The 115,343-nt window shown below is 37.8% G+C and carries 122 protein-coding genes and 2 pseudogenes (2 of these 124 only partly in view); 83 read left to right on the plus strand and 41 right to left on the minus strand.

The annotated features are described in order from the left end of the window. A protein-coding gene (locus tag AC4NPH_RS18075) for a YczI family protein (protein ID WP_029323305.1) crosses the window boundary here: on the plus strand, nt 1-94 show its final stretch. Its footprint begins 137 nt before the window's first position; the window shows 94 of its 231 coding nt (coding positions 138-231); the start codon falls outside the window, past its left edge; it ends in the stop codon at nt 92-94. Between the two features lie 30 nt (nt 95-124). On the opposite strand, the gene AC4NPH_RS18080 is transcribed toward AC4NPH_RS18075, so the two are convergent. After that, nucleotides 125-1,000: a Cof-type HAD-IIB family hydrolase gene (locus tag AC4NPH_RS18080; protein ID WP_098602511.1), complete on the minus strand. Its 876-nt coding sequence runs from the start codon at nt 998-1,000 to the stop codon at nt 125-127. A gap of 164 nt (nt 1,001-1,164) precedes the next feature. Here AC4NPH_RS18080 and AC4NPH_RS18085 point away from each other — a divergent pair, with 164 nt between their 5' ends. After that, the gene (locus AC4NPH_RS18085; protein ID WP_014458988.1) at nt 1,165-1,923 is read left to right on the plus strand and encodes a DeoR/GlpR family DNA-binding transcription regulator; all 759 of its coding nucleotides are present in this window, start codon (nt 1,165-1,167) and stop codon (nt 1,921-1,923) included. A gap of 298 nt (nt 1,924-2,221) precedes the next feature. Here AC4NPH_RS18085 and AC4NPH_RS18090 read toward each other — a convergent pair whose 3' ends face one another. Then, entirely contained in the window at nt 2,222-2,908 is a 687-nt protein-coding gene (locus AC4NPH_RS18090; RefSeq protein ID WP_013058215.1) for a YoaK family protein, read from the minus strand. A gap of 74 nt (nt 2,909-2,982) precedes the next feature. Then, a complete protein-coding gene (locus tag AC4NPH_RS18095; RefSeq protein WP_013058214.1) occupies nt 2,983-3,483 on the minus strand; it encodes a GNAT family N-acetyltransferase in 501 nt (166 codons plus the stop codon). Between the two features lie 114 nt (nt 3,484-3,597). Between AC4NPH_RS18095 and AC4NPH_RS18100 the strand changes: the two genes are divergently transcribed. From AC4NPH_RS18100 to AC4NPH_RS18135, 8 genes are all read left to right on the plus strand, one after another. Continuing rightward, a complete protein-coding gene (locus AC4NPH_RS18100) occupies nt 3,598-4,527 on the plus strand; it encodes a hypothetical protein (protein WP_491938840.1) in 930 nt (309 codons plus the stop codon). A gap of 104 nt (nt 4,528-4,631) precedes the next feature. Continuing rightward, nucleotides 4,632-5,261: a CPBP family intramembrane glutamic endopeptidase gene (locus AC4NPH_RS18105; RefSeq protein ID WP_491938841.1), complete on the plus strand. Its 630-nt coding sequence runs from the start codon at nt 4,632-4,634 to the stop codon at nt 5,259-5,261. A 224-nt stretch (nt 5,262-5,485) separates the two neighbouring features. After that, on the plus strand, nt 5,486-6,181 hold the full coding sequence (locus AC4NPH_RS18110) for a FadR/GntR family transcriptional regulator (RefSeq protein ID WP_013058211.1): 696 nt from the start codon (nt 5,486-5,488) through the stop codon (nt 6,179-6,181). Nucleotides 6,182-6,466: 285 nt separating this feature from the next. After that, entirely contained in the window at nt 6,467-8,026 is a 1,560-nt protein-coding gene (locus tag AC4NPH_RS18115) for a sodium:solute symporter family protein (protein WP_097812286.1), read from the plus strand. Further along, complete coding sequence (locus AC4NPH_RS18120) at nt 8,001-8,246, plus strand: hypothetical protein (protein WP_029323294.1); 246 nt, start codon at nt 8,001-8,003, stop codon at nt 8,244-8,246. Before AC4NPH_RS18115 ends, AC4NPH_RS18120 begins: the two co-directional genes overlap by 26 nt. Nucleotides 8,247-8,464: 218 nt before the next feature. Continuing rightward, nucleotides 8,465-9,358 (plus strand): PEP/pyruvate-binding domain-containing protein, encoded by an 894-nt coding sequence (locus tag AC4NPH_RS18125; RefSeq protein WP_335482017.1) that lies wholly within the window; start codon nt 8,465-8,467, stop codon nt 9,356-9,358. 22 nt (nt 9,359-9,380) lie between these two features. Then, complete coding sequence (locus AC4NPH_RS18130; RefSeq protein WP_098547364.1) at nt 9,381-11,015, plus strand: PEP-utilizing enzyme; 1,635 nt, start codon at nt 9,381-9,383, stop codon at nt 11,013-11,015. After that, entirely contained in the window at nt 11,002-12,327 is a 1,326-nt protein-coding gene (locus tag AC4NPH_RS18135) for an MFS transporter (protein ID WP_041816595.1), read from the plus strand. The genes AC4NPH_RS18130 and AC4NPH_RS18135 overlap by 14 nt, the downstream gene beginning before the upstream one ends. Before the next feature lie 81 nt (nt 12,328-12,408). Here the strand turns inward: AC4NPH_RS18135 and AC4NPH_RS18140 are convergent, their stop codons facing one another. Continuing rightward, the gene (locus tag AC4NPH_RS18140; protein WP_098314717.1) at nt 12,409-12,882 is read right to left on the minus strand and encodes a hypothetical protein; all 474 of its coding nucleotides are present in this window, start codon (nt 12,880-12,882) and stop codon (nt 12,409-12,411) included. Between the two features lie 122 nt (nt 12,883-13,004). Continuing rightward, complete coding sequence (locus tag AC4NPH_RS18145; protein WP_223269008.1) at nt 13,005-13,262, minus strand: GerAB/ArcD/ProY family transporter; 258 nt, start codon at nt 13,260-13,262, stop codon at nt 13,005-13,007. A 99-nt stretch (nt 13,263-13,361) separates the two neighbouring features. On the opposite strand from AC4NPH_RS18145, the gene AC4NPH_RS18150 reads away from it, so the two are divergent. From AC4NPH_RS18150 to AC4NPH_RS18175, 6 genes are all read left to right on the plus strand, one after another. Next, nucleotides 13,362-13,847, plus strand: coding sequence for a hypothetical protein (locus AC4NPH_RS18150; RefSeq protein ID WP_013058204.1), 486 nt, complete (start codon nt 13,362-13,364; stop codon nt 13,845-13,847). 80 nt (nt 13,848-13,927) lie between these two features. Beyond that, nucleotides 13,928-14,410: a GNAT family N-acetyltransferase gene (locus AC4NPH_RS18155; RefSeq protein WP_025750834.1), complete on the plus strand. Its 483-nt coding sequence runs from the start codon at nt 13,928-13,930 to the stop codon at nt 14,408-14,410. 2 nt (nt 14,411-14,412) lie between these two features. Beyond that, nucleotides 14,413-15,492, plus strand: a complete 1,080-nt coding sequence (locus AC4NPH_RS18160) for a DNA alkylation repair protein (RefSeq protein ID WP_098196780.1) — start codon at nt 14,413-14,415, stop codon at nt 15,490-15,492. 152 nt (nt 15,493-15,644) lie between these two features. Then, nucleotides 15,645-16,229, plus strand: a complete 585-nt coding sequence (locus AC4NPH_RS18165) for a hypothetical protein (RefSeq protein ID WP_063672232.1) — start codon at nt 15,645-15,647, stop codon at nt 16,227-16,229. Between the two features lie 213 nt (nt 16,230-16,442). Further along, nucleotides 16,443-16,565 (plus strand): hypothetical protein, encoded by a 123-nt coding sequence (locus AC4NPH_RS18170; protein WP_013058200.1) that lies wholly within the window; start codon nt 16,443-16,445, stop codon nt 16,563-16,565. Nucleotides 16,566-16,752: 187 nt separating this feature from the next. Continuing rightward, nucleotides 16,753-18,408: a M14 family metallopeptidase gene (locus AC4NPH_RS18175; protein ID WP_098196779.1), complete on the plus strand. Its 1,656-nt coding sequence runs from the start codon at nt 16,753-16,755 to the stop codon at nt 18,406-18,408. 46 nt (nt 18,409-18,454) lie between these two features. Here the strand turns inward: AC4NPH_RS18175 and AC4NPH_RS18180 are convergent, their stop codons facing one another. Beyond that, complete coding sequence (locus tag AC4NPH_RS18180; protein ID WP_013058198.1) at nt 18,455-19,384, minus strand: SDR family oxidoreductase; 930 nt, start codon at nt 19,382-19,384, stop codon at nt 18,455-18,457. A gap of 103 nt (nt 19,385-19,487) precedes the next feature. Between AC4NPH_RS18180 and AC4NPH_RS18185 the strand changes: the two genes are divergently transcribed. Further along, nucleotides 19,488-19,658 carry a hypothetical protein gene (locus tag AC4NPH_RS18185; protein ID WP_013058197.1) on the plus strand — a complete coding sequence of 57 codons (171 nt, stop codon included), beginning with the start codon at nt 19,488-19,490 and terminating at the stop codon, nt 19,656-19,658. 285 nt (nt 19,659-19,943) lie between these two features. Here AC4NPH_RS18185 and AC4NPH_RS18190 read toward each other — a convergent pair whose 3' ends face one another. Next, nucleotides 19,944-20,282 (minus strand): YflT domain-containing protein, encoded by a 339-nt coding sequence (locus AC4NPH_RS18190; protein WP_055992677.1) that lies wholly within the window; start codon nt 20,280-20,282, stop codon nt 19,944-19,946. A 222-nt stretch (nt 20,283-20,504) separates the two neighbouring features. Here AC4NPH_RS18190 and AC4NPH_RS18195 point away from each other — a divergent pair, with 222 nt between their 5' ends. Both AC4NPH_RS18195 and AC4NPH_RS18200 read left to right on the plus strand, forming a co-directional pair. Further along, entirely contained in the window at nt 20,505-21,374 is an 870-nt protein-coding gene (locus tag AC4NPH_RS18195) for an SDR family oxidoreductase (protein ID WP_013058194.1), read from the plus strand. Between the two features lie 31 nt (nt 21,375-21,405). Beyond that, on the plus strand, nt 21,406-21,630 hold the full coding sequence (locus AC4NPH_RS18200) for a YczO family protein (RefSeq protein WP_013058193.1): 225 nt from the start codon (nt 21,406-21,408) through the stop codon (nt 21,628-21,630). A 42-nt stretch (nt 21,631-21,672) separates the two neighbouring features. On the opposite strand, the gene AC4NPH_RS18205 is transcribed toward AC4NPH_RS18200, so the two are convergent. Next, nucleotides 21,673-22,530 carry an STAS domain-containing protein gene (locus AC4NPH_RS18205; protein ID WP_013058192.1) on the minus strand — a complete coding sequence of 286 codons (858 nt, stop codon included), beginning with the start codon at nt 22,528-22,530 and terminating at the stop codon, nt 21,673-21,675. Nucleotides 22,531-22,696: 166 nt separating this feature from the next. Between AC4NPH_RS18205 and AC4NPH_RS18210 the strand changes: the two genes are divergently transcribed. Further along, on the plus strand, nt 22,697-23,638 hold the full coding sequence (locus AC4NPH_RS18210; RefSeq protein WP_013058191.1) for a magnesium transporter CorA family protein: 942 nt from the start codon (nt 22,697-22,699) through the stop codon (nt 23,636-23,638). 47 nt (nt 23,639-23,685) lie between these two features. Here the strand turns inward: AC4NPH_RS18210 and AC4NPH_RS18215 are convergent, their stop codons facing one another. The 3 genes from AC4NPH_RS18215 to AC4NPH_RS18225 all read right to left on the minus strand — a co-directional run bounded on the left by AC4NPH_RS18215 (nt 23,686) and on the right by AC4NPH_RS18225 (nt 25,653). Continuing rightward, nucleotides 23,686-23,988 (minus strand): hypothetical protein, encoded by a 303-nt coding sequence (locus tag AC4NPH_RS18215; protein WP_155660409.1) that lies wholly within the window; start codon nt 23,986-23,988, stop codon nt 23,686-23,688. A gap of 17 nt (nt 23,989-24,005) precedes the next feature. After that, the gene (locus tag AC4NPH_RS18220; protein ID WP_013058189.1) at nt 24,006-24,308 is read right to left on the minus strand and encodes a hypothetical protein; all 303 of its coding nucleotides are present in this window, start codon (nt 24,306-24,308) and stop codon (nt 24,006-24,008) included. A gap of 133 nt (nt 24,309-24,441) precedes the next feature. Beyond that, the gene (locus AC4NPH_RS18225) at nt 24,442-25,653 is read right to left on the minus strand and encodes an AGE family epimerase/isomerase (RefSeq protein WP_098196777.1); all 1,212 of its coding nucleotides are present in this window, start codon (nt 25,651-25,653) and stop codon (nt 24,442-24,444) included. Between the two features lie 345 nt (nt 25,654-25,998). Here AC4NPH_RS18225 and AC4NPH_RS18230 point away from each other — a divergent pair, with 345 nt between their 5' ends. The 3 genes from AC4NPH_RS18230 to AC4NPH_RS18240 all read left to right on the plus strand — a co-directional run bounded on the left by AC4NPH_RS18230 (nt 25,999) and on the right by AC4NPH_RS18240 (nt 28,283). Continuing rightward, the gene (locus AC4NPH_RS18230) at nt 25,999-27,333 is read left to right on the plus strand and encodes an SH3 domain-containing protein (RefSeq protein WP_098598668.1); all 1,335 of its coding nucleotides are present in this window, start codon (nt 25,999-26,001) and stop codon (nt 27,331-27,333) included. A gap of 459 nt (nt 27,334-27,792) precedes the next feature. After that, nucleotides 27,793-27,993 (plus strand): hypothetical protein, encoded by a 201-nt coding sequence (locus tag AC4NPH_RS18235; protein ID WP_055992671.1) that lies wholly within the window; start codon nt 27,793-27,795, stop codon nt 27,991-27,993. A gap of 104 nt (nt 27,994-28,097) precedes the next feature. Continuing rightward, nucleotides 28,098-28,283: a hypothetical protein gene (locus tag AC4NPH_RS18240; protein WP_137738855.1), complete on the plus strand. Its 186-nt coding sequence runs from the start codon at nt 28,098-28,100 to the stop codon at nt 28,281-28,283. 200 nt (nt 28,284-28,483) lie between these two features. Here AC4NPH_RS18240 and AC4NPH_RS18245 read toward each other — a convergent pair. Both AC4NPH_RS18245 and AC4NPH_RS18250 read right to left on the minus strand, forming a co-directional pair. Next, nucleotides 28,484-28,924: pseudogene (locus AC4NPH_RS18245) on the minus strand (hypothetical protein); the annotation flags it as partial. Between the two features lie 516 nt (nt 28,925-29,440). After that, nucleotides 29,441-29,653, minus strand: a complete 213-nt coding sequence (locus AC4NPH_RS18250) for a cold-shock protein (RefSeq protein ID WP_013058184.1) — start codon at nt 29,651-29,653, stop codon at nt 29,441-29,443. A gap of 233 nt (nt 29,654-29,886) precedes the next feature. Between AC4NPH_RS18250 and AC4NPH_RS18255 the strand changes: the two genes are divergently transcribed. The 3 genes from AC4NPH_RS18255 to AC4NPH_RS18265 all read left to right on the plus strand — a co-directional run bounded on the left by AC4NPH_RS18255 (nt 29,887) and on the right by AC4NPH_RS18265 (nt 33,015). Continuing rightward, nucleotides 29,887-30,756, plus strand: coding sequence for an STAS domain-containing protein (locus AC4NPH_RS18255; RefSeq protein WP_013058183.1), 870 nt, complete (start codon nt 29,887-29,889; stop codon nt 30,754-30,756). A 380-nt stretch (nt 30,757-31,136) separates the two neighbouring features. Further along, nucleotides 31,137-32,291: a ParM/StbA family protein gene (locus AC4NPH_RS18260; RefSeq protein ID WP_013058182.1), complete on the plus strand. Its 1,155-nt coding sequence runs from the start codon at nt 31,137-31,139 to the stop codon at nt 32,289-32,291. A 16-nt stretch (nt 32,292-32,307) separates the two neighbouring features. After that, on the plus strand, nt 32,308-33,015 hold the full coding sequence (locus AC4NPH_RS18265) for a hypothetical protein (RefSeq protein ID WP_098196776.1): 708 nt from the start codon (nt 32,308-32,310) through the stop codon (nt 33,013-33,015). Between the two features lie 693 nt (nt 33,016-33,708). Here the strand turns inward: AC4NPH_RS18265 and AC4NPH_RS18270 are convergent. Beyond that, a complete protein-coding gene (locus tag AC4NPH_RS18270; protein WP_013058179.1) occupies nt 33,709-34,236 on the minus strand; it encodes a cupin domain-containing protein in 528 nt (175 codons plus the stop codon). Nucleotides 34,237-34,512: 276 nt separating this feature from the next. On the opposite strand from AC4NPH_RS18270, the gene AC4NPH_RS18275 reads away from it, so the two are divergent. The 3 genes from AC4NPH_RS18275 (at nt 34,513) to AC4NPH_RS18285 (ending at nt 35,758) form a co-directional block, all read left to right on the plus strand. Further along, the gene (locus AC4NPH_RS18275) at nt 34,513-34,701 is read left to right on the plus strand and encodes a hypothetical protein (protein WP_013058178.1); all 189 of its coding nucleotides are present in this window, start codon (nt 34,513-34,515) and stop codon (nt 34,699-34,701) included. A gap of 242 nt (nt 34,702-34,943) precedes the next feature. Next, nucleotides 34,944-35,120 carry an aspartyl-phosphate phosphatase Spo0E family protein gene (locus tag AC4NPH_RS18280; RefSeq protein WP_231101766.1) on the plus strand — a complete coding sequence of 59 codons (177 nt, stop codon included), beginning with the start codon at nt 34,944-34,946 and terminating at the stop codon, nt 35,118-35,120. Between the two features lie 248 nt (nt 35,121-35,368). Continuing rightward, nucleotides 35,369-35,758 (plus strand): MerR family transcriptional regulator, encoded by a 390-nt coding sequence (locus AC4NPH_RS18285; protein WP_016764980.1) that lies wholly within the window; start codon nt 35,369-35,371, stop codon nt 35,756-35,758. Nucleotides 35,759-35,838: 80 nt separating this feature from the next. Here the strand turns inward: AC4NPH_RS18285 and AC4NPH_RS18290 are convergent, their stop codons facing one another. After that, nucleotides 35,839-36,900: an NAD(P)-dependent alcohol dehydrogenase gene (locus AC4NPH_RS18290; RefSeq protein ID WP_013058175.1), complete on the minus strand. Its 1,062-nt coding sequence runs from the start codon at nt 36,898-36,900 to the stop codon at nt 35,839-35,841. Nucleotides 36,901-37,099: 199 nt separating this feature from the next. Further along, nucleotides 37,100-37,360: an HPr family phosphocarrier protein gene (locus AC4NPH_RS18295; RefSeq protein WP_029323251.1), complete on the minus strand. Its 261-nt coding sequence runs from the start codon at nt 37,358-37,360 to the stop codon at nt 37,100-37,102. Nucleotides 37,361-38,308: 948 nt separating this feature from the next. Here AC4NPH_RS18295 and iolE point away from each other — a divergent pair. The 15 genes from iolE to AC4NPH_RS18370 all read left to right on the plus strand — a co-directional run bounded on the left by iolE (nt 38,309) and on the right by AC4NPH_RS18370 (nt 55,516). Next, nucleotides 38,309-39,202 (plus strand): myo-inosose-2 dehydratase, encoded by an 894-nt coding sequence (iolE, locus tag AC4NPH_RS18300; protein WP_098314713.1) that lies wholly within the window; start codon nt 38,309-38,311, stop codon nt 39,200-39,202. 20 nt (nt 39,203-39,222) lie between these two features. Further along, a complete protein-coding gene (locus AC4NPH_RS18305) occupies nt 39,223-40,641 on the plus strand; it encodes a sugar porter family MFS transporter (RefSeq protein WP_013058172.1) in 1,419 nt (472 codons plus the stop codon). A gap of 22 nt (nt 40,642-40,663) precedes the next feature. Then, nucleotides 40,664-41,521 carry a 2-keto-myo-inositol isomerase gene (gene iolI, locus AC4NPH_RS18310; protein WP_053487550.1) on the plus strand — a complete coding sequence of 286 codons (858 nt, stop codon included), beginning with the start codon at nt 40,664-40,666 and terminating at the stop codon, nt 41,519-41,521. A gap of 46 nt (nt 41,522-41,567) precedes the next feature. Next, a complete protein-coding gene (gene fba / locus AC4NPH_RS18315; RefSeq protein ID WP_041816712.1) occupies nt 41,568-42,407 on the plus strand; it encodes a class II fructose-1,6-bisphosphate aldolase in 840 nt (279 codons plus the stop codon). Between the two features lie 416 nt (nt 42,408-42,823). Beyond that, nucleotides 42,824-43,579, plus strand: coding sequence for a DeoR/GlpR family DNA-binding transcription regulator (locus AC4NPH_RS18320; protein ID WP_013058168.1), 756 nt, complete (start codon nt 42,824-42,826; stop codon nt 43,577-43,579). Between the two features lie 595 nt (nt 43,580-44,174). After that, nucleotides 44,175-46,097 (plus strand): 3D-(3,5/4)-trihydroxycyclohexane-1,2-dione acylhydrolase (decyclizing), encoded by a 1,923-nt coding sequence (gene iolD / locus AC4NPH_RS18325; protein ID WP_055992653.1) that lies wholly within the window; start codon nt 44,175-44,177, stop codon nt 46,095-46,097. 85 nt (nt 46,098-46,182) lie between these two features. After that, nucleotides 46,183-47,001, plus strand: a complete 819-nt coding sequence (iolB, locus tag AC4NPH_RS18330) for a 5-deoxy-glucuronate isomerase (protein WP_013058166.1) — start codon at nt 46,183-46,185, stop codon at nt 46,999-47,001. Nucleotides 47,002-47,016: 15 nt separating this feature from the next. Beyond that, nucleotides 47,017-48,024 carry a 5-dehydro-2-deoxygluconokinase gene (iolC, locus tag AC4NPH_RS18335; RefSeq protein ID WP_491938842.1) on the plus strand — a complete coding sequence of 336 codons (1,008 nt, stop codon included), beginning with the start codon at nt 47,017-47,019 and terminating at the stop codon, nt 48,022-48,024. A 24-nt stretch (nt 48,025-48,048) separates the two neighbouring features. Continuing rightward, nucleotides 48,049-49,506, plus strand: coding sequence for a CoA-acylating methylmalonate-semialdehyde dehydrogenase (locus AC4NPH_RS18340; RefSeq protein WP_013058164.1), 1,458 nt, complete (start codon nt 48,049-48,051; stop codon nt 49,504-49,506). A 112-nt stretch (nt 49,507-49,618) separates the two neighbouring features. Next, nucleotides 49,619-50,806 carry an MFS transporter gene (locus AC4NPH_RS18345; protein ID WP_013058163.1) on the plus strand — a complete coding sequence of 396 codons (1,188 nt, stop codon included), beginning with the start codon at nt 49,619-49,621 and terminating at the stop codon, nt 50,804-50,806. Between the two features lie 77 nt (nt 50,807-50,883). Continuing rightward, nucleotides 50,884-51,921: a bifunctional inositol 2-dehydrogenase/D-chiro-inositol 1-dehydrogenase gene (iolG, locus tag AC4NPH_RS18350; protein WP_335482023.1), complete on the plus strand. Its 1,038-nt coding sequence runs from the start codon at nt 50,884-50,886 to the stop codon at nt 51,919-51,921. An 89-nt stretch (nt 51,922-52,010) separates the two neighbouring features. Beyond that, nucleotides 52,011-52,892 carry a sugar phosphate isomerase/epimerase family protein gene (locus AC4NPH_RS18355; RefSeq protein ID WP_013058161.1) on the plus strand — a complete coding sequence of 294 codons (882 nt, stop codon included), beginning with the start codon at nt 52,011-52,013 and terminating at the stop codon, nt 52,890-52,892. A gap of 252 nt (nt 52,893-53,144) precedes the next feature. Beyond that, nucleotides 53,145-54,194: a LacI family DNA-binding transcriptional regulator gene (locus AC4NPH_RS18360; RefSeq protein ID WP_013058160.1), complete on the plus strand. Its 1,050-nt coding sequence runs from the start codon at nt 53,145-53,147 to the stop codon at nt 54,192-54,194. 127 nt (nt 54,195-54,321) lie between these two features. Continuing rightward, nucleotides 54,322-54,627, plus strand: a complete 306-nt coding sequence (locus tag AC4NPH_RS18365; protein WP_013058159.1) for a hypothetical protein — start codon at nt 54,322-54,324, stop codon at nt 54,625-54,627. Nucleotides 54,628-54,796: 169 nt separating this feature from the next. Further along, on the plus strand, nt 54,797-55,516 hold the full coding sequence (locus AC4NPH_RS18370) for a nucleotidyltransferase domain-containing protein (protein ID WP_013058158.1): 720 nt from the start codon (nt 54,797-54,799) through the stop codon (nt 55,514-55,516). An 86-nt stretch (nt 55,517-55,602) separates the two neighbouring features. On the opposite strand, the gene AC4NPH_RS18375 is transcribed toward AC4NPH_RS18370, so the two are convergent. Next, the gene (locus AC4NPH_RS18375; protein WP_029323246.1) at nt 55,603-56,346 is read right to left on the minus strand and encodes an SDR family NAD(P)-dependent oxidoreductase; all 744 of its coding nucleotides are present in this window, start codon (nt 56,344-56,346) and stop codon (nt 55,603-55,605) included. Between the two features lie 117 nt (nt 56,347-56,463). On the opposite strand from AC4NPH_RS18375, the gene AC4NPH_RS18380 reads away from it, so the two are divergent. Together AC4NPH_RS18380 and AC4NPH_RS18385 are read left to right on the plus strand one after the other, a co-directional pair. After that, nucleotides 56,464-57,306, plus strand: coding sequence for a LysR family transcriptional regulator (locus AC4NPH_RS18380; RefSeq protein ID WP_013058156.1), 843 nt, complete (start codon nt 56,464-56,466; stop codon nt 57,304-57,306). A gap of 222 nt (nt 57,307-57,528) precedes the next feature. Next, a complete protein-coding gene (locus AC4NPH_RS18385) occupies nt 57,529-57,948 on the plus strand; it encodes a GNAT family N-acetyltransferase (RefSeq protein ID WP_013058155.1) in 420 nt (139 codons plus the stop codon). Between the two features lie 270 nt (nt 57,949-58,218). Here AC4NPH_RS18385 and AC4NPH_RS18390 read toward each other — a convergent pair whose 3' ends face one another. Genes AC4NPH_RS18390 through AC4NPH_RS18400 form a run of 3 tightly spaced genes read right to left on the minus strand, consistent with a single transcriptional unit; the run spans nt 58,219 to nt 59,439 of the window. Beyond that, complete coding sequence (locus tag AC4NPH_RS18390; protein ID WP_053487547.1) at nt 58,219-58,437, minus strand: helix-turn-helix domain-containing protein; 219 nt, start codon at nt 58,435-58,437, stop codon at nt 58,219-58,221. A 10-nt stretch (nt 58,438-58,447) separates the two neighbouring features. Continuing rightward, on the minus strand, nt 58,448-58,927 hold the full coding sequence (locus AC4NPH_RS18395) for a DUF2975 domain-containing protein (RefSeq protein ID WP_013058153.1): 480 nt from the start codon (nt 58,925-58,927) through the stop codon (nt 58,448-58,450). 29 nt (nt 58,928-58,956) lie between these two features. Further along, nucleotides 58,957-59,439 carry a DUF2975 domain-containing protein gene (locus tag AC4NPH_RS18400; protein WP_013058152.1) on the minus strand — a complete coding sequence of 161 codons (483 nt, stop codon included), beginning with the start codon at nt 59,437-59,439 and terminating at the stop codon, nt 58,957-58,959. A gap of 568 nt (nt 59,440-60,007) precedes the next feature. Here AC4NPH_RS18400 and AC4NPH_RS18405 point away from each other — a divergent pair. Continuing rightward, nucleotides 60,008-60,319 (plus strand): hypothetical protein, encoded by a 312-nt coding sequence (locus tag AC4NPH_RS18405; RefSeq protein WP_013058151.1) that lies wholly within the window; start codon nt 60,008-60,010, stop codon nt 60,317-60,319. Nucleotides 60,320-60,406: 87 nt separating this feature from the next. Continuing rightward, the gene (locus tag AC4NPH_RS18410; RefSeq protein ID WP_240530802.1) at nt 60,407-61,300 is read left to right on the plus strand and encodes a sensor histidine kinase; all 894 of its coding nucleotides are present in this window, start codon (nt 60,407-60,409) and stop codon (nt 61,298-61,300) included. Nucleotides 61,301-61,535: 235 nt separating this feature from the next. Here AC4NPH_RS18410 and AC4NPH_RS18415 read toward each other — a convergent pair whose 3' ends face one another. Next, on the minus strand, nt 61,536-62,153 hold the full coding sequence (locus AC4NPH_RS18415) for an alpha/beta fold hydrolase (RefSeq protein WP_013058150.1): 618 nt from the start codon (nt 62,151-62,153) through the stop codon (nt 61,536-61,538). A gap of 324 nt (nt 62,154-62,477) precedes the next feature. Here AC4NPH_RS18415 and AC4NPH_RS18420 point away from each other — a divergent pair, with 324 nt between their 5' ends. After that, a complete protein-coding gene (locus tag AC4NPH_RS18420) occupies nt 62,478-62,804 on the plus strand; it encodes an antibiotic biosynthesis monooxygenase family protein (protein ID WP_053487542.1) in 327 nt (108 codons plus the stop codon). Between the two features lie 456 nt (nt 62,805-63,260). On the opposite strand, the gene AC4NPH_RS18425 is transcribed toward AC4NPH_RS18420, so the two are convergent. Further along, the gene (locus AC4NPH_RS18425) at nt 63,261-63,563 is read right to left on the minus strand and encodes a hypothetical protein (protein WP_063672201.1); all 303 of its coding nucleotides are present in this window, start codon (nt 63,561-63,563) and stop codon (nt 63,261-63,263) included. Nucleotides 63,564-63,811: 248 nt separating this feature from the next. On the opposite strand from AC4NPH_RS18425, the gene AC4NPH_RS18430 reads away from it, so the two are divergent. The 3 genes from AC4NPH_RS18430 to AC4NPH_RS18440 all read left to right on the plus strand — a co-directional run bounded on the left by AC4NPH_RS18430 (nt 63,812) and on the right by AC4NPH_RS18440 (nt 66,666). Further along, complete coding sequence (locus tag AC4NPH_RS18430) at nt 63,812-64,876, plus strand: beta-carotene 15,15'-monooxygenase (protein WP_098239043.1); 1,065 nt, start codon at nt 63,812-63,814, stop codon at nt 64,874-64,876. A 140-nt stretch (nt 64,877-65,016) separates the two neighbouring features. Continuing rightward, complete coding sequence (locus tag AC4NPH_RS18435) at nt 65,017-66,279, plus strand: erythromycin esterase family protein (RefSeq protein ID WP_053487540.1); 1,263 nt, start codon at nt 65,017-65,019, stop codon at nt 66,277-66,279. Nucleotides 66,280-66,300: 21 nt separating this feature from the next. Further along, entirely contained in the window at nt 66,301-66,666 is a 366-nt protein-coding gene (locus AC4NPH_RS18440; RefSeq protein WP_097812277.1) for a cupin domain-containing protein, read from the plus strand. Nucleotides 66,667-66,692: 26 nt separating this feature from the next. Here AC4NPH_RS18440 and AC4NPH_RS18445 read toward each other — a convergent pair whose 3' ends face one another. After that, nucleotides 66,693-67,466 carry a Cof-type HAD-IIB family hydrolase gene (locus tag AC4NPH_RS18445; RefSeq protein WP_063672194.1) on the minus strand — a complete coding sequence of 258 codons (774 nt, stop codon included), beginning with the start codon at nt 67,464-67,466 and terminating at the stop codon, nt 66,693-66,695. A gap of 14 nt (nt 67,467-67,480) precedes the next feature. After that, nucleotides 67,481-67,651, minus strand: coding sequence for a hypothetical protein (locus AC4NPH_RS18450; RefSeq protein ID WP_176533004.1), 171 nt, complete (start codon nt 67,649-67,651; stop codon nt 67,481-67,483). A 114-nt stretch (nt 67,652-67,765) separates the two neighbouring features. Here AC4NPH_RS18450 and AC4NPH_RS18455 point away from each other — a divergent pair, with 114 nt between their 5' ends. Then, nucleotides 67,766-68,263: a hypothetical protein gene (locus tag AC4NPH_RS18455; protein ID WP_053487537.1), complete on the plus strand. Its 498-nt coding sequence runs from the start codon at nt 67,766-67,768 to the stop codon at nt 68,261-68,263. Nucleotides 68,264-68,325: 62 nt separating this feature from the next. Here the strand turns inward: AC4NPH_RS18455 and AC4NPH_RS18460 are convergent, their stop codons facing one another. Both AC4NPH_RS18460 and AC4NPH_RS18465 read right to left on the minus strand, forming a co-directional pair. Then, nucleotides 68,326-68,526 carry a hypothetical protein gene (locus AC4NPH_RS18460; protein WP_098314711.1) on the minus strand — a complete coding sequence of 67 codons (201 nt, stop codon included), beginning with the start codon at nt 68,524-68,526 and terminating at the stop codon, nt 68,326-68,328. A 210-nt stretch (nt 68,527-68,736) separates the two neighbouring features. Then, on the minus strand, nt 68,737-69,018 hold the full coding sequence (locus AC4NPH_RS18465) for a DUF4190 domain-containing protein (RefSeq protein ID WP_013058136.1): 282 nt from the start codon (nt 69,016-69,018) through the stop codon (nt 68,737-68,739). Nucleotides 69,019-69,592: 574 nt separating this feature from the next. Here AC4NPH_RS18465 and AC4NPH_RS18470 point away from each other — a divergent pair. From AC4NPH_RS18470 to AC4NPH_RS18485, 4 genes are all read left to right on the plus strand, one after another. Beyond that, a complete protein-coding gene (locus AC4NPH_RS18470) occupies nt 69,593-70,444 on the plus strand; it encodes an ABC transporter ATP-binding protein (RefSeq protein ID WP_098314710.1) in 852 nt (283 codons plus the stop codon). Beyond that, a complete protein-coding gene (locus AC4NPH_RS18475) occupies nt 70,445-71,098 on the plus strand; it encodes an ABC-2 transporter permease (RefSeq protein ID WP_097812271.1) in 654 nt (217 codons plus the stop codon). 239 nt (nt 71,099-71,337) lie between these two features. Further along, nucleotides 71,338-71,643: a hypothetical protein gene (locus AC4NPH_RS18480; protein WP_063672186.1), complete on the plus strand. Its 306-nt coding sequence runs from the start codon at nt 71,338-71,340 to the stop codon at nt 71,641-71,643. Between the two features lie 510 nt (nt 71,644-72,153). Beyond that, nucleotides 72,154-72,366, plus strand: a complete 213-nt coding sequence (locus tag AC4NPH_RS18485) for a hypothetical protein (RefSeq protein WP_078082021.1) — start codon at nt 72,154-72,156, stop codon at nt 72,364-72,366. Between the two features lie 475 nt (nt 72,367-72,841). On the opposite strand, the gene AC4NPH_RS18490 is transcribed toward AC4NPH_RS18485, so the two are convergent. Beyond that, a complete protein-coding gene (locus tag AC4NPH_RS18490; RefSeq protein ID WP_491938843.1) occupies nt 72,842-74,029 on the minus strand; it encodes an ROK family protein in 1,188 nt (395 codons plus the stop codon). Nucleotides 74,030-74,263: 234 nt separating this feature from the next. On the opposite strand from AC4NPH_RS18490, the gene uxaC reads away from it, so the two are divergent. From uxaC to AC4NPH_RS18540, 10 genes and pseudogenes are all read left to right on the plus strand, one after another. Then, the gene (gene uxaC / locus AC4NPH_RS18495) at nt 74,264-75,667 is read left to right on the plus strand and encodes a glucuronate isomerase (RefSeq protein WP_053487530.1); all 1,404 of its coding nucleotides are present in this window, start codon (nt 74,264-74,266) and stop codon (nt 75,665-75,667) included. A 70-nt stretch (nt 75,668-75,737) separates the two neighbouring features. Next, nucleotides 75,738-77,036 (plus strand): nickel pincer cofactor-dependent isomerase, group 22, encoded by a 1,299-nt coding sequence (locus AC4NPH_RS18500; RefSeq protein WP_491938844.1) that lies wholly within the window; start codon nt 75,738-75,740, stop codon nt 77,034-77,036. Further along, on the plus strand, nt 77,020-77,790 hold the full coding sequence (locus AC4NPH_RS18505) for an SDR family oxidoreductase (protein ID WP_013058128.1): 771 nt from the start codon (nt 77,020-77,022) through the stop codon (nt 77,788-77,790). The genes AC4NPH_RS18500 and AC4NPH_RS18505 overlap by 17 nt, the downstream gene beginning before the upstream one ends. A gap of 36 nt (nt 77,791-77,826) precedes the next feature. Beyond that, nucleotides 77,827-78,636: an ATP-dependent sacrificial sulfur transferase LarE gene (gene larE, locus AC4NPH_RS18510; RefSeq protein ID WP_057273636.1), complete on the plus strand. Its 810-nt coding sequence runs from the start codon at nt 77,827-77,829 to the stop codon at nt 78,634-78,636. 47 nt (nt 78,637-78,683) lie between these two features. Continuing rightward, the gene (larB, locus tag AC4NPH_RS18515) at nt 78,684-79,454 is read left to right on the plus strand and encodes a nickel pincer cofactor biosynthesis protein LarB (RefSeq protein ID WP_013058126.1); all 771 of its coding nucleotides are present in this window, start codon (nt 78,684-78,686) and stop codon (nt 79,452-79,454) included. A gap of 25 nt (nt 79,455-79,479) precedes the next feature. After that, nucleotides 79,480-80,826 (plus strand): annotated as a pseudogene (gene larC, locus AC4NPH_RS18520) (nickel pincer cofactor biosynthesis protein LarC). A 145-nt stretch (nt 80,827-80,971) separates the two neighbouring features. After that, nucleotides 80,972-82,360 (plus strand): glycoside-pentoside-hexuronide (GPH):cation symporter, encoded by a 1,389-nt coding sequence (locus tag AC4NPH_RS18525; RefSeq protein WP_240530800.1) that lies wholly within the window; start codon nt 80,972-80,974, stop codon nt 82,358-82,360. A 118-nt stretch (nt 82,361-82,478) separates the two neighbouring features. Continuing rightward, on the plus strand, nt 82,479-84,884 hold the full coding sequence (locus AC4NPH_RS18530) for a glycoside hydrolase family 31 protein (protein ID WP_098322247.1): 2,406 nt from the start codon (nt 82,479-82,481) through the stop codon (nt 84,882-84,884). Between the two features lie 466 nt (nt 84,885-85,350). Further along, nucleotides 85,351-86,613, plus strand: coding sequence for a SulP family inorganic anion transporter (locus AC4NPH_RS18535; protein ID WP_308333986.1), 1,263 nt, complete (start codon nt 85,351-85,353; stop codon nt 86,611-86,613). Nucleotides 86,614-86,797: 184 nt separating this feature from the next. Further along, nucleotides 86,798-87,715: an iron-hydroxamate ABC transporter substrate-binding protein gene (locus AC4NPH_RS18540; protein WP_029323202.1), complete on the plus strand. Its 918-nt coding sequence runs from the start codon at nt 86,798-86,800 to the stop codon at nt 87,713-87,715. 129 nt (nt 87,716-87,844) lie between these two features. On the opposite strand, the gene AC4NPH_RS18545 is transcribed toward AC4NPH_RS18540, so the two are convergent. Both AC4NPH_RS18545 and AC4NPH_RS18550 read right to left on the minus strand, forming a co-directional pair. Continuing rightward, the gene (locus tag AC4NPH_RS18545) at nt 87,845-88,789 is read right to left on the minus strand and encodes a phosphotriesterase family protein (protein WP_013058118.1); all 945 of its coding nucleotides are present in this window, start codon (nt 88,787-88,789) and stop codon (nt 87,845-87,847) included. Between the two features lie 215 nt (nt 88,790-89,004). After that, nucleotides 89,005-89,511 carry a CcdC protein domain-containing protein gene (locus AC4NPH_RS18550; RefSeq protein WP_240530798.1) on the minus strand — a complete coding sequence of 169 codons (507 nt, stop codon included), beginning with the start codon at nt 89,509-89,511 and terminating at the stop codon, nt 89,005-89,007. A gap of 250 nt (nt 89,512-89,761) precedes the next feature. Between AC4NPH_RS18550 and AC4NPH_RS18555 the strand changes: the two genes are divergently transcribed. The 6 genes from AC4NPH_RS18555 to AC4NPH_RS18580 all read left to right on the plus strand — a co-directional run bounded on the left by AC4NPH_RS18555 (nt 89,762) and on the right by AC4NPH_RS18580 (nt 92,582). After that, nucleotides 89,762-90,208: a helix-turn-helix domain-containing protein gene (locus AC4NPH_RS18555; protein ID WP_240530797.1), complete on the plus strand. Its 447-nt coding sequence runs from the start codon at nt 89,762-89,764 to the stop codon at nt 90,206-90,208. A gap of 29 nt (nt 90,209-90,237) precedes the next feature. Then, nucleotides 90,238-90,465, plus strand: coding sequence for a hypothetical protein (locus AC4NPH_RS18560; protein ID WP_061859358.1), 228 nt, complete (start codon nt 90,238-90,240; stop codon nt 90,463-90,465). Between the two features lie 175 nt (nt 90,466-90,640). Next, nucleotides 90,641-90,877, plus strand: coding sequence for a hypothetical protein (locus AC4NPH_RS18565; RefSeq protein ID WP_063672175.1), 237 nt, complete (start codon nt 90,641-90,643; stop codon nt 90,875-90,877). A gap of 205 nt (nt 90,878-91,082) precedes the next feature. Beyond that, nucleotides 91,083-91,217: a hypothetical protein gene (locus AC4NPH_RS18570; protein ID WP_255255970.1), complete on the plus strand. Its 135-nt coding sequence runs from the start codon at nt 91,083-91,085 to the stop codon at nt 91,215-91,217. 188 nt (nt 91,218-91,405) lie between these two features. Further along, a complete protein-coding gene (locus AC4NPH_RS18575) occupies nt 91,406-92,182 on the plus strand; it encodes an SDR family NAD(P)-dependent oxidoreductase (RefSeq protein WP_098196759.1) in 777 nt (258 codons plus the stop codon). Beyond that, entirely contained in the window at nt 92,175-92,582 is a 408-nt protein-coding gene (locus tag AC4NPH_RS18580) for a hypothetical protein (protein WP_255286346.1), read from the plus strand. Before AC4NPH_RS18575 ends, AC4NPH_RS18580 begins: the two co-directional genes overlap by 8 nt. Before the next feature lie 177 nt (nt 92,583-92,759). Here AC4NPH_RS18580 and AC4NPH_RS18585 read toward each other — a convergent pair whose 3' ends face one another. The 4 genes from AC4NPH_RS18585 to AC4NPH_RS18600 form a co-directional block, all read right to left on the minus strand. Then, nucleotides 92,760-94,286 (minus strand): MDR family MFS transporter, encoded by a 1,527-nt coding sequence (locus AC4NPH_RS18585; RefSeq protein ID WP_013058109.1) that lies wholly within the window; start codon nt 94,284-94,286, stop codon nt 92,760-92,762. A gap of 53 nt (nt 94,287-94,339) precedes the next feature. After that, the gene (locus AC4NPH_RS18590) at nt 94,340-95,011 is read right to left on the minus strand and encodes a MarR family winged helix-turn-helix transcriptional regulator (RefSeq protein WP_063672167.1); all 672 of its coding nucleotides are present in this window, start codon (nt 95,009-95,011) and stop codon (nt 94,340-94,342) included. A 273-nt stretch (nt 95,012-95,284) separates the two neighbouring features. After that, nucleotides 95,285-95,416 (minus strand): FbpB family small basic protein, encoded by a 132-nt coding sequence (locus AC4NPH_RS18595; protein ID WP_098196758.1) that lies wholly within the window; start codon nt 95,414-95,416, stop codon nt 95,285-95,287. 54 nt (nt 95,417-95,470) lie between these two features. Further along, nucleotides 95,471-96,697: a dicarboxylate/amino acid:cation symporter gene (locus AC4NPH_RS18600; protein WP_029323185.1), complete on the minus strand. Its 1,227-nt coding sequence runs from the start codon at nt 96,695-96,697 to the stop codon at nt 95,471-95,473. A gap of 406 nt (nt 96,698-97,103) precedes the next feature. Here AC4NPH_RS18600 and AC4NPH_RS18605 point away from each other — a divergent pair, with 406 nt between their 5' ends. From AC4NPH_RS18605 to AC4NPH_RS18615, 3 genes are all read left to right on the plus strand, one after another. Beyond that, nucleotides 97,104-98,318, plus strand: coding sequence for a threonine synthase (locus AC4NPH_RS18605; protein ID WP_013058105.1), 1,215 nt, complete (start codon nt 97,104-97,106; stop codon nt 98,316-98,318). A gap of 341 nt (nt 98,319-98,659) precedes the next feature. Next, nucleotides 98,660-99,562 (plus strand): TauD/TfdA dioxygenase family protein, encoded by a 903-nt coding sequence (locus AC4NPH_RS18610; RefSeq protein WP_053487526.1) that lies wholly within the window; start codon nt 98,660-98,662, stop codon nt 99,560-99,562. 203 nt (nt 99,563-99,765) lie between these two features. After that, nucleotides 99,766-99,900, plus strand: coding sequence for a hypothetical protein (locus AC4NPH_RS18615; RefSeq protein ID WP_255260835.1), 135 nt, complete (start codon nt 99,766-99,768; stop codon nt 99,898-99,900). Between the two features lie 83 nt (nt 99,901-99,983). Here AC4NPH_RS18615 and AC4NPH_RS18620 read toward each other — a convergent pair whose 3' ends face one another. From AC4NPH_RS18620 to AC4NPH_RS18640, 5 genes are all read right to left on the minus strand, one after another. Next, nucleotides 99,984-100,949, minus strand: a complete 966-nt coding sequence (locus AC4NPH_RS18620) for an ABC transporter ATP-binding protein (protein WP_013058103.1) — start codon at nt 100,947-100,949, stop codon at nt 99,984-99,986. Continuing rightward, nucleotides 100,946-101,923: an ABC transporter ATP-binding protein gene (locus AC4NPH_RS18625; protein WP_013058102.1), complete on the minus strand. Its 978-nt coding sequence runs from the start codon at nt 101,921-101,923 to the stop codon at nt 100,946-100,948. Before AC4NPH_RS18625 ends, AC4NPH_RS18620 begins: the two co-directional genes overlap by 4 nt. An 11-nt stretch (nt 101,924-101,934) precedes the next feature. Then, the gene (gene opp4C, locus AC4NPH_RS18630) at nt 101,935-102,855 is read right to left on the minus strand and encodes an oligopeptide ABC transporter permease (RefSeq protein WP_013058101.1); all 921 of its coding nucleotides are present in this window, start codon (nt 102,853-102,855) and stop codon (nt 101,935-101,937) included. 11 nt (nt 102,856-102,866) lie between these two features. Next, nucleotides 102,867-103,823, minus strand: coding sequence for an ABC transporter permease (locus tag AC4NPH_RS18635; RefSeq protein WP_013058100.1), 957 nt, complete (start codon nt 103,821-103,823; stop codon nt 102,867-102,869). 73 nt (nt 103,824-103,896) lie between these two features. Next, on the minus strand, nt 103,897-105,618 hold the full coding sequence (locus AC4NPH_RS18640) for an ABC transporter substrate-binding protein (RefSeq protein WP_098196755.1): 1,722 nt from the start codon (nt 105,616-105,618) through the stop codon (nt 103,897-103,899). Nucleotides 105,619-106,047: 429 nt separating this feature from the next. Between AC4NPH_RS18640 and AC4NPH_RS18645 the strand changes: the two genes are divergently transcribed. From AC4NPH_RS18645 to AC4NPH_RS18660, 4 genes are all read left to right on the plus strand, one after another. Beyond that, the gene (locus AC4NPH_RS18645) at nt 106,048-106,332 is read left to right on the plus strand and encodes a hypothetical protein (RefSeq protein ID WP_063672160.1); all 285 of its coding nucleotides are present in this window, start codon (nt 106,048-106,050) and stop codon (nt 106,330-106,332) included. A gap of 407 nt (nt 106,333-106,739) precedes the next feature. Further along, nucleotides 106,740-108,143, plus strand: coding sequence for an MFS transporter (locus tag AC4NPH_RS18650; RefSeq protein WP_061859353.1), 1,404 nt, complete (start codon nt 106,740-106,742; stop codon nt 108,141-108,143). A 290-nt stretch (nt 108,144-108,433) separates the two neighbouring features. Then, a complete protein-coding gene (locus tag AC4NPH_RS18655) occupies nt 108,434-108,637 on the plus strand; it encodes a cold-shock protein (RefSeq protein ID WP_013056405.1) in 204 nt (67 codons plus the stop codon). A 322-nt stretch (nt 108,638-108,959) separates the two neighbouring features. Further along, nucleotides 108,960-109,130, plus strand: a complete 171-nt coding sequence (locus AC4NPH_RS18660) for a hypothetical protein (RefSeq protein WP_013058097.1) — start codon at nt 108,960-108,962, stop codon at nt 109,128-109,130. Between the two features lie 183 nt (nt 109,131-109,313). On the opposite strand, the gene AC4NPH_RS18665 is transcribed toward AC4NPH_RS18660, so the two are convergent. After that, nucleotides 109,314-109,514, minus strand: coding sequence for a cold-shock protein (locus AC4NPH_RS18665; protein WP_013058096.1), 201 nt, complete (start codon nt 109,512-109,514; stop codon nt 109,314-109,316). Nucleotides 109,515-109,804: 290 nt separating this feature from the next. Here AC4NPH_RS18665 and AC4NPH_RS18670 point away from each other — a divergent pair, with 290 nt between their 5' ends. Together AC4NPH_RS18670 and fbp are read left to right on the plus strand one after the other, a co-directional pair. Then, on the plus strand, nt 109,805-110,680 hold the full coding sequence (locus AC4NPH_RS18670; RefSeq protein WP_013058095.1) for a YitT family protein: 876 nt from the start codon (nt 109,805-109,807) through the stop codon (nt 110,678-110,680). An 853-nt stretch (nt 110,681-111,533) separates the two neighbouring features. Beyond that, nucleotides 111,534-113,462, plus strand: coding sequence for a fructose-1,6-bisphosphatase (gene fbp, locus AC4NPH_RS18675; protein WP_013058093.1), 1,929 nt, complete (start codon nt 111,534-111,536; stop codon nt 113,460-113,462). Nucleotides 113,463-113,517: 55 nt separating this feature from the next. On the opposite strand, the gene AC4NPH_RS18680 is transcribed toward fbp, so the two are convergent. Then, a complete protein-coding gene (locus AC4NPH_RS18680) occupies nt 113,518-114,225 on the minus strand; it encodes a M48 family metallopeptidase (protein WP_013058092.1) in 708 nt (235 codons plus the stop codon). Nucleotide 114,226: 1 nt separating this feature from the next. Next, nucleotides 114,227-114,730 (minus strand): YehS family protein, encoded by a 504-nt coding sequence (locus AC4NPH_RS18685; RefSeq protein WP_491938845.1) that lies wholly within the window; start codon nt 114,728-114,730, stop codon nt 114,227-114,229. Nucleotides 114,731-115,152: 422 nt separating this feature from the next. On the opposite strand from AC4NPH_RS18685, the gene AC4NPH_RS18690 reads away from it, so the two are divergent. Next, nucleotides 115,153-115,343, plus strand: partial view of an ECF transporter S component gene (locus tag AC4NPH_RS18690; protein WP_013058090.1) — the start only. 340 nt of this gene lie beyond the right edge of the window; only the first 191 of its 531 coding nucleotides appear in the window; its start codon is at nt 115,153-115,155; its stop codon lies beyond the right edge, outside the window.

Here is a 115,343-nt window from a genome sequence, read left to right on the forward strand (position 1 = left end):
CGAGTGGCAAAAAAGAAAGAAAACCAGCGCGTGGCTGTTGCTTTTAGTTGCGCTGTTTAGCTGGTTTGTCGGTATTTACCGCATGACCATTTAAAAACGCCTGGCAAATGCCAAGCGTTTTTTTTTAATGTGCTTCCAGCTGTGCTTCTAACACTTTTTCAATAACGGAAGCTACTCCGTTTTCATCGTTCGTTAATGTAACATCATCAGCTAACGCTTTAATTTCCGCGTGCGCATTTGCCATAGCGATTCCTTTTCCAGCCGTTTGCAGCATCGATACGTCGTTAAAGCTGTCTCCAATGGCAATGGTATCATGAAGAGAGCCGCCAAGCTCTTTTACCACGTATGTTAATGCGTTTCCTTTTGAGGCGTCTTTGTGTTCGAGTTCAAAGTTGTGATCAGCGGAAGAGACAAGGGTCATGTCATGCTGCTTGCTAAAGTGATCCCAGCCTTTTTTTCGCTTTTCATCATCAAATGAAAAAGCTAACACGTTATAAAGCTCAGCGTTTGTATTTAAAATATCTTCATAGGATGCAACAAAGGCAAATCCCGTTTGGCTGTATTGCTTAGCAGCAGCGTGATGAAGTCTTTCTTCGTCCACGTTTTTATTGGCGCTTTTTACCCGGTCAATTTCAATGGCGAGCAGCTCTCGGCCTGAGTTTGGTGTATAAATCGCATGTTCGGCAAACACTTCATAATAAAATTCGTTTGCATCCAGCCACTGAAGCGCTTCTTTTACGTGATGTGCATCAATCGGAACCGAATGTCTTAGCTGTCCGTTCGGGTCATGAATAGTCGCTCCGTTTGCGGCAATCACCCAAAGGTTTGAAAGCTCAGCTTTTTTTAAAATTTCCTGCACGTCGAAATAAGCGCGCCCTGTAGCAACCACGACTTCAACTCCGTGTGTTTGCGCTTTTTTAATTGCTTCTGCATTAATTGTGCTAATTTCACTGCTGCTATTTAAAAGAGTTCCATCTAAGTCTGTAAAAATCATCTTCATAAAATATCTCTCCCTTTGACTATTATTACTTGTTTTTGCGTGTTTTATCTTGTTTATCCTACAATAAACGAAAAAACACTGATAATCAAGCGTTTTTACATTGTTTTTACAAAAGAAACAAGTATAATAAAGTAAAAAGCAGAAAGAAAACAGGTGAACAAGCAATGTTAAAACAAGAAAGACGCAAACAAATTATGAATTTGCTTGAAAAAGAAGGGCGCATTGTAGCTACGACGCTTAGCCAAACGCTGAATGTTTCAGAAGATACAATCCGCAGAGACCTGCGGGAAATGGACGCGCTTGGTCTGCTGCAGCGTGTACACGGAGGAGCGCTTCCGCGTTCCACGTCTGCGGTTGATTACAAAGAGCGAAAACGTGAATTGATGGATGTTAAGCATTCACTTGCAGTTGCGGCGCTTCCGTTAATTAAAGACGGGCAGGTGCTCTTGATGGACGGAAGTACAACAAATATTCAGCTCGTCAAAGCTTTTCCAAAAAATTTAAACGTTACGGTTATTACAAACAGTCCGTTAATTACCGTTGCACTAGCGGAACATGACTTTGTAGAAGTTGTTTCTCTTGGAGGAACGTTTCGAAAAGAATCGATGGTCACGGTAGGACAAAGCGTGGTTGATACGCTTAAACAAATTCGAGCGGATCTTTGTTTTTTAGGCGTATACGCAATCGATCCTAAAATCGGGATGAGCATTCCTTTGCTTGAAGAAATGCACATTAAAAGCCAAATGATTAAAAGTGCGAGTGAAGTAGCGGCTATTGTAACAGCTAAAAAACTCAATACATCGTCAACGTACACGTTCAGCTCAGCCAACTCGCTAGATTGGCTCATTACAGAAGAGCATGTGAACGAAACCGTGTTAAATGCTTACCGCGAAATCGGCATTGAAGTAATCACAAATAAATAGTAGTTTTAGTAAGGAAGTATATGGTAATGTAGAGTAAAAAGGAGCTTGAGCGATGAGCGAACAAATTGGATAAATGATCTAGTATGTTCGCTTGTTACAGCGCTGTTGATTTCGGTGCAAGACTTCGCTTTCCGCAGGAGTCTTCGTCTTGCCCTTCAATCAACAGCTAGAAGCCGCTACATATATGAACGTTCACTATACTAATAAAAATCCGAACAAATTTGATTCTCAATCAAGAATCAAACTCGTGCGGATTTTCCTTTGACTAAAATACTTTTGTCCCAGCCTTGTTTTATTATTATTTTTCTGAATCAGAACGAAACTTCGTGCTGACAAAAATAATGATGGCTAACAAAATAACAATGGGCAGCCAAATAATTTCAAATTTATAAGCAGGCTCTGCAAGTGCAGCGATAACAGCGCCAAAGCAGTAAAGTACAAGAGACAGCGCGCGAAGAATGGCATCGGTTGTAAACGTTTTGCGGTAGCGAGGGCTGCGCAAACGTGCCGTTACGTCTTCAAAGAAATTAGCAAGCGTTCCCGTTAATACGGTTGTTGAAATTCCGGCTACGCCAAGCTTTCGAGCAGCCGTTGTTTGAAGTCCCATTGCTGAGCTTAGTAAGAAAATAAACAAGTAAGTTAAGTGTAAAGAAGGAGAAAACGAAGATAAAAGTGCAAAAACAAGTAAAATTAATCCTTCTATTCCAAGCGCGATCGTTACGGCTTTAGGCCAAAACGTTTTTTCTTTGTTTCCAACAAGGATTGCAGCGCCTACAACTCCTACAATAAAACCTCCTAAAGCTGTCAGGGAGTGAAAAACAGTTGTTTCAAGAGAGTTTCCGATTGCTAGCCCAAGCAGTACGATGTTTCCGGTCATGTTTGCCGTAAAGATATGGCCAAGGCTTAAGTAGCCAATCACATCGACGATACCCGCTGTGACACAAAGAACCAGCAAAATAATGTTTCGATAAGTAGAATTCGTCACGGTAAGTCATCCTTTCTTTTTATACCAACTAAACAGTTTACCGTGAAGAAAAAAAATCTGTCCAGATAGTTGTCTTACAAATTTTTAAGCGTGTCCCACCCAAAAGCCACTTCAGATAGAGATGTACCCTCAATAACAACCTCAGCACGATCGATTCTTTTTCCGCCAAGCGCTTCGTAAAATTGACAGGCGCCGTTTTGTTCAAAAGCCCATGTGAGCATCGTATGTATATGTTGGTTTACTAGCTCTTGCGCTATTTTATGCATAAGCGCTTTTCCAATCCCTTTTCGCTGATGCTCTGCGAGTAAATACATTGCATATAGTTCTCCGGTATAGGAAGGGTGCTTATTGGTTCTTTCTTTGCCATAAGAAGCGAAGCCGACGATTTGACCGTTTTCTTCTGCAACAAAAACAGAATTTGACTCCAGCTGCTTTTTCCAAAGAGGTTTTCGCTTTTCAGCGCTCAAAGAATCTAAAAAAGAATCCGGAACAAGTCCTTTATAAGTTGATTTCCAGCTTTCTACGTGTACATTTGCGATGCCCGCTTCATCGCCAATTCTGCCTTGACGTATCATATGCTCACCTCATTTTTTCTATATTTTAACATAATTTTAAAGCGGGCATCCCCGTTTTTCCGTTTTCTTTGTATATATATAGTAGCTATTTTACATAACAAAGGAGATGATATAATGAGTAAATTATTATTAAAAGATCAGCCGTTAATTGTACTGCCAGCGCTTGCAGTTAAAGTAGGAGTGAACGGAGCGCTGTTTCTTCAGCAGCTTCACTACTGGCTTGAAAAAAGCGTAAATGTACAGGACGGATATACGTGGGTATATAATACAAATCAGCAGTGGCTGCAGCAGTTTCCGTTTTGGTCGCTTTCAACGATTCAACGCATCATTTCAAAGCTTGAAAAAGAAGGACTGATTATAAAAGGAAAGTACAACCGCTCTAAATTTAACAACACGGTCTGGTACAGGATTGATTATAAGAAACTAGAAGAGCTTATGCCAAGCGATGAATTTGAAGAGCTCGAAGATGTCAATTTGACAGAAGGGGAAAGTCAAATTGAAGCAGCGGAGCCGGTCACAGTGAAGGCGTCATTAACAGAGACTACAGCAGAAAATACAAATCAAATAAAAAGAGAAGAAGCCGCGCATGGCGCTTACGTACAAACGTTAGAAGCCGCTTTTATTGCTAGAAGAAACCGAGGAGTGTATCCTTCAGCCAGTGATTTAAAGCATATGTACGAAGTCGCAAAAAGCGAAATACCCGTAGAAGAGGCGCTATCTGGACTGCAGGAAGCATTTGATCACTACGTGCCTAAATACAGCGGCGATACCATTCGAGCATTTGCCTATATTAAACAGCATCTTTTTCATAAGCATTATGTAACGTCACAGCGTACGCTAGCAAGTCAACAGACTGAAAAGCCGCTTTCCTACGCTAATAAAAAGCGCTTCATTCGCAAGGAAATGACGCCGGATTGGCTAAAAGAAAATGAAGAGCTAGAACCTCCAGCTCCTGCTTTTAAAGACGATGCTCACTTTGAAGAAGAAAAGAAAAAGCTTGCTGAAAGTCTTCGTGAGCTGGAGCAGGAATTAAAAAATAATTGAAAATACCACTGGACTTTTATAAGATAAAAGATAGTAAACCTTTTGAATACGAAAGGTTTACTAGGTAAAAGAAAAGCGGCTCTTAAAGAAGGTGCGCCATAAACATGATAAAATTTTTGTTTTTGCTGTTCATGCCTATAATCTTTGTTTTTTTCGGTTTGTGGCTTATCCAAAATGTGTTGGTAACATTTGTGTGCTTTTACGGCTGGATGTTTATGATTTTATATGCGAATAATAAAATTAACTTGAAGGTAGCGCTTACAAAAAAATCTCTGTATGTGGGAACTCTGAGCGGAGTTCTATGTGCCGCTGTGATAATTGGAAGCAGCCTGCTTTTTTCTGGTAAAATCTTTCATGTAGAAGATATGCAAGCGGTTTTGCAAATATGGGGATTTAGCGGATGGAAAGTTATCATTTTAGCCGTCGTTTTGATTTTTATTAACCCTTATTTAGAAGAAATGTATTGGCGAGTCTATATACAGAATAAAGTGAAGAAGCATCTGTCCTTACCTGCTTCAACCATTGTTGCATCAAGCTTTTATACGCTTTATCACCTGTTTATTATTCTGCCCGTTTTTGCGTTTCCTTTTAATTGGATCTCGGCTGCAGGCATTTTTTTAGCAGGTATAATGTGGGCATGTATAAGGGAGCGATATGGTGCCGAAGCGGCAATTATTAGTCATGCGTTAGCGGACGCGGCGATCATGATCGTATACGGATTATATGTAAGATAGTGGTATTATGTCAAAAAACCATGAATCGTTATTCATTTATAACTTGTTTTCATGGTATAATAACAATAATAGTAAAATTTTATCAACACATTTGAATTGAAATAATGTATACTTGTAATACAAAGATTGAAGCGTTTACATAAATCGGAATACACATAGTTAATCTGGGTCCGATGAAAACTAAAAAAAAGAGAGAGATAATTACTTGGAGGAGGAATAGAAGTATGTTTGTACCTATTGAGCGTAAAAAAGTATCTAGTCAAGTGCTTGATCAATTAAAAAAGATGATTAAAGAGAAAACGTTCCCGCCAGAGTCTCGTTTGCCGTCGGAACATGAGTTATCCAAAATGTTTGGAGTGAGCCGCGCACCAATTCGTGAAGCGCTAAGCGTTCTTTCTGCCAGCGGCTTGATTGAATCAAGACAAGGCGGAGGAAGCTACGTAAAGCGTGTAAACTTAGTGGGCATGCTTGATCCAATGACGTTTGAAATGGTTGAAGCAGATCAAGTTCTTGAATTAATTGAAATGCGTATTATCATCGAGTCGCAAGCAGCAAGCTTAGCTGCGCTGCGCCGTACGGATGAAGAACTGATTGAAATTAAAGAATCGTTAGAAGCGTTTAAAAAGACGGTTCATAACAGTGAAGAAATTGGACATGAAGCGGACTATCGTTTCCATCATGATATTGTAAAAGCTGCTCATAACTCATTCCTTCTTCATGCTGTAGAAGATTTAGGTCATTTGTATCGAAAAGCGCTTGCTTATTCGTTAAATAAAAGCCAAAAAGAAAATCGTAAGCAAACGGATGCCGACCATGAGCGTATTTTTGAAGCAATTAAAAATGGAGAGCCAGAAGAAGCAGCAGAAGCGGTTCGTGATCACTTAGAGCACGTTCGCCAAAAAGTAATGGTATCTCAATGATAAAAAAACGACAACCCAAGGGGTTGTCGTTTTTTTTATTAGTAAGACCATTCATTCATGTGAGGAAATAACACACGTTGAAAACGAAAATTCATGCTTAGACCGGTGCGGATGTGCCGGCTTTTTTTGTTTGCATAAGGGGAAAGTATCTAATTATACTCTTTAATAATCAGAAAATACAGTATTGTTAATAATTTTACGGCGTGGTATTTTATTAACAAATGTTACTTTTATTTACATATTAATGTCAGTAAATCTGACATTAAGAGGAAGAGGAGGGATAAGATGCTTTCATCAAGCGTCGGGTATTTGATTTTACTGATTTTTGGAGGAGGTTTTACGGCCGTTACAATTATGATGCAGCGCCGTCAAGGAAAGGAAATGACGGCTGAGCAGTTTAGTACAGCCGGAAGAAATGTAGGCGTTGGGCTGGCGAGTGCATCCATTATTGCTGCATGGACATGGGCCGCTACGTTAATGATGTCTTCTTCCACAGGCTATCAGTACGGCATTAGCGGACCGTATTGGTACGCAGCGGGAGCAAGCATTCAAATTTTGCTGTTTGCCATTGTCGCGATTAACCTGAAGAAAAAAGCGCCGAACGCTCATACGTTTTTAGAATTTATTGCACAGCGTTTCGACGTGAAAAATCATCGTTTAATGCTTGGCTTTGCTCTTATGACAAATATTATTGTGACCGCCATGGTTATTTTAGGAGGAGCCATTGCTTTAAACTCTCTTACCGGGATGAATATTTTTGTTGCCGCTTTTTTAATTCCTCTTACGTTTACCATCTACACCATGATTGGCGGTTTAAAAGCCTCATTTGTTGCTGATTATTTTAACACCGTTTTTATTTTCATTATTTTATTTATTTTTGCTGCTGCCGTCTATTATAAGTTCGGCGTAACAAGCGTGTACGAAGGGCTGAAAAATCTGCCTTCGTCACAGCATATGCTTACGATGGCATCGGTGCCGGGCCTTTTGTTTGGGATGATTAATATTATCGGGAACTTCGGTACGGTCTTTGTAGATCAAGCTTACTGGCAGCGTGCCATTGCAAGTAAAAACAGCGCTGCTTCAAAAGCGTATATTTACGGCGGAATTGCCTGGTTTTCGATTCCGTTTGCCGTTGCCACTTTCCTAGGTGTAAGTGCGGCTGGGCTTGGAATTGCTGTAGATTCACCGGATTCTATCGCGCCCGTTATGGCGTCACACGTGCTTGGAAATCTAGGTTCTATTTTGTTTTTAACGATGCTGTTTATGGCGGTAATGTCGACAGGAGCGGCTGAATTAACGGCGATCACAAATATTATCGTAACGGACATTTACTTGCGATCTATCAATCCAAAAGCAAGCAGTAAAAAAATCTTAAGCACGTCGCGAAAAGTGACGCTTGGCTTTGGGCTGGCGATGGGTGTGTTTTCCATTTTACTGTTTTACTTAGGAATTAGTCTTGGGTTTGTGTATATGGCCATGGGTATTTTCGTCAGCGGAGCCGTTATTCCCGTTACGCTTGGACTGATGTGGAAAAAAGCGACGAGTACAGGTGCATTTTACGGCGCGCTTTTAGGGATGATTGGCGGCGTTGTCGCATGGAACACATCTACTTATTTAATTAACGGTCACATTGATGTAGAAGCCCTTGGCGGACTGTATCCAATGCTTATTGGAAATTCTACCGTTTTTATTATCAGCGGAGTTATATCAATCGGACACGGTCTGCTTGCCAAAAAAGAATTTGACTTTGATGAACTAAAAGACAAATTCAAAAGCTTTGATGAACATGGAGATGAACCATTAAGGGAGGAAGTGGCGTATGGATCCACAACAACAGTTAAATAAAGATGCAAAGCTTTGTACGCGCTGGGCGCTGGGACTTACATTTTTGTTTGTCCTCTTGTTTCCAGGCGTGATGTTTTTAACGGGCTATCAATACACGCTGTCCTTTTTTAAAGGCTGGACGTATCTTGCGTTTGGCTGGCTGATTATCGCAGGGATTTGTATTATTGTGGGGCCTGTGGTTGAGTTTGTGAGGGAGAAGAAGGAGAGAGATACAGTTTAATTTGTCAAAACAATATGAATTTCAAATGTGTTAGTTATAAAAAAAATCACAAATCATATTCTAGTGAATATGGTTTGTGATTTTTTTGTGAAGATATTTAAAATTATGTTAATTTTTAGTAAAGTAGGCTTAGTTCCATAAAACTACATTATGGTTTTAAATGGATTTTACTATTTTATCTGATTGTCTTTTGACATAAATGAAAGGAGGTGAAGTGATTGCACATCGTCTCTTTAGAAAAAGCATGTTATGCAGAACTTCAAGCAGTAGGTTCAAAAGCTTACAATCTCTCAAAAATGATTCAGCACGTTTCTCATATCCCTACAGGATTTGTTTTAACATCTCACGCGTTACATTCCTTTTTAACGTTTAACCAAATAGAAATAAAAGCAGAAGATAGCAGCGTCATAGAAAAGAAGATTCAAAGCGGCACGTTTCCTTTAGGTCTGCAAAAAGAAATTGTTTCTTCGTATGCCAATATTCAAGGTGCTGGTGTGAAAGCCGTAGCCGTAAGATCTTCTTCCGCACTTGAAGATTTGGAGAATGCGTCTTTTGCCGGACAGTATGAAACGATATTAAACGTAAGAAACAGAGAAGAACTTTTGACAAGTATAAAAAAATGCTGGGCTTCTTATTTTTCATCCGTGGTTCAAGCGTACGCCGAAGATAAAGAAATTTCGCTTTCTAATCCCCAGATGGGTGTCCTTGTACAAGGAATGGTTGAAGCCGATGTATCCGGAGTGATCTTTAGCGTGAATCCTATTACAGAAAGTGAAGATGAAGTAGTCATTAACGTGGCGTACGGCTTAGGAGAGGGAATCGTATCAGGTGGTGTTACGCCGGATTTATTTATTATTCATAAACAGACAAAAAGTATAATGAAAGAACTAGGATCAAAAGAGTATAAGCTAGTGTCAGGTTTTACAGGAATAACAAAAGCTGTGACAACGGATAAAGAAAAAAATGAATTTTCTATATCAGATGAAACAGCACTACAGCTGCTTCGTTTAACGAATCAAGTAGAGCAGTATTGTCAGTACGCTGTAGACATTGAATTTGCCATAAAAAATAAACATATTTATTTGCTTCAAGTGAGACCTGTTACTACATAATGAAAAGGAAAGGGGAAATCAAATGAACGTATTATCTGCATTTCAAAACGACCTATTTTTAAGTGAGGAAGAAAAACAAACGGGATTTTGGGTACAAGACAACCTACATATCGCACATGCGCTAAGTCCTTTATACGCTTCCTTTCAGCTTCCGGCAATGACTTATGGGACAAAGCAAGGTTTTGAAACGTTAAAACTGCCTATCTATCAATTTGTAGTGAAATTAGCTGATGGAAAAATGTATCAGCAAAATATCCCGTTTCCCGGTGACGCAAATGATCGCTTAAAGGAGCACCAAGAAGCAGTGAAGCCGCTGTTACCTCGACTTAAACCTAGATTATACGAGTACGTTAATGAGGTGTTTTTACCTTTTTATACGGAAGTCAAAAGAAGTGCAGAACGTCCTTTATCTTTAAAAGAAGCAGAAGAAAAAGTAAAAGAACTGCATGATTTTTATAAAAAAGCTTGGCAGCTTCACTTTGAAATTGTCATGCCAAGAAGTGATTTAGGAATGATTTTAGAAGAGCTATATGGAGCCTTGACCGGAGACGCGAATACCGCTTACGTATATGATCTGCTGGAAGGCGTAATGAACAAGTCACTTGAAACGGATCAAGCACTTTGGGAACTAACTGACACGGTAAAGCGTTCTGACCCATTAAAACAAGCTTTTACGGAACAGAAGTCAGAAGAAATAGAAGCAAATCTATTAGGTACAGCTGAAGGCAGAGAATTTTTAAAGAATCTGCAAAGCTTTTTGAATGAGTATGGCTATCGTTCTGCAAATTCGCATGAGTTTATTGATGAGACGTGGGTAGAGAATCCTTTACATGCGCTATCGATTATTGCTGGCTATGTGCGTAAAGATTACGACTTCAAGAAAAATTATGAAGATGTCGTAAAAAAGAGAGAAGAAAGCTATCGTGATGTACTCGCAAAAATGCCGGAGTGCGAAGAAAAAGAGCAGTTTAAGCTGTTTTATGGCTGGGCTTTGGACGCATGGGGGTTGGATGAAGACCATCATTTTTATATCGATGCGATGCTGCCTGCTACGGCAAGACTGTTTTTGCTGAATGTAGGAACTCTTTTAGCTGATCACCAAGTGATTCATCAGCCTCAAGATATTTTTCATTTTTATTACGATGAATTGCTGGAAGTATTAAAAACGCCCGTGGCGTCTCATGAACTTATCGTCAATAGAAAACAGGAGTTTGAAGAAAATCGTCATAAAAAAACGCCGCCTGCTTATGGAACGCCTCCTCAAACAGGAGAAGATCCTTTATTGGAGCGGGTATTCGGAAAAATGGGGCCTCCAGAAGTAGATGAAACTCAAAAAATCTTTAAAGGAAGTGCCGCTTCAAGAGGTGTTTATACGGGAGTGGTAAAAATCATTTCAGACCCAAGTCAATTTTCTAAACTTAAACAAGGAGATATTCTTGTGTGTGAAACAACAGCACCCGCTTGGACCACGTTATTTTCGCTTGCTGGAGCAATTGTAACCAATGCAGGAGGAATTTTATCTCATGCAGGAACAGTGGCTCGTGAATATAAACTTCCAGCGGTTCTTGGCACAAAAGTAGCCGTGGATCTACTAAAAGACGGAGATGTTGTTACCGTAGACGGAACTAACGGAGTGGTGACGATTGAACAGCAGTAAGCCGTCTTTGATTATCTTTTCTATTTTAACAGGAACTTTTTTAATTCCCGTTAATTCCACTATGATTGCGGTAGGCTTACCGTCTATTGCCAAAGCGCTTGATCTTTCCATCGTACATGTATCAGTAGTGGTAACGATCTATTTAATTGTGATGGCAGTTGCTCAGCCCATCGCGGGGAAACTGGGTGATTTATATGGAAATAAGACCATGTTTGTAGCTGGAATGATTATTTTTTTAGTGGGGTCTGCCGCCTGTGTGTTTTCATATAACTTACTTTCGCTCACGGTCTTTCGAACGCTGCAAGCATTAGGAGGCGCACTAGCTACGCCTAATGCAACAGCGATTATGAGGCACAGTTTGCCAAAAGAAAAGCTTGGAAGGACGCTTGGGTTATTTGGATTATCAATGGGGCTAGGAGCAGCTGTAGGACCTGTGTTAGGAGCTTTTTTAATTAAGTATCTTGGGTGGACGTCGATTTTTTGGTTTAACGTTCCTTTTGCTGTTCTGTCGTTGATTTGTTCATTTATATACGTGCCGTCTAACGTAAAACAAAAAGCAAAAATGCTGGATATAGGGGGCGCTTTTTTACTTGGAGTAAGCATGACGAGCTTTACGCTAATGCTGACGCACCGTGATTTGTTTAATGCTTGGACTATTTTCATATGCATAGCGTCTATCGTTCTTTTCATTGTGCAAGAACGCAAGGTCCAAGAGCCGCTGATTGATTTTAAGCTTTTTAAGGTTCGGCCCTTTTTTTCTTCAAATCTTTCCATTCTATGCAGTAATTTTATGATGTATAGTACCATTTTGTTTGTTCCGCTTTTGCTAGAGAAGCAGTATGATATTCGTTTAATTGGTTTGCTTCTTTTCTTTTTTTCATTAGCCATGTCTATTTCTTCTTGGCTGGGAGGATTGTTAGCAGAAAAGGTAGGGAAAGAACATCCGATACGATTATCGTTTCTTATTTCACTGCTTGCGGCGATGCTTTATTTTCACTTAGCGAATGCCTCCATTTCTTATACAATTGTATCTTTATTAGTAGGAGGAGTGGGAGCAGGGATCGGTGTTTCATCTATGCAGGCTATGAATATTCAATCTGTCAAAAAAGAGCAATCAGGCACTGCATCGGGCATTTATTCCACTTTTCGTTATGTTGGAGGAATGTTAGCTTCAGCTGCGGTGAGCTTGTTAGTAGGTACTACTGGTCTATTGGTGGTTCTATGTATAGCTGGAATAGCAGGATTCCTTGTGTCGTTAGTTGGAAAAGAAAAAGAAAAGCAAGTTTCCTTGTCCAAAGACGTTTTTAAATAAAAAAAGAATAGCCAGCGGAGAAGCAGACATTCGTTTTATTGCACGTGCTGAAAATGATGATGTGCTGGTCCAAAGGCTATTCTATTTTTTAGTTATCGCTCTTTTTTCAATTTTACACACCCACCGGTAATACTGCACCACCATCCAAAACAACAGCGGGTTTAAGAAAAGCGAATACCACCACGTCCACCATCCATAGTGAAAATACCCCCAAGGAGCAGGGAGAAGGGCCACTACTTCATAAAGTAAAACAGCAACCGACCAAAGTAAAATATAAGCGGCTTTTTTTGTGAGCTTCCCGGCAAAAGGATAGTAAGTAAGAAAAAGCATGTTTACAGGCGGAATGAGAACGGTATAGGCAAAAATACCTTGCCAGTCTGTCTCTTGTGTAAAATACCAGTAGCCGTGACATTTGAAATTAATGAAGACGTCAAAGATATGCTGAGCAGCAATGGTGAACATCCAAATGTGAACAATTTGATTTGCCGTTAAGCGCTTATTTGTTTTGAAGGCAAGAATGTTAAATATTAAAACAGAAAGAATTAATCCAATCATAGTACTTCTCCTTTTGGCTTCTTGACTACATTGTATAATTTTAGGAGATTAAAACCAATAGAGAAATGAAAATATTATGAATTTTATGCAGTATTTTCCGCGTTGATAGATTGTACATTTTTTCAATTTCTTAAAAAGGCAATCACAAGCAAAAGAGCCGGTATGACGATTTGAAACGAAAGATGTAAAGTAAATGGACCGATTTTTAATCCTTGATGGACATGTTTAAAATAGTTTTGAGCAAGAGACAATGAATAAAACAAAACGACTAAGCCGATTGGAGATACAAGCGGTGACGGGTTTTTAAGCTTAAACACATGAGAAAGGCCCAGCACAGTAGCATAGAACAATAGACCGATTTTAAAGAACGTTCCAGTGATTAAAGTGAAAGCGTTTGTAAATAAACAGAGATATTTTGTTAAAAATTAAGTATGTTAGCCGAAGATATAAAAGAGAAGGGCATAAAAGGAGAGAGCGTCTTGGATTTATTTGAAGTTATATTAAGCATACATATTGGGCTCGGCATGATTTGTTTACTTTCAGGAGCAGTGTCTATGCTAGTGCCTAAGACAAAAGGAGGGCATACAAAGTGGGGGGAAGTGTATCATGGTGCTTATGCAGCCCTAGCCGCTACCGCTATCATTCTATCAGTTTGGAAATGGAATGAAATTGCTTATTTATTTTATATTGCCGTGTTTTCATACGGATTAGCGATCTACGGCTATGCATCACGCAAGCAAAAATGGAAGAGCTGGCTTCAACACCATATTCGCGGTATGCTGGGGTCTTATATCGGCGCCGTTACCGCGCTGCTTGTGAATATTGGAGATAGTATTCCGCTGTTAAACAAGCTTCCCGACCTTTCATATTGGTTTTTGCCGACGATTATTGGCAGTCCGCTTATTTACATAGTCGCAAGACGCTATAGAAAAACTTCTTCCGTTTTAAAAAAAATACCATACTAACCAAAAAAGCCTTTTAACGCAAAAGGCTTTTTTTTGTTACGAACATTTGTGCTATGATAGAGAAGCAAGGAGGCTGCAGCATGAAAGAAAATCATCAGTTTACCATACATACGGATAAAGAAAAGCTTGATATAGATGTCATCTACTCGTACCTTCATCATGAATCATACTGGGCAAAAGGAATTCCGCTTCACCTTGTTCAAACGTCTATTGAACATTCCATTTGTTTTGGCGTGTATGATGAGTGCGATAAACAAGTAGGGTTTGGACGGATTATTTCAGATTTTGCGACGTTTGCTTATTTGGCGGATGTGTTTATTCTGCCGCACGCCCGAGGCAACGGGCTTGGAAAAGCGCTGGTACAAGAAATGATTCGCTATCAGCCGATTCAACACGTACGAAAAATTTTATTGGCAACAAAAGATGCTCACGGTTTGTACAGTCAGTACGGATTTAAAGAAGTTAAAAATAAGCAGCTGTTTATGCAAATTTTTAAAAAAGGCATGTACGAGCGGGCGCTTTATTCAAAAGAAAATAAAATACTGCCTGGAAAAGAGGGATAAGTATGGCTGAAGAGTTACGTAAAAGCGTGTTTAATGAAGGGTTGATTACGCACTTGGGCGACGCTTTTTCACATGAAATGAGTTCATTTGATAAAAAAGTATTTCATGAACTGGTTTTTCAACAGGACTGGGAAGACTTAGCGCTGAAAGAGCGCATGAGAAGAATTACGCTTTCCATGCATGAAGTGCTGCCAGCGGATTATGAAGAAGCGCTTCATATTCTATATAAAGTAGCTCCAACGGTAGGAGGACTTCAAGGCACGATTTTTCCAGATTATGTTGAACTTTACGGATTGAACGCTTGGGAAGTTTCAATAAAAGCACTCGCTTTTTTTACACCGTTTTCCACATCAGAATTTGCGGTGCGTCCGTTTTTAATTCAAGATCAAAAACGGATGCTTGGACAAATGATTGAATGGGCAGGAGATGAAAACCATCATATTCGCAGATTAGCAAGCGAAGGGAGCCGGCCTAGACTTCCATGGGGACAGTCAGTACCTGCGTTAAAGCAAGATCCAAAACAAACGCTGCCGATTTTAGAGCAGTTAAAATGCGATGAATCGCTATATGTCCGCAAAAGCGTAGCCAATCATTTAAATGATATTTCTTACATAGAAAAAGATTGGATGCTTGATGTGATGAAAAGCTGGTACGGAAAAGACTCTAAAACCGACTGGATCGTTAAACATGCGTGCCGTTCACTGCTGAAAAAAGGAGACCCTGAAGCTCTGTCTCTTTTTGGCTATGGAGATGACCCAGGAGTAAATGTCACAGGGCTTAGCTTACAGCCGCATGTCATTACGATTGGTGATAGCATTAACTTTTCCTTTGAGCTATCGGTAGAAAAAAACATGCCGCTTCGCATAGAGTACGGAATTCATTACGTAAAAGCAAAAGGAAACCGCACTCAAAAAGTGTTTATGCTAAAAAATGTTCAAGCAAAAGCAGGCCAAACGCTGACAGTCACAAAAAAGCATGCGTTTAAAGATTTAAGTACACGAAAACATTATAGCGGTACGCATACGCTTTCTGTTATTGTAAACGGAGTGGTGAAAGCAGAAGCGGATTTTGTGATCGAGTAACTCTTTCCTGATGGAGAGAGTTTTTTTATGTTTCTATAGAGCTGATGAGGAAACGTAAGTCAATAGGTTGCTGCCTCTTTATTTACAAAATCGATTATAAAACATCCATTTAAATTCCTTTTATGGTATATTAATCCTTGAAGAGTGGTGAAGTGAAGAAATTTATGGTGGGCATATTGAGTGCTGTTTTGGCTATGTCATTGGTAGCGTGCTCAAACTTTGCTAGCAAAGAAGAGAGCGGATATAGGATTCAAAAAGTGAAAGTCAAGATAACGGATGATGCTGATTTAATTGGAAAAGTGGGAATACAAGACAGCAAAGGAAAAATGGTCGACGTAAAACCAAAAGCGCTTTATTACGAATTTAAAATGAAGCAGCAAGGTCAGCGTAAATTCTATCAAAATGATAAAGACGAAATAGAAGCTAAAATTATACCGAATGAAGATTTAAAGAAAGCATCTATCAATACAGTAGGCGTTAATGTATTTGATGAGGGGCATGGTCAGTTCAGTACAGGTATGGGAATTGAAGACTTTAACTATATGAAAAAAGGCAAAGTCGATGTGCACTACGATCTGGGCGCGACTGTTAAAAACAAAGAAATGCCTCTGGCTCCGTCCGATCAGAAATTAAAAAAACTCCAACAGGTTGCGAGGCATGGAAAGCTCGTCATTACAAGAAATAACAAAGAAATTGGTCGATATGATTTAGAGACGTTAGAATCTGTAAAGAAATGACCAACAGCTGCATGGAGTATGCGCAGCTAAATTACGGACAGTGCGGGCTCAATGAAGGCCTAAAGTTTATAGCAGTTCATACATAAAAAAGAGGCTAGGATAAACGTATGTTAGCTGAAATAAAAAATGAACCATTGATTAACATGTTTGATGAGTGGTTTGTTTTTTTATGGTGAATATAGTTTCGTGTGTTTCGTTCCTTCTAGTAGTTGATTGGAGCGCAAGCGACTAGGAGGCTCAGCGGCCGCCCGCGGAAAGCGAAGCCTTGCACGGAAATCAACAGCGGTCGAACAAGAAGTCAGAATTGTTAATCCTGATTATTTGTCTTCAGGTTGAATTGATTTTGTTATGTCTCAATTCTTTTTTATATAAATGCACTCATTTGATACATAAAAAATAGTCAAAAAGGTTCAGCTCCCTTATCTTGAAGTTATTTCCTTAAACGGTATAATTATTTGTGTAACATTTTAAATATTTCAAAAATTTAAAATGTCTAACCAAGGGGATGGGGAGGAGTAAATGAATGAAAAAAACTGTAAAACGAACAGCCGTGCCGGCTCTTTTGTCGATTGGATTATTGCTGTCGCCGCTTGCGGTACAAGCTGAGGTGCCTTATTACGGAAAAGACTATAGCCAGCCGGAAAAAATTAAAGCGCTTTATCCGGAAATAAAGGTGAATGAAGCGACGCCTGCATTTACAAAAGGACAAGACGCATTTACGACTCAAGAAGAAATGATGAGCTATGTCCAAAAGCTTGCTCATAAAAGTCCGTACGTAAAGCTGAAGATTATCGGTAAATCACAGCAAGGACGAGACATTCCGGCTCTGTATTTTTCAAAGGAAAAGAAATTTGCGGATGGAAAAACATCCAAAAAGCCAACGATTTGGCTTCAAAGTCAAATTCATGGTAATGAACCGGCAAGCGGTGAATCCGTACTCGCCGTTGCGACGCGTTTGACAGAAGACTTTGGAAAAGATGTGCTAAATAAAGTGAACATCGTCATTGTGCCGCGCCTTAATCCAGACGGATCTTATGCATTTAAACGTCAGCTAGCAAATAATTTAGATGGAAACCGCGACTACATAAAGCTTGAAAGCCCGGAAGTGCAGAGCGTACGAGCTGAATTTAACCGTTTTTCACCGGAAGTCGTCATTGATGCTCATGAATATACGCCTTACAGCAGCGGATTTAAAAATATCGGTAAAGAAGGCGTGTGGAAGTATCACGACATTTTACTGCAGTCCGGTCGAAACTTAAATATTCCGCAGCGCATTCGAGACGTGTCTGATGAGCTGTTTGTGAACAGTACGCTTACAGCCATTGAAAAGCAAGGATATTCAGGAGAAGTATACTATACGTCTCAAGTGAATAAACAAGGGCAGCTTGAAGTGGAAGAAGGCTCAGTTGAACCGCGAATTGGCCGAAACTCACTAGGCTTGTATCCTTCGTTTTCGTTTTTAGTTGAAAGCAGAGGGATCGGTATTGGACGAGAAGATTTTCCGCGGCGAGTGAGTGCACAAATTGCTACGCAAGAAAAGCTGATTACCCAAACAGCTGATCACGCCAAACAAATTAAGGCGCTGATTGCAAAAGAAAAATCGGCGCTTGTTAAAAAAGGAAAAAATGCAAATGATCATGACCCAATTGTTGTAAACAGTGAAAATAAAAAAATACCAAACTCCACGTTAGAAATGGTCGATGTGGAAAGTGCGTCTGTTAAAGAAATTCCCGTGACGTACTACAGTGCAAAAGAAGCAACGCCGACGCTTGTCCGTGAACGTCCGACTGCTTATCTTTTAAAACCAGGACACGAAGATGTAGCAGCAAAACTGCAGGGACAAGGCGTAAAAGGCTTCAAATTAACGAAAGAAACGGTTCTTTCAGTAGAAGCGTATAACGTCAGCAGCCGCATAGAAAATGAAGCCTACGAAAACAAGCCAAATGTAGATGTGCAAACAATCGTCAAGTCAAAAACAGTAACGTTTCCAAAAGGAAGCTACGTCTTTTTAACCTCTCAGCCGCAAAACAATTTATTGTCTCTATCGCTTGAACCGGAATCGGTGGACAGTTTCACGACGTTTGGGTATTTGCCTTCAGAAGTAGGACAAGAGCTTGATGTTTACCGGTTTACGCGTTCAATTGAAAAATCGCCTTTGCAAAAAGAATCCCGTAAATAATGAAAAAGCGTGGAGCCTGGCTTCACGCTTTTTTTTATTGGGATGTCTAAGAAGAAACCCACTCTCCGCCGTTTACATGCAGCGTTTGCCCCGTGACAAACCGTGAGTCGTCGCTTGCGAGATACACGTAGGTTGGAGCAAGTTCAAACGGCTGCCCTTGGCGCTCCATCGGATTGTCCACTTGCGTTACTTGATCAGCTGAAAAGCTTGCTGGAATGAGCGGCGTCCAAATGCGCCCCGGCGCTACGGCGTTTACGCGAATGCCGTCTTTAATCAGGCTATTGGAAAGTGCACGAGTGAAACCGACAATGGCTCCTTTAGTTGCCGTATAGTCAATTAACTGTTCATAGCCTTTATACGTCACAATTGAAGCAGTATTAATAATCGAGCTGCCGGCTTTTAAATGAGGCAGAGCGGCACGCGTCGTGTAAAAGTGCGAGTAGATATTCACTTTAAATGTATGATCAAACTGCTCATCGGTGATGTCTAAAAGACTCATCTGCTGAAACTGAACGCCTACGTTATTGCACAAAATATCAAGCTGACCGAACGTTTCTACCGTTTTTTCGACGATGTCTTTACAGTGCTGTTTGTCCCGCACGTCGCCGGGAAGCAGCACACATTTTTGACTCAGTTCTTCAATCCTTGCCTTCGTTCGATTTGCATCTTCATGTTCATCTAAATAAGCAATCGCAACGTTTGCTCCTTCTTTAGCGAAGGCAATGGCAGCGGCTGCTCCGATTCCGCTGTCACCGCCTGTAATGAGAGCAATTTTTCCTTTTAGCTTGCCGCTTCCTTTGTAATGCGGATTTTCGATAATGGGACGCGGAACCATCAAACTTTCTAACCCGGGCTGGCGAAGCTGCCGCTGTTCAGGAACCGTAATCGGAACGTCTTCATAGCGCGTAATTTTTCCGTAATTCGGCTGCATCGGATACCCTTGCTTGTCCTGATAAAATTCATTGTTTGGACACATAAAACAACCTCCTCAAAAAGCATCACTCTTTCACTCTATGACATAGATCGATCTCTCATGCATACGTATAAAGAGTGTAGAATGCGAGAAAGAAGGGGAGTTCATGCGATATTACTACAGTGAAGAAGTGAAGCTATTGCTAATGGACGGGTCAAATCAGACGGTGGAACTAATCTATAACTCTGATGCTCAGCCTTTTCTGCTGCCGCTTTTAGGACCTCGTCCGCCTTTTTATGTAAACCCTCGCTATGAGAAGTATCTGCCTGTTTTATAGTACAAAGAGCCCTTCTGCATGAAGGGCTTTTAAATTGACCTTCTCTTTTATTTTCCTCGTGAGTGCTCACGTGATTCCTGGCGGTTTTTTCTTCTTCTAGATAGGAAATAAATAAAAAAGCCGATTAATACAAGAAACGTGATAAGCAAAATACTAGTAGGAAAGTAAAGAGAGCCTATCTGAATTCCCAAATAGTTTAACATCGTTAATAACTTCCTTTCTTGATAGACAATGGTTTATTTTACTAAATACCCTTATAAGCTAATAAAAAACGTTTCCGCTGTTTTAGTAGGGAATTGATTGACTCTGTGCGCCAACAACCACGATATGTCCTTGTTTCATTTCTTCTTTATACCGGTTTGCTTCTTGATTAGATAAGCCGAGAGAAGCCATCTTTGAAAGTAGCTCATCTTCTCTTGAGAGAAGCATGTTTACCGCTGTTTCAAAAATACCTTGCTCTGCCATTCTGTATTTTTTTGTATGTGTTGCGTCCGTTAAATTATGAGCCCATTCTTTATCGTAGGCCAGCAGGTAAATATCTTTGCTTGTAAATCCTTTTTTTAAAAAAGAATGGATGATGCAGGTTGCCTCCTCTTGGTTTTCTGCTATTTCAATGTGTTTCATATACCAACCAAACCTCCTAATAAAAGATATTTCTGAAATACATCTTCTACTCATTCTGTAGCCTTTGTTTCCAACTTTAAACTTGTTTTCTATGAATTTTCTAAGATAGTAAAAGAGAATAGAAATATCATAAATTTTTAAAAAAAGATGTTTGAACTTCAAAACAGAAGGCTAAACGTAGACTATACTAAAAAGTTCCATCAAAAATAGGAGGAGATTAAAATGAATTTACAAGATCAACAAACACAAGGTCAGCCCCAGCAAACGCAAGACCGCCAGCCGGGTATCGAAAGCGAGATGAATCCTCTCCCTATTTATGAGGATGACAATTACATTGGTACAGGAAAATTAAAAGGAAAAGTAGCGCTAGTTACCGGAGGAGACAGCGGAATTGGACGAGCTGTATCCATTGCTTATGCGAAAGAAGGAGCGGACGTAGCCATCGTTTACTTAAACGAACATAGCGACGCCGAGGAAACAAAAGCCCGCATTGAAGAAGAAGGTGTAAGATGTCTGCTGATTGCAGGAGACGTAGGAGACGAATCGTTCTGTAACGAAGCGGTAGAAAAAACAGTAAGTGAGCTTGGAAAACTTGATATTCTTGTGAACAATGCAGGAGAGCAGCATCCAAAAGAAAGCATTAAAGAAATTACAAGTGAACAGCTTGAACGAACGTTCAAAACGAACTTTTATTCATACTTTTATTTTACGAAAAAAGCGCTTGATTACTTAGGAAAAGGCAGTGCGATCATTAATACAACGTCAATTAATCCTTACCGCGGAAATCCTCAGCTGATCGATTATACGGCGACAAAAGGTGCAATCAACGGCTTTACGCGCAGCATGGCGCAAGCGCTTGTCAAAGATGGCATTCGCGTTAATGCTGTAGCGCCGGGACCAATCTGGACACCGCTTATTCCGTCTACTTTCTCAGGTGATAAAGTAGGAGAATTCGGTACCGATACGCCGATGGGCAGACCTGGGCATCCTGTGGAGCACGTAGGCTGCTACGTACTGCTAGCTTCAAATGATTCATCTTATATGACCGGTCAAACGCTTCATGTCAACGGCGGAGATTTCATGAACACATAATTGCACCACCTATAGTAAAGGAGGAGAAAAGATGGGAGAACGCAAGAAAAGATCTATATCAAATGCACCTAAAAAAAGAGATGAAACGGAACAGCGTGTAACAGATCAAGACGAAACGTTATTTGAACGTTTCAAAGAAGAAGAAACGGTGGATCCTATGCCAATGGAAGACATAAGACTTGAACAAAAAGAAGAGAAAAATAAAACGAAAACGAAAGATGAATCAGGTTCTGAAAACATTCATCATAGAAAATAAAAAACAGCCTTCTCGGGCTGTTTTTTTGTTTGTATCCCTATATTAATGAGTGCTAGAAGCAATTACAATTTTTGAATCATCTTCTAATGCCTGAGCAAGATTCGATTTAATTCGTATATGATCAAATTTCAGTCCAAGCTGCATCGCAGTAGTAGCTAATTCAGGGCGAATGCCCGATAAAATTGATTTAACGCCGATTAAATCAAGCGCATTTATCAGCTGAAACAGCTCGTGTGCGACCATTGTATCAATCATCACAACTCCTGACAAATCAATATACAAATGAGCGATTTGCTTCTCTGCACACTGTTTTAACGTGCTTTCTAGGATCATTTTGGCTCTTGCCGTATCAATATCGCCGACTAACGGTAAAAGAGCAACGTCTTTTTTAATCACAATAACAGGTGAACTTAATTCATGAATCATTTCCTGCTGCGAGCGGAGGCGGTTTGATGCGTACTCCTGCGCTTCTGTGATGAATTTCAAAATAATAATATCAAATACCCTTACTACTTTTTCATTCCACACATCAATATGCTGCTGAGTGATGTCATCGTTAAGTTCTGCAAACCGTCGAATATACTCACAGTATTGTTTGCGGACGTTCATAAATTCTTTAATAATACTTTGAATGGGTGTTCTGATATGTTCTTGGTCTTTGGCAACTTTATTTAGCCACGTGTTAAAAGATTCAAAAAAGCTTTTTTCATCTTCTATAAAGACGTTGCTAATATATAAATGAAATTCATAGTTTTGCGCTTTTAAGCGTTGAATGACATCGGGGTTACTAGAGGTATATACGCCTTCAGAAGACTTTTTGTCCAAAGATTCATACCATTCTTCCGTCATATTTGGTGCATTTTCTAGCAGATAAGAACGTAAAGCGATATCTTTCTTCACTGTTATTCTCCTCTCAAACTGATAAAGCATTGCGCATGTGAGCAACGTATTTATTATAGCACCTTTTTTATAAAGATGGATATGAAATGTATGTTTATTTTGCGTGATAGGTTTTAAATGATTGTATATAGGGAAAAATTCTAATAAAAGGGGAAAGAGGGAAAGTATGAATACCGTGACGAACGATCAATGGAAATGGTATCAGTTTGATTTAGAAGAAGCAGATGGAATAGCTGATATAATCAAAGACTATCAGTATCCAAGAGATGAATGGTTTTGCCAGCAGCTGCAAAAGAAAAATTCTAATCATATTCAAGTAGATGTCGTAGGGGGAAGTGAGCTCATTTATGGTTCACTAATTTATCATAAGAAGTCGTTTGATCAAAAAAATTACGATTCGTTTCATTTTTATATCACCGAGGAGTTTATTATAACGGCAGGAATTGATTTGGAAATCCTACAAGACACCCATCATGAACGAATGATTGAACGCATGAAGCAGTCTGCTAACACGGCAGAAAGCTTTTTTATTCTTTTAGGCGAAATTATGAAAAAGCACTTAAACGGGTTTGATCAGTTTGAAAGTCATTTCAGAGAGCTTCTGTGGGAAGTGCGCCATAATAATAACATTGACGTGTTAGATGACATTCATAAAGCCCGGTATGACCTGCTTATATGGACAAATTTAATTAGCTCTGTTCGAGAAGTCACAATGGGAATAGAAGAAGCATTTCATAAAAAAATTAACCAAACGGTCGAATATCAGCGGATGTGTAAAAAAATCGAAATCGGCTTAACGCTAATTGAACAATATCAAAAAGAATTTGACGCGTTAATTAAATTAGAAGAAGTTGTGTCTACTCATCGAGGAAATGAGATTATGAAAGCTTTAACGCTGCTGACAGCAATCAGTACGCCTTTAACGGCTTTTGGAGCTCTTTGGGGAATGAACTTTAAAGGGATGCCGGAGCTTGACTGGAAGTTTGGCTATGTCTACGCACTCATTTTAATTGTTCTTTCAACCGTGGCCATTTATCTCTATTTACGAATGAAAGGGTGGACGGGCGATCTGTTAAAAGGAAGAAAAAAGAATTCATTTTTTAAATAAGCTTCAAGAAAAAGCAGCCGCTTAATAAGCGGCTGCTTTGTTGTCTGTTATCCTCGCCTCCACGTCGTAGGCTCACCTGAACGAAGGCATCTTGGAAATAAATCGTTTTCTTTTAGCTTTACTTGATTGCCGTTTTCGTCGGTATAGCGACCGGTTTGCGGAACCAATTCTCCGGTTGAAAAGGCGTCATCTACAGGCTTCCACGTCGTTGATTCACGTGTATGTGGGCAAGGTGTAAAAAGATCATCTTTTTGAAAGAGTTTAATTTCACCTTCCGCACAAACGTAAGCGCCCGATTCTGGTACAGCTTCACTCGTTCGATAAATGTTCTGTACGGTCTTCACACGCATCCAACCTTTCTTTTTGGTTAGTTGTATTTTAGTGTTCCGGTCGTGGCGTCCATGTACGTACGGTCTTCTATAATATCCGAGTCGTCTAGCTTTCTAAAAGGAGCGCAGTAGCATACAACACCCGTCTCGATTTCAATTTCTTGAAATCCGTACGCACGGCAAAGGTATTCACCGACAGCGCTTGGAGCTGGATGCGTATCCAACTCATCTAATGCTTCATTAAACATCTCTAAAAATTCTTTTTTCGAAAATTTCTTCTCATGATGCAGTGTTACTGGATCTCCAGAATCTGTTCCTTGTGCTAACGCGTAAAAATACATCGTCCTCACTCCTTGCATATATATAGTCGAGCTTTTTCTGAATTGTAGAAACATTGATTGTTAGTAAGTAAATTCCCTTAAATAAAAGAAATAAACGCATTTGCTAGAAAACGGTTTCTTCATGAGCATTATCTCAAAGAGAATTCAGTGCTATCAGCGTTTGATAGCAAGCTGCCACAGGGTGATAATCGGCTTTAGGAGCGGGGCTTTTTTTCGAGCTGTAGCGTTCGTTTTGCTGATTTAACAGCTGATACCACCCTCCATATGTGTGATCGATAAAGTGTTTCTGACCGTAGGAGAACAGGGCGTCGTATGCTTTCCAATATCCGCTGTCTCCGGTTTTTACCCCAAGCAGTGAAGCCGCAGAAATGGCTTCAGCCATCACCCAGTAGTTTTTATCCCAATCAATGACCTCTTCTTGAGGAGACAGCGCAAAGTAAAGACCTCCGTACCTAGCATCCCAGCCTCGGTTCCAGCCCTTATCAAATAAATCTTTTGCACGTTCTGTCATCCAGTTTTCCGAACGGTGCCGATCAAGCCATAAAAGCAGCTTGCTCCATTCAAACTGATGTCCTGGTATAAAGCCGTACGGACGAAATTCATCCTTTGTATTGTTTTTATTGTATTCCCAATCTGGCTGCCAGTCTGTATCATAATGCTCCCAGATCATGCCGCCAGATCGTTCAGCAAGCTGCTGAGTAACGCCTTTTGCAAGCGTGTACGCTCGGTCTAAGTATTTTTTATCTCTTGTTGCTTCAAAGGCAGAAAGCATCGCTTCACATATATGCATATTTGCATTTTGGCCGCGATATAAAGAAGAGGCTGACCACGATGCGTCCCATTCATCTCGGTAAAAGCCGTGCGTTTCTTCCCAAAAGTACTTTTCCATCACGTCATATACCTGTTCAATTGTTTCTTTTGCTTCTTGAATGCCGGCTTGATACGCGATGGAAGAAGCTAAAAGAGCAAAAGCGTGGCCATATGCTTGTTTAGAATCATCTTTTACTTCTCCGTCATCGGCTATTTCAAAAAAATACCCGTCGTGCTCTCTATCATAATGGTTGTTTTGTAGAAAACGAATGCCGTGCTGAGCTGCTTCTTTGCACCAATCCGGTCCGTTTAAAAGAGCCCCTACACTGAAGATATAAATAAAGCGCGCCGTACTTACCAAGTGTTTTGAATGCGTGTTGTTGACGGTGCCGTCGTCGTAGTATTCATGGATATACCCGCCGTTTTTCTTGTCAATACAAGCGGGGTAGTAGAAACGAAGCGTATCAAAAATATGCTGTTTTAATGTGGGGGGTTCTCGAAACGAAGTTGAGGAAAAATCCGTTGCCGTGTTCATTTTATCACCATCTCAGTCTTTGTTTTTAGTTATTTTTTACCCTAAGAATTTGGGAGTAAACGTAAGGGTTTTTTTGCTGTTTCTGCTCTATTATTCTATTTTTGTTGAAAATGTATCAGTTTGGAAACAAGTTTGAAATATTTTGATATACTTTTGACACGATTATCCGGTATTCTAAAAGTACGTGCTAGCTGGAACGAAGTAATGGTAAGCCTCTAGACGTCGAATAATTTTACTTAATGTTGTTTAGTTAAGGTTGAGCTTAAACATCGGATCCTGTTTTCACTTAACCTATTAAACTAGCAGCATGTATTTCTATTATATTTTGCAAATGAGGTATAAAAAATGACAGAAGTGAACAAACAAAGATTTTACAAAAAATTAGCGGTAACAGGTCTTGCTTTTACACTTGTAGGGGCAGGAACTCTAGGTCTTCATTCTTTAAATTTTACGGGTGAGCCAACTGTCGCAAGTGCAGCGGCGGAAACATATACAACAACGGCGAATTTAAATATTCGAAGCGGTCCATCGACGTCCAACGCGATTATTGCAACGGTCAAACAAGGCACGCAGCTAACGGTAGTTGGACAAGCAGCAAGCGGCTGGCTGAAAGTAAGCTATCAAGGCAAAACGGGCTACGTAAGCAGTGAGTATGTTAAAAAGTCTGCGAGTTCAACGACCAAAACCTATGTAACAACGGCAAATTTAAATATTCGAAGCGGTCCATCGACTTCAAGCGCGATTGTTGTAACGGTCAAACAAGGCACGCAGCTAACGTCGACAGAACAAGCAGCGAACGGCTGGCTAAAAGTAAGCTATCAAGGCAAAACGGGCTATGTGAGCACGCAATACGTAAAGGAATCAACGGGTTCTTCTGAACCGGCTCCAGCTCCAGCTCCGACGGCTTCTGTCTATGTGGCAACGGCGAATTTAAATGTTCGAACAACTGCTTCAACTTCTGGTGCTGTCATGGCAACACTTAAAGCCGGCACACAGCTAGACGTAACGGCTAAAGCAGCAAACGGCTGGCTGAAAATTACGTATCAAGGTAAGGCTGGTTATGTAAGCGGTCAATACGTACGAGCATTAGCTGGTATGAAAGTGGTTTCGAACCCTGAAAGCATACAAGTTGTTGTGAATAAACAAAACAAGCTTCCGGAAAACTACGTTCCGAAAGATTTAGTATATACAACGATTCCATTTACATTCAAAGAACAAACGGAAAAGAAAAAAATGCGCAGTGAAGCAGCCGCTGCTATTGCACAGTTATTTGCGGGTGCGAAAAAACAAGGCGTTACGCTTCTTGGCGTATCAGCTTACCGTTCACATGCAACGCAAAGCGCGCTTTTTAGTTCGTATGTTCAAAGAGATGGTTATGATAAAGCGGCAACTTATAGCGCACTGCCAGGCACGAGTGAACATGAAACGGGTCTTGGAATTGATGTAACAAAAGGAGACGGTACATGTGCTGCTCAAGACTGCTTTGGCGGAACAAAAGAAGCAACTTGGCTCGACGCCCACGCAGCAGAATATGGATTTATTATTCGTTATCCAAAAGGAAAAGAAGCGGTAACCGGCTATAAATATGAACCGTGGCATTTGCGATATGTAGGCAAACCAGTGGCGCAGGCGATTAAAAGTAAAGGCATTACGCTTGAAGAATATTACGGAATTAAGTAGTTTAAAAAAGAGGCTAGAATAAAAGTAGCTTAATTGAAGGAAGATCCGAACGCGTTTGATTCTCTATCAAGAGTCAAACGCGTTCGGATTTTTTAATTGTTTTGGTGAAAGTAGGTTTCATGTATGCAGGTGCTTCTAGCGGTTGAGTGGAGGGCAAGGTGAAGGATCCTGGGGAAAGCAAAGTTTTGCACGGAAATCAACCGCGGTGTGACCAATAACCCCTACGAGCTTCTTTGTCCCATTTGTTCGTCTTTGATTTAGCCATGCCTCACTCTCTTTTATTTTTGTTCATCATGTTTACCCTTCTTGTGAAGGAGGGTAGGTAATGATACAAAAGAACTACTATTTGTACATTTAAAGTTGTGTTTGTGTGCGAAAAGATCTAGTGTATATTTCATACAGAAGTGTAAAGTACAGGGGGCGTTCATCTGTGAAAAAACGAAGGAGATGCATCCTACCATGTTGAAAGATCATATGTTTGAATTTTATTTTGATCAAATGAATGAGCTGGTTTTTTTAGCGGAAGTAAAGAACCAACATCTTTATTATAAAAAAATGAATAAGGCGGCTGCTAAGCTTGTACGGTGCCAAGGAGAAGCGGGTATGCGGCTAGAAAGCGTACTCCCTGAGCGGGTGTATCACTCCCTTTACCCTTACTAGCGGAAAATGTTTTTAATCGAATCGCCGACGCATCTGCCTACGTTCACGAGCAAATTCAGCAAACGGCTGCTTCCGCACAGCAAATAGCAGCCGGATCTACGCAGGTGCTCCATGCCGTCAGCGATATGACCGTTTTTGCCAGCCAATCGGCTGCAAGCAGCAGCAGCATTTCTTCTGCTTCCGTGCGTCAGCTGCAATCGCTGCAGATCATTGACCAGACGGCGGAATTTTTAAGTGGGTTAGTTGAAGAACTCGGCAGCGTAACGGAAAAGTTAGCGAAGCAAGCGTGAGTGAGGCAGCAGACTACATAGAAGTACATGAGTTTATACACTGGATTAATGCTATAAATCTACTAAAAAATTATGTACATACAAACGCTTAAAAAGTTTCTACAGACCTTTAGACCACTAATGTTTATATAAATCCCCTCCTTTAGAAAAATGAAGCGATCTAAAAAGAGGGGATTGATGCTTTTGTCTAAAAGCTAGTGTTAGTTATTTGTTGGAGAAGGAAATCTCGCTGCTTCAAAATGTGAGCCATCTTCGGATGTGACGATTGTACCAGCTATGCTGCTTTGAACAAAAACTTCAACGCGATCTCCAGCTTCTAAATTGTAAATAGTGGACACGGATACCGCATTAACAAACGGTGTGTTACCGCCAAAGAAATCGTTATCGATAGCGATAGCTGTGGTCCCATTTACCCGTATTTCTATACGAGTTCTATAATCTAGCATCTGGTCGTTAGGAGAGAATCCAATTGTAGCAATGATGGAATATACGCCATCTTTTTTGGGGCGGAAGGTAGAAGTAATCGGGTTATATTCATTTGTTAAATCAAATTGTTCAGTTGGGAAAACTGCTTTTACAAACGTATTTGCAGAAACATTTTGAGGCATCGTTAAATTGAGCGCTCTAAATGCTGACTCCCGCATGCTTCCTTTTTTGTCTTTATCTTCTTTATATCTAGAAGCCCAATCATGTGATTCTTCATAGAAATCTTCATCGCGTCCATAAGTCCAAACTTGTGATTCTTCAGAGCTACCTTCTTCACGTCCATAAGCCCAGCCGCGTGCTTCCTCAGGGGCATCTTCTTGAAACTAACTGCTCTTTCTTATTGTTAAGGGAAGCTTTCTTCTTGTAAGGATAAGATTTTTCTACATAATATTTATCATCTTTATCATTGTAATGGAAATAATACTTTTTTATAATAATCACCCTTTCTTTGCAGCATTCTATACGGTATTCACTCATAGAGGAAATGTTTGGATACTTGTCCGACAACTTTAGAACTGTTTTTTAAAATGAATACTATTAACCAATTTTAGTAAATTGATGTGCATGATCGAAAAACACCTCTTTCGAATAAAAGTCGAAGAGGTGTTTTAGGATTCGAATAGTATTTGATTCGACAGTCTACCCATAACCTGTATGTAAATGTCACTCTATCAGTCAACTGGGTGTACTTTTATAGCGCTGGGTCCTTTAGCTCCTTCTTGAATTTCAAACTCTACTTTTTGACCTTCTGACAGGTTTTTATATTCCTCATGGTCGATCGCATTGGAGTGAACGAACACTTCTTTTGATCCGTCTTCGGGTGTGATAAATCCAGATCCTTTTGATTCGTTGAATGATTTAACGGTCCCTTTATGTTTGCTCATTGAAAAATCCTCCTTATAAGTATAGAAATAAATTCATAGTAGTTTTTTACCCAAACGCTGAAATTTCAATCATGTTTATGGCAGGTATACCGATTAGAAGAGTAGGGATAAAAGTAAATAGGGAGGGCTTAACAATTTTTTCATTTCGGTTATATTTTTATATTGTATGTGATATAACTATTGTTATAAAATGTAATCGTTAATTCTGCTACCTAAAGGAGATAAAGAAAAAAATGAGGGATGAGTTGTTATATATAGGGAAGAAAATTATCGATAATAAACAGGAATTAGCGATACAATTTTCTGATCTGATGGACTCTGAATATAAGCGGAAGCTTGTTTACCACGAAGAAAGCGAAGTTTTAAAATGGAGAGCAGAACTCATTGAGTATTTAGGCGAGTCGTTATTCGAAGAGCGCTCGGTCGTTTTAAAGAAAATCGTTCAGTGGGGTACAGATATAGGAAAAGTGGCTGTGGAAAACGGACTTTCTTTGAGTCAAACGTTAAAATCACTCGCGCTGTTTCGAACAGTGATATGGGGCGTTTTTACAGAAGAACTGCAGCAGAAGCAGTTTGCTCCTATTACGATGCTTGATGTAAGTAAAAAAATTGATCCGATGCTTGATCAGCTTAATCATATATTTGTCGAAATCTATGAAGAACATAATACGGAAACCATAAAACGCGCTTATGCAGCGCTAGAAGAATTATCAGTTCCCATCGTTCCTCTTTCTGAAGGAATCGCTGTGATGCCAATCGTTGGACAAATTGATACGCATCGTTCGCAGCTTATTATGGAAACGGCTTTAGAAAAAAGCGCTCAGCTGCAGCTGAGTTATTTAATATTTGATATTTCAGGTGTTCTTATCGTCGATACGATGGTAGCGGACAATATTTTTCAAATTGTAAAAGCCTTACAGCTTATCGGCACTAAAACGATGATTACCGGAATACGTCCGGAAATCGCGCAAACCGTTGTGGATTTAGGAGTCGATTTTGGAACAATTAAAACAAGAGCGACGTTAGAAAAAGGTCTTGAAGAAATAGGCTTTAGTAAACTGCCAGAAAACCCGCAAAGAAAAAAAGACAAATGGCGTTATTAATAAATTAAAAAACCCAGAGGCTGGGACAAAAATATTTTAGTTGAAGTTAAATCCGAACTATTAATCTGATTGATGGTTCGGGTTTTTTTGTTGTTATGGTGAACGTAGGTTTCATGTATATGGCTGCTTCTAGCTGGTGATTGAAGGGCTTATATTGCAAAAAAATTAAGAGGAACTCACAGCGTGACATGTTACATTCTTTGTAAAAATGGGTACTGGTAAAAAGAAGCATTTCAAGTGCTTTTCAATTACATTAGCCGTCTAAAATTAATTAATTTTCAATTTCGAATAACATAAATTATTTAAATACTTAGACAAACAAATGAGGAAAATATATACTTATTAGTGTTGTCACGAAAAGATAAAGGGGAGAAACAAGGATGGATATCAAACGTCAAAACGTTGATTTTGGTAACTCAATTTTTCAAACGCTAGTGGATGGTTATTACTATGAAATTCCTACAAACGTAGTAGAAATCACAAAAGATCAGGCAGAGGGTCATTTTCCTTCAAGTGTAAATGAACCGGAATTACTTCTTCAAAATTTACTGATTTCTACAACAATTGAAGGAGTAGAAAAGTATTATTTAGTAGGAGACGCAGCAGAGAAACACGTGCTAGGCAATATCCATATTAATAAGTTACATAATAAAACTGAATCTGATATTCCTTATGTGACGTTTTTAGCTTCAGTTGCTTATTACAACATACTTAAAGGAAAAGACAAAGAGGATAATCATGTGACGATTAATTATTTCTCGACTATGCTTCCGATTTGGCTGCTTAAGAAAACAAATAAATTCAGTGAAATGCAGCAGAAGATGGCCGAACGTTTTCAAGGAGAGCACACGGTTACGGTATTGACTCCTGGATTAGAAAAAACGGTCACTGTGAACATTGAAACGAGCAAATGCCGTATTGAAAGCGAAGTTGCTCGCTGGGCGATCAAAAAAGATTTTGAATTACAAGATAGAGAAGAAGCAAATGCATTCAAACATTTTGAAACACTAATTGTAGATTTGGGCGGAGGCACGGTTGACCTTGCGCTGCTTCCTGCAGGGCTTCAAGCTCCTAAAAGCAGAAATTCGCTGAAGTGTCTTACGGATATTTCATATTTGAAGCATATTGAAAAGCTAAGAAATGAAAAACTGCTTGAGTATTTTGACGATGTTCGTTCATTAGAAGAATTTATTATTGCCAATATCCATAAAGCAAAAATGGAGCAAAGAGACGGCAATAGCGGGAAAAAAGTAGATCTCACGGAGCCTATTCACGCTTCGCTTAGAGAATACACGCAAATTTTATTAACGAAAGTTGAAAATCTATTTCCATCGCCAAAAGATAAAGTCTATAAATATATTTATATTGGAGGACTGGCTCCTATCCTTCAACAGTTTATTGCAGAGCAGATTGATAACATGTACGGGGAAGAAATCAGAGAAGAAAATCATCTTTTCTTGCCGGAGACGCGCAAATTAAATTTATACGGTCTTGAAATTTTAAGCAGACATGAAACAAACGCAGTTCACGTTTAAAAAGGGGGGAGCATATATGAGTCATCAAAACACTCGCCTTAAGGAAGCACTAGATGATTGGTACGGTCAGCTAAGCTCCCAAATGGCTGCACCATTTTATTTACTATCAAATGCGTTTCTGACAGCTGGCAATCTATCAGCAGATATGATGGGAGCAAGGGAAAAGCCCGTAAGTAATGGAGATGAACGTGCAAATTTCACAATCGAAACTGCTGGCATTCCGTTAGAAGTGTCTTCATTTCTGAAAGAAAAACAGCAGGCAAACGAGCTGCAGGACTATGTAGTAAGACTCATACAGCAAGACTTGCAAAAAATGAGCAAAGAAAATGAAGTGGAGACGTTAGTTCATTCACTTCGAAAAGAGCTGTTGGGCGAAATTGACTTATTAAAAAAAGAAATGAATTCACGTCTTGCTGCAAATCGTGAGAAGTATGAGGCCTCGCAGGAAAAGGAACTTCAGGATTATGTAGCGAAGCTTGTGGAACAAAACGGGCAGAAAGACAGCCGGGAAGAAGATTTTCAATCGTTAGTTCATTCATTAAGAGCCGAGCTGTTAGGAGAAATTCATTTGCTCAAAAAAGAGCTGGGCTCTGCGTTAGCTCCTTCTTATAAGCAGCTGAAACCCGTTAAAAATGAGGAAGAAGAAACATTTAAAGAAGGTCAATTAATTAAAAGTGAAAAAGTGACCGGAACCATTCAAGAAGATATCGATGTAGATTTCTAAACAGAAAGTAGAGGCGTAATATGCCTCTACTTTTATTATTTTTCTATTAAAAATGAGGCCGGGACAAAAGTATTTTAGGTGAAGGAAGGTCCGAACGATGAATCTAGATTCTTGATGGGAAAACCAATGGACCAATGTAAAAGCTTTAGCTTATGAATTATAAAACTCTTTTGTTTCTTTTTAGCTTTTTTCGAAAGTATAAGCAAAGATCAAATGTAACGATGGTACAAATACTGCACTTTATCATAAACCAAAATAATGATTCGTTTATGCCAAATCCGCCAATCGAAGCTTTCAGTTCATTTAGCTGCCTGAGAATTAAATTTGTGTCGTTTTCATAGGCCACAGTAAAAGATTTAATTACAAGCATGGTCATAATGACTGCTTCTACAGATATATATAGAACTTTTCTTGCTAGTTTAAGAGAAGGATTTACGTTTGATTTGGGAATTTTATAAAATATTTTCATCGCCTGTTTGCCTTTCAGTTATTTTGAGCTGTTTAAAAAGATTAGTTTATTCTATAATTCTTTCCTTGGCTATAAAATCCTGTATGTATAGCAAGTTTAAAAAAAGCCCGCTAGAAAAGGTCATACACCGATTTTCTAGCGAGCTTCTTTAGTCAACATCCGTCTATTCACTTAGTATTGATCCTGAAAAAGCTTTCCAATCCTGCATAACGCTCTGCTTATCTTTAATGTTCTTCAGCCAGGGCGTTTGCTTTTGTCACATGAACTGTGCCAAACGGATGGTTTGGAGGAGCGTATATGGAGTAAAGCTTTAGCGGAGTGGTACCCGTATTGGTGACATCATGCCACGTTCCGGCAGGGATAAATATCGCATCATCATCGTAGACTTTTCGTTTAAAGGTTAGATTGTTTTTACTTTTGCCCATTTGAACAACGCCTTGCCCTTGTTCAATGCGCAGGAATTGATCAACGTTAGGGTGGATTTCTAAGCCGATATCTTCACCGGGTTTAAGACTCATTAACGTCACTTGTAAATGTGTTCCCGTCCATAAAGCAGTGCGGTACGTATTATTTTGCTTTGACGCTTCATTAATGTTAATAACAAATGGCCTTGGTCCGTAGTCCTTTAATTTACCGTTTCTTTGCTGAAACTGTTCGCTGGTGTGATAGTGATTCGGCACATAATAACTATATGGCTGCCAGCCGTAGTACAATGGGGTCTGCCACTGATGATAATAAGGTGTATAGTGCATACTCATTCTCCTTTTCTCGTTTAATTTTTCTTTTCATCCTATGCTTTTGTCAAAACGGTTGATACCATTTGCCTTTTTGTCCGCGGTCTTTATCCACTTCTTTTTTGCTGAAATCATGTGATTAATGATTTATCTGAGCCTTTCGACTGTTTTGCGGTAGTTAAAAAATACTTTCATCACTTTAATACGATAATTCATTAAAAAAATATATCGTATGAAAACGTTTTATTTGATATAATTTTAGGAGATGAAAATTATTTTAAAGGGTGACGTTCATTGAAAGAAAAAAAACTTCAAGAATTAACTGAACATCTTAATAATTTATTCAACAATTTAATTCATGGATCTATCACAGAAGGTGAATTTAATGAGCTGTCCGAAGAGCTTTACAGAAAGCAAACGAGGCTGCGCTATGAGATAGAGTGTGAGAAAGGTTCGTATTATAGAGAATATTTTAGAGGCTAAGGCTTTGTATTAGACTGCTTTATAAGAAATAAGAAAAGGCCTCCTAAATGGAGGCCTTTTCTTAACTTCTAACAGAAAGTGGAGTGATACTTTCTATTTCAATAAGTATATTAGTATATTGACTTTATAAAAAATAAAACTGTTGAAGCTATAAAACTCGCTATTCACCCCCAAAAACCTGTATGATAGGTTTAAGATTACCGCATATGAGATATATGTATAGTAAAAAGGGGTGATGAGCTGTGAAGTGGTATAAAGGAGTTGTCATGCAAGTCTTAATGACAGAAATCGAAACAGAAAGAGAGCATATGGTTATGTTAGGACTTACAGAAGGTTTTACAAGCCGTAATACAGTTCGAATCAGTCAAACCCTTGATTATTTATTAAATGAACTAAGGAAAGTGATGGCCGCAGATTAATCGTATTTTATATAAAAATGAAAAGAGCTGCTGACTTCACGGCAGCTCTTTATAAGTTGCCTTAACGTTTACTTTAATGTTTATGATACTATTTATACAGTTACCTTATAGCAAAGAAAATAGCGGAATCTATTATATATATCGTATAGTAGAAATCTAAAAGATGAGTTGAAAGCACCCGTGAAAAGGGAAGCTTAGATACATAAAGCAAACGCCGTACTAAGAATGGCGATGGAGGGTATAGTGAAATGGAATATCATATTAAAGAGACCGCTGCAAAGGTAGGGCTGCCTACGCATACGCTTCGATACTACGAACAGCAGGGGCTTTTACCTTTTATAAAAAGAGATGAAAACGGAAATCGTATTTTTAGCGAGTCCGATATCGAGTGGCTAGAATTTATTATTTGCTTACGAAAAACGGATATTGCTCTTTTAGAATTACGTAAAATTGTTGAATTAACACAAGAAGGCGATGATACAATCGGTTTGCGCAAGCAGATATTTGAAAAGCATAGAGAGAAAATGATGGAAAAACAAAGAGAGCTGGACGCAGCTTTTAGAAAAGTTGAAACGAAAATTGATTATTATGATAAATTAGAGCAAAAGTATCAGGAAGAGCTTTCATCTAAAGCCTAATTTATCGTTTGTTTTTCTTATTTTATAAAGAATAAAAAGCGGGCAGCTAATTCAATTAGCTGCCCGCTTTTCTTCTAAACTTACAGTGTAGAGATATCAATAACAAATCGATAGCGAACATCGCTGCGAAGAACGCGTTCGTACGCTTCATCTACTTGATTCGCATCGATAACTTCAATCATAGGGGCAACGCCGTGTTCAGCCGCAAAATCAAGCATTTCTTGTGTTTCACGAATGCCGCCTACAAGTGAACCAGCAATGCTGCGACGTCCCATGATAAGTGAGAATACGCTGTATTGATCTGGGTTAGCCGGTGCGCCAACATTAACAAGCGTTCCATCTACGCGAAGTAAAGATAAGTATTGATCCACGTTCAGGTTAGCCGATACCGTGTTTAAGATAAGGTCAAAGCGACCTGCTAATTCAGTGAATGTCGTCTCATCACTTGTCGCAAAATAATGGTCTGCGCCAAAGCTTAGAGCTTCTTCTTTTTTATTGTTAGAACGGCTCAGTACGGTTACTTCAGCACCCATTGCATGTGCAAATTGAATCGCTACATGTCCAAGACCGCCCATTCCCACGATCGCAACTTTCTTGCCAGGACCGGCATTCCAGTGCTTTAACGGAGAAAATGTTGTAATCCCTGCACATAGAAGCGGACTTGCTGCATCCATACTTAAATTATCAGGAATACGAACAACGAATCCTTCTTTTACGACGATTTTTTGGCTGTAGCCCCCGTATGTACGGTTTCCGTCATAATCCAATGAATTATACGTTTGAACAACGCCTTTTGTACAGTATTGCTCATCACCGTTCACACAGTACTCGCACTCTCCGCAAGAGTCAACGAAACATCCAACGCCAACGCGATCGCCAACCTTGTATTTTGTTACGTTTTCTCCAACCGCTTCAACTACTCCTGCGATTTCATGACCAGGAACCATCGGGAACATTCCGCCGCCCCACTCATCAAATGCACTATGAATATCAGAGTGACAGATACCGCTAAACTTAATATCAATTAAAACGTCGTCTGCTCGCAGTTCTCTGCGTTCAATTGTCGTGTTCTCGAATTTTGCCTTTGCATGCGGCGCACTTAGAACACGTGATGTTGTTGTATGTTGATGATTATTACACATAAGTAAAAACACAATCCTTTCGTATTAAACATAACCAGTTGCTAGCACAATGGCATTCACTGACTACGCTTGATGTATTTAAAAGCTACAACACTAGCTTAAACGTTAAAGTCGACTTTAAAGCAAGAGTTTTTTAAAAAAATTTTGCTTTCTATGATTTTATGAAAAAAAGGAGAGTAAGGAATAGTGTAGCAGCTTTTTATCTATGTTTAGTTAAAAGAAATTCTTCAAGGGTGCGAACGGCGGCGTGTTCATCGATTCCACCTGTCAGTAAGGTAATTTCATCTCCTTCTTTAACAGCTAGCTCCATAACCTTCATTATGCATTTGGCATTCGCAGATTTTCCGTCTTTCGCAAGAAGAATGTTACTTTTAAAAGAGAAAGCTTTATGTACAAATAAAGCTGTATGTCTAGCCTGAAGTCCGCCGGGGAGTTGCACCATAATCCTTTTAATCAGCATAGTATTTCTCCTTTTTTGTTTTTTAAAGCTATAAAACTAGCTTAAACGTTAAAGTCTACTTTAAGGCAAGAGGTAATTTGGATAAAAAGAGGAAAGGGAAGAAAAGGTAAGAAAAGGTAAGCCTAATGTTAATGCACATAGTGATCCTGCTGTTAGTATGAGGGAATGCGAGCGAAGCGCACTGCCGCTTTTAAAGGAAAGTTCTCATAAATCCTTTTGTTGGATAAGCAAAAAACGTAAGAAGAGACCCTAAAAAAGAAAGAAAAATGATGAAATACTAAGCAAATGAGAAGATTTGCTTCTTTTAACAGGTATGTGTACGTTTTCATGTGAAATGTTTCCGTTTCCACTGACTTTGTCAAACAGCAGACAATTGTTGATAATAGAGCTATATAAGAGGCAAAGGGGACGATGAAATGAAAAAATCTATTTCAAAAATAGAACAGTTCATAACTGAATTTAAAACGTCAATGACAAGCTATGGAGAAGCTATTATAAAAGTAAAAGGAAACTGATTATAAAAAGGATGCAGGTCATTTTTTTATAAATCTATTCCATAAATTCATACTAAATAATCATACTATTAAAATAAGAAATATAACTTTGCTCATAAAAGCTTTATCTATTGTTGAAATAACAGTAGATAAAGCTTTTTTTGTGGTTATATAAGTGGATACGATATCTTTTATAAGTAGCATTTTTAGAAGGAATAAGCTTTTAGGCAGATGCAGTGTATAAAAAATTCTGAAATTTTATCATTGACTGAAAGCGTTTTTAATATTAATATTAATTCAAACTTAACCAATATTTAACCAACACATAACAAAAGAGTTTTTTTATCTACAAATGAAATCGATTTCATTTGTAGAGTTATAGGATTGTTAAGTTTTATCACTATCTATTGCTAGTGAGGCAGCATTACACAATAAGGGGAAAAGAGGAATCAAAATGGGAAACGAAAATATTCTGTGGGGAATTGCTCCAATCGGCTGGAGAAATGATGATATTCCTGAAATTGGTGCAGAAAACACATTGCAGCATCTGTTAAGCGATATCGTCGTAGCGGGCTTTCAAGGAACAGAAGTGGGAGGTTTTTTTCCTGAACCAAGCATATTAAACAAAGAGCTTGAGCTTCGAAATTTAAGAATTGCGGGTCAATGGTTTAGCAGTTTTATCATTCGTGATGGGATAGAGGAGACGTTAAGTTTATTTCACAAACATTGTCAGTATCTACAGGAAGTGCATGCTGACGTGGCGGTCGTATCTGAGCAAACTTACAGTGTTCAAGGGGTTGAAAGAAATGTTTTTGCTGAAAAACCTTATTTCAGTGATCAAGAATGGGAAGCTTTATGTGCAGGATTAAATGAGCTGGGAAAAATCGCAGCAGAATACGGTTTACGTCTTGTCTATCATCACCATATGGGAACAGGTGTACAGACATTAGCTGAAATTGATCGGTTAATGGAAGGAACGGACGCAAATCATGTTCATCTTTTATATGATACGGGACATATTTATGTTTCTGACGGAGACTATATGGAGCTATTACATAAACATATAGATCGTATTAAACACGTTCATTTTAAAGATGCAAGAAGAAACGTACTGGAGCAGTGCAAGCGAGAAGGAAAGTCATTTTTGCAGTCGTTTCTAGCCGGTATGTTTACCGTGCCGGGTGATGGATGTGTAGATTTTACAAACGTGTATAAAGCGTTAGTTGACTATAATTACAAAGGATGGATTGTGGTTGAGGCGGAACAGGACCCTTCCATTGCGCATCCATTGGAATATGCTTTAATGGCCCGAAAGTACATTAACGAAAAGTTAGTTATTCATTCTTAAAATAAGACGGGGGAATTAGCATGGGTAAACAGGGAAATCAACATTCATTTTTACGTACGATCATTTTAGTTTCTACGTTTGGTGGACTGCTTTTTGGATATGACACGGGAGTTATTAACGGGGCACTGCCTTATATGTCTGAATCTGATCAATTGAATCTCAACTCTTTTACTCAAGGTCTTGTAACGAGCGCTCTGTTATTTGGTGCTGCATTTGGTGCAGTGATAGGCGGCAGGCTAGCAGATTATAACGGGCGGCGTAAAACGATTCTGTATCTCGCCATTCTATTTTTTGTTTCCACAATTGGATGTACAATTTCGCCAAACGCAGCCGTTATGATTCTTTGCCGTTTCCTATTAGGACTTGCTGTAGGGGGCGCATCTGTTACCGTACCGACATATTTAGCTGAAATGTCACCAGCTGAAAGCAGAGGGAAAATGGTAACTCAAAATGAACTTATGATTGTTACTGGTCAACTTCTTGCCTTTACGTTTAACGCGATTATCGGAAATATGCTAGGAGAAAACCCTCACGTTTGGCGATATATGCTGCCAATCGCTGCCATTCCAGCTGTCTTTTTATTCTTTGGCATGCTTAGAGTACCAGAAAGTCCGCGCTGGCTTGTGTCAAAAGGGAAAAATAACGAAGCGCTAACGGTTCTTCAAAAGATACGAGAAAGTAAACGAGCCAAATCAGAGCTGCAGGAGATTGAGAGCGCTTACGAGAAAGAAGCAAAAATGGAAAAAGCAACGTTTAAAGACTTAACAACTCCGTGGGTTCGAAGAGTCGTTTTCCTTGGTATTGGAATTGCTGTCGTACAGCAAATTACCGGCGTAAATTCCATCATGTATTACGGCACTGAAATTTTAAAAGACGCAGGTTTTCAAACAGAAGCTGCTCTTATTGGAAATATCGGAAATGGAGTCATATCTGTTTTAGCCACGTTTGTAGGGATTTGGCTGCTAGGTAAAGTTGGACGCAGACCAATGCTTATAACGGGATTGGTGGGAACGACTACTGCCCTGCTGCTGATTGGTATATTTTCTCTTGTATTTGAAGGATCTGCGGCACTTCCATATATCGTATTAGCACTAACGATTACGTTCCTCGCGTTTCAGCAGGGAGCTATATCCCCGGTAACGTGGCTAATGCTTTCGGAAATTTTCCCTTTACGATTAAGAGGCTTAGGGATGGGTGTTACCGTATTTTGTCTGTGGGGAATTAACTTCCTTGTAGGGTTAACGTTTCCTGTTTTACTGGCCAGCATTGGCTTATCCACTACGTTTTTTGTTTTTGTTGTACTCGGAATCGGAGCGATTTTATTTGTTAAAAAGTTTTTACCAGAAACGAAAGGGCTTACACTTGAAGAACTGGAGCAAAGGTTCCGCAGCTATGATAATGAAGACGCTGACGTCATGAATGACAATAAAATTATTTAAGTAAAGAATGGAGAGAATGATTATGAAACTATGTTTTAACGAAGCAACAACATTAGAAAATTCAAATCTTGTAAAGGACCTTGAGTATTGCAACAAGCACGGATATGATTATATCGAAATTCGTACAATGGATAAGCTGCCTGAGTATTTAGAAAGCCACTCAATGGATGATTTAGCGCAGTTTTTTAATGAAAATCATATTAAACCGCTAGCGCTGAATGCTTTAGTCTTCTTTAATAACCGCAGTGAAAAAGAGTACAAGGAAGTGATAGAAGAGTTTAAAAGTATGCTAGAAACCGCTCAAAAGATAGGTGCTCCCTATATTGTAGCCGTTCCTTTAGTAACGGAACAAAAAATAGTAAAAGCAGAGATTAAGAATAGCTGCGTACAAGTGCTGAATGAATTATCGGAATTGGCTGAACCTTACGGAGTTAAAATCGCCGTTGAGTTTGTAGGACACCCTCAGTGCACGGTTAATACATTTGATCAAGCTTATGATATTGTTCAAGCTGTAAACCGCGATAACGTAGGCTTAGTACTTGACTGCTTCCACTTCCATGCAATGGGATCAAAACTAGAAGACTTAAAACAAGCGGATATTTCTAAAATATTTATCGTTCATATTGATGACACGGAAGATTTTCCTATTGGCTTCTTAACAGATGAAGACCGAGTATGGCCAGGTCTAGGAGCAATTGATTTAGCTGCTATTTTCTCAACATTAAAGGAAAAAGGCTATGATGACGCGGTATCTGTAGAGCTATTTCGACCTGAATATTATCAATTAAACGCGGAAGAAGCAATTAAGACGGCTAAAGAGACAACCATTAAGGCTATCTCGGAATACTACAGCTTTCAAACAACAAAATCATATTCATGATAAGGAGTGTCAGTCGGTGACGTTAGTATCTTCAAAACTAGTATCAATGAAAGATATGCTTCATGCCGCTAAAAAAGGAAACTATGCGGTTGGTCAGTATAATATTAACAGCCTGCAGTGGGCACAGGCCATTTTACAAGCTGCCGAAGAGGAAAAAGCGCCTGTCATTGCAGCCGTTTCAGACAGGCTTGTAGACTATTTAGGCGGATTTAAAACGATTGTAGGCATGATTGAAGGCTTGTTAGACGAAATGAACATTACAGTTCCTGTCGCGCTTCACTTAGATCACGGTATGAGTGTAGAAAGATGTAAAAAAGCTATCGACGCTGGGTTTAGCTCGGTCATGTTTGACGGTTCTCACTATCCAATTGATGAAAATATTGCCATGACTAAGCAAGTAGTAGACTATGCTGCTGCTCAGTATGTCTCCGTTGAAGCCGAAGTCGGAACAGTCGGAGGCATGGAAGACGGGCTTGTTGGCAACATCGTGTACGCTGACCCTGCCGAATGTCTGCGTCTTGTAAAAGAAACGGGAGTCGATGCTTTGGCGGCTGCTTTAGGTTCAGTTCACGGACAGTACCAAGGCGAACCGCAGCTAGGCTTTGATGAAATGAAAGAAATAGCTGACTTAACAGATGTACCGCTGGTTTTACACGGCGGTTCGGGTATACCAAACTATCAAATTCAAAAAGCAATAGCTCTTGGACATGCGAAAATCAATGTGAACACAGAGTGCCTTCAGGCCTGGACGCGCGCTGTCCGTCAAACATTGGAAAGCGACAGTGCAGTGTATGATCCGCGAACCATTCTTACACCGGGAAAAGAAGCGGTTATGGCGACTGTAAAAGAGAAAATGAGAGAGTTTCATACAAGTCATAAGGCTTAATAAAAAAGAGGCTGGGACAAAAGCATTATAGTTGAAGCAATATCCGAACGATGAATGGAGATTCTTGATGGAGAATCAAACTCGTTCGGATTTTTTCATGGTGATGATGAGCGTAGGTTTCAGGTATGTAGTTGCTTCTAGCTGTTGATTGGAGGGGAAGGCGAAGGCTCCTGCGGGAAAAGCGGAAGAGGTGAGACCCCGCAGGAAGCGAAGCCTTGCACGAAAATCACCAGCGGTGCAACAAACGATTTATACTAGCTTATGTATCTAACTTGTTTGTCTTTAGCTGGAATTGATGTAGTTATGTCTCAAACTCTCTTTGTTTTAGCAGTTACTCTTCTAGAAAATGCCTTTTGTAAAGGTTATAATAGTAAGTAACAAAAAAGCGAAAAGAAAGATAAACGGGAGAGGTAGAAATGTTAAAAACGAAGCGAATTCAACAAATTCAAGAGTATGTTTTTGAACATGAATCTGTCTCATTAGATGATTTGGTTTCGGTGTTTGAAGTCTCCAAAAACACGATTCGACGCGACGTTCAAAAGTTAGTGGATGAAGGGCATATTAAAAAAGTATATGGCGGAGTAGCCGTTAACCATGTGAAGCTTGAATCATTTAATGAAAGACAAACAAGAAATCAGTTTCAAAAGCGTTTAATTGCCAAAACGGCAGCTCAGTACGTAGAAGACGGAGACGTCATCTTTATTGATTCAGGAACCACCACGTTAGAAATGATTGAATTTCTAAAAGACAAATCAATAACGATTGTTACCAATAGTTTAGATGTTATAGTAAAAGCCTTGCCTTTTGATGCGTTAAAAGTAATTTCTACGGGCGGCTATCTTGAGCGTGAAACTCAATCATTTTCAAGCTTTAACCATGCCAATCCTGTAAAGAACTACAACTTTGATAAAGTATTTATGGCTTCTACGGGTATTTCCATATCAAATGGCGTTACCAATTCATCGCCCGTTGAAAGTGAAATCAAAGAAACGGTCATAAAAAGAAGTACAAAAGTGTTTTTATTAGCAGATCATACAAAATTTGATAAGTATGCAATGATTACGTATTGTCAGCTGCATGAAGTGGATTATTTAATTACAGATAAAGTGGACGTCAGCTATCAGCACTATGCAAAAGAAAATGAGATTACACTTATCCTTGCGGAAGAATAAGTGTTTTTGAGTTATTATACATATGCTTAGATCTAGAGCCAGTAGGCATACATAGAAGTATGCCTTTTCTTTTTTCTTCACATCGTGCTCCTCTATAAAGCGGTTACAATGAATGAAAAGATAAACTAACAAAATTTTTAAAAAAGTGTTTACAAAGTAAACTGAATATTATAAACTAGGTTCATAGATAAGAAAGCGCTTTTAAAATTAGATGAAATCGATTTCATTGAACGAAGCTAAATGTATAATAAGATTGGTTTTACAAGTAAGACAGAACATGAAAAATTGATGGGGAAGTTAAGGATGGAGTTTGAAAAATATTTTTTTAACACCAAATGAAATCGATTTCATTAGAAAGTGGAATTTATGATGAATTTTCGAGCTTTTCTCCATCTTCAAGTATTAAAAAGTACAGGGATTGAAAGTATTTGTCTCATCGCTAAATAGGAGCTAAAACAAAGGAAAGAGCTAGTAAGTAAGAGGATAGAACCTCATTTATCGCATGGAATGAAATCGATTTCATTTAAAAAAAGAAAAAAGGGTAGAAAAATCAATCTGATGGTGATTAATTTCAGAAGATAAGGTAGGAAGGTATATGAAAACGATAAGGTTAACAACTAGTCAAGCTTTAGTAAAATTTCTAAATCAGCAATATGTAGAGTTTGATGGAAAAAAAGAGCGTTTCATCAAAGGAGTATTCACCATTTTTGGACATGGAAATGTGGTGGGGATCGGGCAAGCGCTGCAGGAAAACCCAGGGGAGCTTGAAGTGTATCAAGGCAGAAACGAGCAGGGAATGGCTCATGCTGCAGTAGCTTTTGCAAAACAAAAACATCGAAAGCAAATCATGGCCTGCTCTTCTTCCGTTGGTCCAGGCTCAGCGAATATGGTTACATCGGCTGCGACGGCTACTGCAAACAATATTCCGGTGCTGCTTTTGCCAAGCGATGTGTTTGCAACTCGCCAGCCAGATCCGGTTCTTCAACAAATTGAACAAACGCATGATTTATCTCTTTCTACAAATGATGCCTTCCGGTCCGTCAGCAAGTACTGGGATCGAGTCAGCCGTCCAGAACAGCTGATGTCGGCTATGATCAATGCGATGCGTGTATTAACAGATCCGGCAGATACAGGAGCCGTTACAATCGCGCTGCCGCAGGATGTACAAGGGGAAGCGTGGGATTTTCCAGAAAGTTTCTTCCGTGAGCGTACCCACCTAATTGAACGCCGCGAGCCTTCGCAAGAAAGTATTAGAAATGCGGTGGAGCTGATTAAATCAAAGAAAAAGCCTCTTCTTATTTTAGGAGGCGGCGTTCGTTATTCAGAGGCTGCGGATACATTTTCTGCATTTGCTGAAAAGTTTCATATTCCGTTTAGCGAAACGCAAGCTGGAAAAAGCGGTCTTGAAAGCAATCACCCTTTAAATCTAGGAGGAGTTGGCGTAACGGGTAACAGCGCTGCTAATAAAATAGCACAATCCGCGGATTTAATTATTGGTGTGGGGACACGTTTCACAGATTTTACGACTTCTTCAAAGCTGTTTTACGCTGAGACGGATGTGTTAACCATTAATATTTCTGAATTTCACGCGTCAAAACTGGAGGCTACCAAAATTGTCGCGGATGCCAAAGTGGGTCTTGAAGCTCTTTCGTCTGCGTTAGAAGGCTACAAATCAGGCTATGAAACTGAAATTGAAGAAGCTAAATCAGAGTGGAATGAAGAGCTGACTCGTCTAAAAAACATTGCATACACAGGCGAAGAATTTGTTCCGGAAATCAAAGGGCATTTTGATCAAAGCCTGTCGGAATATAAAGATAGCCTGAGCACAGAACTTGTCCAAACGACTGTGCTTGGTAAAGTAAACGAACTAATTGCACCTGATTCTATTATTACATGTGCAGCGGGAAGCCTCCCGGGTGACCTTCAGCGCATGTGGATCTCAAATGAACGTAATACGTATCACCTTGAATACGGATATTCATGTATGGGCTATGAAATTGCTTCTGCCTTGGGCGCTAAGATGGCTGAGCCGGATAAAGAAGTGTATGCGATGGTAGGAGACGGAAGCTACTTAATGCTTCATAGTGAGCTGGTAACGAGCATTCAAGAAGGAATTAAAATAAATATTGTTCTTTTTGATAATTCAGGCTTTGGCTGCATCAACAACTTGCAAATGGATAATGGAATTGAAAGCTTCGGCACAGAATTCCGCGTTCGTAATCCACGGACGGGGCAGCTTGATGGAGATATTATGCGCATCAACTTTGCTCAATCTGGAGCTGCGTACGGAGCAAAAACATATGAAGTGTATACGATGGAAGAGCTTGAATGTGCCATTGAAGATTCAAAAAAGCAAAGTGTTAGTACACTGATTGACATTAAAGTTCTTCCAAAAACAATGACGGACGGCTACGATTCTTGGTGGCATGTAGGAGTAGCAGCCGTATCTGAAAGCTCAGACGTTCAAACGGCGTTTGAAGGCAAAGAAAGCCAGTTGCAAAAAGCAAGAAAATATTAAGCTCTTAAAAAACTAGAAGCTTTAGCAAAAAGTGTCCCTAGCATAAACACGTTAAAAAATAAGAAATAGAAAGGTGTGGAAAGTAATGGCTGATTTAATCGTACCAACAAAAACAGCTGACAGTGATGGAAACGTGCTAAGCATCACCCCACAATCTGCAGGATGGGAGTACATTGGCTTTGACGTTTACTCATTAAAAAAAGGTCAAAAGCTTAAAAAGAACACGGAAAATCAAGAGATTTGTATTGTGATTTTAACCGGTAAGTCCAACGTTTCTACAAAAGAAGAGAAATGGGAAAATATCGGACAGCGAATGGATATCTTTGAAAAAATCCCTCCGTACTCCGTATATGTATCGAATGATGATCACTATGAAGTAGAAGCTGTAACCGACTTGGAAATTGCGGTGTGCGCAGCACCTGGAAAAGGTACATACCCTGCTCGTTTAATTACGCCGCAGGATGTGGGCGTAGAGCATCGCGGAGCAGGAAATATCGCGAGACAAGTCCATAACATTCTTCCAGAACAAAAGCCGGCTGATAGTTTGCTAGTAGTCGAAGTGTTTACGCCGGAAGGAAACTGGTCAAGCTATCCTCCTCATAAGCATGATCAAGATAACTTGCCGCATGAATCGTATTTAGAGGAGACGTACTATCATAAAGTTAACCCAGGACATGGATTTGCGATTCAACGGGTATATACGGACGATCAATCTCTAGATGAAACAATGATCATTAAAGATGGAGATGCAGTCTTGGTTCCTAAAGGGTATCACCCGGTATCTGCTCCTCCGGGTTATGAAGTTTATTATTTAAACGTCATGGCTGGTCCTGTTCGAACATGGAAATTTAATAATAGCAAAGATCATGAATGGATTATGGAAGAAAAATTAGCATTAAAGTAAGGAGAAGACGTGACTATGAGTTATTTAACATTCGATTCGCAAAAGCGATTTGACCTTCTTGCAGTAGGAAGGCTTTGCATCGACTTAAATGCAAATGAATTTAATCGCCCGATGGAAGACACGATGACGTTTACAAAATACGTAGGAGGATCTCCTGCTAATATCGCCATTGGTCTTTCTAGACTTGGAATGAAGACAGGCTTTATTGGAAAAGTGTCAGATGACCAAATGGGCCGCTTCAGCACCAGATATTTAAATCAACATAACATCAACACAGAAGGCATTGTAGTTGATCAAACAGGAGCCGTAACGGGACTGGCCTTTACTGAAATTAAAAGTCCTGAAGAATGCAGCATCCTTATGTACCGTGATAACGTGGCAGATTTAAAGCTTGATCCGACGGAAGTTTCTGAAGAGTACATCAAGCAATCAAAATCGCTGCTCATCTCTGGAACGGCTCTTGCTAAAAGTCCTTCAAGAGAAGCAGTGTTTCTTGCTCTTGAATACGCGAGAAAACATAGCGTGGTTGTATTCTTTGACGTTGACTACCGCCCATACACGTGGGAGTCAGAAGCTGAAACGGCCGTCTATTATAATTTAGCAGCAGAGAAATCAGACGTGATTATCGGTACGCGAGAAGAATTCGATATGATGGAAAAGCTTTTAAATTATGAAGAATCAAATGATCAAGTTACAGCTGAACGATGGTTTTCTCATCATGCTAAGATTGTCGTCATCAAGCACGGGGGAGAAGGGTCGATTGCTTATACGAAAGACGGCCAGTCTCATCGAGGCGGCATCTTTAAAACAAAAGTGCTCAAAACATTTGGAGCTGGCGACTCCTACGCATCTGCTTTTATTTCCGGGTTAATGCAAGGGTTTACAATTCCTGAAGCTATGAGATTTGGCGGTGCTTCTGCTTCCATCGTTATTTCAAAACACAGCTCTTCCGATGCAATGCCAACTGTAGAAGAAATTAAGCAGTTTATGGAAACAGCTGAAGAAGTACTGCAACAAGCGTAATCAAAAATTGAGAGGAGAATGAACATGACACAAACAACAGTAAAAACGGTAAAAAACTATATTGGCGGCGAATGGGTGGATTCATCTACAAGTCTTACAGAACCAGTTTATAACCCTGCAACGGGTGAAGTTATTGCAGAGGTGCCTCTTTCAACAAAAGCAGATGTAGATCAAGCGGTGCAAGCTGCGAATGAAGCCTTCAAAGGATGGTCAAAAACTGCGGTGCCAAAACGTGCGCGTATCTTATTTAAATATCAGCAGCTATTAGTAGATAACTGGGACGAATTAGCAAAACTTGTGACGCTTGAAAACGGAAAAAGCTTTAATGAAGCGCGCGGAGAAGTACAGCGCGGAATTGAATGCGTAGAATTTGCAGCAGGTGCTCCTACGTTAATGATGGGAAAACAGCTTCCTGACATTGCAACTGGCATTGAGTCTGGCATGTATCGTTATCCAATCGGCGTTATTGGCGGGATCACGCCGTTCAACTTCCCAATGATGGTTCCTTGCTGGATGTTCCCTCTTGCGATTGCTTGCGGTAATACATTTGTATTAAAGCCGTCTGAGCGCACGCCGCTTTTAGCAGCAAGATTAGTAGAATTATTTGAAGAAGCTGGATTGCCAAAAGGCGTATTAAACATTGTAAACGGCGCGCATGATGTGGTAAATGGCCTTCTTGAACATAAATTAGTGAAAGCTATTTCGTTTGTAGGTTCGCAGCCAGTAGCTGAATATGTGTATAAAAAAGGTACAGAAAACTTAAAGCGTGTTCAAGCATTAGCGGGTGCTAAAAACCACTCAATCGTATTAAACGATGCTGACTTAAACGTAGCAACAAAACAAATTATCGGAGCTGCTTTCGGATCAGCAGGTGAACGCTGCATGGCAGCATCTGTCGTAACGGTGCAAGAAGACGTGGCAGATGAATTAATTTCACGACTTGTTCAAGAGTCAAACAACATCGTAATTGGAAACGGATTAGAAAAAGATGTTTTCTTAGGACCGGTTATTCGTGAAAACCATAAAGAACGTACGCTTAGCTATATTGAATCTGGCGTAGAAGAAGGAGCTCGCTTAGTTCGTGACGGCCGCGAAGATCATGCAGTAAAAGAGAACGGCTATTTTGTTGGACCAACTATTTTTGATAACGTTACACAAGAAATGAAAATCTGGCAAGATGAAATCTTTGCACCGGTGCTTTCTATCGTGCGTGTAAAAACGTTAGAAGAAGCAATTGACGTTGCCAATAACTCTCGATTCGCAAACGGAGCTTGTATCTATACAGACAGCGGCGCAAGCGTACGCGAGTTCCGTGAAAATATTGAGTCGGGCATGCTAGGAGTGAATGTAGGGGTGCCGGCACCTATGGCGTTCTTCCCATTCTCAGGCTGGAAAGACTCTTTCTACGGCGATCTTCATGCCAACGGTACGGACGGCGTAGAGTTCTATACAAGAAAGAAAATGGTTACGGCACGCTACTAAGAATTTACTTATCGTACTATGGGATACTAGCGACATTTGCTGGTACCCTGTAGTACAATCTAATAAAAAATAAAAGTCGGTTTTTTCGCAGTAACAAAATGGAAGTGATTAGTTGAGTGCTATAAGTACCGTCAAAGATAAGTATCTTTTTGCAGCTGTTTCGTTTATCTTTTGGTTCTCGCAGTTTATTTACGTACCTATTTTGTCTCCTTATATGGAAGAGCTGGGAGGCAAGTATGCCTTTATTGGTTTAGTGTTAAGCAGCTATGGACTCATGCAGCTGTTATGTCGCCTTCCGCTCGGGATCTTTTCAGACTTTGTGAAAATGAGAAAACCGTTTGTTATCTTCGGCATGGTAGCCAGCATGTCCAGCTGCCTGCTATTTTCGTTGACCGATAGCTTAATAGGCGTGTTTATATCACGGTGTTTAGCTGGATTGGCAGCGGCAACGTGGGTTGCCTTTACGATTTTATATTCATGCTACTTTGAACGTGAAAAAACTACTCGTGCTATGAATATCATCTCATTTATAGTGGTTTTGGCTCAGCTTTTGGGTATGAGTTTAAGCGGTTACATCGTGAGTAAGTGGGGATGGCACGCTCCGTTTTGGATAGGGACGATCTTGAGTGTAATAGGCGCCGTTCTTTCTCTTTTCATTCACGAGCCTAAACAGAACATAAAGAGATCACCTATAAAGCTTAAGGAATTAATGGGCGTAATAAAAGAGCCTTCGCTATTAAAAATTTCGCTGCTGTCTATTTTAGCACACAGCATTATTTTCACGACTATGTTTGGTTTTACTCCTGCGTACGCATTAAGCGCAGGATTTAGAGAGAGAGAGCTGAGTTTGATTGTCTTTTCCTTTATGATCCCTCATGCAGCTGCTCCTCTTATTATGGAAAAGCTATTTGTTTGGCGCTTTGGAAAATGGAGCATCTTGAAGGCCGCATTTTTTCTGGCCGCATTCTTTACCTGTATGATTCCTATGACGGAAAATAAACTTTTGCTTTGTATCATTCAAAGTGTGAACGGTTTTTCATTAGGATTAGTGTTTCCTCTTATGTTAGGAATGTCTATTGAAAGAATAGCTGTAGAAAAAAGAGCTACGGCGATGGGAGTCTACCAAGCGCTGTATGCGTTAGGAATATTCGGAGGTCCTTTTGCTGCAGGAATATTAAATTCTTGGATGGGACTTAAAGCAGGCTTCTTTTTTGCAGCAGCCTTAGGGTTAACTGCTACTGTTTTTGCAGCGGCATGGGATAAGAAAGAAGCGTCATATAAAGTTTTTAAAGCAAAATAAAAAGTATGGCAGCAAGCATCTATTTCTATTTTTAAGCACTATTATTTAAGTTCACATATTAAAGGAGGCCATTGATTATGGTATTAAAAATTGGCGTTATTGGAACAGGAGCAATTGGACAAGATCATATTAGAAGAATTACCAATACATTATCAAGCGGCAAAATTGTTGCGGTTACGGATGTAAATCAAGAACAAGCAAAAGCTGTTGTAAAAAATCAAAATTTGGATGCCGTTATTTATGATGACGGACATGAGCTGATTAAGTCAGAAGATGTAGATGCAGTTGTTGTTACGTCTTGGGGACCGACGCACGAGGAGTTTGTGCTGGCAGCGATTCAAGCTGGAAAACCTGTATTTTGCGAAAAGCCGCTTGCTACAACAGCAGAGGGCTGCAAAAGAATCGTTGACGCTGAAATTACACACGGCAAGCCATTGGTGCAAGTCGGCTATATGCGCCGCTATGATACAGGGTATCGCGCTTTAAAGAAAGTGATTGAAAGCGGGCAAATTGGTGAAGCATTAATGGTTCACTGCGCACACAGAAATCCTACGGTACCTGATACATACACGGGTGATATGTCAATTGTTGATACATTCATCCACGAAATTGACGTGTTGCGCTGGTTATTAAATGACGATTATGTATCTGTTCAAATCGTGGCACCGCGAAAAACGAGCAAGGCACTTGAACATCTGCAAGATCCAATCATGGTGCTGCTTGAAACAAAGCAAGGCGTCCGAATTGATGCTGAGGTTTTTGTAAACTGCCAGTACGGCTATGATATTCAATGTCAAGTAGTAGGAGAAACAGGAATTGCCAACTTACCTGAACCTTCAAGCGTCGTGTTACACAGTGAAGCAAAAAAATCTACTGAAATTTTAGTAGATTGGAAAGATCGATTCATTGACTCTTATGATACAGAGCTGCAAGACTGGATTAATTCAACGCTTAAAGGCGAAGTGAATGGACCAACTGCTTGGGATGGTTATGTTGCGGCCGTTACTTCAGATGCTTGCTTAGAAGCAAAAAAATCAGGAAACATTGTTCCTATTTCGTTAGGTGAACGTCCGGATTTTTATTATAAAACGTTAACCGCAGCCGGCAAACTGTAAGCGTAAAAACGTTTTGCTTACGAAACAGCTTAATTAAAACTTAGGGGATGGACACGTCTAGTGTGCATAAAAGAAAGGGGAGTTTTACATTGCGTTTAGCATATGATCCGTCACATTACCGTGATAATACAAGTTTAAAAGATACGATTGATACAGTTGCAAGATTAGGTTATGAATACGTAGAGTTATCTCCGCGTAAAGATTTTATTTGGTTTTATGAATACCCAAAAGTTGATAAACAGCGTATAAAAGACTTAAAAAGATACTGTGCCGATGCTGGTGTGAAAATTTCTTCTGTGCTTCCGGTGCAGCAGTGGTCTTCACCAAATGAGCAGGAACGCGAAGCGGCAGTAAGGAACTGGAAGCGTACAATTGAAATTACTTCTGAGCTGGAAGTAGATTTAATGAACAGTGAATTCAGCGGCGACAAGAGCCGGCCTGTTGAAAGCGAAGCGGCTTTTGTTAAATCGATGGAAGAGCTGATGCCGATTTTTGAAAAAGAAGGAATTAAGCTTAACCTCCAATCGCATCCAAATGATTTTATTGAGTTAAATACAGAAGCTATTGCAATGATTCGTGCGCTGGATAAAGACTGGATTAAATTAGTTTATTCTGTTCCTCATGCTTTCTTTTATGACGATGGCATTGGCGATGTAGCAAAGCATATTGATGAAGCAGGTGATTTGCTTGCACACGTTCTGATTGCTGATACGCTTAACCATAAAGCAGCGTTTGGACTGCGCTATATTGTAAATCCGCCTGATGCGAAGGTAACGATTCACCAGCATTTAAATCCTGGTGAAGGAGAAATTGATTTTGACGCACTGTATCGCAAATTGAGAGAAATTAATTTTGACGGCATCGTAACAAACTCTGTATTTGCCTACCCTGATCGACCAGAATGGTCAAACGAAGTAACGTTAAAGTCAATTAGAGAAGGATTAAATATTAAAGAAGGCCTAAACATTTAACGTGATTGACTGAAGTGATGCGAAGCATAAAAAGATATGTTTTGCATCACTTTTCATGGTTTATGCTTGAAAGAAGATCAGAACTTGTGGGCATAGCTAGTTTAAAATAGTCTTAATTGTTCTATTCGGCCCCCATCATGATGATAAAGAGAGGCTTTATTATGCTAGTAATGTATAATAAAGATAGATGCAAAGCGGATAGAACTTTTTATTATAAAATGTTAATTACTACAGATAAAGGTGAGTGAACGTATGTCAGTTAAAATGAGTGATGTGGCCAAACTAGCTAATGTAGCTCCAGCTACTGTCTCGCGAGTTCTTAGTCAGCCCCACCTAGTAAGCAAAGAAACGCAGGAAAAAGTTTTAAAAGCCATTGAAGAATTAAATTATCAGCCCCATATCATCGCAAGACAGTTCAGAAAAAAAGAAACAAAAACCATTTTAGTAGTTGTTCCTGATATTACCCACCCGTTTTTTTCTGAAGTTCTTAAAGGAATTCAGCATACGGCCATTAAAAGCGGCTACCGAGTGATTTTAGGAGACACAGAAAATGACATTGAGCGAGAAGGAGAGTTTGTTGATTTATTATTCCAAAAGCAAGCGGACGGCATGATCCTTCTAACAGCCCGCATGGATAAAGACAGAATTGAACAAGTCTCCAGACAGTTCCCTACGGTTCTTGCGTGCGAGTATATAGATGGCTTAGATATCTCTACCGTATCTATTGATAATATTAGCGGCGCGCGAAAAATAACGGAGCATTTAATAAGCCTTGGGCATACGAAAATCGCGCACATCACGGGCCCTATGAATGTTATCTTAAGCCGTGACCGATTAAAAGGGTACCGCCAGGCGATGATTAGTCACGATTTACCCGTGGATTCCGCTTTTATTCAAGAAGGAGATTTTAGCTTAGAGTCCGGTTATCATCAAATGATCAGGCTATTATCGTTAGAGCAACGACCAACTTCTGTATTTGTTTTTAACGATGAAATGGCGATAGGAGCGATAAAAGCGGCAAAAGACAGCGGTTTAAAAGTGCCTGAAGATATAGCTGTAGTAGGGTTTGATAACTCAAAAATGTCGGATATCATTGAACCTCATATTACAACGATTGAACAGCCTAAATATGAAATTGGAAAAAAAGCGATGGAATTATTGCTTGGGTTAATGAGCGGAAAAGCGTTAGAACAAAAAAAGTTTGTATTAAAAGATGAACTAATCGTACGCGAGTCTTGCGGAAGTAAATCTACAGTGAAAAATTTTATCCAGCTTGAAGGCTCAGCTAAGAAAATTAACTAGTGCTGTTTAAACGCTATGCTATGATGTTTTTTGCTGAGAAGTAAACAAGAGAGACCATCATTTTTTTCTTCTCTTGTTTACAGCAAAGCGGAAGGAATAATCTGATAAAAAAGAGAAGGTGGCTTGAGTGAGAATTAAGGGAACAGTATTTAAAAAAAGAACATATCCAAAGCATCACTATAAAAAAATGGATCGCCTTTCTTTTTTAGAGGTGAAAGATAACATCTCCTTTGATGGCGATGTGCTGAAAATCCTTCCTGTTCTTAGTCAAAAATCAATGGAATGCTGGAATATCGGAGATGAAATTGATGTGGAAGGTGAAATGAAGTACATTCGCATCATTACTTCATTAGGAAAACTCAGCCTTCTGCCTGTCCCTGTGTTTATCGTCAAAACAATTAAAGAAATAAAACCTTCTCCGATAACTAGTTAAGTTGTCAGCCATAAAACTGCTGTTCATTATCATACACTATGTTTGCATTTTAATAAAGATTAAATTCTGAAATTTCTTATAAATCACATATTTATTCAAATCTATTTTTAAAAGGAATTTCCGCGTTCTAACCAGAAAAATAATATATATCATTTTCTGGAGGAATACGATGAAAGAGATAAAAAGGTTAGAACCGCTGCAAGCAGCTACACAATTCATTTTTAAACATTACCCTCATTGCCAAGGTGCATTACTCGCCGGAAGCGTAGTGAGAGGCGAAGCTACACATACGTCCGACCTTGATATTGTTATTTTTGATGAGAATTTCACCTCTTCTTTTAGGGAGTCACTCATTGAATTTGGGTGGGCAATTGAAGTTTTTGCTCATAGTCTGACTTCATACCAAGCCTTTTTTAAAAGCGACTGTAAGAGGGCTAGACCGTCACTCCCAAGAATGATTTCCGAGGGAATTATTTTAGTGGATAATGGGATTGTTCAGTCTATAAAAAAAGAAGCTGCACAATTACTAGAAAAAGGTCCGGAAAAATGGCCGGAAGAGACGATTAGATTAAAAAGATATTTTATAAGTGATGCCTTAGATGATTTAATCGGTTCTTCAAATACAGGTGAATCACTTTTTATTGCTAACACGCTCGCTTACATAACGCATGAATTTGTATTAAGAACGAACGGTCATTGGATCGGGGATTCTAAATGGATTGTACGGTCTTTGAATAACTACAATAAAAGCTTTAGTAAAGAGTTTGTGGAGGCATTCGAAATCTTTTATAAAACAGGGAGTAAAGTTAAAGTAATTCAACTAGTCGATAAAGTGTTAGCACCCCATGGAGGCCGGCTGTTTGAAGGGTTTTCCTTGGGGAAAGAATGATAAAATCAGTAGCAGAGAGCTTGTTATAACCCCACTACTATTTCTTGCTAGTAGTGGAGTTGTTTTTTAGAAATATTTACGTATGCTTAAAGAGTTTGTCCGTTATCGATCGTAAACACTTGGCCGGTCACGGACTCTTGTTTTAACTGAAACAGAATAGCATCTGCGATATCTTCGGGAGAAGAAATGCGCTGAAGAGGTAAATTTCCCGCAAGCTGATACATTTTGTCTTCGTTGCCAGACCACCACCTTGTGTCGACTGCACCAGGAGAGATGCAGTTTACTCGAATATGTGGTGCCAGTGCAATCGCTAACGATTTCGTCATCGTATGAATTGCTGCTTTTGTCGCTGCATAGGGAATAGACGAGCCGATTCCAGTTGTACCCGCAACGCTTCCTACATTAACAATCGCCCCTGACTTTTGCTTTTTCATATGTGGAACGGCTGCTTTTACACAGTGAAACATACCTTTTACGTTTACATCATATAAGGAGTCCCATACGTCATCAGTTGCAGACTCTAAGTCATTCATGGGGATTTGAGCTGTAATACTAGCGTTATTCACTAATCCATCTAACCGTTCGAATTGTGCAATGGTTTGATCAATCATATTATTAACTTCGTGCTCACTGGCTACGTTCGCTTTAAAAGCAAACGCAATGCCTCCTTTTTCAGCAATCTCCTCCACAACTTTTTTCGCTTCTGTTTCTGAGGAACTGTAGTTTATCACAAGTTTTGCCTCTCTATCTGCTAACTTTAAAGCCGTTGCTTTGCCTATACCAGTGCCGCCGCCCGTAATAATAAATACTTTATTTTTAAAATTGTTCACTTCTATAAACCTTCCTTTCTCTTAACATCTTTTATTATATCTTCGATCAGAAAAAGGATATAATAGGTAATACTAAGAGCGGTATCATTTAAAATGATATCAACGGAGGAATTGAAATTGGAAAGCCAAGACTTACGAATTTTCAAATGTGTGGCAGAAACAAAATCACTATCAAAAGCTGCGGAGGTATTAGGATATGTTCAACCGCATATTAGCCAGCGGATTAAAAATCTAGAGGAAGAATTAGGCACCAAATTATTGATACGTACAAATCGTGGAGTTACGTTAACAAATGAAGGGGAAGCTTTGTTTAACTACGCCCAGCGTATTTTACTGTTAATGGAGGAAGCTAAAGCAGAAGTTAATCCGAATAAGTTTAAAAGATCCTTGATCATTGGTGCCTCGCAGACGGTTTCTGCTACTAAAGTTCCTTCTTTATTCTCATCTTTTCTGAAAGAACATCGGGATATTGAAGTTAAAATAAAAACAGATAGAAAACAAGTCTTGCAAGAAATGCTTTCGTACGGAGAAATTGATGGACTTTTTCTTAGCGGTACCTATAACGAGGCTCAGTTTGAAACGGTTTATCACTATGCAGAAAAAATGGTGCTTATCTCACCTCTATATGAAGCTCCAGAAGAAAAAGACCAACCAACGCTACTCATCAATAGTGATGGAAACTGCATCTATAGAAACAGACTATTAGAGTTTTCAAAAGAACATCATCTACATAAAGCCAACATCATGGAATTTGATTCATTAGAAGCTATTTTACAAGGCGTTCGTGATGGACTTGGAATGAGTGTAGTCCCCGCTAGTGTAGTAAAATCTCGCGGTGATATGAAAAGCATTGAATACCAAGAGCTTTCAGAAGACGTTCATATTGATTTTGTAGTAAAGAAAGGGAAGCAGCGCTCTCAAAGTCTTAAAAAGTTTATTCATTTTTTAGAGAGTTTATAAATCAAGTTTTTATCTTAAGTTCAAATCTATATGATTTGAACTTTTATTTTTGTCTACATTGTGATTAAATGTTACTCCTTTTAAAATCTACTTTGATATATTGAATATATGTTTTTTATAGCAGAATACTCGTCATGATTTGAAAGATAAATGGATGATATGCCAGGGACTTGTATCTTGGAGGCCGAAATAGTTTATATAAAAACAAAAGGAGTAGATTCTATGAAGGTTTCCTTTTCAAATTCTATAGAAAATGTTGAGTGGTCGAGAATGAAAGAAATTTACCGCTCTGTCGGGTGGAAGAACCATGATGAAGAAAAGGTTAAAAAAGTATTCCAATCAAGCAATGTAGTAGCGGTTGCTTATGATGAAAATAAAATAGTAGGGTTCGGCAGAGCTCTTTCAGACGGTGTGTTTAATGCTGCTATCTATGATGTTGTGGTTGACAAGCATTATCAGAATCAAGGAATTGGACAGCAAATTATAGAAAACCTGCTTGCTCAGCTTAATGATATTTCATGCGTTCATCTTGTTTCCACAGCGGGTAATGAAGAGTTTTATAGAAAAGCAGGATTTCGGAAAATGAAAACAGGCATGGCTCGTTATTTAAAACCTGCTTTAGAGGAAGAATATTTAGAATAAGTTATGTGTTAGATTGTAAACCAAGGGACATTTTAGAGTATGTACCAAATGAATAATAAAGAGAACGTAGAAAAATCTAACGTGTTCCCTTTTGGGGTGCAAACATTGCAAATCACCTCACACTTTTTGTCACCAATATTAATATAATTCTCAATGGAATTCTCTAATTAAATAAATCAATAAAAGCAGAGAAGGGACAGTAATTAAGCTGCCCCTTCATTTTAATTTCACTACCTAATCCTCATGGTTGAAGAAATTTGTTGTCTTTTATTATTGATGGTCTTCGTCGCTTTTGTACTCCAAAATATCACCTGGCTGACAATCCAAAGTCTTACATATTGCTTCTAATGTTGAAAAACGAACCGCTTTTGCTTTCCCATTTTTCAGAATGGAAAGATTCGCCATAGTAATTCCAACCCTCTCTGAAAGCTCCGTTACGCTCATTTTTCGTTTTGCTAACATCACATCAATATTAATAATAATTGCCATATCCTCCACCTCAGACCGTCAAATCATTTTCTGATTTTATGTTAATCGCTTCTTGCAAAAGCCTTTGGAGAACAGCAGCAAAAACTGCGATAACCAACGAAGCAAAAGGAATGACCATCCCAACAAATATGAGACCTGGGGCATCGTCTTTATCTGCCACGAGATAATAGACGGGCAAACCTAAGACATGCAAACTACAGATAGAAATGGCGCAGTATTTGATTCCCATTAAAATTCGAACAGACAATTCAGAGAAAGCAATGTTCTTGTCAATATAACTCAACAGTTTAACAGCTTGATAAAGGGCGAAGTAAAAAGGTAATGTTCCTCCATATAAAAGGATGAAAATGATATATTTTATGGAATGAATACCTAAGAAATCCGCTACCGCATCTGCCAGTTCAGGAACTAGAAATATGCACAAAGTGAGAACCAGAATTCCAATGAGAATAATTGCTATCTTCAAAAATAATGTAGTTGCTATCTTCATAAAAAACACCTCTCCTATATTTCGAAATGTTAATTGTTTTTTGGCTGTGAATCCATGACATTCTTTATAGGTTTTTGAAACACGTCCACAATGGCTGCGATGATACTTGTTGCCAAGATGCCCATTAGACCTAGAGATATTGGACCTGCTGCATCATCACCTGTGAATTGAGCATGCGCCCTTAAATAAACTATTGCTAACAAAATAAACAAAATGACAGTAAAAGTGCATTTTTTTATTACCTTCAAAGATTGAAGAGATAACTCAGAGAAAGCGTTATTCTTCTCGATATAGGTTAAAAGCTTAAAAGCTTGATACCACGCCACAGAAAACGTAATACATATTCCATATGTACATACCAAAAGTGGATATAACGAATAATCACCAGGACGCTCTATAGCATCTCTTCTGGCTGCTTCAGGCAACAAAAATATACATGCGGCAAGCACTGCAATTCCAATCAGAAAAATTATTACCTTTAAGAAAGTGGTAGAACCTCGTTTAACATTCATAAAAAACACCTCACTTATTTAATAATAATACGAATTTAACATATAATTTATCGTTTTACAATAAATTATTATCGTTTTTTATTATATTATTGTTGTTATTGAAATATCCTTTTAATTTTAAACAAAATAAAAAGCATTTCTCAATACAAAGAAATGTTCTTACTTTAGAATGTTAAATTTACAACTTGTTCAACAAAACTTCCAAACAGTTTAATAAAGTGAATCAACAACGAAAGATATCAGAACCTACTTAAAATAAATAATATCCTTAAAACTCACTAAATAATTCACGGTTAAATTCAAATAACTATTTCCATATTGGAGAATTTTTATGCGAATTCCTGCTTGAATTTAAGGGGAAATAGCAAATATAGAAGTAATACCAAGCAAATAAAAAAACATGAATTCACGCTAAAAGTGCATTATGAAATTAAATTTTGCCCCTCGGAAAAGAATCCGTAAATAAAAATCTATGTCCTTTTTTCTTTTTGATGTTGAGACTATGGAATCTGTATATTTCTATTTAATAATATATGGTATTATTTTCTTTAGCTAGGAGGTATTTGAAATGAGTATTCCAAAGGAAAATAAGCCGATTTTACTGACAGTTATTTTGATGGCGGCTGCGTTTGTTGTATTTTTTGCAAATTGGCTGTTTCCACAAAATTCAATTTTTCCAAATGAAACCGGTGATTTGACTATGCCGCTGTGGCTGTTTTTCGCGATAGACGCTGGCTTTATTGTGGCATTAGTTTTAGGAGTCCGAACGAAAAAACCGAGCGTTGTGTGGTTTAGCATTATAGCAAACAGTATCTTTTTTATTTTGCTTTCTGGCTTAATTTTTTTACTAGCAATTGCGAATGGCATTTCTGAACCGTAAGCTTATTATTTTTATTAATGGATCGTTGCGCTTGTAACGTTTTTATCGTTAGCCAGTTCGTTTCTTTACTTTTACTTGTTTGCTTATTTGTTTGGAAGACGATTTAGTAAAAAAATTGAACGGCCTTTTAACGAGCTGATGACGGCCGCGAAAAACATTCAGCATAATAATTTGGATTTTTCGCTGTCCGTGACTCAAGACGCAAAAGAATTAAGCCAGCTGCTGCATGCCTTTGAAGAAATGCGAAAAGAATTAAAGCAATCGCTAGCTAAACAGTGGCAGCTAGAAGAAGACCGCAAAGATATGACGGCTGCGATTGCACATGATTTACGAACGCCTCTTACAATTATTCACGGTCACACCGAAATTTTAGTAGAAGGAAGCAAAAAGGACCCAGAGAGGCTTAGTCGATATTTACATACGATCTACACAAATACACAGCGTTCGATTCAACTATTAAATCAGCTGCAAGAAGTATCAGTCATAGAAAATCCAGGCTTTGCCGTAAAGAGTGAGCCTATTAATATCAACACATTTGTTCATGAGAAAGCAAATGAATTTCAGCTTTTATGTCAAAAAAAAGAGATTACATTTGTGTCGTCGCTTAGTAAAACAGAAGGGCCAAACCAATTTTACGGAGATCCTCAGCGCATTTCTCAAGTGTTAGATAATATCATCACAAACTGTATTCGCTACACGCCTGAACGCGGAGAAATAGTTTGGAATATCGTGATTCATCACAACGAAGTAATCTTTGAAATACATGATACGGGCCCTGGGTTTACACTATCCAACAAAGAACAGCTGTTTAAAAAGTTTTACAGAGAAGATGCGTCGAGAACAAGCGGGCACGGAAATTTGGGACTAGGTCTTTATATTGCTCATTCCATTGTGAAAAACCACGGAGGAAGCATCACGGCCGATAATAAAGAGACGGGAGGAGCGTTGTTTAAGATTGTTCTTCCGGTGGGGAAAGAATAAAACCGTAAAAAAGAACCCTCCAAAAGGAGAGCTCCAAAAAGGGTAAGTAAGAAAGAAATGTATATGTTCCTTTGGGGGGACTGCATCTGTACAGTAAAATTTATACCCGGTATACCTCTATTGAAACGTTGAAAAATAATTCAATAATAGAAATGAATAGTTGATAATATGCTTTATAATCTATAAAAAAGACTGCAAAGCGGTTGTATACCGCACCTTGCAGTCTTTTTCGATTTTATTTATTTAAGAAGTCTCTCATAAATCCATTCACTTTTTCTGGCTGCTCATGTTGAGGCGCATGTCCCACACCGTCTAAGCGGTGGATCGTTACATTTGGAACGTACTCTTCAATGCCATCTAAATTACTGTTTTCAAACGCTTCGTCCGCATTTCCCCATACAATTAAAGTCGGAGACTGAAATACTTTATGCGGCAAGGCTACAGGTTTATGAACGCGCTCTTCAAATGGATAAAGAGAAGAAGCACGGTAGTAGTTAAGCATGGATTTCATTGCATTTGGCTGGTTCCACGCCTCTACATATTTAGCTTCTTCTTCTTTGGTTAAATAGCCTTTTTTAATGCCCGGCTCCGTCAGCATTTTTCTTAATTTTTCACTATTATTCGCGAGTAGCTCATCTTGAGAATTTGGCTGTTGGAAAAAGCTCATATAGCTGCTGGCTTCTCGTTGAGCAGGATTTTCAGCAAGCTCTCTTATAAATGTATAAGGGTGCGGTGCATCAAACATCACTAACTTTTTGACATACTGGGGATATGTATAAGCAAATGCCCATGCAACAGCGCCGCCCCAATCATGTGCCACTAACACACACTCTTTTTCATCAAACGCTTCAATCTATGCTTTCATTGTTTGAACGTGTAGGACTGCACCCCATTAATCCAAGCGCCAAAGCTATCGTAATGGTCCCTGTTGTTATCTTGCTTATGCTCCTCATGTTGAAACTCCATTTCTATTTGTTTATTACTTACGTATAAAAACTATATCATATAAATGGAATATTTATCTTTATATACTATTAAATGTTACATTTCGTATAGATAAACTAAAAAAGTATTATAATGGAATTTATAAAAGTAGTGCTGAAAGAAGATAAATATAATAGAAAAAAATAACCATGTACTTATACTATTAATGTGACTTCTAAAGGAGGAAATCAATATGACTGGAATTGCCAAAACCCCCGAACCGCCTTATTATGCCGTTATTTTTGCTTCTGAAAGAACAGAAGGTGAGAAGGGTTATGGAATCATGGCAGACAAAATGGTGGAGCTTGCTTCTGCACAAAAAGGCTTTTTAGGAATAGAAAGTGCCAGGGACAAAGATTTAGGCATTACCATTTCATACTGGGATTCCTTAGAATCAATCAAAATATGGAAAGAACATTCAGCTCACCGCGCAGCACAGCACAAAGGGAAAACAGAATGGTATCAAAAGTTTTCGCTTAGGGTTTGTAAAGTGGAAAGACATAGCTTTTTTGAGATGTAGGGCGTATATGGTTGATTGTTTTAAAAAAGGGAAGAAGCCGTTATGTTTTATGGCGTTATAGGTTTTATAGCCGTTTTTATCACTTTATGTTCATTAGAAGTAAAGCTAAGAACGGTTGTCAAACAAAATGATAGAATCATTGAATTACTTGAGAGACAGAATAGAGAGTAAGAAAACGCTAATGAACTCACCATTTGTAATATCATCTCCTGACTTTAGCTAAGGGAGATGTTTTATTTTAAGTTTAATATCATAGAAATGTTTAGAAGTGCATAAAAAAAACCTCAGTAGGAGGTCTAGTTATTCCTTTTTAATAAAAGTACTTATAACAGGCTCATTTACTATCGTATGTCATCTAGAGGCTGTGTCAAAAGCTAATTATAAAGGGAAATTATATTTATCGTTTCACCGGGAAAAATTAGCTTAACTTCGCAATTTTATAATAAAATATTTCAGTTAATCACCGTATTTTTTTCTGTACATAAGAAATGTTATAAAATATACAACTGAAATTGTCGTTAGAAACATTAACGGCGAAATGCCATTGCCATCATAAGAACTTTTCCCTTGAAAAGTCCGATAAATGGACTCTACAACATCTAAAATTAGTACACCAATAACGATCATAAATGAATATGATTGAGCCTTCGTGTTGATAAACTTCTTTCTTTCGTCACCTTTTCGCGAAGATGATGAAACAAAAATCAAAATTCCGCAAACTAACAGGATGAATGAATACACAATTTTAACCCAATCCATTTTACTCCTCCTTATAATAAATGTAAAAAGTATTTTACATTTATTATTGTAGCATCAGTTCCAAAAATGTCAAACTCTTTTTACATTGTAAATTATTTGTATATAAAAATCGCTATAGAAGAGTGGATATCTTTAAATGGATTTTATAACACAATGTCATGTTATAAAGTGACTTAAATCAACTCCATTGGTAAAATGGAAGTAACAGGAATTTTCGTGTTTCACCAACTAAAAGTGAGGTGGGTTGTTTGGTTCTTCATAAAAAAACAGTTTCTTTTGTTGCTCTTTTCTTGTTGTTATTAGTGATAAGCTCGAATTATGGGTTATATCATTCTTCTTTTGGACTTCACTCGTTGCCTGGTGATTTCAACGGAGTAGTAGTAGGTTCTATTATAGACTTAAGCCTTGTGGCTCCGCTCTTATTTCTAGCTTGGCAGCGTAAGTTCAGTCTAAAGTACTTTATTGTATTAATGGCCACAGGCCTTATTGCTGCGCGTTTTATCATTCCAAGTGAATACTTCGCTTCTTTTCAGTCGGTTATGTGGCTAGGAGTTGGCATAGAAGGACTACTTATTTTGTTTGAACTTTCACTGCTATTTATGCTAGTTAAAAACGTACCGCCTATTTTAAGAAGGATTAGATCAAGCTCTTTACCGCTTTTATTTTCCTTTTCGCATGCTATAAACGAAAAGTTTCCCAAACAACCGTTTATACACGTACTGTGTTCAGAAATGCTGATGTTTTATTATGCGTTTGGAACGTGGAAGAAGCAGCCGAGTACTGAAGGGAATACGTTTACTCTGTATAAACGCTCAAGTTTTATTACGTTTCAAATTATGATTATTCATGCGATTGTCATTGAAACATTAGGTCTTCATTGGCTGCTGCATAATACGTCTATAATTCTTTCAATCGTTTTACTGATCCTTAATATTTATAGCATTGTTTTCTTCATAGGAGATATTCAAGGATTAAGGCTTAACCCTTTACGAGTGGAAGATGATTGTATATACATTTCGTTTGGCTTAGCTAAGCGTATGGAAATCTCTTTTAAAGATATTGAAGAAATAGTAGAAGACACTCACATCCTCCAACAAAAAATCCCTAACACCACGATTGAATTTATCGCACGCGATTTTGAAAAAGTTTATCCTGATCTTTTACTAATACTAAAGTCTCCAATTGAAGCGACGCTTTTTATGGGAATCAAAAAGAAATATCAGCAGGTCGCCATTCGAGTAGATGATCCTCATGTGTTTAAAAAAATAGTTAAAGAGCGTTTGGAGAAAGCTCAGCGGGATGAGTTAATCTAGAGTTCTAGAAAGATAAGGCCTTATAGAGATATCTATAAGGTCTTTTTGCTAATGATTAGCTACCGGACATAAATAGTGAAGTGTTAGCTTTATTTTAGTAAAATGGAAGTAATAGGTAAAGTGGTAAAGGGGGATAGGATATGGGGATTTTTTTTAGAGGACAAGAGAAATATTTAAACTCTGTAGAATGGTTATCTAAAAACTCAATCCATTTAAGCGAACCGACTGAATGTACGCCTCAAGAGTTTGAATTTCTCCGTCATATCGTAAAAGATAAGCGAATTGTGTGGTTAGGGGAAAACGGCCATAACATAAGAGAACATAATATGATGAAGTCAAAAATAATAGAATTTCTACATAAAGAAATGGATTTTACCGTACTGGCATTTGAAAGCGGCTTAGCCGAATGCTTCAGCGCTAATGAGTTAAAGGAAGAGTTTACAGATGAAGACTTTTTAAAAAACGCGATTTATTCTTTATGGGCAACAAAAGAAAATCTGCCTTTGTTTCAGCTAATGAAAAAATCAGATTTAAGTTTAATAGGAATAGATATTAATCCTTCTTCTAATCCTAATCTTTTCGTAAAATTTGTTCAGCAGCTGAGTTCCGTAGTGTCTGAAGACGCGATAGAAAAGATAGAATACATTGAAGCAGGCGTGTATAAATGGTACTACCAACTAGGGCAATATAAAGCGAGAAGAAAAAAAGTTCCAGCAGAAATGCTACATGAGTTTGCAGAGTTTAAAGAAAAAGCAAGCGCAGTCATAGGAGATTTAGAAGCCTCTCTACATGAAGAATACGTTTTGCGTCTTGAAAATCACGAGCTTGTACGTCAGTTTAAAATAATCCTTCGCTGCCTGCAAAATCGCTTGTATTTTATAAACCATTTTCATAACAACTACCGAACACATAAAAAGGTAAGAGAAAAACGAATGAAGGAAAATTTAGAATGGATTTGTCAAGAACTGTACCCTAATGAAAAGATTATTATCTGGGCACATAACCTTCATATTTTTAAACAATACAAAACGTTTACAGGGTTTGAACCACTAGGAGCAATTGTCTCTAATAAAATAAAAGAACAGTCTTATTACTTAGGCTTATTTATGTATAAAGGTGAAATACATACGGACACGGGACAGCCATATAAAATAGAGAAGCCGCCTAAAAAAAGTCTAGAGGACTATATGCATCAAGTGCAGTCACCGGCTTTATTTACGGATTTTTCACAGCTTGAAAAAAACTCAGGCAACAAGTGGATATTCACTAAAACCATCTTTTTAGAAAGTGGTACCATGCCAACTTTATTTGTACCGCGTGACCAGCTAGACGGTGCTTTACTTGTTGAGTCTGTTTCTCCGCCCGAGTATCTTAAACGCAAAAAAATAAATAAGAAAACGTAATGAACAAAGAGGTCATGCACATTGAAAATCTATAAATTCAGCAAAGAACATGGCAAAAAAGTAGAAAGATATCAGTCGCATTTAGCCACTTACGTAAAAATGGCACAAACAAAGGAAGCAGCTACCATTGGCTGTATGTATATAGAGGGAGAAGGAACAGTAGGATATCACGAAGCGCCTATCGCTCAGCTGTTTATCGTAGTCGAAGGTGAAGGGTGGGTAACAGGAGAGGATCAAAGACGAATTCCGATTAAACGTGGAGAAGCGGCACTGTGGGAAAAAGGAGAATGGCATACTTCGGGAAGTGCAGAAGGCATGACGGCGATTGCCATTCAATCGGAGGTTTTACACCCCGAAGAATTTATGGAGGTGAAAGAACATGCTTAGATAGAGTTATCCAAGCATGCTCTCTTTTATAGGACTTTAAATTTTTTAAGCGCAAACTCAATTCCGTCTTCACCGGATTTCTTCGTAACAAAATCAGCGGCGCTTTTTAACGTATCAGATCCGTTGCCCATCGCAATTCCAAGGCCGGCTAATTCTATCATATCAATATCATTTTCTCCGTCTCCAAATGCGATGGCCTCAGATTGATGGATGTTAAAATAATGTAAAACCTTCAGGATAGCTACCGATTTTGTGATTTCTTCTTGAAGAACACTTACGACAAAAGGGTGCCACCTTTTAAACAGTAAATGAGGAAATCGCTGTGCATACTGCTCGGTAGTTTTGTCATCGGCATACAAGCACATTAAATAAATGTCTTCATCATAAATACGCTTATTCATTTTAGGATAATCATTGAGAGATAACGTTTCCTTCAGTGCTTTTAAAATATTGTCATCTTTAATCCCGTTCATGCTGAGCTCTTTTGTGTAAAATGAAAGACCGTGATTTTCTGATGCTGCGTATTCAAAAACTTCGCGCGCAACGTGCTTATCCATGGACAGCTTATGAATAACTTTTTCATTGTGTACAGTAAACGCTCCGTTCGCGGTAATGAGCGTATCTATACCTAATTCTCTAATTTCTTCACAGAGAGATAAAGGCCTGCCTGTCGCGGCTACGACTTTTAATCCTTTAATTTTTAGGCTTTTTACAATCTCTCGAGTCTTAGCGGAGATCGTCCCTTTTTCGTGGTGCGTAAGGGTTCCATCTACGTCAAAGAATACAATTTTATAGCTCATCGTAATCTCCTTATTTAAACAGCTCGATCTTTTTTTGCATTTACAAATAATAATGCACAAACTAAGATAGCTGCCGCATATAAAAACGCCGAAACAACTGGTTTATGTAAAAAAGCAGTATGGTTGTATGAAGAGTCATACAAATAAAGAGCGGCTAAAAATAGAAAAGGCAGTAGTTTTTTCATGCTGTCACCTCCTGGTTTTATTATACATATTTTCCTTGGATTTGTATGTAATCTTAGTGAGAGCGATAGAATAATAGTATTTTACATAAGCAAAGAGAAAGAGAAGTGACGAGTATGACTGTACATCACTATATAGGTTCTCCTTATGAATTACCGACAGGAAGCTTTGGCATAAAAGAAAAGTTGGTGACTTTATCCGAAGTTTCTTCTTTTAATCGAAATCCAAAGAAAGAAAAGCTGATTACAATCTATGAAAAAGAAGAAGATGCGTACGGTATTAGTATCAATTACTTAACCGACGGGTACAGCGATATAAAGCATGTATTCACCTTATCATATATCTACGAATTATCTTGCGATGTGCACCCTAAATCCATGAGAGAGCTTTTTACATATATTGAAGAACACCTTATAGAGGGCTGTCATATCGAATTATATTCTTGCTTGGACGGTGATGAAGCGGAAGAAAAAGATTCAAGTCTAGATACGAGTATTAACTTAAAAACCCTGTATTTTGGAAAACATTATAAATTAGACAAAAAGAAGTACATCTATGAATTAGCGGAAATGTTTACATTTGAAGATAAACAATTTGTAGTGGTGGTGAAATGAGTGGGTTAGCCTGTAACTTTTGGGTAAGAGTTATAGGCTAACCAGTTTAAGCAGACTGATATTTATAAAAAAGGCTTGATATATGGAAGGCTTAAACCAACGTAAATAACAAATGACATAAGCAAGTAGCAGCCCATAACACTTCTTCTAACTGGTTTAGAAGCTTTTTTGAGCCAGCCCCAATGCTTATCATCATGGTCGAAGATGAAGTAATCCAAAATGACAGATAATGTGATAATAACAGCAATTATTAATAAGCCCATATGTATCCTCGCTTTCAGTTTATAAAGTATTTCTTACTTTGCAATTTACATTAAAAGCTATAGGCGTAGTAACAATAAAACATAATAAATGTTTAGCTTTCAAGAGCTTGATCTTCGGATAGTCGAAAATCAAGCTTTTATTCTTTAATATAGAAATTTCAATAATCCTATCTAAACCACGATTTTCTTACATTTTTTAATTTGCCTGTTTTATTCATAGTCAACCGTCGTCCCCGCAAACATAAACGTAATAATTCCTAATACAAAGAACAGCTGAGAAATTACGCCTACTATACTGCAAATCAACCCGGCAATCGCGAGTCCTTTACCGCCTTGATTGGAAGCAGCTATTTGATTTGATGCTTTTTTGTAGAAGATAATGCCAATAATACCTGTAATAAACCCGATGATTGGAATAAAGATGGATACGATGCCTAGAGTTAGAGAAACAATAGAGTTGGTGTTTATTTGAGGTTTTGTATTAGTTTCCAATAGATTCACTCCCTATTAATTATATTTTTTGATTATACCATAAAAAGGAATAATATCCTTTTTACTAATAAAAGTAGAAATTTTTAGAATTATATGTGTCCCAGTATATTTTCTATACGTCATTTCATCAAACGTATAATGACATGTATAAAAAGAAACCTACTTTTTTGACTCCTATAAGGAAATCGGTTTTGCGGGCTACCTTAGATTAAATGTGCTTCACAAGACATTTAACCTAAATTAAGGAAAATATGATACAATAATCCATAAGGGTGTGAATAAAGTGAAGAAAAAGGATCTTTTATAGGAGATCCTTTTTTATTTGTGATTTCGCTAAATAGGTAAGGCAAGAATAGTACAGGCAGATGTTGTCATACACATTACGGTCATAAAAAATGAACGAAGAAGCAATAAAGCCTTATGTTGTCACCGAATTTTTGTAGTTTACTAGTTATAATTGGTAAAGAATGGTCGTTTTTGTAAATAAAAGGTGATGTTTCGTATCATCAAAACGGTTAAATCTTTGATTTTTATGATTACACCTAACTACTAATAGAGAAAGTGAAGTGAGCAAATGACAAATCTTTTAGAAGTTAGAAACATAGCAAAATCGTTTGGTCAAAATGAGGTTTTAAAAGATGTTTCATTTCATGTACCCCCTGGATCAATTGTAGGATTTATTGGTGACAACGGAGCGGGGAAATCAACGACGTTTAAAGCAGTACTAGGATTAATTTCGAGAGATAGCGGCACTGTAGAAATATTTGGTGAAGACAATTTGAATAAAAATGCCACGATTAAAGAAGATATTGGAGTGGTATTTGATGCGATTAATCTGCCGGTTTCTTTAACTATCAAACAGCTAAACAAAGTCTTCAAAAGTCTATTTAACTCTTGGGATGAAGCCGATTTTTACCGGTTGATTCGTTCTTTTTCACTGCCAGAAGATAAAAAAATACATACGTTTTCACGAGGCATGTCGATGAAATTATCTCTAGCTGTAGTGCTGTCTCACCGTGCTAAATTATTGCTGTTAGATGAAGCGACAGGAGGACTGGATCCTTCGTCTAGAGAGCAAATATTAGATGAATTAAAAGCATTTGTCAGCGATGGCAACAGCGGAATATTACTTTCGTCTCACATTATGAGCGACGTCGAAAAAATCGCGAGTCATCTTGTTGTGATTAAAAATGGTGAGGTTTTATTAAATGAAGAAAAAGAGAAAGTTTTTCGGGAGTATGCAATTGCCGTTATGAATGAAGAACAGCTGAACTTACTTCCAGAAGATATAGTCGTGGCAAAAAGAACGTATGATAAATCTATCCGCGTACTAGTATCAGATAAGCATCAGCTGCCAGATAGAACTTTAACTGAACCGATGTCGATGGAAGAACTAAGCGTGCTTTTAACAAGGAGTGAAAGATAAATGAGAGGTCTGTTGTTAACGAACTACTACCTCATTCACCGAAGCTTTTTGACGTACACAGCGCTCGCCATAGTTATTTCTGCGGTCATCTTTTATTTTGCGGATCCTTCATTTTACCGTATTATAGCGATGTTAATTATTTTATTGATGGCAATGCCAGCGCTTGAAGTGATCAAATTAGAAAGTAAGACCGGCTATGACAAATACGTGCTTACTCTTCCGGTTAGTCGAAAAAATGTGGTGCAAAGTCACTATGTTTTTTACTTTTTAATTGTCGTCAGCGGAACCATCCTATCCTATGGTGTTTTTTCAATGTATTCGCTTATTTCCAAGAGTGCAGTAGAGGATATAGTAAATATCGTTTCGTTTGGTACATTTATCGTACTTTTTGCAGGTGCACTTGCTTATCCGCTTCTTTACGTATTCGGGGCAGAGAAATCTGACGGAATAGTACTTGGAGGTGGAATGGGCGGCCTTTTCGTTGCGATTGCTTTACAGGGAGCTGTTGGTTATTTCGTCGAGATATTAGCGGCATCAAGCTTACCGATCGCTTCTTCTTTGCATGTTCCTATCTTATATACTCTTTTTGGGATGGTAATGTATATTGCTTCTTACTTTATTGCGCTGTCTATCTACCGGGAGAGAGAATTTTAGTATGAATTGTTTTTAAAGTAAATACTACAAAGCGTTCTTCAAGGCTATTTATCAACAAATACTTCAAACAAAAAACAGCCACAACATTTGATAAACTAAGCAAACAAGGTTTCAAAAATATAACGGATATGATTGGCGATAAAGCTTAACTTATGGGGATTTTTACAAAAGTTAATTGTGTCCTCTAAGCACATGTATTATAGTAAAAGATGCAGTTTTAAAATGTGAAAGGAGATTATATGGGGAATTTGTTTAAACAGGCTTCAAACGTATCAAAAACCGCTTTTCTTGCTACGCTGATTTTGTATGTCGTTATTATAGCGTCTTTTATTCCGTCAATTGTATTTGCGGGAGCTTTCTTCGCTATACTAATTAAAATAGCAGCAGCACTTTTAATCTTAGTAACAATCCTAGGAATGATTTATTCGCTCTTCATTAAAGGCGGTCAAAAATTTCTTTTTTTACTGTTACATGCCGCTTCTTTATTTATTGTTTTGTTTAGTATCTCTGCTTTTATGCTCGCTAAAAGCGCTGAGTTGACATAGTGAAGAGGAATTACATATGCAAAAAGGCAGGAGAAATCCTGCTTTTTTATTTTTGTACAATTTCAAGGTGGTTTGTATTTTCTGGAGAAACGCTGCTAACTATTTGCTTTTCCTTAAAGAGACTTGTTTAACAAGAAAAAAAGAAGGAAAAGGAAGAAAAAGGAGATGTTTTAATTTGGAAATATTCATAACCTTAGCAGCAGGTGTGGGGTTTCTTTTCTCTTTTTTATATTCATCCTGTTATAAGTAAAAGAAAGGGGAAACCTTTGAGTGAAAGTGAAAGCCAAAGCTATATATTGAGAGGAGTAGCTGTAGTCGCTCTTTTAGCCAGCTTTATTTTAGGAAGTCACTTTTTATAAAAGAATGATAGATACATAATGTTAAGCGCATCTCTCAATCTAAAAAAAATGCTTATAAATAAACGATGTACTAAGAATCTCTGCTGAAGGTGACGAGAAAAACTTACACATGATGTAGTGGGTCTAGGCAGGGCATAGAAAGGAGCATAAGATGATGAAATGGTATAAGCATCTGTTGATTCCCTTTGCTATAGGCTTTTTAAGCTTCGTATGTTTTATGATGTATAGTAAAGCAGCAGGAAATACGAGTCTTCAGCTAAACCAGGCGCTGTTTATTTCAATAGGTATAGGTATTGGTGCAATCCCAGTCTCATTTTTTATAGAGTACCAAAAGAACAAAGGAAATAAAAAGTTTCATAGCTAATCTATATACCGAATGCCCTCTAGTTGTTTATTCTGTTGAAATAGATGTGATGATCTGTTTATTTTTGCAAAGATTGGTATGTTTGCCTTCGTTATTTTACTGCATATTGCCTTTCGAAAACTGGTTTTTTATGCTCATGAAAAACAAAAAACATCCCCAAAAGAAGCAAGCAGGGTATGAATAGGAGGAGTTTTGATTATTTTGATCATCTTGTTATCTATCCTAAACCTTTTGGAGTTTTATTATGGTGATTAGATATAGAAGTAAAAGAATTGCCTCCTAGCAAGTAGGAGGCAATTCTTAATCGCTGTCTAGGTAAGATAGCTCCGGTTTTAGTTTAAGCTCATGCTACAATCATTTTACTTTCTTTATTAGGAAGGTTGAAAGTCTTAATTAATCTTTCATTTCTTTTTTCGAAGGTAAAAACATTTATCTTTAATTACTCTTACTATACAAGCTGAAATGTAGATGGTACTTATTTTAAAAGGGAGCTTTCTGTTGACTCGGAATATACCAAGTTTGGCATTGTAATTTCAAGGAAATGCTTAATTACTAATGCGCATGCACCCAATTCATATGCCTTTTTTCTAGTTGAGGAGATTAATAATTCACGGTAGTGACTTATAGAGGAAGAAAGGCTGCTCTTAATTTTTTGTATAGAATCTGGATATCGAGAAAGTAATTCACTATCGATAATTAAAATTTCAGGATTGTAGATATTAATGACATTATTCAAACCAATTGAAAGGTAATGAATAAAATTCTCCATTTCTTGATGGGTTTCAATATCTTTTCTATTAAGCTCTTCTTCAATATGTTTAAAAGACATATTACGAACTTGTTTTCTTTGGGAAAGGTTCTTTAAAAAGCTTGACTCAGATGCATATTTCTCCCAGCATCCTTTGTTTCCACAGGCACAAAGCTCTCCATTTGGTTGAACAATCATATGACCAATTTCTCCTGCATAGCCATCATGACCTTTAGATAATTTGTTGTTTATTAAGATTCCAAGACCTATACCTGAACGAAGCGTTATACATACTAAGTTATCAGATTTATGATGTGTATAAGCTCGTTCAGCAAAAGCTAGCAAATTTGCATTGTTTTCAAGATAAACATTCACCTTTACTGCTGCTTCTAAGTCTTCTTTTAAAGCAATTTCATGCCACTGCAACCTAGGGATGTAGTGAATAATTTCATCAGTGGTAACAAGACCATGTATCGAAATAGCTATACCAATCAGGCCGTATCTAGACATAAGACATTTATCTTTATATTCATTAATTTTTTTTACTAATACACTAAGTATATTTGAGTAATTTGTATCGTGTATTTTGACTTTATCTGAAGAAACTGGACGTCCAAGAAGATTAGAAAGAGTAAATGAGATTTGACCATAATCTAGATCAATTCCTAGTGCATATCCTGCCGTTTCGTTCAAAGATAACATTATAGGCTTTCTTCCAACGTTTGAATAGTCTTGCTGTGTCTCAATAATAATATCTTCTTCAAGTAGACTTGCAACTTGTGCTGAAATAGTAGCTTTTGTTAATGCTGTAACCTTAGACAATTCAGCTCGTGAAATCATTCCTGCCTCTACAATTTTGCTAATAATTAAAGATCGATTTAATTTTTTGATATAAGCTGCATCACCGTTAGGCATAAATATATCCTCCAAATTTTCGTTGACATTGTTTTTTATTATAGCATCTTCGTGTGGAAAAATATTAATTGTAAAATTTAAAATATTTAATTGACTGAATTTTGTATACATGCTAAATTATTTCTATAATTAATTAGTTTAGTAAACGAACAAATTAATTATAACAGAAAATGAAAGTGTTTACATATCCTTTTAGCCATAAAGTCAATTTTGTTTCCTTAGGAGGAAAATAACATGAAAGAGTTTTTAGCAGACGATTTCTTACTATACACACCTACAGCTGTTAAGTTATATAAATACATTGCTAAAGAAATGCCGATCTTTGATTTTCACTGCCATTTAGACCCAAAAGAGATTTTAGAAAACAAACAATATAAAAACCTTACTCAGCTGTGGTTAGCAGGAGATCATTACAAGTGGCGAACAATGAGAATGAATGGTATAGCTGAGCATTTCATTACGGGAGAAGCTAGTGATTGGGAAAAATTTTTTGCTTGGGCAGAAACGGTGCCCTCTTTAATTGGAAATCCTTTGTACCACTGGACTCATATGGAATTAAAGAATTTTTTTAATATTGATAAAAGGCTTAGCCCGGATACGGCACTTGAAATTTGGAACGAATGCAACGAAAAACTGCAAAGTGCTGAGTTTACACCTCAATCGTTAATTAAGAAATCTAATGTACGATTTATAGGGACTACGGATGATCCTACCTCTACTCTTAAATATCATCAATTGCTAAAGCAAAATTCTACGTTTGAAACAAAAGTTGTTCCAACCTTTCGTCCTGATGGAGCAATGTTTATTGAACGTCCAACTTTTCAGAGATGGATCAAGAACCTTGAACACGTAGCTCAGAAACAAGTAACATCTTTAGCAACTTTAATTAAAGCGCTTAAACAGCGAGTTGATTATTTTCATGATAATGGGGGAAGAGCAGCGGATCATGATATTCCTTACATGAAATACCAAGAGGTGACTCTAGCAGAAGCCGAAATAATTTTTACGAGACGTATGAATGACGAACTTCTTTCACAAGATGAGTTAATTAAGTACCGATCGTTTCTTTTAAAAGAACTAGGAAAAATGTACGCTCACAAACAATGGGTAATGCAACTACACATCGGAGCTATGCGAAACAACAATACAAAAATGAAAAACCTTTTAGGAGCGGATGCAGGGTTTGATTCAATTGGAGAAGCTGATATCGCACGAGGATTATCGAAATTTCTGAATGCGCTTGATCAAGAAGATGCGCTTCCGAGAGTCGTGTTATTTAATTTGAATCCTAAAGATAATCCTGTACTTGCCGCTATGATGGGGAATTTTTATGAAAATGGCGTTCCTGGAAAAATTCAGTTTGGGACAGCTTGGTGGTTTAACGACCACATTGATGGAATGGAGAGACAAATGAAAGATTTTGCTAACGTTGGGTTACTCAGTCATTTTATCGGTATGTTGACAGACTCTCGCAGCTTTCTCTCCTATGAAAGACATGATTATTTTCGTAGAATACTATGCAACTTAATTGGCGAATGGGTAGAGCAAGGAAAGGTTCCCAATGATTCTACAGTTCTGCAAGCGCTGATTGAAAATATTTCTTATTACAACGCAGAGAGATACTTTTTACAACGTTAACATGAATAAAGTTCTTTTTCTTATTACGGATAATTCTAATGTTACAGATTAAAAGAAAGGAGAGAAAAAGATGGGTATTTTGCAAGATTTATTAAAAGATATTCCTATTCCTAAAATGGCCAAGGTACAAGTGGCATTTGATGATACAAAAATTCATGACGTTCAACATGTATTAACGGAAAAATTAAATCAAGAAAACATAAAAAGAAGAATAACACCTGGAATGGAAATTGCCATTGCAGTAGGTAGTAGAGGGCTTGATCAAATAGTCGAAATGACAGCTACCACAGTACAATTCTTAAAAGGACTTGGAGCTAATCCTTTTATTGTTCCAAGCATGGGTAGTCATGGCGGAGCAACTGCTGAAGGCCAGCAAGAAGTTTTACGCCATCTTGGAATAACCGAAGAGAGTGTACAATGTGAGATTCGTTCTTCAATGGAGGTAGTGGAAATTGGACAATTATCCAATGGATTACCTGTCTTTGTAGATAAGCATGCTTCAAAAGCTGATGGAATTATCGTTGTAAATCGAATAAAACCACATACAGCTTTTCGCGGTCCAGTGGAAAGTGGTCTCATGAAAATGATTAGCATTGGTTTAGGAAAACAAAAAGGGGCAGAAGCTTGCCATCAACTAGGATTTAAATATATGGCTGAAAACGTTCCTGCAATGGCTAAAGTTATTATGCGAGAACTTCCTGTTCTATTTGGCATTGCTAGTATTGAAAACTCATTTGATAAAGTAGCTGTAATAGAAGTATTGCCGTCTGAACAAATTGAGGATAAAGAGACGAATCTACAAATTATAGCTAAACAGCTTTTACCGAAACTGTACTTTGATGAGCTAGACGTGCTGGTTATTGATGAAATTGGTAAAAATATTAGTGGGGATGGAATGGATCCTAATGTCACAGGACGCTATCCAACTCCATATGCTCATGGCGGACCGGCCGTTAATAAGATGGTTGTTTTGGACTTGACTCCCCAAACAGAAGGAAATGCAAATGGAGTCGGAACTGCAGACTTTACAACTCAAAGATTAGTAGATAAAGCAAACCTAGAATTTATGTACGCCAATGGCTTAACTTCAACAGTTGTGGCGCCTACAAAAATACCTACTACGTTACCTAATGATCGCCAAGCCATTCAGGCAGCTATTAAAACGAGTAATATATTAGACTTTACTCAAGTAAAGATGGTGCGAATTAAAAATACGTTAGAGCTAAGTGAAATTGAGGTTTCTGAGGCATTGCTAAATCATATCCATTCTCATCCTCATATGCAACAAAGTTCAGAGTTGTATTCTATATCATTTAATAAAGAAGGAAATTTTTTGAGAGTGGAGGACAGAAATGAAACAATTATTTGATTTAACTAAAAAAACTGCAGTCGTAATTGGTGGAAATAGTGTTTTAGGTTCATCTATAGCGATAGGACTAGCTAATCATGGAGCAACAGTTGCTATTGTAGGACGTAATTTAGAAAAAGCAGAAGATGTAGTGAAGGAAATAGAACGTAATGGAGGAAAAGCAAAAGCTTTTCAAGCTGATGTCAGTGCTCGTGAATCCTTAATTGAAGTAGCTAGTGCAATTGAAAAATGGTCAGGAGGATGGGATATTCTTCTTAACGCTCCTGGTAAAAATAGTGGAACTCCTTTTTTTGAGCTAGATATGGACGAATGGGATGATATTATGGATGTCAATCTAAAAGGGGTTGTACTTACGTGTCAAATTTTTGCTGAAAAAATGATCGAACAAAAAAGAAAAGGCAGTATTATTAATATTTCTTCTGTTTCTTCGACTACTCCGTTATCTAAAGTATTTACGTATTCTGTGTCAAAAGCCGGTCTTAATAGTGTAACGCAATTTTTAGCTAGAGAGTTAGCTCCGAACGGTATTCGGGTCAACGCAATTATTCCTGGATTTTTTCCAGCAGAACAAAATAAAAAATTACTAAGTTCACAGAGGGTAGATTCAATTATGGGACATACACCTATGAAGCGGTTTGGTAAGCCAGAAGAACTACAAGGAGCAGCTGTTTGGCTTTCTTCAGAAAAGGCTTCTAGTTTTGTAACAGGAACGCTAATACGGGTTGATGGTGGATTTGGAAGCATGACAATTTAAAAGTAAGAAGATTGTCAAAGACGGGAGGATAAGAACATGTTGGGCAAAAAATACGAGATTTTAACTTCTATTCTTCGAGATATGGAATCAGTTGTTGTAGCTTTCTCCGGAGGAGTCGATAGCACTTTCTTATTAAAAGTGGCTGTTGAAACATTAGGAAATGAAAATGTGATTGCAGTAACTGCAGATTCGGAGACCTATCCATCAAGTGAACTGGAAGAAGCCAAGGTGCTAGCAAGGCAAATTGGGGTAAGGCATCAGATCATTGAGACATCAGAATTAGCTATTCCAGGCTATTCGGAAAACAACAAAAATAGATGCTATTTTTGTAAAAGTAGCTTATTTGATCATCTGAAGCCAATTATTGAAGAATACCAATTTAAAACGATTGTATATGGTGCTATAGCGGATGATATGAATGAACACCGACCTGGCATGAAGGCTGCAAAGGAAAAAGGAATACGAGGACCTTTACTAGAGGCTAATTTGTTTAAAAAAGAAATTAGAGAGTTATCTCAGCAGTTAGAGTTACCAACTTGGAATAAGCCTTCATTTGCTTGCTTATCTTCTAGAATTGCTTACGGTGAGTATATTACGAAAGAAAAATTAACCAAAGTAGAAAAAGCAGAAGCCTATTTAAAAGAGCTAGGTGTTGGTCAAGTGAGAGTTCGAACCCATAAAGAGATTGCTAGAATTGAAGTGGAACCTCAGGATATGAACTTTATTATGGAAAAAAATAATATCATTACTAAGAAATTGAAGGGACTAGGCTATAAATATATTACATTAGATTTGACTGGTTATCAAAGTGGTAGCATGAATCAAGCTTTATCCAAAGTGGAATAGTGACACTAAACTTCACTGAATAAACAATCTAAGGTGTGTGACGAACAATGATAAAAGAAATTTTGAAACAAGTTCAGCAAGGGAAACTAACTGTGGCAGATGCTGAAAAAGAGTTAGCTACATATGAGGATCTAGGTTTTGCTAAGGTAGATTATCATCGAAAAAAACGTCAAGGTTTTTCAGAAGTAGTATTTGGTGAAGGGAAAACAGCCGAACAAATCATTTCTATTATTAAAGCGCTGCAACTGAAAGATAAGTCGGTGCTTGTGACGCGAATATCAAAAGAAAAAGCAAATCAAGTGCTTGAAGCATGCCCAAGTTTTGCATATAACGAGGTAGCAAAAATTCTCTTTTGGAAGGACTCGGATCAGGATTCTTTTTTTGAAGGATATATTGCCATTGTTTGTGCAGGAACCTCTGACTTGCCTGTGGCAGAAGAAGCTGCAGTAACTGCAGAAATACTCGGGTGTAAAGTTCGCCGTATTTATGACGTAGGAGTAGCTGGTATTCATCGACTCTTAAATAATATTGATGAGATTCAAAATGCTACTGTGACAGTGGTAGTAGCTGGTATGGAAGGAGCTCTTCCAAGCGTTGTTGGTGGATTGGTTTCCCATCCGGTCATTGCTGTACCTACTAGCATTGGTTATGGAGCAAATTTTAACGGATTATCAGCTTTATTAACTATGCTAAATTCATGTTCTTCCGGAATTAGCGTAGTTAATATTGATAATGGGTTCGGCGCTGCTTACAACGCTGCTTTGATTCACCGATTAATTCAAAAAGGAGCTAAACATAATGAGAACGCTTTATCTTGACTGCTTTTCAGGCATTAGTGGTGATATGTTCATTGGTGCACTTATTGATGCTGGAGGAGATTCAACTCTTTTAGAAGAGGAGCTTCAAAAACTAAATATTTCTGAAGAGTATAAATTGAGCTGGAGAAAAGTTGTGAAAAATGGAATCTCTAGTACGAAGTTTGATGTAGAACTATCGGAAACAGCTGATCACAAGTATGCTGATGGACATCAACATAATCATAAACATGAAGATGTCGACCACAATCACGAACATGAACATAGCGACCATCATCACAAGCATGAACATAGCGATCATCACGAACACAGCCATCACCATAGTCATCGTGCTTACCAAGATATTGTAAAGCTAATCGACGGAAGTCAATTATCTCAAGAAGTGAAAGAAACTTCGTTAAACATTTTTAGAAAAATTGGGGAAGCTGAAGGTCTTATTCACGGTATTTCTTTAGAAAAAGTACACTTTCACGAAGTCGGAGCTGTAGACTCGATTATAGATATTGTAGGAGCTTCTATTTTGATAAACAAACTAGAAATTCAAAAAATAAAATCATCACCTGTTTGTGTAGGTGCTGGTAAAGTACATATTGATCATGGGATTTATCCAATCCCTGCACCTGCTACTTTAGAAATATTAAAAGGTGTTCCTCTTCAGCAAAGCAATATAAAAAGCGAGTTAACCACGCCTACAGGTGCAGCTATTGTATCAGTGCTTTCAGAAGAATTCTGTACAGTTCCTTCCATGACAGTACAATCAGTGGGGTATGGAGCAGGAACAAAAGATTTTGAAAAACATCCTAATGTGCTCCGAGTAATTATTGGTGAGGAAAATTGAAAGTCTGAAGTATCCTATCTCAAAGTAAACAGGAACTAAAAGAAAGGAGAGACTATTTTGTCTTCACACATTCCTCCTAACTTGGAGCACATCGATCGTAAAATGATAAAAATGGAAGTGAATCTTGACGATATTTCTGGCGAATTACTGGGATATATTATGGACTTGCTTTTAGAGTCCGGAGCCAACGACGTCTTTTACACGCCTATTTACATGAAGAAAAACAGACCAGGTGTTTTACTTCAGCTGCTTTGTGCAGAGGCATATGTAGATAAAATAAAGGAGATTTTATTTCAGGAAACAACAACTTTGGGAATTCGCTATTATCCATTGTCGGTTCACCGGCTGGAACGAGAATTCCATAAAGTAGAAACCGAATGGGGAAGCGTTACAGTAAAAACCGGACTTATGAAAGGTGAAGTTGTACAAAGGGCACCAGAATTTGAAGATTGTAAGTTCATTGCTGAGACTTACAGCGTTCCTTTAAAAAAAGTATATGAACAAGTGTGGAAAGAGTTAAAGAAAAGAGAAAATTGATGCTTTAAGTTTGTGGGCTACTAACTTAAAAAGAGACATCTGAAAGGAGTGTGATAGATTTTAAATATTGAAACATCTATGTCTACTTTTTAATGAAAGGGTTTACAAAAGGGGATTGTAAATGGGAGAAAGAGGGGATAGTTATATGGCATTACCAGTGGTTCCAAGTAAAAGGCCAGTAGTTACGGTTTCTAAAAAGCTAACTTTCAAAGAAAAGATGTCTTATGGTTTTGGTGATATTGGTAACGGACTTATGTTTGATATGGGACAGTTATACCTTCTAAAATTTTATACAGATGTTTTGGGAATCTCTGCTTACTGGGGAGGGCTAGTATTTTTAATTTCTAAAATATTTGACGCGTTTGCAGATACAAGTGTTGGTGCATTTGTAGATTCAAGAACAAATATCTCAAAAAGAGGAAAGTTCCGACCTTTCATTTTATGGGGAACAGTTCCTCTAGCATTAATGACGGTCATCTCGTTTTTGGCTCCAAACTTTTCAGACACCGGAAAGATTGTTTGGGCATTTGCCACCTATATGGGATTTGGGCTAGCCTATTCATTTGTTAATATCCCATATGGTTCTTTGTCTGCAGCGATGACACAAGATCCAATTGACCGTGCATCTTTGGGTTCATTTAGAGCAATTGGTAGTCAGACAGCTCTTCTTATTTCAGGAGTAGTGGTAATTCCTGTTGTGCTACAGTTTGCTAATAAAGAAGTGGGGTACATCGTGGCTATATCTGTGATGTCAATATTCGGAATTTTGTTTCATTTAATTTGCTATCGTAATACTAAAGAAAACGTTATTAGAGCCCCAAGAAAAGAAAAGGTGCCTTTATCTAAACTATTCAAAGCATTGTTTTCAAACCGTCCTCTTATTGTATTGTGTTTAGCAGCGTTATTCATGATTGCTTCTTCCAATATTCGCAACGCTGTTCAGTTGTACTATTTGGAGTATAATTTAAAAAGCCCAGAATTAATGTCAATACTTTCCTTTTTAAGTATAGGGCTTGCTGTAGTTGGTTCAATGTTCATCCCAGCAATGGTAAAAAGAATAGGGAAGAAAAATACATTTATGCTTGGGCTTTTAGTTTGCATTGCCTGTGATGTTTTAAATTTTATATTACCAACGAGTACAGTAACGTTTTTAACTATTTTTTCATTAGGAAACTTTGCATTAGCATTTGCGCTTGGTCTACCGTGGGTAATGATTGCTGATTCCATCGACTATCATGAGTGGAATTCGGGAGAACGTACAGAAGGCATTGTTTACTCAACATACAGTTTCTTCCGAAAGCTTGCGCAGGCTTTGGCAGGTTTTATTCCAGGAGTTGCACTGAGCTTAATTGGGTACGTTCCAAATATTCAGCAGTCTTCAGATACATTGTTAGGTCTCAAGGGGTTATTATTTCTTGCTCCGGCGGCTCTTAATATTATTGGATTAATCATTTTATTTTTCTTTTATAACCTTACAGATAATTTATACAGTAAAATTGTTGCCGACTTGAAAGAGAGAAGCAGCTTTAACTAAAAAAATTTGATAAAAAGTATTTTGAATAGGAGCTACTAAAGACAATATTTATAAACTTTTATTAGGAAGCAGCTTGACACACTATTTTATAATACATGCATAGTAAAGGAGATACCACATGAGTATTAAGGAAAATTATCAATTTACTTTCATAAATGAAACTGATAACATTCTTCAATTTGAACTAGAAGAGAATAACATATATGCGAAAATTATGATACTTGAAACAGATATTATCAGGATTTTGTTTACAGACGGTGAGGAATTACAACTAGATAAAACTTGGAGTGTCGCACCCGGGCAGTCAGATGTTCCATTGGAGGGGCGCAAACGTTTGGATACAAGCGGTTTTTCACTACCAAGCTATGAGTTTAGTAATAATAACGGTGAATGCACCGTAGAAACTTCAGCGTTAAAGCTTAATGTTGATTTAAATGGATTTAAGATTAGCTGGTTTTACCGTGAGGATTCTGGGTGGGTGAATTTTGCGAATGACCGAAAAACTCAGGCGTATAATTTTGATGGTTCACTTGGTGAGGGGATCGTTCATTATTTAAAGCGTGATTTAGATGAACAATATTTTGGATTAGGAGAAAAGACAGGATCAGTTGATAAACATGGAAAGCGCTATCGAATGCAAGCAATTGATGCAATGGGGTATGATGCAGAATATAGCGATCCTCTTTATAAACATATTCCTTTTTACATCACAAGGCATAGAGAAACAGGATTCTCATTTGGGGTCTTCTATGATAATTTGTCCAGTTCAATTTTCGAACTAGGTACGGAACTCGATAACTATCATGAGCTATACAGATACTATCAAGCTAAACAAGGTGATTTAGATTACTATATTATTGGAGGCCCAAAAGTTAAAGATGTTACTCGGAAATTTTCATGGTTAACTGGACAAACAATCTTTCCACCGAAGTGGAGCTTGGGGTATTCTGGATCGACAATGAGTTATACCGATGCTCCAGATGCACAAATGCAGTTAAACGAATTCTTAAAGCTGTGTGAAAAACATGATATCTTATGTGATTCATTCCAATTGTCGTCGGGCTATACGTCAATTGAAGATAAGCGTTATGTATTTAATTGGAACCAATCAAAAATTCCTTCACCAAAAAAGATGGTAAACGACTTTCATGATAAGGGTTTACGTTTATGTGCAAATATTAAGCCCTGTTTATTAAAAGATCATCCCTTATTTAATGAGTTAAAAGAAAAAAAGATGTTTATAACAAATAGTCATAACGAAGAACCTGAAATGGCACAATTTTGGGATGAAATAGGTGCCTATTTAGATTTTACCAATAAAGAAACCTACGACTGGTGGAAAGGGCAAGTAAAAGAAAAGCTATTGGATTATGGAATTGATTCCACTTGGAATGATAATAATGAATTTGAAATCTGGAGTAAGGAAGCCATCTGTCACGGTTTTGGGAACAATAAAGAGTTTGAACTGATTCGTGCACTTCATCCACTGCTTATGATGAAGGCTTCCTATGAAGCACAGTTGGAACATAACCCTCAGTTGCGTCCTTATTTAATATCACGATCCGGCTCTGTGGGAATGCATCGTTATGTGCAAACATGGACAGGCGATAATCGCACCAGTTGGAAAACGTTAAAATTCAATATCAAGATGGGGATAGGGCTAAGTTTATCCGGTATTTATAATTTTGGACATGACGTAGGTGGATTTTCTGGCCCTGCTCCTGAACCTGAATTATTCGTAAGATGGATACAAAATGGAATTGTTCATCCGAGATTTACTATCCACTCTTGGAACGATGACGAGACAGTTAATGAACCTTGGATGTATCCTGAAGTTCTAGACTCAATTAGAGAATTAATTAAATTTAGAACAAAAATAATTCCATATATTTATAGTGAGTTGCGCGAAACCTCTAATAGCTACCATCCTATTATAAGGCCTACTTTTTATGATTTTGAACATGATGAAACTACCTTTGAAGAAAATGACGACTTTATGCTAGGCGATTCTCTGCTGGTTGCTTCCGTTGTTGAAAAAGGAAAGAAAGAGCGAGAAGTGTATTTGCCAAATAATCCTGGAGGATGGTACGATTTTCATGTTGGAACGTGGTATGAAGGGGGAAAAAAGGTTGAAATTCCTGCACCTTTACACTATACGCCGCTGCTAGCTAAGGCGGGAGCAATCATCCCGATTAATGAAGCAGAAGTAACTTTTTCAACGAAGAATATGGATGAAAGAGGATTTTTATTATTTCCTTGTAGAGGAAAAGGGAAATCTTCTTATAGCTTATACGAAGATGATGGGTTAACAAACGAATATTTGCACACATTTGCGTACATTCATGTTGATATGGAAACTACAGAAGATGAGATTCAAATAAACATTAACAAGGAAGGTTCTTATGAATTACCTTATAACCAGATTACGTTTCACCTTCCGGAAAAAGAGCAGCGCAAGCTAACTATCAATGGATTAGATCAAAATGTTGGAAAAGGAACATTTAGTTATAATCTGAGCTGTTAATAAATATAATCATTGACCCTATAGCTACTATAGGGTCTAGTTGTTTTTATTTCTACATTTATAGCGCAGTTGAGTAAAAAAGATTTATTTACAGCGATAAGTATCAAAAATTGTATGCCTAGAAGACTCTGTTTCAAGCCTCTACCTAGGTTCTGCGTGAACAAAGACTTCATTATTCTCTCAGTTTATAGCTCTTAAAGTCTTATATCGAGAAAATCGTACCGGTTTTACCTAGCTCTATCTAAAAAATAACTAAAAGAATAAATAGCAAGAATTTTTAAGAAAATTTTAATAACTAGCTAAGAAACTTCTAATTTCCTCTTTATTTTTTTGTAAGTTGTCTCCTTTAAGATAGAAGTAATCGAGTAGCCCACCTTATTTTGAACGAATGAAAGTTAAATAAGGTTGTATGACCAAAATACGAATGGGTAACCTCACTACTTAAAATGGAGGCTGATGTACACTTATGAATCTAGAGGTTTTTCGAAATTACTCCTTGCATCATTTGAAGAAAGATATACTATCGGGTATTGTTGTTGGCATTATAGCTATACCTTTAGGGTTAGGATTTGCGATAGCTTCTGGAATATCGCCTGTTACAGGACTTTATACAACGATTGTAGCGGGATTGTTAATTGCTATTTTAGGTGGATGTAGGTTTCAAATCGCGGGACCTACAGGTGCGTTTGTTCCTGTTTTATTAGGAATTGTGTTGCAATATGGCTATGAAAACTTATTAATTGCCGGCTTTATGTCCGGAATTCTCCTCATTATCTTTGCGCTATGTAAAGTAGGAGCTTTAATCAAGTATTTTCCGTCCTCTATTATTGTAGGGTTTCAGTCGGGAATTGCGCTGATTATCTTTAGCGGGCAGATTCCAAACTTCCTTGGGTTACACGCTATTGAAAAATATCAGTATTTTCATTTGAATATAAAAGAGATCTTTGGTAATTTACATTTCATCAACATCTATAGTATTGCTACGGCAGCGATATGCTTATTAACCATTTTAATTGTTCTTTATTTTTCACCTAAGTCGCTTGGGATGTCCTATCTACTCGGAATCATTGTATCAACGGGCTTGGCATCTTTTTTCTTTTCCAATCAGTTTGAAACCATTGGTTCCATTTACGGAGAGATACCTCGCCATTTTCCGGCCCCAGCGTTTCCAGATATAACAGTGGAGAGGGTGGTCACTCTTTTACCTTCTGCGTTTGTGATTGCTATACTTGTAGGGTTACAGTCTTTACTGACAGCTCGCGTTGCGGATGAAATGACAAAATTAAAGCACAGCAGCAAAAAAGAACTGATCGGTCAAGGAATTGTAAATATGGTAACGCCGATGTTTTCAGGTATTCCCGCAGCAGGAGAGATTGCAAGAACCGTTACCAATATTAAAAACGGCGCTTCCTCTCCAATTGCAGGCATCACGCATGCTATCTTTGTTTTGATTGTGCTGTTAGTGTTAGCTCCGTACGCTTCATACGTGGCGCTTGCCAGTCTTGCACCAGTTCTAATGGTCGTGGCATGGAATATCAGTAAAAAAGAACAGTTTGCAAAGGTGATAAAAGAAAAATCATTCCATTCATTGGTTTTACTTACGACATTTTCGTTAACGGTGTTTACAAACCTGACGATCGGAATAGCCGTTGGATTATGTTTGTGTGGTGCACACTTTATGATAAAAAAGAGCAAAGAAAAACAAAAGTTATTAAGAAAAACGAGTTAATTTTACTAAGTGAGATGAATGAAGTAATAGAAAAAGGCCTCTAAGATAGAGGCCTTTTTTTCTTTGGTGGAAAATTTTATAGTTATTGACAATCGTTATCACTGACGTATAATATATACAGAGTAATAATTGATAAAGATTATCATTATCAAATAAGAACAACGTGAAAAAGGAGAAGATTAAACTGAAGAAGCTATTTTTTATACCATTTCTACTTATACTGGCTATTATCGTGAGCGCTTGTGGAAACAGCGAAACGACAAACGGAAAAGATAAGGGAGATACTAAAAGTGAAACAATTACATATAAATCAGAAGCTGGACCTGTCAAAGTTCCTAAAAACCCTAAAAGAATAGTGGCTCTTAGCAACGGCCCTAATGTAATGTCTTTAGGAGGAAAGCTCGTTGGGATTGATGAATGGAGCAGTATGAACCCGCTTTTTAAAGAAAAAGTAAAGGGAGTAGAAGTAGTATCAGAGGATGATTTAGAAAAGATTATGGAGCTGAAACCAGACTTAATTATTGCTGGATCTGAAATGAAGAACATCAAGAAACTAAATAAAATAGCTCCTACCGTTGTCTTTACTTGGGGTAAATTAGATTATTTGAATCAGCAAATAGAAATTGGAAAGCTTTTAAACAAAGAAAAAGAAGCGAAAGAATGGGTGAATGATTTCCAAAAACGCGCAGCGGCTGCAGGAGAAGCAATTCGCAAAAAAATCGGTAAAGATGCGACTGTTTCTGTGATTGAAAGCGGCAATAAAGAGTTTTATGTATTTGGAAATAACTATGCGCGCGGAACAGAAGTATTGTATCAGGCAATGAAGCTAAACATGCCTAAAAAAGTAAAAGAGAAAGCACTTGAATCGGGTATCTATACGTTTTCTTCAGAATTACTTCCTGAGTTCGCGGGCGATTATATAATCTTGAGTAAAAGTACGGATGGCGATAATTCGTTTTTAAAAACAAGTGTGTGGAAGAACATACCTGCGGTTAAGAACAATCGTGTGTTCGAAATTAACACAAAAGCTTCGACCTACAGTGATCCAATAACATTGGAATATCTTTTAGGATTTTTCGAAAAATCGTTTCTTGAAAAATAATAGGTGAGATATATTTTTTATTCGAAAATTAGCCCGGTTCTACACGAACAAAGCTTAGATATAAACGGAATGGATACGCCCTCTATAAACTATTATTTCAATTTATAGGAGGCGTATTGTCCGTCTTCATTACTTTCCTTCAAACCAGCAGCGAGCGTTATCAAAAAGCATATGCTGAATCTGCTGTTCCGTTACGCCTTTTCTTTTTAACTCAGGAACGACTTCTTCTAATACAAAGCTCATCGACCATTTTGGAAAACGTTCTTCAATCACGCCTTCTGGAAACCAGTCCATTGTACAGCAGTAGTCTTGTGAGAGAAACATGCGGTTTGAATATCCTTGTTTAGCTAACTCAATAACCGTGTTGTTTCTATTTTCAGTTGAACATTCTCTTGTTAGGCCGTAGCGGTCCATTCCAATAAAAGCACCTTGAGTTAATATGTTTGAAATGTACTCAAGATTATCCGTATCTCCCGTATGTCCAATCAGAATTTGATTTGGATTAGCGCCTTCATCCAGTAAGATGTCAAGCTGCTTCAAGCCCGTACCGCTTGCAGGATGTGAATGCGTCATAATCGGCACGCCTGTTTTTTTATGAGCTCGTGCTACAGCGCGCATTACTTTTTCTACATCAGCCGTTACGCCAGGTGCATCCGTAGCGCATTTTAGAAAACCTGCTTTGATCGACGTGTTTTGAATGCCGACTTCAATGTCTCGAACAAACAGGTCTGCCATATAGTCAATGCTTCGAGTTTGAAAATGGGTAGGGATGTAGTTATACGTATAAATTCCTGTGGCTGCGACGATTTGAGTGTCTGTTTCACGGGCAATTCGTTCAATAAAACGAATATCCCGTCCTTGTTCCATCACCGTAGGATCACAGATTGTTTTGACTCCGAGTGCCTTCGCACGATTTACTTGTTCTACTGCTTTTGCAACTTCTTGTTCTTCATCATACAAATGAGGAAACTGCGCATGAACAGATTCAGAACGAACGCGCATATGTTCATGGATTAACGTTAGCCCTAGTTCTGACGTATGGACTGGGCCTGTTACCGAATTGATAAATGTCATAGTACGATTCCTTTCATCATATACCTGTAAATCAAACAGCGAGTGATTAGGTACAGTTTTAATATAATCTGTTTTTATATATAGACTACTGTTATAAAAAACACATATTGCATTATACAACATATGTGTTGTCTTACACAACAGGCGGGACTTTTACTCACTATGACAAAAAATCCTTCTTTCCAAACAGAAAGAAGGACTAGTTATATTGATGATTACCCAGCATTTACGCTGTAATTATCACCGTTTAATTTACGGAATTTCATATAGCTGCCAACTCTCCAAATGACAATATATATAAAAGCTAGTGTCATCGTTAAGACCGCGAAGTCTATGGAATCTAAGCCTTTGAAGTATTGGCTCAAAGCCATTCTTATAAAGATAATGGCGATAATCACATATTTAAAATTCTTATTTGGCTTTGAATAAATAAAGCCATCTTCTCTTACTTCATAGTCTGTTTGGCTAAGCATAATGAGTCCGAATATAGCACCTAGTACACCAGCAATCATCATTTCCCAGTATGGAGGTAAGTGAAAGGGCTGGCCTGGTATGTGCATCATCTGACTTAGACTAAGTGAAAATGCAATTAATATGAACAAAATAGGAGCTAATATACCAAGTCCATTCCTTTTAATGGGTCTATGTTTCCTTTTAACCCTTCTCCAAATAATGAATCCAATAAGAGCGATAACCAATATATAAATAAATAGCATTTCCATCGTCATGTTTCCTCCTTTTTTATTTCGATGTTCGTACAATCCACTATTTAGTATAAACAATAAAAGGATGGAGATAAAAGTGCATTCTTTCATTTTTACACATGAGAATTCTCATTATTTTTTATGACTGCCGTTTTAGTTTTTTGTATATGCTTCATTAACTGTTTATCTCTTTTTTACCATAATATGTTAGAATTATAGAAAGCGTAGTGTAAATAAATTTTGTTTACACGCTGTCATAGTTATAGAGGTGAATGAGTTGAGGTTAGGAAATCAATTGCAAAAGTTAAGAGAAGAACAAAAGATGTCGGAAGAAGAGGTTGCTGAGCAGCTGAGTGTATCGGTACAGCACATACATAAGTGGGAGAATAATAAAAGCTATCCTGACATTCAGCATCTTTTAAAATTAAGCGACATCTACGAGACGACTATTGATGAATTTATTAAAAAGGATGCCACATTACAAAACAGAATGAACATTCGTGAAGAAGAAAAAGAGGACGACGATGAACTGTTTCACCCAGGTTTTTATATCGGAATAGGTATTATGTTTCTTGGTACTTTACTTAGCCTGATTATCGGCAATCTTACAATTACGATGGTGTCCAATATCGCTGGAATGTTAATTACTTGTTTTTATAAAGATATCTTAAAACTTTTAAAAGACGTCAAAAAAGATTTTTATGAACAAGGATGAAATAGCAGAAAAACGATGAGGTGTACCAGGTGAAAGAATTGAATTTGAATTTTATGATCATATCTCTTTTATGTTTAGCCAGCTATTACTTATTTCGAGTGGTCGCATACTCTTTAGCGAGAAAGTATGTAGATAAAACGTCTGAAGGAAATGTTTTGAACTGGGCTGTAAATGTACTTGTTAGAGGCGGTAAAAAGATGGAGCTCAGTGATTATGTCACGTGGGCAGGATTTTGTGCGTTTTTGTACCTTGTATAATCACAGTAAAACAGTAGAAAGCCATCTCCTTATTTTAAACGGATAGAACGTTGCCTTAAACTTTACTCAGTACTTTCTACGAGCTCAAATGATAAAAGAGTCAGTAACATATAAAATTCTTAAAGCGAATAGTATAGGTTATTAATGAACGCTAAAGGAGAAAGTTGGTTTAGTAATGATTAAGTCAAAACTTTTGTGGAAAGTTATTGGTCTAGAAATCTTAGTCATTTTTTGGTTTGTGGTAAACGGTGCATACGTGAGCATGACGCATCCTACTACACATTATCTTCAGTTTTTAGGAATCGTTCCTTTGGCAATAGGAATAGCTTTTTATCTCACAAAAACAAAAAAGTGGCAGCATTTCTTCTCTTTTCAACAAAACATGTCGTTTAGAACGAGAATCTATTTTTAAGCGGTTATGCTTTCTATTTATGGAATCGAAAATCTACTTTATCTGTTTCTCATAATCAAGTTAGTGGCTAATTAAAAGAGGTTGAGACAAAAGTAGTTTAGTTGAAGGTGAATCCGAACGAGGGATGGAGAATCAAACTCGTTCGGATTTTTTTGTTATTGTGATGGACGTAGGTTTCGTTTATGTGGGTAGGTGCTTCTAGCGGTTGATTGGAGGGCATGGCGAAGACTCCTGCGGGAAAAGCGGAATAGGTGAGACCTCGCAGGAACGTAAGCGACGAGGAGGCTCAGCGGGTGCCCGCGGAAAGCGAAGCCTTGCACAGAAATCAACAGCGATGTAGCGAGTGACCTAAACTAGCTCATGTATCCAATTTGCTCGCCTTTAGATTGAATTGCTTTAGTTGTGTCTTACTCTCTTTTTAGTGTTTCGAAGCAGGTATTAATCTACCCAAAACTGAATAACTTCTATGGCTAATGTTACTACATTTAATTTGTTGGGACTTCATTAAACGCAAAAGGGGAGAACTATATGTTTGAAGAAAAAGTAGGGATTATTACGGGTGGAACGTCGGGGATTGGCTTAGCTACAGCGGAATTACTCGCAAAAGAGGGCATGCATATCGTGATTGCTTCTAGAAATAGTGAAAAAGGAGAAGAAGCTCTTTCTGTATTAAGAAAGTGGTCTCCTCACTCTCTTTTTATCAAAACGGATGTAACGAATAGTCAAGATGTTAAAAATCTCGTGAGCCAAACATACTCGACGTTTGGAAAAATTGATGTGAGCTTTAGTAATGCGGCTAACACGGAGGCAGCTTCTAATGCTACCCATGAATTCAAAGAAGAAGACTTTGACCATTTAATAAACGTTACGTTAAAAAGTGTATGGCTTTGTATGAAATATCAGTTGCAGGTAATGACCAAACAAAATAGCGGGGTCATTGTAAATACATCGTCAATGGACGCTATTTTATGTTCAGCAGGGACTGGCGTATATGCGGCTGGGAAAAGCGGTGTGATTGCTTTAACGAAGTCAGTTGCTCAAGAATATGGCCATCAACATATAAGAATTAACTCTCTGTGCCCAGGTGCATTTCGTACGCCTATGTTAGAAGAAAGGTTTTCAAATCTATCTGAAGACGAAAAAGCAAAGCTCAATGAATCCTATCAAAAGCTAAACGCGCTGGGCAGAATTGGTGATCCGATTGAAGCCGCAAAAGCAGTAAAATGGCTCCTTTCTGATGATGCTTCGTTTGTTACGGGTCAAAACATTATTGTAGACGGTGGGATTGGATTTAGGTTTGAGTAAGAATATTTACTCTTACTTGTTGTTACAAGCGTATTTATTTCCGTCCAAGAGGCAAAAAAGAAAACGGTGTAAAGTAAAAGAGAAACTGGCTGCTAAAGGCGGTGATGAAATGGCAATTGGAGTGGCATTAACAGTTTTAGTAGTAGGGCTTATGTTTGCAAGCGGACTAAGCCGAGGGAAAACAGCTAAAAGAAAATATATAGTGTGGGGAACAACGATTATATTGATCATAGCTCCATTTTTTTCATGGGTGGTTTCGGTTCTATATGCTATTAGTCAGGAAGAAGGTTTTGCAGGAGTTGCATTAATGATGTTATTGTTTCCATTTTTCTTCTTAGTAGGACTTGTTACGATGTTAATAGGAGTCTTTAAGAAAGAGAGTACTAATAAATCTATTTAAAAAAGAAAGAACCATCAAGAGTACAGCCCATAGTAATATGAATTAGGAACAACTAAAGTAAAATCTTTAATCTATTAATAAAAAAAGCCAATTCGTGTTAAATTCGAATTGGCTTTTGCATTTTTCGGAACGACTGTTGTACAAATACACCTTTGGCTAAAGCAAGAATCTCTTTTATTACTCTTCTGATTTTGAAGATAGCACTTCTTTTTTTAGAAAGAAGCATAAAACAAAGGCAATGATCGTAAGTACAAATGCGTAAGTATAGATATGCTGAAACGATTCAATAAATAAAACTTTAATTTTCATAAATAATTCTGGAGTAAGTCCACTTGGAATTCCTCCTGCTGCCAGGCTATTCATGTTATTTGCCATACTTTTAGGCAATTCATCGCCTAAACTGCTTAGATTTGACGTAAGTGTGGAAGATAATAGCGTCCCAAACATACTTACTCCGACAGTTGCGCCAATAGACTGAAACAATGGAACGGTTGCCAAGGCAATTCCTTTGTGTTCTTTTTCTACAGATTCTTGAACAATTAAGTTATCTCCACCGAACATAACGCCTAAACCAAGACCGGTGATAAAAAAGAAAATAATGACCTGCAGGGTAGTGGTACTAATATCTAATTTAGAAAATAAATAAAAACCGATAACAGGCATAATGAAAGAAATCACGAATAATTCGCGGTACCGAACTTTTGTTAATAGAAATCCAGAAACGATTGAGGTTGCAACAGCACCTACCATCATGGGCAAAGTTAAATACCCAGATTCTGTAGGAGTAAGGCCTAATACGTTTTGTGCAAAGTAAGGGAAAGATGAGAATGAGCCCATCAATCCACAGCCTACAGTAAAAACAAGCAGTGACAATACTAAAATATTACGATTTCTAAATAGATGCAGCGGTACAATAGGTTCAATCACTTTTGATTCCACCCAAATAAACAGTCCAATTAAAATCACGCCTACACATAGTAGCGAAACGATAAATGGAGAGCTCCACGTATACCCTTCGTTCTCGACTAAAACAGGCGTAATTAATAACGAAATGATTGCAGCTACTAGAAGAATAGCTCCTGCCCAATCAATTGTTACTTTTTTTCTTTCATGTACTTCTTTTAACCCACTTGCTAAAAAAATGACTGCTATTAATCCCACTGGAATATTCACGAAGAAAATCCAATGCCAGCTTGCTTGATCTACAAAAAAGCCTCCCATTAGCGGGCCTAAAAGCATAGGGATAAACATAACTGGTCCCATAAACGCTTGAACTTTTGCTCGTTGTTCAACAGGGAACAAATCACTCGAAATCGTCATGGCTAATGGCATGAGGCCACCCGCGCCAAGTCCTTGAATTCCTCTTCCAATTAAAAGCATAATCATTGAATGAGAAAGCCCGCATATAATGGAGCCTCCAATAAAGAAAGCCATAGAAGCGAAGTAGACTTTTTTTCGACTAAATAAATCGGCTAATTTTCCTAGTATAGGCATGAAAGCAGATAGAGCTAGCATATAGATGCCTGCAACCCAGCCATACATAGATAATCCGCCAAGATCACGTATAATCGTTGGCATGGCTGTATTTACAACTGTTTCATCAAGCTCAGAAAAAATAATTCCAATCATTAATCCAGTCATTACTAGTATTTTATTGTTTTTATTATTTAAAACTTGTTCTCCAACATTTGAGATGTTTTCCATATTGCGTTTCCTCTCGTGAAATTATTAGAAATGATCACTAAACAGCATGTGAATCATTTCTCGTTATTATCTCTATTAGTCTCTCGGGGATTTCGGTTTCTAAATCTCGGTGTTCTAAATTCAGCACCGTCTCCCCAAGGTCCGCGCCCAAAACTTCTTGGACCATGCTCTGGATCACCACCAAAAAATCTGTGGTGAGGTCCAAATCCTCGTAGGTCATTATGGCGTCGAAATTCTTGATTTTCATCATGACCTTGTTTTAACATTTCTTCATCTAAATAAGTATTTAACTTTTGCATTAAATGTGAAAGAGTATCCTGCTCTTCTTCTGAAAGAACATCAAAGATGCCTGAGTTATTGTCTTGTTCCTCCGTAGCCTCGATAGCTTCTAGTCCAGCTTCTGTTAGCTCAACGGAAAGTACTCGCCGATCTTTCTCAGATGGCGTACGAACAATGTAACCTTTTCTTTCTAACTTACTAAGTAATTCACCTATTGACTGAGGTCTCATATCCAGTAAGTACGACAGCTCTTTTTGTGTAGTTTTAGGCTGCAATTTTAATAATTTTAATATCCGTCCTTGCCCCCGGTGCTGATCACCTAGTGCTCCAGCATCTCTTCGATTAATAAAGTAGTGTCGCTGGTATCTTGCCAGCTGTCTCTGGAACCTGAAAAATTGATCAATCAAATCTTGCTCGTGTAAATATTCGTTATCTCTTTCATTCATGATAAAAGCCTCCTTACTAATTTAACGCTGCACTTATCTACATAAAAAATTTTATCCTTTTAATAAGATAGGAAGGATTCATTTGAAATAAAAATAAGGTACCTTATCAAATAATAAAGGTACCTTACTAAAATGTCAATTTCTTATAAAAAAGATACTTTGACAAAGTTAAACATATGCATAAAAGCTGTATATTCTATAGAAATCCCTTACTTGATTAAGTAAGTTTGCTAAAAGATATGATTACAAAATAAAGTGATAAAGCTAACTGTACTAAGTTAGCTTTATCACTTCATGGCGTTTTTTAATACGTTTTTCGATTTTCTCCATTGCTTTTTTGTCTTTTAATAATGCTTGTTTATTTTCTTTTACCAGCTCTTCAAATGATTTTCTTTGTTTAAACAAACTAACACTTCTTTCTGACTATCGTGTTTTTGAATCATGAGGGTGAATGTACTGTTATTTGTCCTCGGCATTAAAATGAAACGACTTCTCAGACTTTGCGATAACAACAGTAGCTAAAGAGTTTCCTACGACATTTAATGCTGAACGGCCCATGTCTACAAAGAAATCAACTGCTAATAATAAAGCGACTCCTTCTGCAGGTAAGCCAATTTCTTTCGCGGCAGCTAACAGTACAACGATGACAGCCGAAGGAACGCCTGCTAATCCTTTCGTCATAAGCATTAATAAACCAATGATCACAATAATTTGTTCAAGACTAAGAGGTAGGTTATATACATTGGCAAGAAAGATAATCGCTACACTAATATAGATGCTAGCTCCATCTAGATTAAAAGAATAGCCGGTTGGTAATACAAAAGAAGTGACAGAACGTGACACTCCGAACTTTTCTAATCGATGAATCAGCAGCGGCATAGAAGCCTCTGAGCTGCGCGTTGTAAACGTTAATAAAATCAAATCTCCGGTTCTTTTTAACAGTTCCTTGTAAGGGATACGGAAAATAAGTGCGATAATCGGAAACACAACAAATGCCGTAACGGCAAAAGATAAGTACGTAATACCTACAAATTGACCTAAAGAAAGCAAGCTGCCAATCCCGTATTTAGCCACGCTAAATGAGATAAATCCAAATACGCCAACTGGGGCAAACGATACCGCGTATTCGACTACTTTAAACATAGCTTGTAGCCATGCTTCAAAAAATGTAATAACCGGCTTCGCTTTATCTTCAAGTGATGTAAGAGCTAACCCTACAAAAATACCAAAGAAAATAATCGGCAACAGCTTTCCTTGTGCCATTGCTTCTACAATATTGCTTGGAATAATACTTAAGAAAAACTCTCCAAAGTCGATGCCTTTTGCTAGGTTTCCTAACGAGGAAGTATCCACTGCACCTACATGCATATGTCCACCTACATTTGTTACTTTAGCAATGAGTATTCCTAATATAATTAATACTGTAGTCACAATCTCAAAATAGAGAAGCGTTTTAAACGCTACTCGTCCCAGCTTTTTTGTATCATGCATCCCTGTGATTCCTAATACAATCAGTGGGAAAACAAGAGGGACAATAACCATTTGAATAAGCTGGATAAACGCTTTTCCTACTATTTCTAACTTTAAACCAACTTCTTTACTAACATAACCAACGATCAATCCAAGAATTAATCCGATAATTACTTTTAATCCTAAATTAAGCTTAAATTTCTTTTTTGCAGCCATCTGTCCAATTCTCCTTGTAGTGTAGTATTGTTTTTGCTTTAGTAACCTTTGAGAATTAGACAAGTACACATGCTATTATTATGCTTATTCACTATCGAAAGTGCGTTCACCTAAAATACCTCCTTAAAATATCTTTTTACATACTAAAACAATTATTCCTATAAGTAAAGTGTGGATTTTGTTTATTCTTCGGGTTTTTATCTAAAATTACTGGGTTTAATGTTAAAAAAAGTAATATAAGCAGTGTTAGAAAAAGCGTAAAAACCCTGATATTTTAAGGTTTTTACGCTTTTATTAATGATCTATAAAACCATGAATAAGTCATACCTTATAATTCTGATAAAAATACTATAAATTATATTTTATATATGGTATTATGTTTACAGAATTTAAAGGAGTGTGTATGATGCCGTTTAGTTATGTTTCTCACTTATATTGTCCTAAATGTAAAAATGAATATAGTCCAAAAGAAAAACATCAATTATGTGAATGTGGCTCACCTTTATTAGTAGCGTATGATTTAGAGAGACTGAAAGACAATCTAAGTCCAGAAGATGTCCAAAGCAGAGAACCAAATCTATGGAGATATCATGAACTGCTTCCAGTAGAAGATCCAGAAAACGTCGTTTCCTTAGGAGAAGGGATGACTCCGCTTATAAAAATGCCTAAGCTAGGTAAAGAAATGAACATTCAAAACTTATATATGAAAGATGAAGGCATTATTCCAACGGGCTCATTTAAAGCTAGAGGCGCCGCTGTAGGTGTGTCAAAAGCAAAAGAACTTGGCGTTGAACAGTTAGCGATGCCTACAAATGGCAACGCAGGAGCTGCTTGGTCGCTTTATTCGTCACGCGCTGACATAAAAGCAACCGTCGTGATGCCAAAAGATGCGCCTGTTATTACACGAAATGAGTGTGCTGTCGCTGGAGCTGACCTTTACCTAGTCGATGGACTCATCAGCGATGCGGGTAAAATTGTCGGTGAAGCTATTAAAGCCTGGGGTCTTTATGACGCTTCTACGCTTAAAGAGCCGTATCGAATTGAAGGTAAAAAAACAATGGGCCTGGAAATTGCTGAACAGTTTTCTTGGAATCTTCCTGATGTAATTTTATATCCAACAGGAGGAGGCGTTGGATTAATCGGAATCTACAAAGCGTTAAATGAATTAAAAGAGCTTGGCTGGATTAAAGGTGATCTTCCTCGTTTAGTTGCGGTACAAGCTGAAAACTGCGCGCCTATTGTAAAAGCATGGAATGAGAGAAAACAAGAATCTGAATTTTGGCCGGATTCTTCAACCATTGCCTTTGGTATCAACGTACCAAAAGCAATCGGGGACTTTCTTGTTTTAGAGGCCGTATACAATACAAATGGATGCGCGATTGCGGTGGACGAAGATAAGATTGTGGAGGAACAAAAAAAGGTTGCGCAGCTTGAAGGTTCGTTCATTTGTCCTGAAGGTGCTGCTACATTCTTAGCTGCACGCCGTTTAAGAGAAGAAGGCTGGATTAAAGAAAACGAAACGGTTGTTGCTTTAAATACAGGGCTTGGAGTTAAATATCCAAACACGGTAGATATTGAAGTACCTATTTTAGAGCGAAATGGCAGCCTTACTAAAAAATAAAATAAAAAAACATCCAAATAGATCTCCGACTTTAAGCAGTCTAAGCGGAGATCTATTTTTTAATTTGATCCTGTCCAAATCATAAATAGTAAATTCAAAATTTAGATTATTTTAAATATATTGACTTATTTTTGTTAGTAATCTATTATTCAATTAAACAAATTGATTTACTAGGAATTAAAGCTGAATGTAATGCTACCAGGCAACTGGGGCCGGACGATCGCTCAAGCGAATGGACTGGTCCTTTTTGTTTTTTAGAAATACGGCTATACTCTAGAAAATGAATTTGTCATAAAAAATGAAAAGCTCTCTTTTTAGGGAACTTACGAGGAGGACGTATCATGAGTACAGTTAGCAAAAGCGCAGCAAATTCGGTTTTAGAAGTACAGCCCATCGCTGGTCACATTGGAGCAGAAATAAAAGGAGTGCATTTATCTTCAAATTTAAATGCCGAGACACTCAATGCCATTAACAAAGCTTTGCTAAAGCATAAAGTGGTCTTTTTTAGAGGCCAAGGGCATATTGACGATGCTGAACAAGAGGCCTTCGCTGCGTTATTTGGTGAACCGGAAGCGCATCCTACCGTTCCGATAAAAGAAGGCAGCAATTATTTATTTGAACTTGATTCTGAACGAGGAGGACGAGCTAACTCTTGGCATACCGATGTAACGTTCATCGATACATACCCGAAAGCATCGATCCTTCGAGCTGTAGTTGTCCCAGAAGCAGGAGGAGATACAGTTTGGGCAAATACGGCCGTTGCCTATCAAAACCTTCCTTCAGAGCTGCGTCAGCTAGCTGATCAGCTTTGGGCCGTGCATACGAATGACTATGATTATGGAGGAAGACATCCTAATCGCTCACAAGAAGATTTAGAGCGTCACCGTAAAGTATTCGCTTCTACTGTATATGAAACAGAACATCCAGTCGTAAGAATTCACCCGGAAACGGGAGAGCGTACGTTAGTGTTAGGACATTTTGTTAAAAAAATTAAAGGGTTATCTTCTTCGGATTCAAATCATCTTTTTTCAATTCTGCAAGACCATGTAACAAGACTAGAAAACACGGTTCGCTGGCACTGGAAAGCAGGTGATATTGCGATTTGGGATAATCGCGCAACCCAGCACTATGCAATTAATGACTACGGAGAAAAGCACCGCGTTATGAGACGAGTTACTTTGGTTGGAGAAGTGCCTGTGAGTATCGACGGGCAAACGAGTATTACTTATAAAAAAGAAGAATGAAATCAGGTTCTATTTTGTACCAGCATGTTTCTTTCAAAGCAAAGGCAGGTGAGAAAAGTTTCGCACTTATAATAAGAAGAGGCTGAGACAAAAATCTTTTAGTTGAAGTGAAATCCGAAATGTTAATCAAAATTATTGATTAACATTTCGGATCTTTTTGTCATGGTGAACATAGATTTAATGTGTTTGGCTGCTTCTAGCTTTTGGTTGGAGGGCAAGGCGAAGACTCCTGCGGGAAAAGCGGAATAGGTGAGAGCCCGCAGGAGCGTAAGCGACGAGGAGGCTCACCGGCCGCCCGTGGAAAGCGAAGTCTTGCACGGAAATCAACAGCGTTGTAACAAGCAGTTCAGCTCATTTATCCCATTTGTTCGTCTTTAGATTGAATTGATTTCGTTATGTCTCAATGCCTTCTTATGGGTCTTTATACAAAGTGACACGCTACAAAATGATTAGAACCGACATCTTTGTAGTCAGGTGGAATATCTGCACATTTCTTCTGGGCAATCGGACATCTTGTCCTAAACTTACACCCAGAGGGAGGTGTAATCGGACTTGGTATTTCACCTTTCAAAATGATTTTTTCTCTTTTGATGGTTGGATCAGGTATCGGTATGGCAGATAAAAGCGCTTTTGTATAAGGGTGCAGTGGATTTTTGAATAATTCATCTCTTGATGCTTGCTCCACAATATTTCCTAAATACATAATAGCAACCTTGTTACACAGGTGCTCGACGACGCTTAAATCATGTGAAATAAACAGATAAGACAAATTTTCTTTTTCTTGAAGTTCACTAAACAAATTAATAATTTGAGCTTGGATTGATACGTCCAGTGCAGATACTGGCTCATCTGTTACAACAAATTCAGGGTTTAAAGCCATGGCTCTGGCAATGACAATTCGCTGACGTTGTCCGCCTGAAAATTCGTGCGGGTATCTGTCTATATGGTAAGGAGATAAACCGCATTTCTCCATAATCGACAAGACTTGATCTCTTACGTTAGTTCGAGAAGCTAATTTATGTTGAATCATAGCTTCTCCAATCGCTTCGCCTATTCTAATTCGAGGGTTTAAAGAACTAAAAGGATCTTGAAAGACGAGCTGTGACTGCAAACGGTAATGAATCAGCTCTTTTTTTGACAGCTTAAAAACGTTCTTTCCTTTAAAAAATACGTCTCCGCTTGTTTTATTATGAAGTCTTAAAATGGTTTTTCCTAAAGTAGACTTACCGCTTCCTGACTCACCAACCAATCCGAAAATGTCACCTTTTTTAATTGAAAAAGTTACTCCGTCCACCGCTTTTACTTGTTCGTTTACTGATTTAAATAACGTAGATTTGGAGGAGTAAAATTTTTTTAAGTTGTTTACTTCTAACAGCGTTTCATTCATTGATCTTTACCTTCCTTATAAAGCCAGCAGGCTGTGTAGTGGTCATTTTCTGAAATGAAGGGAGGAGCTTGTGTTTTGCAAATATCCATACAGTGTTCACAGCGCTCGCTAAAATAACAACTTTCTGTAAGGTCCGTAAGTTTTGGTACTTGCCCTGATATCGAATGCAGCCTTTGTGTTCGTTTGCCGATAACCGGCTTTGAGCGAAGCAGACCCTTCGTATAGGGGTGTTTTGGATTTTGAAATAGCTCAACTACCTGTGCTTTTTCTACGATTTTACCTGCATACATCACCATTACGGTATCAGCCATTTCAGCTACAACGCCGAGATCATGTGTGATAAATAAGATTGATGTACCAAGATCATGTTTTATAGTTTGTAATAGATCTAATATTTGAGCTTGAATCGTTACATCTAGAGCAGTAGTAGGTTCATCGGCAATTAATAGCTTAGGGTTGCACCCGAGTGCAATCGCAATCATAATCCGCTGAAGCATACCGCCGCTTAGCTCGTGCGGATAACTTTTTACTATTTTTTTAGCATTGGGTATCCCTAAAAGCGTAACAAGTTCAATGGCTTTATCATAAGCTTCAGCTTTACTGATAGATAGATGCTCTAATAGAGTCTCGGTAATTTGGTCTCCAATAGTGAATACTGGATTTAGAGATGTCATCGGTTCTTGAAAAATCATCCCAATGTCTTTTCCTCTAATTTTTCTCATCTCTTTTTTTGTTTTTTCTAATAGATTTGATCCATTAAATAAAATCATACCGTCTGTAATTTCCCCTGAATCAGAAAGCAGCTGCATAATGGATAGAGCCATTACGCTTTTCCCGCAACCCGATTCACCAACGATACATACCGTTTCACCGGGATTAATGGAAAAGCTGACGTTGTTTACTGCTGTAACCGTACCTTCTTCCGTATGAAAAGAGGTGTGTAAGTCTTTTAATTCTAGTAAAGGTGTATTCATCTATTCATTACCTACCTTTTCATTTTAGGATCAAGAGCATCTCTTAAACCGTCTCCAAGAAGATTAATAGAAATGACCGTTAAAAAGATGGCAGCGCCTGGTGGAATCCAAAGCCAAGGTCGCTTTTTAAAATCAACTAAATTATTAGCTGCATCAATCATATTTCCCCAAGAAGGTGTAGGGGGAGTGACGCCTAGTCCCAAGTAGCTTAAAGCAGACTCACTTAAAATAGCTCCTGCTACGTTTAAAGTAGCAACAACCAATAATAAAGGGAAAATATTAGGGATTAAATGATAAAAAATCTTTCTTTTATCGCTTAAACCTAATATTTGTGCGGCTTGAATAAAAGGCTGTTCACGCAGTGAAAGAACTTGGCCGCGAACAAGCCTTGCAAGTCCCGGCCAGCCAATTAAACTGAGCATTAGCATAATAATATAAATACGGTATTCAGAAGGCGTTTTCCATTCTGATAAAATAGCGCCCATGATCAATAAAAGAGGAAGGCCAGGTATAGACATCAATATGTCAGCTAGCCGCATCAGCACTTGATCAATGATACCTCGGTAAAAACCAGCAACAGCTCCTAAAACAGAGCCAATTAAAACGGATAGAACCATAGAAGCAATTCCTACAGTGAGAGAAATTTGACCAGCAAGCATCAAGCGGGTAAGTACATCTCTTCCGTACTTATCTGTACCTAACCAATGCTCTGCGCTTGGCGGATGATTCATTAAATTAACGTTTACGGTACTATTAACATAAGGAGAAAACAAAGGGCCAATAAAACTAAAAGCAATCATGGCAAGCAAAAAGAATAATCCGCTTATCGCTAATTTATTTTTTCGCAGCCGCATATACGTTTGTTTCCATAGTGATATTGGTTTTGAAACTGCGTCTTTTTGCGGCTGATCTGTTACTAATGAAGTTTCCATACAATAATCGCCTACTTTAACCGGATTCGCGGATCGACCGCTGCATATGTAATATCTGCTAAAAAGTTACCTATAATCGTTAAGAAAGAAAGTAGCATCGTAAAAGACATTAAGACTGGATAATCTCTAAAGCTTAATGCTTCGAGCTGAATTCTGCCCACCCCGGGCCAGTTGAAAATTTGTTCTGTTATAATCGCACCGGAAAATAGCCCGGGCAGTTCAAAAGCTAACAGCGTAATAGCAGGAAGCAACGCATTTTTTAACGCGTGCTTAAAAATGATAGAACGTTCTTTTAATCCTTTTGCACGTGCTGTTCGTATATAATCTTGCCGAACGACTTCAAGCATTCCTGTACGAAAATATCTGGTTAATGAACCTACGCTTAGAAGAGTCAAAATCGCCACCGGCAGTACCATATGTTTACTCACTTCTAGCAGATAAGCTAGCTTTGTTGTATTGCTGCCTGTATCAATCATCCCTCCGATTGGAAGAATTCCTAAATCAACAGCAAAAAATTTAATAAGCAATAAACCAATAAAGAAAGAAGGGAAGGACATAGCAGCAAAAACACCAAGTGTAACGAAACCATCGAACCAAGAGTACTGTTTTACAGCTGAAATAACCCCTGTAAATAGAGCGATTGTCCAGGTGAAAAATAGAGAAACTGCAGCTATAAGAAATGAGTTCCAAATGAATTTATTTAATAATGACGTTACAGGTTCTTGGTACTTTAATGAAAAACCAAAATCACCTTTTACTAAATCTGTAAACCACCTTACGTATCTTTCTAAAATCGGCTTATCAAGTCCATATAATTCTCGTAGTTCCTGAGCTCTTTCCGGAGTCAGTTTAGGGTTTGAATCGATATAATCCCCGGGCAATAAAGCAAAAAGAACAAAAATAAGAAAAGATGTTCCAATTAAAATAGGAATCATTTGTAAAAATCGATAAAAAATATATTGTTTCAATACGTGTTCCTCCCTAAAAGTGCCCGGGGGCTAGGACCAGGCACTATTTTTCACCTATACATGAAAGGAGACTTCACTCTTTAATTGAAAGGTTTGGAAGGCTCGAAGAAATCCCAGTGAAATTATCTGGATTAAGTCCACTAATGCGTGCATTATTAGCGTGAATGACTTTGCGGTAATTCAGTAAAATAACGGGTGGATCATCAGATAATTCTTTATACAGTTCATGGTAAATCTTTTTGCGTTCGTTAATATCCGTAGTGCTAACGCTTTCTTCTAGCAATTTATCTACTTTAGGATTTGAATAGCCTGCTGAATTATCAGGATGAGTCGAAGCTAAATCAGCGACTGCATCGTCAGGATCAGAAAGCATAGGTGTAGAAACGGCAGCTAAGTCGTAATCTTTTTTATTCAGCTTAGTCAAAAGCGTATTAAAGTCTAATACTTCCGGGTTAAATTGAATGCCGAGCGCCTTGTAATTTTCTTTTGCGATTGGAATAAAGTCGTCGTCATTTCTGCTTGTTAAATAACTAATTTTCAGCTTCGCTTCACCTTTAGCTCGTATTCCGTCTTTTCCGACTTTCCATCCTGCTTCATCTAATAGCTGTTTAGCTTTTTTGACATCATATTTATATTTGTTGATACCATCCTCTGTGTATGCCCATGAAACAGGAGAAACAGGTACATTAGCGACAGTGCCATATCCTTTATACGTAACGTCCGTAATTTTTTGACGATCAAGTCCGTATATCAATGCTTGTCTAACGGCTTTATCTTTCAAATAAGGCTTAGTATTGTTAATATACGCGTAGCTATAAGAGTTAGCGGTTGTCACTTTGATATTTGCAAAACCTAGCTCTTTAAGCTGCTCTACGCTTTCCGGTTCTGCTGGAAAACGGTCATAGTCTGTTTCGCCTGCTTCAAATAGCTGAGAAGTTGTTTCTGGCGTGGTTACTTTATAAATGAAATTCTTCACTTTAGGCGGGCCGTCATAATAGTTTTTATTTGCAACATAGCGTATTTCTTGACCGGGAATATATCTTTCCAGTTTATAAGGTCCAGATCCTACAGGCTTAGAGTAGAGCTTCTTTAAATAATCTAAATGACCGTACGTATAGTCTTTTCCGTAATAATCTTTTGATAGCACGATACCGCCTAGTAATAAAAGCGCTTTTGCGTTTACTTTTTCCGTTGTGATTTTAATTGTTAAAGGATCAACCACTTTGATTCCTTCTATTGTTTTTGCTTTTCCATCTTTATAGTCTTTTCCACCTTTAATTGTAGCGGCCGCTAAGTCACCCCATCCGTCATAAGCTGGATCGTGAAGAAGTGTTAATGTAAAAGCTACGTCATCGGCAGTAAGAGGGGAGCCGTTGCTGAATTTTAAATCATCTTTTAAGTGAAACGTATAAACAAGCTGATCATCTGAGATTTCCCAACTTTTTGCTAAAATCGGAATGGGTTTTCCGTTTTTATCTAAATCTACTAAAGGGCTAAAGATAGGACTTGTTGCGTTTCCATCCCAGCCGTTGTCGTAGAAATAAGGCAAAAAGACGCCTCCGGGAGCTGACATTCCAGCAATAAACGTATCTTTTCTTTCTAGCGCTTTGGCAGGAATATTTCCTGTGTTAGAAGCCTTTATTACCTGATCTTTTATTTGTTTAATGTCGGCCGTCTGTACAGCAGAAGTTGTTTCCTTATTAGCTTTTTCATCTGTGCTACTATTTAGTGCACATGCCGATAAAAAGCTAGCAAAAGTCATTGTTAACACTAAACCAGTCATTTTTTTCATCATTTTCCACCCCAAGTTATATTTTCTTTGTGCAAAACCAGTAAACTTTTTTATCACTTCCAGTTCTATGTATAATAAAACATGTAATTCTTATCGAAAAAGTATGTTTTATTTTATGATATTTCTAATATATGGGAGAGTCAATAAGTATCAAAGTGACTTCAGTTAAAGAAATATGACTTATCATAAAAAGTAATTTCTTGAAAATAAAAACTTAAAAACAGCACGCCGCACATTGTAAAACGTTTTCATTTATTATAGAAAAAATGTAAAAAAAGTATTATATGTAAATTATTGTTATAGTTGTGAATCTTTATATTCAATATAATACGGATACATTTAGGTTTAAAGTTTGTCTTAGGGGGTATTCGAAAAAGGAGAGATGGCATCTTTACATCCAGAGAAACAGCTTGGTGAGGAAGTTGAGTTCATTTGGCATATACTCAACTTGAAGAATATGCCAAAAGCCGCATTGTAAACCCGCTTGCTTTTACAGTAGAAGACCTACTTGAAGCCACGAACGATTATACGGAGAAAGGAGTTGAATTTCTATCCCTAGAACCCCAGCCAACTCTTAAAGTTTTATTCTATGGACCGAATCATCCATTGCTGCACTTGTTAGAACGGGCTTTATATTTATTTTTAAGGCTACATAATTTTTGTAATAGAAACAGTGTATCTATTACAAAAATAAAGCTTATATCTAATGAGTTGTAACAATAATTGTCAGATAACCTGAGTGGAAATTGCTACCAAGCACATTGTGAACCAGATGCGCTATCTTTAATGACAAATTACTATTTCAGTGACTGTAATTCCATCGAAAACGATCCCTATTTTAGGCGAAAATCGTTTTTTAAATAGCAATGAATTGTACGTTGAAATAAAAAAAGTTTATTTTGGTTTTAATTCATTTATTTGTTAGCGTTCCTTCCTCAGCATTTTTTGGCTTCAATCCCTTTAGCCATAACCTTTTTTAATATTTAACATCACATGAATAGTTTTCATTTTTTACTTAAAAATAAGGAGTGTTCCAACACATTTAAGTGTGAAATACAGTAAGTCAAATTTGACTTTACTACTCAGTCTTGTATAATCGTATACCGCGGAGGTGACGTAATGAAATGAAGTTTAATAAGAAAAAAATTAACGTCGTAGATATTGACAAAGCTAAAAAAAGCGTCTTTGCTACAGGAGTAGGAAACGCGATGGAATGGTTTGACTTTGGCTTGTATTCATATTTAGCCGTAATTATTAGTCAAAACTTTTTTAGCGCAGTTGAAAATGATCAGCTCAAATTAGTGTTCACATTTGCCACATTTGCGATTGCCTTTTTAATGCGTCCATTAGGCGGTGTTATATTCGGTAAAATTGGGGACAAGTTAGGAAGGAAAGTCGTTTTAACCACCACCATTATTTTAATGGCCTTTTCCACATTACTCATTGGGTTGTTACCTACATATGATCAAATCGGTATATGGGCACCCATCCTTTTATTAATTGCACGAATCATTCAAGGTTTTTCAACTGGTGGTGAATATGCTGGTGCGATGGTGTATATTGCAGAATCGTCTCCAGATAATAAGCGAAATGTACTTGGAAGTGGACTAGAAATCGGTACACTTGTTGGTTATATTCTTGCTTCACTGCTAGCTAGCTTACTATTTTTTATTCTGTCGGATAAACAAATGGCCTCATGGGGCTGGAGAATTCCCTTCTTATTAGGATTACCTTTAGGACTTATTGGTTTTTATTTACGAAGAAGTTTAGGGGAAACACCTATTTTTGAAAATGAACTTTCCAACGAAGACGAAGTTGAAGAAGAAAGCTTCCTCTCTATTTTAAAAAATCACAAAAAAGATGTGTTTGTTTGTTTCGTAGCCGTGGCTTTCTTTAACATTACAAACTATATGCTATTATCGTACATGCCTTCTTATTTAAATGAAATTATTGGTTTATCAAACACAGTTGGTACGGTATTAATTACGGCAGTTATGATTTTAATGGTGCCGCTTGCTCTTATGTTTGGAAAACTGAGTGACAAAATCGGAAACAAGAAAGTTTTCTTGATCGGTTTAGGTGGATTGAGCTTACTGTCAGCCTTTTCGTTCTATTTAATTAACTTAAATGGTTTAGTCTTTGTTTCAATCGGTATTCTTATTCTAGGTGTTTTACTTGCTACGTATGAAGGAACAATGCCAGGAACGCTGCCAACAATGTTCTACACAGATATTCGCTACCGAACATTAGCGATCACGTTTAATGTTTCAGTTTCTATCTTTGGAGGAACGACGCCATTAGTTGCGACATGGTTAGTTCACGCAACAGGCAATCACTTGGCTCCAGCGTTTTATTTAACCATTGTGAGCATCATCGGATTTTTCGTGATTTTATTCTTGTTTGCGAACACAGCAGGAAAATCACTCAAAGGTTCATACCCAACGGTTGCTTCTAAATCTGAATACAATGAAGCTGTTGAAAATCCAAAAGATTCATTATGGTGGCACACAGAGCAAACAGAAAAATAAAGTAAATAAAAAGCAGCTGCTACATTAACTGCTGCGCAAAATATGAACACTGAAAAAGAGTCTTCTCCTTGTATAGCATAGAGAAGGCTCTTTTTATCATTCAATAATTTATCCCATTCCCTGTATTTGCTATCTTTGATTCTGTATGTTACGATTAAGTTAATTATTTTTGTTCGGTATAAGATTGAGAGAAGAGAAATCTCTTCCATAGAATTTTTTATCTTAAGATAGTATGGTTGGACAAGGGTAGTAATACAAGCGTGGAGTATTCCACACCAGGAGGCACTATTATGGAACAAGGTACAGTGAAATGGTTTAATGCAGACAAAGGCTTCGGCTTTATCGAAATTGAAGGCGGAGACGATGTATTCGTACATTTCAGCTCTATTCAAGGTGAAGGCTTTAAATCGCTAGAAGAAGGTCAAAAAGTGACGTTTGATATCGAACAAGGCCAACGTGGAGCACAAGCTGCTAACGTTCATAAAGTAGCATAATTAAAACTAAAAAAGACTCCACATAGGGGTCTTTTTGCTTTGGATTTTAATAATTTAAAAAGATTACTTAAAAAATAAGTAAAGACATTGGAGACAGAATGCTATTAAAGAAGAGTTACCTATATGTAAAATCTCGTGTCGCAAAAAAATAGAAAAAACCCCCTTATGGTTATAGAACTGTATGCTTTAGGAGTACATATACGCCTGAAGGTATCAAAAATAACTAACCTTCGCTGGATTAGCCTTGAGAGATGCACATTATATTTCCCGATAAATAAAGTTAAAAATTTGATTATTTTTGATACGAGAGAGGATGAGGAATATGAGTATAAGCTTATTTTCTAATGGAGAAATTGTAAATATAAAAGCATCTAATGAAAGAGTAATCATCTTAAAAAGCCATTATGTAAAAAATATGAAAAGATACTCTTATACAGTGGATAAATATCCAAGTACGTTTTTCTTTGAAGAAGAATTAATGAAACATGAATAAATATTGATTTATAGTTTGGATTTTGTCTATACTGTGCTATACTGAATTTACCATTTGTATTACCGATTACTATTTTTGTATTAATAAGCCCTATTCCTCAGTGGATAGGGTTTTATTATGACATTTTCAAGGAAATGAAAAAGACAGACTCCATGGAGTCTGTCTTTTTATATTTATGATGGATTAAGCTTTTTGAACGTTAGAAGCTTGAGGGCCGCGTTGACCTTGTTCTACGTCAAATGTAACTGCTTGACCTTCGTCTAAAGATTTGAAGCCTTCGCTTTGGATTGCTGAGAAATGTACAAATACATCGTCTCCGTTTTCGCGTTCGATGAATCCAAAACCTTTTTCTGCGTTAAACCATTTTACTTTACCTTGTTCCATAATTGTTGCCTCCTAGTGTGACACGCACACATTGTGTTACTATCCTTGCCCAAATCTACAGACGAAAGTTATTTAACTTATCAATCTTTACCGAACAAAAATAATTCTTCTTAAACTTAACAGAAATAGGGACTTATTGCAAGGATAGAGTCTGTACAGCTAGAATTTCTCTTTTAGCTATGTTTGCACTATGTGAGCTAAAAAACGATACGTAAGCCTCCTCAGTTCAAATAAAGAGAATGTTTGTGGTACACTTAAATAGTAAAAAACATTTAAAAGTGAGGAATTATATGAACACAACTAAAAAACATCACAGGCCTAAGCGGCTAAAAATTGCTTTCCGAGCATTAATGGTCATTATCGGAGGAATTATTGCAGCTTACGGCTTAGAAACTGTCTTAATTCCAAACCATGTTTCAGATGGAGGGGTAACAGGCATTAGCATCGTCGCTTCAAACCTATTTGGCTTGCCACTTGGGGTTCTCATCGCCGTTATCAACATTCCTTTTGTATGGTTAGGATATCAACAAATTGGGAAAAGCTTTGCCATATTTTCCATCCTCGGAATTGTCTCATTAGCTGTCGGCACTAGCCTCATGCATCACACTCCAGCAATTATTGAAGGAGATACACTACTCGTAACCGTTGTTGGCGGTATTATCCTTGGGTTTGGAATGGGAATTGCACTTCGTAACGGCGGGGCCTTAGATGGCATCGATATGCTGGCCGTGCTGCTTTCTCGAAAACTGCCGTTTGGAACAAGTGATCTTATTTTGTTCTTAAATGCATTTGTATTTATTTTCGTTTCATTAGTATTTGGTCTGCAAGGCGCGATTCTTTCTGCAATTGCATACTTTATTGCATCCAAAGTTATTCACATCGTAGAAGTAGGGCTAAGCGGATCGAAAACCTTCCAGATTATTACTTCTCAGCCTGCGTTAATGGTAGAGACAATACGTGATCGTTTAGGTCGAAGCGCTACATACAAAGAAGCTTACGGCGGTTATTCTCATGAGAAATTTAAGGAAATCACATGCGTAATCAACCGCTTGGAAGAAAGCAAAATGAAAGAAATTATCAACGAAATTGACCCGACGGCTTTTGTTACGGTATATGACGTAGCGGAAGTTAAAGGCGGCAATTTCAGAAAGAATAATATTCATTAAGTTCATAAATCACTACATTTGTACGAACACTCTACAATAATCCACTTTTAGGCGGGGGTGTAGAGATAAGAAAAGCAGCGTGATGTTTTACATCGGCTGCTTTTTCGTATCATAAAATCCATTTGCCACAAGCCGCCTGTTATATAGCTAACTTTCTCAGCGGAGGTTTTTAAAACGTGATACTTTGAAAAAGTGAAGCGGTCAGAATTAAAGTAGATAGGGTACCTGCAGACATTAATGTGAGGATTTTTCCTTTGTTTTTCTTCTTTGAAGATTTGAGCATTTTTTGTGATACAGCATTCCATATTATAATAGAAGCAATTGCTACTAGTAAAAGCCACATATGATTTCCTTCTTTGTTAATGAATAAACAGAAAAAATCTCTGAACATAAAAGAACAGAGATTCAACAGAATGATGGTTCTTATATAATACAAAGGATGACTTTTCCTGTCTCAGAAAGGTCATCTTTATCGTACCATCACCAAGGACTCGGCGCTGTGCGTTTTCTCACAGCGGGGGAAGAAAAAATCTGCTATTGTATAGAGGTCGGAGTAAACTTTCTTGATTATGTACGCTTCTTTCATATGTATCGAACCTGCTGATCTCAGTCAGCAGGTTTTTTTATGTTATCACTTAGTTTTCATCTTTAAGCGGAAAAGGCCGGTTAATCTTTATGGACAAATAGACTTTATACCATTTTACCTATACGTAAAATAGGTTAAAATAAAGAGGTGAGGCATGGAGAGAAAAGAGTTAAATAAGAGGTGCGTAACATTATAATCACAATTTATCTTACAGGGTTATGACGGTGATTATACTAAATGGTGAACGTTGAAAGGGGATACATAGTTTTGAACACAAAATATCTAGATTTACTTGCACAAAAGTATGATACGGAAGAAAAAGTGGTAACCGAAATTATTAACCTTGAAGCTATTCTTCATCTGCCAAAAGGGACCGAGCATTTTGTCAGCGATTTACACGGCGAGTATCAAGCCTTTCAGCACGTGCTGCGAAACGGTTCGGGGAATGTAAAAGAGAAAATTAAAGATCTTTTTAAAAACGTATTATCTGACAAAGAAATCAATGAATTTGCGACATTAGTCTATTACCCTGAAGAAAAATTACCGTTGATCAAAGCACAGTTTCGAAACAAAAAGGAACTCTATCAATGGTATACAGAAATCATTGATCGTATGCTTAATCTTATTTCGTACGCTTCTTCTAAATACACGCGTTCTAAACTGCGTAAAGCATTGCCAAATCAATTTGTGTACATTATTGAAGAACTGCTATATAAAACGGATGAATTTACAAATAAAGAGCAGTACTACACGAAGATTGTTCAGCAGATTATCTCTTTAGGACAGGCTGATAAGCTTATCGTAGGCCTTGCTTATACAACACAAAGGTTGGTTGTTGACCATCTGCACGTAGTAGGGGATATTTATGACCGTGGACCTGAACCGGATAAAATTATGGATACGCTGATTAACTATCACTCCGTTGATATTCAGTGGGGAAATCACGATGTGCTATGGCTAGGCGCTTTTGCGGGTTCGAAAGTGTGTCTTGCCAATATTATTCGTATCTGCGCAAGATACGACAATCTAGATATTATTGAAGATGTATATGGCATTAACTTGAGACCGTTGCTTAACCTGGCGGAGAAATACTATGATGATAATCCTGCTTTTAGACCAAAAGTAAGCTCGAGTGACAAACTATCCGATCACGAGCGACTACAAATTACGAAAATTCATCAGGCCATTGCGATGATTCAATTCAAGCTTGAAAGTCCGATTATAAAAAGACGTCCTTTCTTTAATATGTCGGAAAGGCTGTTGCTTGAAAAAATTGATTATGATAAAAATGAAATTACGATATACGGAAACACGTATCCGCTAGAAAACAGCTGCTTTGCAACGGTTAATCCGGCGCAGCCTGATCAGCTATTAGAAGAAGAAGAGCAGGTAATGGAAAGACTGCTGCTTTCTGTGCAGCATTCGGAAAAGCTGGCGAGACATATGAAGTTTCTTATGAAAAAAGGCAACCTTTATTTGAAATACAACGGAAACTTATTAATACACGGCTGCATTCCTTTAGATGAAGAAGGAAACATGGAAAAAATGACGATTGAAGATAAAACGTATGCAGGCCGCAACTTGCTTGATGTGTTTGAACATTATTTACAAGAGGCTTTTGCACATCCTGAAGAAACGGATGATTTGGCAACAGATATGGTCTGGTACCTATGGACAGGAGAATATTCATCACTCTTTGGGAAACGTGCAATGACCACGTTTGAAAGATATTTTATCAGTGATAAAACAACGCATAAAGAGAAGAAGAATCCGTATTATTACTTACGGGAAAATGAGGAAGTCTGCCGAAACATCCTGGAAGAATTTAATCTAAATCCTGATCATGGTCATATTATTAATGGTCATACGCCAGTCAAAGAAATTGAAGGAGAAAACCCGGTCAAAGCAAATGGAAAGATGATTGTCATTGACGGCGGTTTTTCAAAAGCGTATCAGTCCACAACAGGAATTGCTGGCTACACTTTATTATATAATTCTTACGGCATGCAGCTAGTCGCTCACAAACACTTCAATTCAAAAGAAGAGATTTTATTAGAAGGAACGGACGTCTTATCCGTAAAGCGATTGGTTGATAAAGAACTAGAAAGAAAAATGGTTTTAGAAACAAACGTCGGAGAAGAATTGTTAAAAGAAATTTCTATTTTAAAAGATTTAAGAAAATATCGCTATAGTTAAAGATAAAAAAGAGCAGTATGCCCCTGGGGCTTCTGCTCTTTTTTGTTTAGCGGTACTATACCGTCATTTCCCAGCTCGACATTTCCAGCCAGTTCTCTTGTTCACGATAATCGGGCATGATTTTCCCGACAAGACGCCAAAAGGATCGGTCGTGATTCATGTGAACCATGTGGCACATTTCATGAACGACTACGTAATCAATGACGTGCTGCGGTGCCATTGCCAGCCGCCAGTTAAAGGTTAGCTGACGCTTAGAATCACACGTGCCCCACGCTTTTTTGCTATCGGAAATCGAAATGGAGCGCGGCTTTGTTTTAAAATGTTTTTGATAGGAGGAGATACTCTTGGTTACTAACGCTTTACATTGTTGATAGTAAAAGCGTTTGAGCGCTTGTTTTATCGCTTCATCGTCGTGCTGATTGACATAAATCTGAAGCGTGTTCGCTTCAAACAATACAGAATCCTTTGTAATGGTCGAATCGTGATGAATCTGTATCGGATAGTTTTTTCCTACATACAAAAAGCGTTCTCCGTGTTCATAGACTTTTTTCTTTGGTCCATGCGTTCTATCTTTCATTTCGTTTATTTTTTGCTGAATCAATGCCCAGTTGTTCTCTAATAACATACATACTTGTTCAGTAGACGTTCCTTTAGGAGCAAGAACTTCGACCGTTCCGTATCCGTCTACTTTAATCGCAAAAGAACTTCGGTTTTTATATCGTATTTCGTAATGGATACTCTGATTTGAAAAAGTGTGTATCATTTTATCCTCTATATTGTACGGTTAAGCCTCTTAGGAATTTTCGAGCAAAATTCTCTTTGCACGGTTTGTAATTTTTGTGGCCTTTTTTTCGTAATAAAGCACCTAATTCTGCTTTAGATACGCGTATTCCACCGTCGTCGAATACTTCTAACATCTCTTCACTGGTTAGGGACAAAGCAATTTTTACTTTCTTTAATAAGACGTTGTACATATTTTGATTGCTCTGAACCGGCGCTGGCGGTGCTTGCCCTGGTTTAGGGTCTTGTTTTCCTCTTTTAAAGGTAATAAAACCGTTTAAAAAAGAATCTAACATACCGTTACTGCACGAGATGTGTTCGTCCGCATGAACTGCATCCTCGTCTTCTTCGTCCGGTGTTCTCGTAAGGATCTTTAATACGTCTTCTTTTGTTACCTCTACTCCGCCAAGATTAAAGATCTCTACCATTTCTGTATTTTTTAAATCCAAGGCATATCGTAATCTAATTAAAATATCGTTATTATCCATTCTTGCTCCTCCTATAACTTGCTTGCTGTATGTAAAAATCATGACTGCCACAATCTGAACGGACTTGGTTAATATCAGTACAATTATAGTAACAGGTTCCGCTGGAATTCTAAGTTATTCCATTCATTTCTACAAACATATAACTTCTCATATTTATCAGCCTTCGTCAACTCTTGAAAAAGAACGATTTGCTCATATTATGCCCGAAGAGACTCTTTACCATAACAAAAATTAGGCGCCGCAGTCTGCTAAAGGAAGCAGAGGCAGCTTTCTTTTTTTAAGAACGTTTAGGACAATTTTTGAAGTTGGCAGATCCCTGTGTACTGCTAGAATGATATATCTTACTAAATAAATAGTTTTACGTATTTATTAAGTATGTAATTAGGAGTATGATAGTAGTAAAAAAAGAAAGAGGTCAACAAATGAATTCAACATACTCACCAAGAGAATCAACCAAAATCAAAGCTTTATCCATGCATGCGCTTTTTATCGCACTGACGTTTGTAGCGACAATGTTTATCAACATCAAGCTTCCAATTATGGGTAACGGAGGCCTCATCCATTTAGGCAACGTTCCTCTTTTTATAGCAGCCTTTCTTTACGGCAAAAAGAC

The organism is Priestia sp. MDV22-iso46 (assembly GCF_058629175.1).

Coding starts and splice junctions, on each gene's coding strand:
- AC4NPH_RS18115 (WP_097812286.1), top strand. CDS start 6,467: ATGCTTTCATCAAGCGTCGGGTATTTGATTTTACTGATTTTTGGAGGA.
- fba (WP_041816712.1), top strand. CDS start 41,568: ATGAAAGATATGCTTCATGCCGCTAAAAAAGGAAACTATGCGGTTGGT.
- AC4NPH_RS18195 (WP_013058194.1), top strand. CDS start 20,505: ATGAATTTACAAGATCAACAAACACAAGGTCAGCCCCAGCAAACGCAA.
- AC4NPH_RS18650 (WP_061859353.1), top strand. CDS start 106,740: ATGAAGTTTAATAAGAAAAAAATTAACGTCGTAGATATTGACAAAGCT.
- AC4NPH_RS18190 (WP_055992677.1), bottom strand. CDS start 20,282: ATGAAACACATTGAAATAGCAGAAAACCAAGAGGAGGCAACCTGCATC.
- AC4NPH_RS18215 (WP_155660409.1), bottom strand. CDS start 23,988: ATGCGTGTGAAGACCGTACAGAACATTTATCGAACGAGTGAAGCTGTA.
- AC4NPH_RS18660 (WP_013058097.1), top strand. CDS start 108,960: ATGAGTATAAGCTTATTTTCTAATGGAGAAATTGTAAATATAAAAGCA.
- iolC (WP_491938842.1), top strand. CDS start 47,017: ATGAGTTATTTAACATTCGATTCGCAAAAGCGATTTGACCTTCTTGCA.
- AC4NPH_RS18490 (WP_491938843.1), bottom strand. CDS start 74,029: ATGCCTAACGGTGATGCAGCTTATATCAAAAAATTAAATCGATCTTTA.
- AC4NPH_RS18160 (WP_098196780.1), top strand. CDS start 14,413: ATGGCTGAAGAGTTACGTAAAAGCGTGTTTAATGAAGGGTTGATTACG.
- AC4NPH_RS18665 (WP_013058096.1), bottom strand. CDS start 109,514: ATGGAACAAGGTAAAGTAAAATGGTTTAACGCAGAAAAAGGTTTTGGA.
- AC4NPH_RS18395 (WP_013058153.1), bottom strand. CDS start 58,927: ATGAAGATAGCAACTACATTATTTTTGAAGATAGCAATTATTCTCATT.
- iolB (WP_013058166.1), top strand. CDS start 46,183: ATGGCTGATTTAATCGTACCAACAAAAACAGCTGACAGTGATGGAAAC.
- AC4NPH_RS18585 (WP_013058109.1), bottom strand. CDS start 94,286: ATGGAAAACATCTCAAATGTTGGAGAACAAGTTTTAAATAATAAAAAC.
- AC4NPH_RS18305 (WP_013058172.1), top strand. CDS start 39,223: ATGGGTAAACAGGGAAATCAACATTCATTTTTACGTACGATCATTTTA.
- AC4NPH_RS18260 (WP_013058182.1), top strand. CDS start 31,137: ATGGATATCAAACGTCAAAACGTTGATTTTGGTAACTCAATTTTTCAA.
- AC4NPH_RS18435 (WP_053487540.1), top strand. CDS start 65,017: ATGGGGATTTTTTTTAGAGGACAAGAGAAATATTTAAACTCTGTAGAA.
- AC4NPH_RS18105 (WP_491938841.1), top strand. CDS start 4,632: ATGATAAAATTTTTGTTTTTGCTGTTCATGCCTATAATCTTTGTTTTT.
- AC4NPH_RS18445 (WP_063672194.1), bottom strand. CDS start 67,466: ATGAGCTATAAAATTGTATTCTTTGACGTAGATGGAACCCTTACGCAC.
- AC4NPH_RS18220 (WP_013058189.1), bottom strand. CDS start 24,308: ATGTATTTTTACGCGTTAGCACAAGGAACAGATTCTGGAGATCCAGTA.
- AC4NPH_RS18405 (WP_013058151.1), top strand. CDS start 60,008: ATGAGTATTCCAAAGGAAAATAAGCCGATTTTACTGACAGTTATTTTG.
- AC4NPH_RS18680 (WP_013058092.1), bottom strand. CDS start 114,225: ATGATACACACTTTTTCAAATCAGAGTATCCATTACGAAATACGATAT.
- AC4NPH_RS18525 (WP_240530800.1), top strand. CDS start 80,972: ATGGCATTACCAGTGGTTCCAAGTAAAAGGCCAGTAGTTACGGTTTCT.
- AC4NPH_RS18265 (WP_098196776.1), top strand. CDS start 32,308: ATGAGTCATCAAAACACTCGCCTTAAGGAAGCACTAGATGATTGGTAC.
- AC4NPH_RS18180 (WP_013058198.1), bottom strand. CDS start 19,384: ATGTGTCCAAACAATGAATTTTATCAGGACAAGCAAGGGTATCCGATG.
- AC4NPH_RS18340 (WP_013058164.1), top strand. CDS start 48,049: ATGACACAAACAACAGTAAAAACGGTAAAAAACTATATTGGCGGCGAA.
- AC4NPH_RS18450 (WP_176533004.1), bottom strand. CDS start 67,651: ATGAAAAAACTACTGCCTTTTCTATTTTTAGCCGCTCTTTATTTGTAT.
- AC4NPH_RS18400 (WP_013058152.1), bottom strand. CDS start 59,439: ATGAATGTTAAACGAGGTTCTACCACTTTCTTAAAGGTAATAATTTTT.
- AC4NPH_RS18500 (WP_491938844.1), top strand. CDS start 75,738: ATGGGTATTTTGCAAGATTTATTAAAAGATATTCCTATTCCTAAAATG.
- AC4NPH_RS18545 (WP_013058118.1), bottom strand. CDS start 88,789: ATGACATTTATCAATTCGGTAACAGGCCCAGTCCATACGTCAGAACTA.
- AC4NPH_RS18600 (WP_029323185.1), bottom strand. CDS start 96,697: ATGGCTGCAAAAAAGAAATTTAAGCTTAATTTAGGATTAAAAGTAATT.
- AC4NPH_RS18250 (WP_013058184.1), bottom strand. CDS start 29,653: ATGAGCAAACATAAAGGGACCGTTAAATCATTCAACGAATCAAAAGGA.
- AC4NPH_RS18565 (WP_063672175.1), top strand. CDS start 90,641: ATGATTAAGTCAAAACTTTTGTGGAAAGTTATTGGTCTAGAAATCTTA.
- AC4NPH_RS18685 (WP_491938845.1), bottom strand. CDS start 114,730: ATGGATAATAACGATATTTTAATTAGATTACGATATGCCTTGGATTTA.
- AC4NPH_RS18625 (WP_013058102.1), bottom strand. CDS start 101,923: ATGAATACACCTTTACTAGAATTAAAAGACTTACACACCTCTTTTCAT.
- AC4NPH_RS18175 (WP_098196779.1), top strand. CDS start 16,753: ATGAAAAAAACTGTAAAACGAACAGCCGTGCCGGCTCTTTTGTCGATT.
- AC4NPH_RS18285 (WP_016764980.1), top strand. CDS start 35,369: ATGGAATATCATATTAAAGAGACCGCTGCAAAGGTAGGGCTGCCTACG.
- AC4NPH_RS18155 (WP_025750834.1), top strand. CDS start 13,928: ATGAAAGAAAATCATCAGTTTACCATACATACGGATAAAGAAAAGCTT.
- AC4NPH_RS18390 (WP_053487547.1), bottom strand. CDS start 58,437: ATGGCAATTATTATTAATATTGATGTGATGTTAGCAAAACGAAAAATG.
- AC4NPH_RS18130 (WP_098547364.1), top strand. CDS start 9,381: ATGAACGTATTATCTGCATTTCAAAACGACCTATTTTTAAGTGAGGAA.
- AC4NPH_RS18640 (WP_098196755.1), bottom strand. CDS start 105,618: ATGATGAAAAAAATGACTGGTTTAGTGTTAACAATGACTTTTGCTAGC.
- AC4NPH_RS18290 (WP_013058175.1), bottom strand. CDS start 36,900: ATGTGTAATAATCATCAACATACAACAACATCACGTGTTCTAAGTGCG.
- AC4NPH_RS18230 (WP_098598668.1), top strand. CDS start 25,999: ATGACAGAAGTGAACAAACAAAGATTTTACAAAAAATTAGCGGTAACA.
- opp4C (WP_013058101.1), bottom strand. CDS start 102,855: ATGGAAACTTCATTAGTAACAGATCAGCCGCAAAAAGACGCAGTTTCA.
- AC4NPH_RS18295 (WP_029323251.1), bottom strand. CDS start 37,360: ATGCTGATTAAAAGGATTATGGTGCAACTCCCCGGCGGACTTCAGGCT.
- AC4NPH_RS18610 (WP_053487526.1), top strand. CDS start 98,660: ATGAGTACAGTTAGCAAAAGCGCAGCAAATTCGGTTTTAGAAGTACAG.
- AC4NPH_RS18385 (WP_013058155.1), top strand. CDS start 57,529: ATGAAGGTTTCCTTTTCAAATTCTATAGAAAATGTTGAGTGGTCGAGA.
- AC4NPH_RS18370 (WP_013058158.1), top strand. CDS start 54,797: ATGAAAGAGATAAAAAGGTTAGAACCGCTGCAAGCAGCTACACAATTC.
- AC4NPH_RS18120 (WP_029323294.1), top strand. CDS start 8,001: ATGGATCCACAACAACAGTTAAATAAAGATGCAAAGCTTTGTACGCGC.
- AC4NPH_RS18140 (WP_098314717.1), bottom strand. CDS start 12,882: ATGATTGGATTAATTCTTTCTGTTTTAATATTTAACATTCTTGCCTTC.
- AC4NPH_RS18530 (WP_098322247.1), top strand. CDS start 82,479: ATGAGTATTAAGGAAAATTATCAATTTACTTTCATAAATGAAACTGAT.
- AC4NPH_RS18475 (WP_097812271.1), top strand. CDS start 70,445: ATGAGAGGTCTGTTGTTAACGAACTACTACCTCATTCACCGAAGCTTT.
- AC4NPH_RS18210 (WP_013058191.1), top strand. CDS start 22,697: ATGAATACCGTGACGAACGATCAATGGAAATGGTATCAGTTTGATTTA.
- AC4NPH_RS18535 (WP_308333986.1), top strand. CDS start 85,351: ATGAATCTAGAGGTTTTTCGAAATTACTCCTTGCATCATTTGAAGAAA.
- AC4NPH_RS18620 (WP_013058103.1), bottom strand. CDS start 100,949: ATGAATGAAACGCTGTTAGAAGTAAACAACTTAAAAAAATTTTACTCC.
- larB (WP_013058126.1), top strand. CDS start 78,684: ATGATAAAAGAAATTTTGAAACAAGTTCAGCAAGGGAAACTAACTGTG.
- AC4NPH_RS18460 (WP_098314711.1), bottom strand. CDS start 68,526: ATGGGCTTATTAATAATTGCTGTTATTATCACATTATCTGTCATTTTG.
- AC4NPH_RS18505 (WP_013058128.1), top strand. CDS start 77,020: ATGAAACAATTATTTGATTTAACTAAAAAAACTGCAGTCGTAATTGGT.
- AC4NPH_RS18080 (WP_098602511.1), bottom strand. CDS start 1,000: ATGAAGATGATTTTTACAGACTTAGATGGAACTCTTTTAAATAGCAGC.
- AC4NPH_RS18100 (WP_491938840.1), top strand. CDS start 3,598: ATGAGTAAATTATTATTAAAAGATCAGCCGTTAATTGTACTGCCAGCG.
- AC4NPH_RS18110 (WP_013058211.1), top strand. CDS start 5,486: ATGTTTGTACCTATTGAGCGTAAAAAAGTATCTAGTCAAGTGCTTGAT.
- AC4NPH_RS18455 (WP_053487537.1), top strand. CDS start 67,766: ATGACTGTACATCACTATATAGGTTCTCCTTATGAATTACCGACAGGA.
- AC4NPH_RS18255 (WP_013058183.1), top strand. CDS start 29,887: ATGAGGGATGAGTTGTTATATATAGGGAAGAAAATTATCGATAATAAA.
- larE (WP_057273636.1), top strand. CDS start 77,827: ATGTTGGGCAAAAAATACGAGATTTTAACTTCTATTCTTCGAGATATG.
- AC4NPH_RS18360 (WP_013058160.1), top strand. CDS start 53,145: ATGTCAGTTAAAATGAGTGATGTGGCCAAACTAGCTAATGTAGCTCCA.
- AC4NPH_RS18590 (WP_063672167.1), bottom strand. CDS start 95,011: ATGAATGAAAGAGATAACGAATATTTACACGAGCAAGATTTGATTGAT.
- iolG (WP_335482023.1), top strand. CDS start 50,884: ATGGTATTAAAAATTGGCGTTATTGGAACAGGAGCAATTGGACAAGAT.
- AC4NPH_RS18420 (WP_053487542.1), top strand. CDS start 62,478: ATGACTGGAATTGCCAAAACCCCCGAACCGCCTTATTATGCCGTTATT.
- AC4NPH_RS18485 (WP_078082021.1), top strand. CDS start 72,154: ATGATGAAATGGTATAAGCATCTGTTGATTCCCTTTGCTATAGGCTTT.
- AC4NPH_RS18550 (WP_240530798.1), bottom strand. CDS start 89,511: ATGGAAATGCTATTTATTTATATATTGGTTATCGCTCTTATTGGATTC.
- iolE (WP_098314713.1), top strand. CDS start 38,309: ATGGGAAACGAAAATATTCTGTGGGGAATTGCTCCAATCGGCTGGAGA.
- AC4NPH_RS18270 (WP_013058179.1), bottom strand. CDS start 34,236: ATGCACTATACACCTTATTATCATCAGTGGCAGACCCCATTGTACTAC.
- iolI (WP_053487550.1), top strand. CDS start 40,664: ATGAAACTATGTTTTAACGAAGCAACAACATTAGAAAATTCAAATCTT.
- AC4NPH_RS18425 (WP_063672201.1), bottom strand. CDS start 63,563: ATGGATTGGGTTAAAATTGTGTATTCATTCATCCTGTTAGTTTGCGGA.
- AC4NPH_RS18200 (WP_013058193.1), top strand. CDS start 21,406: ATGGGAGAACGCAAGAAAAGATCTATATCAAATGCACCTAAAAAAAGA.
- AC4NPH_RS18320 (WP_013058168.1), top strand. CDS start 42,824: ATGTTAAAAACGAAGCGAATTCAACAAATTCAAGAGTATGTTTTTGAA.
- AC4NPH_RS18470 (WP_098314710.1), top strand. CDS start 69,593: ATGACAAATCTTTTAGAAGTTAGAAACATAGCAAAATCGTTTGGTCAA.
- uxaC (WP_053487530.1), top strand. CDS start 74,264: ATGAAAGAGTTTTTAGCAGACGATTTCTTACTATACACACCTACAGCT.
- AC4NPH_RS18095 (WP_013058214.1), bottom strand. CDS start 3,483: ATGATACGTCAAGGCAGAATTGGCGATGAAGCGGGCATCGCAAATGTA.
- AC4NPH_RS18480 (WP_063672186.1), top strand. CDS start 71,338: ATGGGGAATTTGTTTAAACAGGCTTCAAACGTATCAAAAACCGCTTTT.
- AC4NPH_RS18655 (WP_013056405.1), top strand. CDS start 108,434: ATGGAACAAGGTACAGTGAAATGGTTTAATGCAGACAAAGGCTTCGGC.
- AC4NPH_RS18670 (WP_013058095.1), top strand. CDS start 109,805: ATGAACACAACTAAAAAACATCACAGGCCTAAGCGGCTAAAAATTGCT.
- AC4NPH_RS18605 (WP_013058105.1), top strand. CDS start 97,104: ATGCCGTTTAGTTATGTTTCTCACTTATATTGTCCTAAATGTAAAAAT.
- AC4NPH_RS18185 (WP_013058197.1), top strand. CDS start 19,488: ATGCGATATTACTACAGTGAAGAAGTGAAGCTATTGCTAATGGACGGG.
- AC4NPH_RS18235 (WP_055992671.1), top strand. CDS start 27,793: ATGTTGAAAGATCATATGTTTGAATTTTATTTTGATCAAATGAATGAG.
- AC4NPH_RS18085 (WP_014458988.1), top strand. CDS start 1,165: ATGTTAAAACAAGAAAGACGCAAACAAATTATGAATTTGCTTGAAAAA.
- iolD (WP_055992653.1), top strand. CDS start 44,175: ATGAAAACGATAAGGTTAACAACTAGTCAAGCTTTAGTAAAATTTCTA.
- AC4NPH_RS18225 (WP_098196777.1), bottom strand. CDS start 25,653: ATGAACACGGCAACGGATTTTTCCTCAACTTCGTTTCGAGAACCCCCC.
- AC4NPH_RS18575 (WP_098196759.1), top strand. CDS start 91,406: ATGTTTGAAGAAAAAGTAGGGATTATTACGGGTGGAACGTCGGGGATT.